The following is an 81,867-nucleotide window of genomic DNA, read 5'->3' as shown; positions in this document are numbered from 1 at the left end:
TCCAGCCATATTTCAAACACTCGCCGGTAATTATCTTTCCGCTGGAAAGAATAACTCTCAAGTATGGCCTCTTCCCGGCCTTGCGGTAGAAAATAAACGTCTCCTTTAATGGGTCAGCAGGTTTAATCCTAAGCCTGCCCTTCCTTTTCCAGGGACAACCTATAATTGCCAATAATTCAATTACGCCAGTAATCATCGCTGCCAAATACGAAATGACGAACACGGTGGCAAGGGCAAAAATATCTATAGGTTTGCTGGCGCCGGCGCTAATCTCCTTAAGGGTTGATAAAAAACGCGAAAAGGCTGTTGTTCTACCCGCCAATTCCAGGGTGAAGAGGATTATAAGGGTTAAGGTAAATATAAAAACCCCATTCTGAATTGCATATGGTATAGCGCGTTCTTCCCTCCTGTATCCCGCAACTGCTAATCTTGCGTAGCCTGGCAGATAGACCAGTAAGAGGAACAACATTACCGCCAGGGTCAAGCCTTTATCCATTCAGGAACACCACCTCTCAAAATCCAACTCCTTGCGAATAACTTCCTGAATAGTTAACGATTGCCCCTTCTCATTTCGACGTTCTTTTATTAGATCCTCCCACATAGAAACCAACACGCCCAAGACAAAGCTACTTGCAAACGCGATAATAAACCAGAACCCCATTTTGAGAATAAGGACGTTATAATACACATCGCCGCTATACCAGGAGTAGATAGCCGCAGCTATAAATCCTACTACGCCTAAACCAAAAACGAAAGGAGCTGATTTCCAGCAATAAAACAAAGGTAATAGCCATGCCGGAAATTCCAAAACGTCATACCACAAAAAAGGAATTTTCTCCTGAAAATAAACCTTCCACATAAAATCCGCCTCCTAATTTCAAATATGCCAGGGAGCCGGGTTTCCCCGGCTCCCCTTCTCAATGCCCCGCATTGCTGTCCTTCCGGCATCACTTTTTCGGCCCCTGCGTCTGGGCCGCCTGGCCGTTATTGGAGGAAGGCTGGCCGCCAAGCAAGGCGCTGACCTGTCCCTGCTGCCCCTCTTCCCCCGGCCGTGGCTCGCGGTGCAGAAAAAGGGCCTGTCCATCTTTATCTTCCCAAATTCCCTCTATTGCAAATCGAACAGCAGCTACTTATGCTTTACTACTCTCATCCGGGACTATTCTCCAATGGCTCCAAGTCAAACACAGAATAAAGCGTGCATAGTAAAATAAAGCCGGGAATAAGAAGGCTAAAGAAACATATGATACTTTTTAACCATAAACCTTTTATCATGTATAAAACTGCTGGCCAATACACAAGGAAAAAGTAATTAACACCTCGAATTACACTTAAGTAAAGGTCGACTTCTATATTAAAGTTAGTGAGTTTCCCAATAACAGGGGTAACCCTCTTTGATAAATGGAAGATACCAACCCAAAATAATTTGGTCACCGGTAAAAGCAATGGAACGCTAATCAACCATAGATAAAGGAGTTGGTACCAAAGCAAATTAGTAACGGACCATATATTTCCGGGGTATATAAGATTAATCCCTAAAATACTTGAGATATTTACGTCCGCCAAAGAACCTGCTACCAACTCTTCAATTTGAGGTGATTTCAAGATATGAATAACCAGCAATATAGCAACGACAATCAAGAAAGCAAAAACAATCCTGCAGAGTACATAAAAAGTATCCCTATTCATGATATGCTGAGGATACCTCCCTTTGGCGTGATAAATCCCTGTTTGATTTCTGGTGTATTAATATTAACTGGAATTAGTTATATGCTTAGTTATATATTTTTTCTGCGATGGCTTATAAAGAACCATATGCAGCTCCTTATTTTTATGACCCTATTTATACCCTTCCTTTTATTTCTCGCCTTAGCATATTGTTTAAGTCTACTTTGGGGCTATATACCAGTTGGGAGAGTATTCTCCCTAACAAAAAAAAGAAATAACATATATGAAGCCCAATTATCGCCCCTTGCCTGTTTACATTACAAGAATAAAAACCCCAGGTATTTCTTGCTACACGATTTCAATTTTTTGCTTGTCATGGTACTTAACGACACTCGGATTAAAACCCTAAAAACAATAACGTGGCTCATTACTCCTGAACAAATAAAAAAGTTTTATGTACAGCCTACCAGCTATAAAGAGATAAAATTTCCGAGAGGTATTATAATGGGTAGATTTATGGCTTCAATGATTGGCTTATTTTATAATGTGCTTAAGCTGCGGACTTCGCTCTCCCGGAAATTTAAAAAACAGCGGCGTGAACTAAGAATAAAGCGAAATATAGTAAAGCCAAAGCCTATTATTTTCACAGCCACCTTTTATGAGTACGTGTGGGATCTAGAGAAAATTAGAAAGCATGTAATATGAAAAGAGCCAGTTATGGAGCCGGGTTTCCCCGGCCCCCCTCTCAATGCCCCGCATTGTTTTCCTTCCGGCATCACTTCTTCTGCCCCGGGGCCACCTGGCCTGGATTAGGGGACGGCTGGTCGCCAGGCAGGCCACTAACCTGTCCCTGCTGCACCTGCTCCCCCGGACGGGGCTCCCGGTGCAGGGCTAAGGCCTGGCCGTCCTTTACCAGGGCGTCAATGGTATCGCCGGCTTTAAACCATTTCGTGAGGTCTGCTTTTTGTCCCGGCTTGTCCACAAAATTCATCCCCACCTGGATAGAGGTAAACTCGTTGGTGGCCAGGGTTATGGTCTGGCCGATATCCCCGCCGCCTTTTTCGACCTTAAGGGTCAATTTGTCCGGCTCGACCGCCGTGATGGTCCCATGCCGCACCATCTTATTCATCTCTTCCTGCTGTTTTTTAGCCATCTCCACGGCCTGCTTACGGGGAGCGGCGACATATTTGTAGTACCCGCCGCCGAAACCGGCAGCTGCTCCAGCTATAAAAGCCCCCGCAATTATTAAAGCTAAAATATTTTTACGCATAAGCATTACTCCCTTCGTTCTTTTTTATTCGTTTTTTTAGATCTGCTCGCGTTTAAATACCGCCCGGACCGAGATGTCAATCCATTTGCTCCAAAAGCTTGCACCGGGATTGATCAGGACCGGCAGGCCGGGGCAGAAGTTTTCCGCATGGTAATTTACAATAGCCGTACAATAGGTCCCGTCGTCATACAGCTTGACATCCACCGCCGGGTCAAACGGCCCGGGGTAATTCTTCGCCGGAGTAGGGGCGCTGCTTATCCCTATCTGGCTCGCGCCGCTTTCCGGCGGCGGTGGGCCGTTCATCACTGCAGCGCTCTGGCCGCTGTTTTTTGATACCGGCAGGGTATTGGCGATCACCTCCTTCGCTTTGTCCCTGGCAAGGCCGCCGTCATGGTAAACCGCCAGGGTCCTTGCCGCTTCCCTGGCCGCCGAAGCAGTCACCGTCTTGGTTACATAGAGGTGCACCAGCATCACGCCGGCCAGGGTAAAATACAGGACAAAAGGTGCCATGAGAAGCATTTCTAACGTGGTTATGCCTTTTTGGTCTCGCACTTGGCCGGTCACCTCACTTAAAAAAATGACCCTCCCTGAGGGGCTGCAGGAAGGGCGTACGTGGAGGAAAGGCTGGGGGAAACTGCCTCCTCCAAAAAAGAAAAAGCCCACCGGCATAAGGCAGGCGGGCGTGTCGAGAGGTATTATGAAGGGAACTGGGGCACGATATGGTTATTCCACCAGGGAACTACAAAATCTTTGGCACCAAAATAAGTAGCAATTAAAAGTATTGTCGCCACCCCCAGGATCAGCATCATTTCCAGGGTAGTCAACCCTTTGTTGTTCTTAAGGGCGGCTGCTTTAGCCCCGATCCAGCAACAGACCTTTTGCGCTATGTTGGCCATAGGCAATCACCTCCTTCCGGCAGACTACAGTTTAATGCAGCAAAGCGAATACCACCCCGGTGAAAAGGAAGGGCGCCAGAGGCAGGCCGTCAAGGTACCTGCCCTTTAACTTTAACGCCAGCGCCAGGGCACCCCCCAAGATAAAAGCGAAGGACAGGGCCTCAGCGCCGGCGGCAACGCCCAGGGCCGCCGCCAGGGCCGGCATGAATTTGGCATCACCACCTCCCATGCTTTGAGGATAAATAAAAGCCAGCAGCGTCAACGGCAGGGCCAGCATTGCTCCCGCTAAGGGTTCCAGCCACCGGCCGTCGAGCCACCATAAGAAAACCCCGGCCACAGCCAGGGTGATGGAAACCTGGTCGGGGATCACCCGTTTCTCCAGGTCGCTTAAGGCCGCCGCCAGGGCCAGGGTAAGGATTATCATCCCCCGCAGGTAAGTGAGGGAAAAGTGGTTCGCCGCCAGCAGCCAGGCGGATATGAGGCCCAGCAGTATTTCTGTCAAGGGATAACGCAGGGGTATCTCCTGGCCGCAGTACCGGCACTTGCCTCGTGCCAGGATGAATCCCAGGACGGGTAACAACTCCCACCAGGAGAGGACCCGGCCGCAAGTTTCGCAGTGGGATCTGCCCCGGATTACCGTTTCGTTCCGTGGCAGGCGATAGGCCAGCATACCGGCGTAACTGGCCAAGATAGTCCCATAGATAAAACCGGCTACAGCATAAAAAGTTTTCATTGCGGCACGACCACCGCTTCGGCTACGCCGGTCGAGCCAATGGGTTTTAAAGCCTTTTCCTGGCCGTAGAGGTAAAAGAGGGGTTCGGCGGCAAAGGTTTTAAGCTTTGCCACCACCCGGACAAGGTACTTGTTGTTATCCATCACCCATCCTGTAAAGTCATCAGTAGTCGCAGCCGGCTGGACGTTAAGCTCGACCATCCTCTGCCGGCCTTCCGCGCCCTCCAGGAGCCGCGCGTTTTGCAAGAAGGTGGGCCGGGCCGCCGCCTCCGCCACCGGCGGGTCAATGACGGCCTGAAGGCTCACTAACTCCTGCCTGACCCCGGTTATATTCCCGTTCCCGTCCGTTATCGGGACGTACTGGTACTGGGGCACTACCCGGGCGGTTAACGCTCCCGCCAGGGCGGCGGCGTCTACCGCCGTTTGCAGCTGTCCCCGAATGGAGTGGATGCGGCCGATGTCCAGGGCAATCATCCCAATTAGCAGGGCTATGGGCAGCATCAGCATGGCCATGGTGGTGGCCAGGGTCCCCCGTTCATCCATGCAAATTCTCATACTGCTACCCTCCGATCAAGGCTTTAATGATGCTAATGGCAATTGGCCCCAGGATAATCAAGGCGGCGGCCGGGAAGACCGTCAGGACTACCGGCACGATAATCCTGGACTCCATCTTTCTGGCTATCTCTTCTATGCGCGCATCCCGCGCCCGGCGCATCTCACGGGCATATCCCAGGAGCACATTGGGCAGGTTGCTGCCGCCGTGGCGCAGGGCGTTCTTGATGGCCGCCGCGAAGTCGTCGGCCTCGGCCATGTCCAGGCGCGAGGCGAAATTATCCAGGGCCTGGGGCAGGGGTGTTCCCAAGTCGTACTCTTCCAGCAGTAGAGTGATTTCCGGTCCTAAAACTCCTGGCGAACTGGCAGCGTTGCGAAAAGCGGCGATCAGGGGCACGTTGGCGCTTACGGCCAGGGCTGTCTTTTCTACGAACACCATAAACTCGCGGGTCAGGTCCCGGCGTTTCCGCGTCGCACGGTGATCGAGCATCGCTTTGGGCAACAAAAACCCCGCCAGGGGCAGGACCGGCGCCAGGATTGGTAGGATTATCCCAGTCCAAGCCAAAAGAAAGGCTATTAACAAGGTACTGGCACTTGCCGCCAGCCACAGGCCCAGCCATTCTTCGGTACTGAAACCGTATCCCGCCAGCCGCAGGCGATTGCCCAGGGCCTCCTGGTCCAGGAAGTCGCGGGCCAGCGGCAATTTGCGGGCCAGGTCGCCCAGCTTCATCGTCAGGCGCCGGGCCTTTTCTTTTATGGGTATCCGGGGCCGGTCAAATTGTTCCAGGGTTTCCGCCAGGGGGTTCCTGCCGGCCAGTCCGGCTAAGCCTATGGCCATAAAAAATACCGCCGCGGCGGCCGTAAGGGGGAAAATCATAACTTCATGCCTCCTTTCAAACCAGTTTAAAGTACCTGGAAAGCAGCATGCCGGAGAGGCCGGCGCACCAGCCCAATAAAGTAAAAAGGACGCCGGGCTGCTGGTAGAATTTCAGTATGGCCAGCACCGCTACCAGCATTTCCAGCAGGTGCATACGATCTTGCCTTCCTCCCGGCCCAACCAGGAGGAAACGGCGGCCCGGATAAGCGCACGGACGATGGCCATGCCCAGGAAAGCGGTGGCCGCACCCAAGAGCATGCCTGGTATTACCTTTATGAACCTTTCGACCTCGGCCTGGGCCGTGAGGAAGTTTTCCATAGCTGTTTCCGCCTTTGCTCAGAGCATACTTTCCCCGGACTTCAAAATGCGGGCGACCATGATGTGGCCGGCGGCCAGGCAGCCTACCCCGGCCAGGGCCACTAGGCGGCCCCTGTACGTTACCACCACATTCCGGTATTCCGGCATGGCCAGGTACATCACCAGTCCCAGGAGCACCGGTATGAACGTCACGATAGCGAAACCTAGTCTCACGTCGCCGGTGGCGGCGGCGATCCGGGCTTTGAGACGTTTGCGCTCGCGCACGAACTCGGCGGCGCCTTCCAGGAGGCGTACGGCGTCGGTCCCGCCGCCGGCTTCGGCCAGGAGGGCTAGGCCGTCCGCCAGGACATGGGCTTCCAGCAGATCAATCCTGGCCGCCATATCTTTGACGGCCTTTTCAAAGGGCACCCCGGCGTTGACGTCGTCGCGCACCCGGTCCATCTCGCCCTTGATAGGTTCGGGTGAGGTCTCCGCCACGTACTGGACGGCCTGGAGGGGGGAGGCCCCGGCCCGGATAGCCGAGGCCAGGTTATCCACCACCCGTGCCAGCTGGGCCAGGAAGAGGGACTGACGGCGGCGTTTTTTTAGCTTAATGTATAGCCGGGGCGCGAAGATAAAGGCCGCCAGGGCAGTGGCGGCCATCAGGACAGGGTCGCCAAAGGCGAAGGCTATAAAGGCTCCGGCCATGCCTGCCGTTACGGCCACCGGCAACATGTCTTCATCCGTGTGCCAGAGCTCGGCCAGCAGGTTACGCTCCTTCGTTTTTTCCTGCCGCGCCTGCTGCCTCTGGTGGGCGGCAATGATCTCGGCCAGAGGGTTGCGGCTGTAATAGGCAATAACCCCGGCGGTAAAGAAAAATATCGCCATGAGGACGACAAAGAAAAAGAAGGCCAGCACTAGAACACCACCTTCTTTTTGTTGAAAATATGGGGGTCGGCTACCTGGGCCAGTTTTTTACCGTCAAAGCGGAAGATTGTCCGGGGATCCGGTACCCGGCCGGCGGGAGTTTCCCGTATCATCACCTCGGCCACCTGGACGATTCTTCTCTCCCGGTAGTTCCCTTTAATCACCTTCGCGGCATGTAAAACAACGTCAACCGCCCCGGCTATGCGATCCAGGGCCGCTGCCCGGCCTTCAACCTGGCCTTCCCGCGACATGATCACCATGGCCGGCAGGCGGCCTATAACGGCATCCACTGCGTCTATGGCGTGGAAGGTGGTCATAGCCGGATGGCCGACGCACATAGCCTGCAGTACGTAATAGGCCTCGGCGCCTCGGCACTCCCCCAGGATAATCCAGTCCGGCCGCAGGCGCAGCATGGCCGTCTGGGCCAAACTTACGATGCTTACTTCACCCTGCCCGTCCAGGCCGGGCGGCCGGCTTTCAAAACAGCGGACGTTTTCATGCCGGGGCTGCAGTTCGGCTATATCCTCAAAGATGATTACGCTGGCGTCCGGCCCCCAGGTTTCCGTCACCAGGGACAGCAGGGCATTCAGGATGGTGGTCTTGCCGCTGCCCATGGGGCCGGTCACCACCACGTTCAAGCCCCTGGCGATCACTTCGCGCAAATAGGCGACTAGATCTTCCGTTATGGCACCGCTGTTTATCAGGTCCTCCAGGGCTATGGGGCGGGGGAAGCGGCGGATGACCATGGTGGTGCCGCCCCTGGCTATTGGCGGAATGATGACGTTCACCCGCGAGCCGTCGGGCAGCTTCGCGTCTACCACCGGCTCGGATTCGTTTACCCGCCGGCCGCAGGACATGACAATCTTTTCCGCTACAGCCCGCAGGTGTTCTTCGTCGCGGAACCGGGTTTCCGTTTTCTGCAGGCTACCGTTGATTTCAACGTAAACTTTATCATAGATGGGCACCATGACTTCGGTGACGTTGCGATATCGCTCTTCTACGGGGAAGATATAGCGCTGCAGCGGCCCATAGCCCAGCATATCGCTGACCACGCTGTCCACCAGGGCCGGGGTGGCTCCCCTTTCCATCATGGCAATGCCGCGCAGGTAGCCTTCGTTGTTGCGGGGATCCTTCAGGGCTTTGGGATTCTCTCGCCGCACCCTGGCCAGCACCCGGGCGCGCAATTCTTCGACTTCGTCGCTTGTCAAGCAGGTTTGCTCGCTGCACAAAAGCTTCGCCGCCAGTGATTGGGCAGCCATTATCCTCCACCTCTCTTTTCTTATAGCGCGGCCTTGCGGCCCGGCGTTATGCGCCCCAGCCAGGCCAGCAGTCTATTTTTCCTGTTAGCGGCAGGTTTCGTCATCTCCAGGCCCAGGACGGCCCCGGTCAGGGCCACCATTTTTTGTGCAAAGGCGCTCTCCGGCCGGGCCAGGACCACCGGGCCGTCGGCTCCGGGGTCATTTAGGCAGGCCAGGACGCTGTCATCTTCCGGTATTGCCTCCGGAAAGGCCGGGATGCCGCCGAACTGGGCAGCAATGTCGGCCGGTTTAAAAGGTACTTTAGCATTGGTCCGGTTTAATACTACCTGGATAGAGGCCAGGTTTACCTGCAGCCTGGCCGCTGGCCTCAAGAACCGGCTTTCGGTCCGCTTGATTACTCCTATCTCCGGGGTAACTACCAGCAGGATCGTCGTCGCCGTTTGCAGGGTCACCAGGGTGGAGTCGTCTTCTACCCTGGTGCTCAGGTCAACCACCACCAAGTCGAAGTATTGATCCAGGATGGACAACACGTGGACCATCAACTCGCCGCTAATGCTTTCCGCCCCCGGTCGCTGGGGTGAGGGGAGAAAGTACAGGTTATCTGTCTTGCCGGGGACTTTGACCAGCATCTTTTCGACTACATCCCAGCCGGGGAGGCCCTGCAGGCTTTGCCAGACCAGGAGGTTTTGAGTCACGTTTTCCGGCACCCGCAGCCAGTCCCCGGCCGTCTTCGCCCCGCCGATGTCGCCGTCTACCAAAACTACCCGATACTTTAGGCCTTTTCCTTGCGCCCAGGCGGCGGCGCAGGCCGCTAGGTTAGCTGCGATGGCCGTCTTGCCGGCCCCGCCCTTGACGGAATAGACGGCCACCCTTTGGTGTTTCAAGGGTCTTAAGGCCGCAGTTTTCGCCGCCAGGTATTCCTGGCTAGCCGCCTGCAATACCGGGGCCTCCACCGGTTCCCGGCTGGTTAACGATCCGGTGTCCGGCACGGCGGTGCCCAGGGCGCGTACCAAGTCGGCCGCCGCCGAACGGTAGCTGATGATCCGCACGCCTTTGGCGGCAGCCTGGGCGAATAGGGTGGCGGTAGGCTTCAAGTTATTTAGGGCCAGGTAAAAACGGCGGTTGCGGTATAGCTCCGCCGCATGGAGGGCGAATTCTACCCCTTCCTGTCCCGGGAAACCGACCACCACCTCCCTGGCGTTTGCCTCCTGGAGCATGGTCGTAGCCGTCATGGTATCGTTGGCCACCCCTACCACCGGGTAGGGGAAACCTTTATTGAGGAACATGCCCGTAAATTCTTTGTCGCCGAATATAAGGAGCAATTAATGTTCACCCGCCTTTTTGCCTAAAACAGGATCTTGGGGGGGTAGGGAGAAATATAAACAGTAAGGTTTACCAGGGCAGATGCTCGGTTGTAATATATTTAATTATCACCCAGAAAATTAAAACAAAGAAAACAAGAAGTACACCGATGGGCTCAAGATTAACTTCTCCCGAATCATCTTTTAGGGGGGTATAAAACTTGGAATACAAAGAAGTTCGCTTCTCAATACCCGTTTTAGTTTTATCTGTCGCTCTATTTATTTTTTCATCATTTATCAGCTCCTTTTATGGACGCCTAAAATTTCATTCTCATCTTGATTTATGGTCGTTGTTATGAATATGGTTTGTTCAATTCCTTCCATTTGGCTACATGAATTAGATCATGAAAGTGTTCTAAAGAAAAATGGATACACATATCAAAAAACATTACTTACCCTTGTTCCCAACGTAAAAATACTTGAACCGATTTTACTTCAAGATTATCGAGAAGCGCTTTTGGCTCCTTTTAAATCTTCATTTGTAATGGCCGTCCTTGTAATCTTTATAATTATAAGTTTAGGACCCTCGCTTTCACCCCTTTTTACTGTTTTTGTCACTATGCGTATTGCATTGCAATTTCTCGCGTGTTCGATGGATCTTTTCTGGGCTTTAAAAACACGTTCCTTACCTGATAGTTGGTGGATAGTTGAGTGCGGAAAAAATTCTTATATTTGCCCCCAAAAAGAGAAAGCCATCGAACTACTAAAAAATACAGTGCCAACACCCTTAAAGTGATATAACCAAAAACCTTGCTTATCTCCACTACTGGATGTGAGTTGTTATTCCCTTAGCACCTGTAGTTAATAACACCCCTACTTTTGGCAATCGATAATATTCGGGATTGCAATTTCGAGTTATTATTGTAGATCTAAATTTCCCTGTTGATTGGATATTCACTAGTCTAGATCTTCCCCGCCTTCCTTTTGAGCACAAAACTTGATATTGTGTAGCCATCTAACTTAACACCTCGCTCTTTCATAATAATAGAACCTTAATTTTACTGAGGGAAAAAATGGACTATAATGGTCACAAATAACAAAAACAAAACTACTAGAAGGTTTAAGCGTATTATCAGGCCAATATCATTGGCCTGATAATACCTTAAATACCATATTGCCTCTTCCACACTTTTCGCGTCCTTTACCGCTTCTTTAAATTCTTTGAAGGTGGTCGGGTAATGTTGAGGTTCTATAGCAACTGTGTTTTCCTTGCTATCTATCTGATTAGCCATATTACATTTGGTCCCCTTCGTTTTTCTTAATAGGAAAGCCTGAATATCAGGGTCGATACTCAGTAACAGACCGCAGGCGAGAAAAACCAACACGCCGGTTTTGAGGAAAAACGCTAACCCAATTAGAGCGGTAGCAACTGGGATAAGATAGCTCTCTGCGATTTCCCATTATTTTTCTCCCCACCTTGACTAATCCCCCGCCTTCTCCAGGGTGCAAGCCAGGCTGCTACCGGATGCCAGGGCATCTAGTATCTGGCTGGCCTGTTCCGGAGTAACTGCCAGGACTACCCCTTTAGCATTCGGGTTGGCGCTTGTGGTATCCCCACCCGGCGTGGCCAGGACAGGCACTTTCGTTGCAAGGAGTTCGACGCCTGCCTTATTAGCGGGACTGCCGTTATTTTTTATTAAGGCATAGACGTTAACGAGGTCACCCGGTTTGATGCTGCTCCCGACAGTAGTGTCATTTTTGGCTTCAATGCTTAAGGCTACCGTCCCGGGATAGGCCTTCAGCTTGCCGGCTAGGCCGGTGGCCAGGGGATCGGCTAACATTGACGCGGTGAGCGGCATGCCGGCCGGAATAAAGCCCTGGCTGGCTTTACCTGCTACCCCGGCCGGGCTGCGCAGCCAGTTATTACCCACGATTCTTGCCGGGAACTCCTTAATGGCCAGGTCACGTTCACTAATGAGCTCGTTGGGCTTGATATCACGGCCAGCTACCACGACCGGGGTCAGGCTTAAATAGGAATTGAGGGTGGTAGTTGCGGCTAGGGCCGCTATTACCGCGCATACAGCCGCCAGTGCCAGGAGGAGGCGATAGTTTTTGAAAAGGCGCATCAGCTTTCGCCCCTTTCAGGCCATAGGAGGGCCGCCAGGCTCCCTATACCGGCGGCGATTGCGTCGCTACCTGGTGAGACTATAGCCGGCGTCATATTGGCGACCGTGGCCTGGCAGCCTTCCTGATCTTCGGGGATAACTATTTGGGGCTCTTGGCCCAGGACGTCTTCTACTACCGAGGGCCAGATGCTTAGGGATGTTGCCGGGACCCGGTTGGCTACCAGGATGGCGTCTTTATAACCATCCTGTTGCTGGCAGGCGTATAACGCCCGCAAATCGCCGCCTATTACCTCTACCTGCCTGGAAAAAGCATTCCAGGGCGCTGGAAGGTGCGCGGCGTCGATAAGCACCCGGTAACCGTTCCTGGCCAGGCGGGCCAGGAGGTTCATTAATTCAACCGGGTTATATTTCACGGGTAGCCATAACTCGCCCCAGGGTGTCGCGGCATACTGCCAGTTTCCCTGGTGCTCCAGGGCGGTATTGCCCATGTGCAGCTTGGCCATGGGCGGCGTTTCCAGGTCTATGACCGCTACCTGTTCCCCCTGAGATGTGAGGTAGGCCGCCAGGGCGGCCACCAGGGTGGTTTTCCCGACCCCGGCACAGGGGCTTATCATAGTAATTATCAATTCCTTATAAGGCGCGAGGAGGGACCAGTCGATATCTTCTTCTGGTACTTGCCCCGCGGCCTGGGCAGGTTCTCCCGGGGAAGACCAGTATTCTTCCCCTGCCTGCCCGGTTGTCCTTTCGCCTTTCCTTTCCCGATCCTTTTCATTGGCCTGGGGGGAAGTGTCCTTGAGATTTTCGTTTTCATAGCTGTTGCTTTCGTAATAGATCAGCGGGGCGGGGCGGGCGTCCTTGCTTACTGCATCTTCCAGCACCCTGGCGATAGCCGGGGTGGTAATACCTCCTTCGTCAGCGAATAGGATAAATTCTTCCCGGATGCCCAGGGCACCGGCCCGTCGGGCGATATTCTCGCCTTCCCGGTCCTTCTTGCCGGCCACGATAACCGTAACCGGAAGGCCGCCCCTGGCCAGGATCTCCTCGATGATTTTTACCGGGTCCTCCACCCCGCCCATCCGGGATTTGCGCACGGCCACTACTGCGTCGGGCAGCCAACCGTCACTGATCTGGGTCTGGACATCAGCCTCGGGATAGCGGGCTTTGAGCCAGGCCGCCGCCAGGGTCTGGCCGGCGGCCAGCAAGAGTTTTTTGTTCTCCAGCATTTTTCAACAAACTCCTTTCGTCCTGAGTTCTTGGAGGGCATTTAGAAAAGCCGAGCCTTTACGGCCCAGGCGCATCAGCGGGATTGGTTTCCCTTCAGCAAACATCCTGTCTACCAGGTGGTCGTGGGGGATAATTCCGGTTAACTCCAGGCCCACCCTTTTGGCGACTTCCTGCGGTTTTAACGGGGGCAGGGGCTGGGTCTGGTTGACTACCAGGCGGGTAACGGGCCGGATATGGAGTTCATCCATTTTGCCGGCCACAAAGGCCCGGACGGCGGCCACGGCCGCGTGGTCGCAGCTGGCCATGAGGATTATATGGCCAGCGGTTTCTACGGCGGTTTCTAAGAAAGCCCTGGTGTACAGGGGCAATTCCAGGCGGCCGGGGGCATCGACCAGGATGAAGTCATAGTCGCCGGCCAGCTTTCTAATGCTGTTTTTGGCCTCGGTTATGCCTAATGCCGGGCTGTCGGGAAGGGAAGGTACCAGGTCCAGGCCCCAGGGGATCTTTTGAGGGCTCGCAATGTCCCCGGTGGTGGCTATCCCCAGGGCCAGGCTGGTCAGGGTCCGGCCGCCGGGGTCGGCGTCTACCAAACATACCTTTTTTCCTTCTTTCGCCAGCATGGTGCCAAGGTTGGCGGTTGCGGACGTCTTGCCTACGCTGGTTTTGGAGGAATAGACGACGATGATTGTTCCCTTTTTATTCTCTTTCCCGGTTGACCTGGTTGAGCCAAAGTTAGGCTGGGCCTGATCGCCACTGTTTTCCTGTGACGTTATCTCGCCTGCCAGGGCCAGGGCTTTTTCCGGGGTGATGGCGGGTAGGCCCTTGCTTACGGCCAGCCGCCAGGCCGCCAACCCGTGGCCGACGATATATACCTTTGCTTCCGGCGGGATTTTGCCGGGACCGGCCTCTTCCTGGGGCGCCAGGAAGATAAGTTTCGCTGATGGGGGTATCTCGCCGCCGTCCCAGGCCCGGGCGCCGGGGATGGTGATGCCTATGTCCCCTACGGTATAGATGCGGCAGGGGTTTCTTTCATTTACCCCTTCCCGGCCTTTCTTGAGCTTACCTTTATGCTTGAGTTGCGCTAGAAATTTCTGTAACCACATTCTCTTGCTCCTTTCTCCTGCTTATATCAGTTGTTGCCTGAAGGTATCTTCAGCCACTCTTCCGGGTTGGCCGGCCGGCCGTTAATGTAAACGCTGAAGTGCAGGTGGGGGCCGGTGGAAAGCCCGGTATTCCCAACATACCCGATTACCTGGCCGGCTTTGACCTGTTCGCCTTTTCTTACGGCTACCATAGACAGGTGACAGTACTTCGTCTCCAGGCCGCCGTGGTCCAGCATGACGGTAAGGCCGTAGGCGCCGTTCTCCCGGTCCCAGGTCACTTTGCCGTCTTTTACCGCGAACACCGGCGTGCCTTCGGGTGCCGGAAGGTCGATGCCGTCGTGAAAGCTATACTTTTTTAGAATCGGGTGCCAGCGCATGCCGTAGCCGTCGGTGACTGTTTTATATTGGGCCGGGAGGGGCCAGGCGCCTTGGCCTACCGGCAGCATGGTGGAGGCGTAGGCCGCCGCCTGGCTCATGACCATATCTACGTACCAGCTGGCGTGGTTATAGGCGAAGATGGCTCTCCGGGGGTCGGTGGCGAAGCCGTCCGCTTTAAGCATGTTGGCGGCGGTGAAGATAGCGTCGTAGGGATTATAAGGATCCATCCGGCCGTCCCCGTCGCCGTCCTGCTTGTATTGCTCCCAGGTGGCCGGCATGAACTGCATGAAGCCTATCGCCCCGGCGCTGGAAGGTCCCATATCGCGCCCGAAATCGGATTCTATTTTGGCGATGGCCGCGAGTACCGCCCAAGATACCCCGTACCTTCCCTGGGCTTCAATGAAAATGGGCAGGTACTGGGCCGGTATATCGGCCACGGCGAAGGCCGTCGGGGCGCCGGACTGGAAGCCGGTGATTTTGCCCTGATCGTCCATTCCCAGGGCCAGGAAAAATATGAGGACCAGGGAAATAAGCAGGGCTGGAATAAGAAAAAAGATGCCTACCACCAGGTATTCAATCTTTATGGTCAGGCCCTCTCTGGCCCTGGCCGCCGTGGCCAACTGGCTGGCTTTTTTGGCTGTGTTGATTGCTGCTGTCGCTGCCATCGGGTCCATAAATATCTCCCCATCAAAAAAAGGAGCCCTGTTTCAGGCTCCCTTTTCCGAGGTTGTAATTACCACCAGCCTGCTAGGTTTCAGGTTGACGACAAAAAGATTTCCGGCTACAATATATAACACATATGTTATATCAATTGAGGATTGTTTTATGCTGTGGGAAATCGAGTTATACGAAAGCGCTTCGGGCAACCAGCCGGTGGCTAACTTTATCGCGGCGTTAAAACCCGGCGAACAAGCGAAAATAGCCCGGGCCATTGACCTTCTTAAAGAGTATGGCCCTTCAATCGGGATGCCCTATGTCCGGCATATGGCCGACGACCTCTGGGAATTACGGGTTCCCTTCGGAGGCCAAGCGTTTAGGTTATTATTTTTCATCTCAGGTAATACTTTGGTCGTAGTCCATGCTTTTTCCAAGAAAACTTCAAAAGCACCACAAAAGGAACTTAAAACTGCTCTTGCCAGAATGAAGGATTACAAGCAAAGGACAGGTGGAGTTAAATGAAGTGGGAGGAATTCAAAAACAAACTGATGAAAGAACCGGCCTTTTGCCAGGCCTATGATGACCTGGAGCCGGAATACCAACTCGTCAAGTCTATCATTGAACAACGAAAACTCAAAGGCATCAGCCAAGCTGAACTGGCGCGTAAAGTAGGAACGCGCCAATCAGCCATTGCCAGATTGGAAAGCGGAACCTATAATCCCTCCCTTCGTTTCTTAAAAAAGGTCGCCAGGGCGTTAGACGCCAAGATCGAAATCAAGCTCAAGTAGTTTAAAGCAGCAGGCGCTCATTAGCGTTCCTGCTGCTCTTCTTTCTGCGCCGACAACCGTGGGAGGCGGGGCTGCCCTTCCTCCAGATGCCGTGCGGTGCTATTAGGCCAAGAAGGAGAAGCCTTATTGGGCTCCTGGGGCCGGTGGATAGCTTGAGGTACAGGGGCCGCCTGCCCGGCAGGAGGCCCCGGCTGCGCCGGGATTGCGGGTTTAGCTGGCGTAACAGTGGGAGCGGCCGTACCGTCAACCGTAGCTTCAGGCCGCCGGGTTTTTCTGGGCGTAAGGGACGCTTCCTGGTCGAGTGTTGGCTGGAAGTCGGGCTTTACAAGCTCCAGCGCCTGCTTGGCGGGGATCCAAGTTTGCCCCTGATTTTGAGCTGTAACTTTTGAGCCTGCCGCCGGCGGCAAGTTGCCGGCTTCCCTGCTCTCTTCCAGACGTACTCCCCCTGCCGGTTGGCTGGCGGCCGGACCTGCCACGGCCTGCACCTCTCCCTGTACGCCATCTTTAACTTTCTTGCCAGCAGTTAGGGCCATATTTACTGCTGCCGTGACCCCCGCACCTGCAGGAGTCGCGGCCCCATCAGCAGCAGTGGCGGCAGCCTCCTTCTTGATGGCAGTATTACTGTTGGCCTGCCTTGAGTTAATGATTCCTTTGGGTATCGCGCCGGCGGTATCCAGGGAGGTGTCATGGGCATTTTCTTTGTTTATTATGATTAAACCGATTTCTTCATGGCCATCGCCAAGTTCTTTAAAAGGATACCCCTGGGGCGGTTGGCCCTCCCATACTCCCGGCTCCGGTTCGATATCGATGGTTACCGGGCCTCCGGGCGGCAGTTGCTTGGCGTTGGAAGGCCGGGGCGGCGGGGGCGGCATTTGCTCCCACACGCCGCCTAAAGCAGCGTCTTTGTGATCATCATCCGGGGGGCCTCCTCCCCTCCCCCTGCTATGCCTGGCGATCCACCAATCGCTGATCATATCGGCCAGGCCAAGGCGGCGGGCTATGGCGGCGTTGGTTTGGATGATACGTTCGGTCGCCTTTTCGTGATACTTGGAGGCGCCTTCCTGGATGCTCTCCATTATGAGGTTTAAAAACTTTTTGCGGAAGAAAGCGGCCGCCAGGAATATGGCGGCTTGCAGGATCATGGCTAATCCCAACATCAGCCAATCACCGCCTTTGTGAAGCTGGTGGCTATCACCAGGACCAGGGACAGGTAGACCCCATAAATGAGCTTGACGGCGAAGAAGCCGATCAAGGTGCGGAAGTAGCGGCTGGCCAGGGACCAGCCGGTTTCCGGGATCATCAGGGCGAATAACGCCAGGGGCAGCATCAGCAGCAGGGCTGCCAGGACGGCCTGACAGACAATGATGCTGAGGCCTACCAGACCGATCAATGTTGCAAACCCGATGGCCGGCAGGAGGGTCAGCAGGGCCGTTTCGATATGGTTCAGGGTATTGGCGGGGTTGAAACCGATCATGGTCCCTGGATGTTGGCCGTGGTCGATGTCCTCCCTGACTACCAATAAGTAGCGTTTATTGGGCCGGCCCAGGATATCGGCCACGGCGTCCCGGGCGTCGCCGCCGCATCCCAGGAACAGGGTATCGATGCGCATACCTGGCTGGATCTTAGCCAGGCTTTCGGCTGGGAAGGAACTTTTATCCATTTTATCGTATTCGTCCTGGGTGAGTTTTAGTTTGCTTTCGTCTGCCGTGCCGAACATGGCCACCGCCCAAGGCCTGGCGATGATTGTATCCCAGGCCGTTTGCCCGGCGACCACCAGGCCCCGGTCGATTGGATTGCTGATGTTTACATCCTGGCCCTTAGCGGTATAGCTGCTGATGGTGCCCAGGAACAGGCCGGCGGTGCTATCGGTGAACCGGGTGAAGTCGCCAATCAGTTTTTCGGCGTTGGCGGTGAAAAAGAAAACGCTCCCTACGCCTAAAAGGGCGATTAAGAGCGACCCCAGGACGGAAACGGCCTGGCCGCGTAAGAGCTTAAAGACGCTGTAAATCAGTAGCAGGCTCATGCCTAATATGAGCAAAACCGGCGTCAGGTCGTTCTGGGGATTGGTAAAGATATCGGCCAGGCCCCGGGACACCCAGGGGATCATGCCGCTGATGATATCGGTGTGGAAAGCCAGAACCATGACGTTGATAGAAGTTCGGGTTATAGATTTGCTTAAGGAAAATATTAAATTGGCGATCATGTCGCCGATGGCGCTGGTGGCATACTGGGCGGTCGGCACCATGCCCAGGTATTTATCCGGTGCGTAGTGGTAAAAAACGTATCTGCCCAGTGGCCAGTTCTCCCAGATGGCGTTTTCCGGCCTGGCGATTTCTGCCAGGCCGGCGGCGGCCGCCCCGGTGCCTACGGTCAGGAGCCCGAAAGGTCCGGCTGCGGTGACGGCCGTAGCCGTCGTAGCCGGGTTCAGGAAGGTGATGCTGGCGATATTGAACATCTGCCCTTCAATGGCCTTCTCGGCTTCGATGTCGCCCTGGAGGTTCCAATCTTTGGCCGGTTGATCGCCGATGCCCGCCAGAGCGGCGGGCATCGGGAGGTTAAAAGCTATGATAAGCGCCAGGAGCAACAGGGTTATCTTCTTCCCCACCTAACCCTTCCCCCTTATTTCCTCAATCGCCTCGCACAAATAAGCGCAGTCGATCTTGGCCCGGACGTGGGAGGCCGCCAGGGCGGCCATGTCGCAGATGGCCTTGATGTCGGCGGCGGAAGCCCCTTCCGTCCTGGCCACCAAAGTCTGGTAGTCGGTTTCGTTTAATTCGGTAGGCCTGTTCCGGAGGTATACCTCAAAGAGCTGCCGCCGGGCGCGGGCACCCGGCAGGGGAAGCTCGATCTTCTGGTCAAGGCGACCCGGCCGCACCAGGGCTTCGTCCAGCACGTCGGCGCGGTTGGTGGCGGCAATGATAAAGATCCCTTCCCGGCTGGCAAAACCGTCCAGTTCCCCCAGGAGAAGCTGCAGGAGGATGTCCGAGGCGCGGTTCATATTGCTCCCGTCGCGGCGGCGGCCGATGGCGTCGATCTCGTCGAAAAAGATTACAGCCGGCCGGTGACGGCGGGCGTGGGCGAAGAGGTTGCGCAAATTGGCCTCGCTGGTGCCGACGTAACGCCCGATAAGAGAAGAGGCGTTAACGGCGTAGAAGGAGCAGCCGAAGTACCTGGCCGCCGCCCGGGCGAAACTCGTCTTGCCGGTGCCGGGAGGGCCGTAGAGCAGGATTCCCCGCGGCAACTCTAGGTTATACTCCCGGATCTTGTCCGGCTGCTTCAACGGCAGTTCCAGGGCTGTTTTGATGGCGTCAACCGCTTTGTCCAGGCCGATGAGGCCGTCAAAGGCCCCAGGATCCGGCCGCCGGGGCGGCAGGTATTCCACTCCCGGCGGGATGTCTCCGGAAGCGCCTTCCTTTTCTCGGTCTGTGTTAGGGCCGGCTTCCTGGTAAGTCCGGTAAGCCTGCTGGTAACTATGCCGGTAGGCTTTCTTGCCATTTATCGCCTGCCTGAAGGCGTGCCAGCCGCCACTAAAGGCTTCGCTGTATATCTTTAAGGCGCGGCTGGCGAAATGGTAGATAACCTGGGCTGCGTACCAGAGCCCCAGGAGCATGGTCACCAGCTCGAATTCGGAGCCCCTGGCCGGGAAATAGCGGATAAAGGCGTAGGTAATGATGAAGGCGATGAGGCTGACCAGGGCGTTTTTTATGTACTGGCGCTTTTTGTAATTGGCCGCCACCTCGGCCAGAAGCACGAGGACGCCCACCGTCAGGGCGGCGTCAAAGGCGACCCTGCTTAAGTTTTGGGCTGCCACCGCCTGGCGGAAATCGAGGATTACGCCCTTAAGCTCAACCACTTTTAATCTCCTCCCCTTGCTTCCCCGGCGTGGTATCGAACACCTGCAAGAGGTATTCCGGCCGGGGGTCGATATATACCTGGCCGATACGGCCCAGGGCGTCCTTCATGAGGCACCAGCCGCTCTCCAGGGAACGGAAGAGATTGGCCAGGCCGGCCCCTTTCTTCCCTTCCTCTTCTTCTACATCGGCACCTAACAGCTCTATATTACTCCGTATCTCGCTTTTATCCTGCGCCCGGAAGCACAGGATGTAGCTGACGTTGTTTTTTATCGTCTGCATACTGGCCACGTCGCTGGCGTTCTGGGTGGCCAGGATGGGGATGGCGTTATAGCTCCTGGCCCCCATGCGGATCAGTTCGTCCAGCAGTCGGGCGCCCTCAGATATGCCGGCCAGCATCCAAACCTCATCAAAGATCTGGCCTTTGATGACCTGGGCCGGTAGGGAGAAGGCCACCTCCCGGGCCATGGCCGCCGCCAGGTAGAGCATCCCTAGGCCCTGGCGCTCGCTTTCGGTAATCCGGCCGGCCAGGAGGTTCTGGGCGGTTCGCGGCAGGGGCAGGCCCTGGAGGCTGACCACCGTGACCGGGGCGATCTCGTTTTCCCTTCCCTTGCCGAATACCAGGTGGCCCAGGGAACCGTCCCGGAGGGATTCTAAAAGCAGGGCGCACTGGCCGGCCTCCCGGGCGACCTGGGGATGGGTCTTCTCCCTGGCCATCCGGTTCAATTCTTCCAGGCAGGCCTGGAGGTTGCGCTCGGCCGGCGGCCGGGCAGCTACTCTCTCCACCGCCTGGGATACGGCCACCCGGCGCACGTCGTTGTCGTCGCGGAGGTTTAAAGCAATGCTTAAAAAGTCCAGGGCAATCCCCTTGGCGCGGCGCTCGTCGGCAGCCAGCATGAAGGGGTTCAATTCCTGGTCGCCGCTGGGAGAAAGGTCTATACGCTTGATAGGAAACAGGCGCTCGTATGCTCGATATTCGTTCTTTTTGGGGTCGATGACGAACAACACGCCGCCGGCCAGGCGGATGAAGTAGCCCATGGTCTTGATGGTCATACTCTTGCCCCCGCCCAGTCCGCCGGTGATAAAGACGGCGTTGGAACGGCCCAATTCCCGGGCGGCGTAGCCAGGCCGCCACCATACCGGGGCGGCTCCTGACCAACCCAGGAAAAAGCCCTTGCCGTCGCCCGTTTCCAAAGAGATATGGGGACCGGCGGCGGCGATGAAGCCGGGGTCGCACTCGATTAACGGCGCGGCCGGCGGGGCGCCTGGTAGGAAGGAGTACAGGCACTTAATCTGGTCGCCTACCGGCCGGACGGCACGGTAGCCGGAAGAAGTGTACCTTTCTATCGTCCTGGCCGCCGTGGCCCTGACTTGTTTCAGGTCCTTGCCGGCCACGGCTAAGGTGACGGCCATAGCCGCTAAGGGCTGGCCGGCCTGGATTTTGCTTTCCAGGAAGCGTCCCTCGGTCAGGCCGTATTCTTCGTCTAAGCTTGGTTCATCTCGGCCCCGTAAAGCTTCTTCAATCTGGCCTCTCAGAAAGCGCCTCCGGCTTTCTGTTGCCTTTTTGGCCTTGAAGGGCCGGGTAACCCGGAAATGGACCACGGCATCAATGGCCGCTTCGTTGATATCCAAGCTGGCCAGCCATTCGGCCCCTGTCTCCGGTATGCTTTTGGGCAGATCGGGAAAGGTGATGAAAACCTGGTAATGGGTTTCGTCATTGCCTTCGGTGATAGCGATGTAACTTGGGTGTTCTTCCAAAAGGCAGCCGTCGCTGAAGGCGCTAATCAGGGCCGGGGTGAAGCGGCCGGCGTTGCGGGACGGCAAGGGCGGCGGCAGGACTCCTACCCGGTGGGTATTGCGCCGGATGATGAAGTCCAGATCGCCGAAATCGGCGCGGCCGGCGGTGATGTTGCGGATGCGGTGGTATAATTCTTTTTCTGCTTCCAGGGCCTCTTGCAGGCGCCGGGGTGAGAGCAACCACTTTTCCGACCGCAGGAAAGTCCCCAGTGCCAGGTCGCGAGCTTCAGCCAGCAGGGTTTTAATATCATCTAGTTGTGGATCCAGGCGCAGTTGCAGGACCAGGTAACGGCGCCTGCGGCGGGCGCCGTAGCTCAAAGCCTGGCGCACGGACCTGGCATGGCGGGAGGCCTCCAAGGCTACCTCCCGTGGAAGATCGTATGAGACACCGGCCGCCGCCAGGTAGCCGCCTTCGTCCAGACGCAGTTCCTCACAGAGCAGGAGAATCTGGCCCTTACCCTCATAGCCGTAAAAGCTCTCTTCCAGGCGTTTGATAACCATCTGTCTTTCCGCCAGGGGCAGGTGGTTATAGGCTTCGCCTTTGAGGCGGTAGACGGCGTAGGCTTCGCCTTGGTTATTGAAGACGATGTTGTTCTTGAAGGCGATGAGGGGGAATTTCATCACTCTTCGTATACCTCCATCATGGTCCAGTCCAGGCGGCTCTTGCGGCGGCGGACGATGGCCCGGCCGGAGTAGTCGGTAGTCTTAGGCCTGGCTATATATTCAGCGAGGCCCAAGACAAACAAAGGGAGAAATTTTCCCTGGGGGTCGGACTGGGACAGCAACCCGGCCGCCACCCCGGCAACGATTACCGCCCCGATCCAGGGGTGAACCGGGTACAGCAGGCGACCCAGGGGCCAGAGAGGCAGGTAGAGTACCGCGAACATGGCCAGGGTTTCCAGGGATAGCCCCCGCGGCAGGGTGCGGTCGCCGATGTTATGGATCTTGAACCTGATATGGAATAGCGACTTGTAACTTTTGAAAAGGCGTGTTTCTTGTTTCTCCATAATAGCAGCCACCTCAAAAAAAGAGGCAGCCCGCGTAAAGGCTGCCTTATTCCTAAAAAAGTTAGTTCACGGTGATGAACTGGTACTGCCGCCAAATAATGCTACAACCGCTTTGCCAATACTATCCATAACCCCCGGCGTAGTTATTGCGATTAAAACGGCGCCGACAATAATTATGACTATCATAGCCGCTACTTGATTTTTAAAGAAAGCCCACATAGCCCCTATAAGAACACCGATCATGACCAATATCTTGGCCAAATCCAGAATGCTCTGGGCGCCGGCCTTGAGGTCGTAGGCGTAAGCGATAGACGGGGCCAGGACGGCGCCGGCGAAAACCAAAGTAGCTAGAAGCGCGGGTCCCAAGCGCACTAGAAAGGGAAAATAGCGGTTGAAACGCAAGGTCCATCAACTCCTTTGGGAAGTAAAATATATTAAGGCCGCGTCACTGCGGCTGGGCGCTCAGGTCCTCTACCAGATAACTCCCCCTCTCCATTTTGATTTTGAGAAAAATTCTTTGCGTCAAGCGCCCGGCTCCGGACGCGGATATCGTTGCCCGGACGCAGGCCCTGGTGGGATTAGTGCTGTTGTCTACAAGCACTTCATCGACACTCTCCAGCTTCCAGCCGCCAACGGCGGTTACCGAGGCGCCCGGCGCCAGGAAGTTTGCCAGGGACCCTCCGGTATAATAGAGGTTTAGGAACTGGTTGATGAAGGTTATAAATGGTTGGGAGGCGCTTTCGTTATACCCAGGTTCTTTAATCACCCCTTCCCCCTGATTGTTGGCGATAATCACCGGGAGGCCGGCGGCTTGGGCTTGGTTTTCTTTTACCTGCACCGGCACTTCTACCTTGAGCAGGTAATCCCTCCAGACCGGGATCGCTTTCTGCTGGTCCCACGTCCCGCCCTGCTTCCACCGCAAGAGGTCTTCCTGGGTTACAGGGACGTTGACCGGGGCAGCGGCCTGGGCTTCGGCCGGGGTGACTGGCACCAGCCGGCGCAGGTGCAGCAGGACCTGCACCCGGTACTGCGGCTGCTGGCCGGTTACTGATACGACTGAGGCTGATACCACCTCCTGGATGCCGTCAGGGAGGGTAAAACTGCTGGCGTTTTTAAAGAAGGCTCCCAGGCGGCGGTTGTAATCGTCAGGGCTGCCGTTCCAGGTGGCCCATTCTACGGCCAGCGCCCGGGCGACTTCCCGGGCGCTATTGATGGCCTGCTCTTGATTGCGGGTAATGGCGTTAGCTGCAATCTTGCCGGCGGCCAGGCGGACGATGTTGGCGCTACGGATCGATAAAAAGGCGCCGCCGAACAGCAGCAGCCAGAAGAGCCCTCCGGCCAACCAGCGGTATAACAGCTTCCTTTCCGTTAGAAAACACCCCCTTCCCCGATCACATTCCTGGTGATGTCCAGGGTGTTGTTAAACCCGTCACGGGTGAGATAGTTACGCAAGCTGAAATATTGGTCTTTCAGGTTGCCCATCTCATCCCGGACCAGGACCCGGCTACCGGAAAGCCAACAGTAGCGGCCGTCCATTTCTGCCGCTTCTTTTTCAGTCCAGCCTTCCAGGCGCCAGGTTTCTATATGTGCGCTGGATGGGTCGGCTATTGCCTGCAGCAAACCCGGCACGGTGTTCATAAGAGCGCCGGAGACCGTAACTTTTATTATCTTGCCGTATTTATCTCTTTCGGCCTGTACCAGGGCATACATGGCGGCCGGTCCCTCATCTTCAGGAGTGCCGCCGCCGGGATGGATAGCATCCATAAAGGCGTCCAGGTTTTTGCGGACAAGGGGGGCTTTTTCGATATAGGAGTTGTTATAACCGAGGAGGCCCTCATAGAACTGCCAACCCCCTACCCCTGCCCGCAGGTTGTTGGTGGCCGCGTTATCTTTAGTGACCACCCATTTGTCGTTCCAGGATTTAGACAGCTCGGACCGCATCCTGCCGGCCAGGCTGCGGCTGGCATCGTCGCTCGGGTTGGTGATCTCGTTGGCCAGCCGGCTTACTTCTTCAGGGGTTAACCTCATATCCTGACGGATGCCAGCCGCCATTTGCAGTCCGGCCAGGACATCTACCAGGTCGGTTACCTGGCTGAGGTTGAATTTGACGATGTGATCGGTGGTGACGGTCTTGCCGAAGGCGTACCAGGGGGGCGTTTCTATCGGGTAATCGGCAATTTCGACATTGTGGGCCTCGATCACCTCCTCCTTCTGCCCCGGCCAGGCCTGATACGGCCCTTCTATGGCTACCGTTTTGTTGACGGCTCCGGCCAGGCTGTCGCCGATCTGGTAGTTGACCGGCGTCACCAGGTGAAACTTGCGGGAGTCCACCAGCTGCCAGCCGCTATTAGGCTCGTAGACGTAGATGGAACCGAAGATGATAGCCAGGTTGCGCTGGGTGTCGAAAGTTACTACCTTGCCAAAAACGTGGGCCTGCTTGTAGTAGACGCCGTTGGGGTCTTGATAGGGTTGGGCGGCTGCCGGAAATATGGGGGTTCCCGTGATAAGGAAACCCACTAATAGCGGGACAAGCAACAATAACTTGCGCATAATGAATGCCCTCCTTCGGAGTTAATAAATAAGCCGGACTTTGGTCCGGCCAAAACCTTTTTCCCGTTGGGTTCACATGCTTGCATTTTGGCTTTCAATCAGCCCTTCTCTTGTCTCAAATTCTCTCCCCTTCCGGTAACCACTGGCATAAGCGTTATTACTACAGGCGAAATTAATTGAAGGCCTGCGTCCTTTCCGTAGCCCTTTCTTTGCTACAGCTTCTATTACGGCGTCATTTTTAATTAGTATTAAAGCCCAGTTGTTCTTTTCCACCTGCTCCTTAAATTTGTCTCTTAACCCATCGATATAACCCAATATGTAATCGTTACGGATACCAGTAAGATAAAGGGGCTTATTATTCACGCCTCCCCTTTTTAATTGTTCAATATATTTTGCTGTATGATACTTAATGGCGTCTACTGCGTAATTAAAAACCTTTATAGCTACTTCCGTATCCTGCTTTAACCCAATAAACATGAGCTGGCTCTTTTGGTTCACGGTATAATAGTATGCCTCACATCGGAAGTTTTCCCCAATTACCGTAGCCAGTATTTTATGCCACCAAGGTGTTCTAAAAGGTGAGGTTATTGGAACATCAACTACTTCATTGGTAAAACTATTATTGCTTTCAATGTCGGTCATGGTGATCCCGTTTTCCGCCATGATCCTCTGGGCCATCAACATGGCTGCCTGGGCCTCTTCTTCAGAGGGATTATTGCTTGCCAGGGCTAATATTTTTTTGACCTTTTCCAGAACCTTTCCGTTAACCACCATCTTCCCTTTCCCCTCTACAGCAACTATTACTCTTTGGGTTTAAGGATACCGGTATAAAACAACTCTAGTAATATGCTAGAGTTCATTTTGAGTGGGAAAACCTATGGCTTTTTTGCCGCCGCCCTTACCTTTTTTGAACCCGCTGGCAACGGGTATATTACCCAGTGTGGATATCATTAACGGCAGGTCCGCCGGCCGACTCGTCGGCTCAAGGGTGCATATGTACTTATTGCGGTCACCGTCTAGTTCATACGCACTTCCTGCCCATTTCAGCAGGTCTATACCCGCTACCCTCATCTTTTTAGACATCTCGGCGGCATGTATCGCCTGCTGCTCCATTAGCCATTTAATATCGAGATCGTATTTAGAAGCTTGAGCCATAGATGCCTTTTGCTCCCGCTCTCGCTGCCGCCTTTCCTTTTCTTCCTCGCGCTTCGCAAATGCATGCCGGACAGCTTCAGCCAGTTTTTCATCCCCAGCCAGGCCCGGCATTTGCTGCAGGTCTTGCAGGGCTCGCCTTACTCTTGCAACTACAGCTTCACGTTCCTTTTCATCTGCATCTTTCCTGATCAGGCCTGCTAATTGGGCCAAGATAGTCGCCGGGGCTGTTGGGTTATCCACTAATACCCCGGCCACCGCACGGGCAACCTCCTGCCGTTCTACCCTGGGAGCCTTGCCGGGGCCACGTTTACCTTGCCCTTTTACCGGAGGCAACCCATGACGCTTGCGCCACTTCCGTTCCGCGTCTGGTGTCCGGTTTTTTCTGTCGGTTTTATCTTCTGAAGGGCATACTACGGCTATATAAGATTGCTCCGGCAGCACTTTTTGTCCTCTCCCTAAAAGACTTTATTTTCCTTTGGAAGGATATGGAACAAAGGCGGAGAATATTAATGCATTACTTCCTAACATTAACTGTTGACAGTTCTTTTTAAGGAATTATAAGCCGGCTGCGGCAGCCATCCATCGGCTTCCATGCGTTTTAAAAGGAAATTTGCCGCCGCATCCCAGTAGTTCGGATCAGGGGGTAGTTCTCCAATAATTTCCCTGTTTATGGTAACCGGCTTTTCTTTTTCCCTTTTTCCTGTTACTTTGAGGAGGTAAACTTTTTCTTGTCCATCCACCAGAAACACTTTTTACCCTCCCCCTGAGGCTTTTATTTTTCTTGCCATTAGTTTTAAGATAGGGTGTTAATGCCGGGCAAATTTATCTACTAGGAGTTAGGCTAACAACCTTCCGACTCACCGACATAAGGTCTCATTAATGGATGTTTCATTGGCATTTTTTTGTCCCATATCGTGGCATTTATCTGCAAAAAAAATATCCTCGATAGTAGTGTTAAAATAGTCGGCTATCCTTTTGGCTAAGTCAAGATCCGCCTTACGAAGGTTCAGCTCAATCATTGAAATATTTGATCGCGAAGTTTTTACAGCCTCTGCTAATTTTTTAGCACTAATTTTATGTTTCTTACGCATTTCTTTAAGGCGATTCATTCCGCTACCAACTCCTTACAAGTATAATTTACCACGCATCGAAACATTTATCAACTCTAAAAACAGCCTTTTTGTCCCGTTACGTGACCTCTAACTCGTTTTTTCTCGTCTTTGTTTAGTTATTCTATGTCACATAAAGAAACTTTATTATGCCACATATTGTGGTAAAATAATATCGTGGAGGGCATAGTAAAATGTCAATTGGAAAGCGAATTAAAGAATTACGTGAAAAGATTGGTTTAACTCAAGAGGAATTGGCTGAACGGGTACAAATTAGCCGTTCGGCATTAGCTAATTACGAGAGTGGGTACCGTGAACCGAAGGGAGATATATTGGTAAGGTTTGCTAAGGCTCTAAACACCTCTACCGATTTTCTTCTCGGTAACGAAGTTAAGATTGATAAGACTAAGAAGTACGAACTCGACGAAGCCACCCGCCTCTTTGCCCGCCTCAGCGGCCTGACCCCCGAAGGACGGGAGAAGGTACTGCGTGAGCTGGAATGGATCGAAGAGCTTGAACGAAAAAGGTTCCTTGAAAGAAAGAAAAAGCAAAATCAGGAAAAGAATTAGCTGCCAAGACATGGCAGCTTTTCTTTTTCGACATTCTTCGACTTCTTTTGTTGGGAGGGCATTATGAGCATAGCCGAAGCTAAAGCCAGGCTACTGATCAAAACCTACCAGCCTCAGTATCCGCTGAACATAAAAGAATTTGTCAAACTGCTCGGCCTGGACAAGCCCGTGGAATTTCATAAATGCCATGAATTACCCGACGAGGTAAGCGCCCTGGTAATTGATAAAGAGTGGTATGAAAATATACATATTCTTACCAACGCCAACCATCCTGTAACCCGGCAACGTTTTGGAAGTGTCCATGAGCTTGCCCATATCTACCTGGGCCATAAAGGCGGGTTGCATTTTTACTCTCCAGGGAACATATACGGCGAAGACCCTATCGAGCATTGCGAAGCCGACATATTCGCCACAGAATTATTAATGCCAATTTTCCACGTTTTTGAGTTGGCCGGCCGGATAAGATCGCCCTTAAGCCTGCTAAAAGCCATGGAAACCGCCTTCAAAGTGAGCCTGGAGGCAGCCGCCCGGCGGGTAATCGAACTGGAGATCTATAAAAAGGCGGCATGCATCCTACTTCGTGATGGACAACCTGTCTTCACCTACGCAACCAACGATTTCTATTGCACCTGGGAAATGCTTGCCGATTTTTTGGGAGAAATTTTTACCCTTATGAAGCCGGGCCAACGTAAGGTCTGGGTATATAATGAACTTGCCGTACATACCAGCAGGATGCAAAAAGGATATATGCTGGTGGTACTGGTGGGTGGCAGGGCGGATTTGAACATGAAGGTGGCGGAGGTTTTATGAAAAAGGAATACCATTACGATCCTGAGCTTGATATAGCCGCAGCCAAAAAAACAGCGGAACTCATGAAAAAGGCGGCGGATGAATACATATTTGACCCCAACACTGAAGTAATGCCTGCTCCAAGGCACTGGGGCGAGTTCCCGGGAAGGACACGGGTGTGCTTCACAAAAACCATGAGGGAAGACGGCTCTCTCTACTACCACATGAGCGTTTCCGCGCCCTATGGAAAGGTTAAAGACCTGGTGGTAGCAGCACTATTGAAATTATTTGAGGCCCCTTCTACTGTTACGGAAGTGCCGCCGGGGATAAACCCCAATGTACGCCATTTTTTCTGGCCAGCAGACCAATCTACTAAAATACATTAGAAGGAAAACTTGTGAACCTTAGGCTTCATCGCCTTTTCTTTAAGCCTACTCATAGAGGTTATGATGCCAAATCCTTGAAATAAGCTATAAAAATGCGTTCAAATAAGCCCCAGGAGCGAAAACCTATGAAAGCTGTTGCATACGCAAGATTTTCTTCAGACAACCAGCGAGAAGAAAGCATTACCGCCCAACTTCGCGCCATTCACGATTATGCCGAAAAACATGGGGTTATTATCGTCCGGGAGTACATAGACGAAGCTCGATCAGCCACCACCGACGACCGCCCTGAATTCTTACGCATGATTGAGGAAGTAACCTCCGGCTGTCTTCAGGTAGACTATGTTTACGTCCATAAACTCGACAGGTTTGCCCGTAACCGCTATGATAGCGCTATTTACCGTCATAAGCTAGCTTCCAAAGGCATCAGGCTTATCGCCGTAACCCAACCCCTGGATGATAGCCCTGAGAGTGTCATCCTGGAAGCCATGCTCGAAGCCATGGCCGAATACTACAGCAAAAACCTGGGCCGCGAAGTCATGAAAGGCATGCGGGAAACGGCCTTCCAATGCAGACATACGGGAGGTAAACCTCCCCTGGGTTATGATATAGAACCCGGTTCTAACAAATATATCATCAACGAACGCGAAGCGGAAGCTGTCCGCATAATCTTTTCCATGTATCTCCAAGGATGCAGCTATAAAGAGATTGCTGATTACCTTAATAGCCATGGTTACAGAACCAAGCTGGGCAGCCAGTTTGTTAAAACATCCCTTTATGAAATTCTCCGCAACGAGAAATATACCGGAGTATTTGTATTCAACCGGGCCGCCAGTAAAACCGGCGGTAAACGCAACAACCATAAATCCAAAGATGACGAAGAAATTATCCGGATCCCCGGGGGATTGCCGGCCATTATCGACCCTTCAACTTTCCGGGAGGTGCAAAAAATGATGGATAGGAGAAAGCATGCGCCTGGAGCAGCCAAAGCAAAGGAGGTCTATTTGCTTACCGGTCTTGTCTGGTGCGGCGCTTGCGGCGGCCCGATGATCGGGAATCGCCGGCGGGCCGGGCGCAATAAGGATATTTATGTCGCTTACGAGTGCAATAACCGGAAACGCCTCAAGACTTGCCATGCGAAGTCCATCAATAAGGAATACCTGGAGCAATATGTCTTGAATGAATTAATAAGGGTTATTTTTAGCGATGAAGGAATATCCATACTTGTTAAGAAGCTGAATGAGGCTAATAAACAACGCCTGGAAAGAAATTCTAAGGAACTAGATTATACCAGGCAACAACTCTTAGAAGTGGAAAAGAAAATCAGTAATATAGTAAACGCCATAGCCGACGGCCTCTACAGCCCGACTATGAAGGAAACCCTGGCAAAACTGGAAGAAGAAAAAGCCAGGTTACAGGTTGCCATAAATGAAATTCAGCGTGCTAATGTTGTCGAGCTAACCGAGGATATGATAAAAGCCTACCTGGAAAAAGATAAGCAGGTCATCCTTTCCGGAGACCTGCAAGCCTGCAAGGCAATCATTTCTACCTACGTCGATAAGGTTATCGTCTATGAAGACCACATTGACGTGATCTTAAAAATTGTGGATTTCACTGGTGGAGGCGGGGGGAGTCGAACCCCCGTCCGAAGGTGCACCCACAGTAGCTTCTACCAGGATAGTTTCCGTTTTGCTTCTCGCCATCGGGCCTCCCGGAAACCGGATGCCCTCAGGCCAGCCTGATTAGGATTTCCCTTCAGGCCCCCAGGCCAGGGCCTTGCCGGTAGCCTGCTAACTTTGACACCCGGCACTGGTCCCCGCAGGCCGGGACCAGGCGGATGGGCTGCTTTAAATTAAGCAGCCAGGGCTAAATTATCTTCGGCACTTATAGCCGTTCCACCGTTTAACGAGCCGGTGGGATCTCGCCTGGCTACTACTGCCAATGCTACCCCCGTCGAAACCATTACGCCCCCACGTTAAAACTTCTGCCGTTCGCGAAAGGCTTTAGCGATTTCCCGCTGGGCGTCGCGGGCGGCGATATCTTCCCTTTTGTCGTACAGGCGCTTGCCTTTGGCCAGAGCCAGTTCAACCTTGGCACGGCCGCGTTCATTGAAATACACCTTTAACGGTATCAGGGTCAAACCCTTTTCCCTGATCTTGCCGTACAGGCGCTGGATCTCGTAGCGGTGCATTAGCAAGCGCCGCGGCCGGCGCGGTTCGTGGTTAAAACGGTTCCCCTGTTCATAGGGGCTAATGTGCATATCATGGAGAATCAGCTCGCCATTTTCGACCCTGGCGTAGCTATCCTTGATATTGGCCTTACCGCTGCGCAGGGATTTAACTTCAGTACCGGTAAGGGCAATACCGGCTTCATACGTCTCTAAGATAAAATAATCGTGACGGGCGCGACGGTTGTCCGTCACAATTTTTACCTGGCGGCCCATCGATGTCACTCCTGCTTTCCCGCCTGATTTATTATAACACACCGAACAGGGGTAACGTCAAGGGGCCGCCCAGATTCTACCTAATCTTGCAGCAGCAGGCGTTCTTTCACCATGGCCGTAATTTCGTCAGCCGTCTTGCCTGCGGCTTCAATTACCGGCACTTTTGCTTTTATATCTTCCATGCCCATAAAGTTGGTTGTCTGCCCGCTGATAACAACGGCCCCGTAGCCCTGTAACCTGGATGGCGTCAGGTCGGTCATATCAACTCGCTCGACCTCAAGGCCGTTTTCCGCCAGGTGATCGCCGATGGCGCTGAGATCCTTTTCCACTGCTACCCGCCGGGGCATACCCCTGCCTCCTTTTTAAATTAAATGAGGTAATATCTATGGCTATTATGAACGGCCCCGGGTAGCTTTATTCCGTTGACGCCGGCTCTGGCCGCGAATTTTACGCCTGGTTTTGCTCCCGGCCGGGCCAGTGTCCTTTTCTCGCGATTTTACCTGCTGCTGGCCTTTAACCCTGGCCACCGGCCCGGGCCCGGTGTCCACTGTAGCCTCCGGTTTAACCAGTTCAAAATCCACCTGCCGGGCCTCAACGTTGACCCTGGCCACCAGCACTTCCACCGGCTGGCCGATACGAAATGCTTTGCCGGTGTGTTCGCCTACCAGGGCCAGCTGGTCTTCCTGGTAATGGTAGTAGTCGTCCGTAAGGGTGGATACATGAACCAGGCCTTCGACGGTATTTTCCAGCTCTACAAAGAAGCCATAGGGTACCACACCGCTAATAACTCCGGTGAAGGTAGCTCCCACATGGCGTTCCATGTACTGGACCTTCTTCATATCCAGGGATTCCCGCTCGGCTTCCTCGGCCACCTTTTCCCTTTCCGAGGCCTGGGCCGCAGCCAGGGCCACAAAGGCTTCCAGTTCCGCCATACGTTGCGGTGTTAACCCTCCCGGGGACCAGGTTTCCCGTAAAATGCGGTGCACAACCAGGTCCGGGTAGCGGCGGATGGGAGAGGTAAAGTGGCAGTAATAAGGGGAGGCGAGGCCAAAGTGTCCCAGGCACTGGCCGGCGTAACGGGCATGCATCATGGAACGCAGCATGACGGTGCTGATCACCCGCTCCTCCGGCCGCCCTTTGACAGCGGTAAGGATCTCCTGGAAAGCCAGGGGGTTGAAACGTCCCTCCCGGTTGGGCCTGATCTGCAGCCCAAAGAAGGATAGGAAGTTATTGAGCTCTTCCATCTTATCCGGTGCCGGTTCCTCGTGGACCCGGTAAACAGCCGGTACGGCCAGTTCGTAGATGTGCCGGGCCACAACTTCGTTGGCGGCAATCATAAATTCTTCAATAATCCCCTCGGCTACCGATCGCTGTCGAGGGATAATGGCCACCGGCAGGCCCTGGTCGTCAAGTTCCACTTTGGCCTCCGGGAAATCAAAATCAATGGTCCCCCGTTTCTCCCGCCGCCGCTTTAAAATAGCTGCCAGCCTGGCCATGAGCTGGAAATACGGTACCAGTTCCCGGTAGCGCTCCACTAGTTCCGGGTCGCCATCTACCAGGATGCGCCGGACAGCATCATAGGTCATCCGCTCCCGGACGCGGATAATCGAAGGAAAAAGTTCGTAATCCTTTACCGTACCTCTCGGCGTAATAGTCATCAGGGCCGTCATGGCCAGGCGGTCCTCGCCGGCATTTAACGAGCAGATATCATTGGATAAGCGGGGCGGCAGCATGGGAATGACCCGGTCTACAAAATAGACGCTCGTCGCCCGGTTGAAAGCCTCCCGGTCCAGGGCGCTGCCTTCCCGGACGTAAAAACTAACGTCGGCAATATGTACTCCCAGGAGGTAATTACCACCGGGCAAAAGCTCCAGGGACACGGCGTCATCCAGGTCGCGGGCGTCAGCGCCGTCAATAGTCACCAGGCGCCAGTCCCGCAGGTCCCGGCGGCCGGCCAGTTCCCGCGGGCCAAACTCCTTGCTTAAGCCGTCGGCTTCAAGTAAAACCTCGGGGGGAAATTCCGGCTCCAGGTCATACTTTTTGATGATGCTTAAAACATCCACTCCCGGCCGGCCCGCCTGGCCCAGGATCTCCACTACCCGGCCCTCGGGATTGCGCCGGGCCTCCGGCCAGCGGGTAATTTCCACGACGACCTTATCCTTTTCCCTGGCCCCCAGGGAATTGCCGGGGGGAATAAGGATATCCTGGTGCAGGTGGGCATCATCGGGCACAACAAAGCTTAAATGCCGGGTGGCAGTAAAGGTTCCCACCACCCGCCTGTTGGCCCGCTGCAGGACGCGGATAATTTCCCCCTCCTGCCGCCGGCCGGTAGTACCGGGTAAAATCCTGGCCAGGACCAGGTCTCCGTGCATGGCCCCGTTCAGGTTGAGGGCGCTGATATAAACATCGGCCTGCTCCTTTTCCCGGGGGACGACAAAGGCATAACCTTTGGTTGAAGCCTGGAGACGGCCGCTGACCAGGCCCATCTTTTCCGGCAGGCCGTATTTATCCTTGCGGGTGCGGACAATATAGCCCTCCTGTTCCAGGGAATGGAGAAATTCCCGGAAGGTTTCCTCATCCTTTGCTCCCAGGGCGGCCATGAGCTCCGCCGCCGTCATAGGCCGGTAGGACTGGGTCCGCATGAGGGCCAACAATTCTTTTTTGTCCATACAGGTTTCCTTTCGCAATGTGTCCAAGATGAAATATTCCTCGCTATATTATTTCCTGTTGTCCCGGTAAAAAGATACCCGGTTGCTAACCGGGTATCTTACCTAAAGGCCCAGCTCGCCGGCAATTTCCTTCATGGCTTCCAGGCCGATATGCATGAAGTCTTCCAGGGAGAGACCAAGCTCGCTGCAGGCGGCTATAGTCTCCCGGCTGGCCCCGCGGGCAAAGGATTTCTCATGGTAACGGTTAAGTAAGAAAGGAACGTCCACGATGGCCAGTTTCTTTTCGGGGCGAATAAGGGCCGCGGCTACAATCAAGCCCGTCAGGGGGTCGGTAGCATACAGGGCCTTGCTCATCAAGTCCGTCCTGGGCAGGCCGTGGCGCTCGTTATGGGCCTTAACGGCGTAAACCACCTCTTCAGGCAAACCTTCCCGGGCCAGCATTTCCGCCCCTACCAGGCTGTGCCGGTCGGGATCGTCCTTGGTGCTTTCATAGTCGATATCATGGAGCAAACCGGCCAGTCCCCATTTCTCCTCATCCTCGCCAAAGTGCCGGGCCAGGGCCCGCATGACTGCTTCCACGGCGAGCGCGTGCTTGCGCAAATTTTTATTCTTAAGGTGTTTCTCCATTAGTTGCAGTGCTTCCTGCCGGGTCATTCAAAATCAACCTCCCTGAAAAAAATTGGGCGCCACCGCCCAATCGGAAGTGAGAAATCAGGATGTCTGAAGTCAGATTCCTTGGCGAAACTGGCTCCGCCAGTTTCAGCATTATTGTAATTCCCCCAGCCAATGTCCCACTTCTTAAAAAGTACCTTTCCACTCAGATTACCGAGAGGAGCAAAGTCAGCAGCAGGAACAAACCGGCCAGGACTGCTGAAACCTTGTTAAGAAACTCATCAAGGCCCTTCTTCTTGCCAAAGATGGCTTCCGCGCCGCCGGCAATGGCACCGGACATACCTGCACTGCGGCCGGACTGTAAAAGGACTGTGGCTATCAGTCCCAGGGCTACCAGCATATCAAGCACCAGGATAATGGTATGCAGCAACAACTTCACCTCCCTGCTGTGCTGCCGTGACGTCATAATTTTAACAAATAAATACCCGGTTAAGCAAGGAAAAACGTAAATCTTCCTACGCGACCAAAACATCAACCTGCGGGCCAGGAAACCCGACAAATCATGGTAAAACAGGCCTCTAGAGCACTTCCGGATTTAATGTATACATGATACAATATCCTTAGAATAAGGAGGGGAGGATGGGTTATGCTCCAGGAGGTTTATGGTAATACCGGTAAAGAGGCGTGCCCCGAGGGACAAAAGGTTATGACCACGCTCCCCGCAACCAGCGTTAATCTTACGCCCTGTGAAATGACAGAATGCATATATTGCTTAAACAACCACTACTGTGGCCGTATTTACCCGCCCCGGAACGGGGATGGCTATTGTAAAGACTTTGTATCGATTAACGATTAGTGCCCGGGCGGCACTTTTTTATGCCCTCCGGGTAGTATCCTTGAATGTAAATATGATAAAATCAGGATAAAATGGCTATTACCATTTAGAAAGGAAAAATAACCTGGTGGGACTGGTAAAAATTCATGGCCATACCTGCTATATTCCCGGCGCCACTAATGCAGGCGTTTATACTACTAAAAGCGGTTACTGCCTGCTGATAGATTCGGGAATCAACAATACCATCGCCTATAAGATCAAGGACGTCCTGGCCGCCAGCGGGCTCAAACCCAAATACCTCCTGACCACCCATGGCCACGCCGACCATTTCGGCGCCCACAGGTTATTAAAGGAATTTTACCCCGGCCTGGAGATCCTGGCTTCAGCCGGGGAAAAAATATTTATGGAAGATAACCTGCTGGGGGTAAAGGCCCTGTACGGTGCCCTCCCTTTTGCAGAAATTAAAATCCCTCTTCTTTTTGCCCGGCCGGTAGAGGTTGACAGTACCATCAGCCCTGGATCTTTGAAGCTCCTGGACCTGCGTATCCAGGCCATCGCCACACCGGGGCATGCCGCCGGGCACCTGGCTTTCCTGACCCCCGACGGCGTACTCTTTAGCGGCGATGCCGTCTTTCACCCGGCCATCCTGGCCAAATACCCTTTACCCTTCCTGCAGGACATTAAGGCTCAACTGACAACCCTGGAAGCTCTGGCCGGCCTGGAGATCAAGTATTTACTGCCGGCCCACAGCCCGGAAGTTATTGCTGACCCGGCCCCCGTCCTGGCCAGCAACCGCCGGCAGATTAATGCCTGCCTGGACAGGATTACCGAACTCCTGGCCCGGCCCCTGACCCGGGAAGACCTCCTGGCAGAATTGGCCGTCCAGGAAAATATCCCTATGGACATTCCCCAGTACTTCCTCAACCTGGCCAGCCTGTCGGCATTTTTAAGCTATCTAAAGGACCAGGGCCGGGTTGCCTGCGCCCTGGAAAGCGGGAGGCTTTACTTTTACAATCATTAAACACCGGCCAGCAGGTCCTTCAGCATCCGGGCGTTGGTTACCGCCTGGGAGTGGTAGTGGTTGTTAAAAGCCACAAAGACCTGGCGCGCCCGGCCGGCCAAGTAAGCGATGCCCGGCAGCCATTCTTTTAGTTCTGCGGGAGTATAAAGGTAGTCATAGCGCTCATAAGCTTCCTCATGCTGCCACCACTTTGCTGCGTTACGGCCGTGAAAACGGACGTAGGCCACTGCCGCCGTACAGCGGACCACCGGCCCCACCAGTCCCGGCAGGGCCGGTTCATCGACACAAGTATAGGCCAGATCGTGATGCTGTAAGAAATCCCAGATGGCGTCATTAACCCAGCTGTTGTGGCGAAATTCCACTACCAGGGGTACATCGGGCAAAAGATCCTTCAACTTGATTAAATGTTCGCGGTTGGCCTGGTTATTGCGGAAAGAAAAGGGGAACTGGAGCAGGACAGCCCCCAGCTGGCCCCGGTCCACCAGGGGCTGGAGGGCCTGGCGTAACTGCCGGCTGTCGCCGGCCAGGCTATCACCCCGCTCATGGGTCAGGGTACGATAGGCTTTCACGGCAAAAATAAACCCGTCCGGCACCTTGCGGGCCATTTGCTCCAGGTTCTGGGGCCGCGGCAGGGCATAATAAGAGGAATTAACTTCGGTAAAGTTAAATTCCCGGGCGTAATAGGGCAGCATATCTTTAGCCGCCAGCCCCGGCGGGTAAAAGTAGCCCAGCCAGTCGCGGTAGCTGTAACCAGAGGTGCCGATGTATATTTGGTTTGCCGCTACTTTTTTGGCCGCCATGTTTCAATTTCCGCCCATAATAAGTAAATAATTCCGCCTGCCAGGGCTATTTTAGCCCAGGCGGCAAGGCCGGGAGCCGTATAGCTGAGCGCTGTTACTATTCTAACCCACTTCCTGCCGCCGTACAATATTTGCTTCCCGGTTTTACATGAGGACGATACTTGGGCGGCCCGGATGTGGTAAACTAAAGAAAACCCGACTACAGGTGATTTGCATGCAGCGCCTCTTAATTTTTCACCCGCAACAGGGACTCAAGGAAAATCCGCCCCCCGGTTTCCAGCCCCGGCAGAGCGAGGAGTTTGCCTGGCTGGACCTGGTACAGCCGGCCCCAGCGGAACTGGACCTCTTGACGGACCTTTTCCATTTTCACCCCCTGGCCGTAGAAGACTGCCGTCACCCCCACTACCGGCCCGGGATGGCCCAGTATGATGAATATGCCTTCCTCACCCTGCGCTGTGTGAAGGCCCACCAGCATTCCCTGACCGCAGCCCTCAATGTCTTCCTGGGTCCCAGGTTTATCGTTACCGTCCACCAGGAAGAACTAGAGTTCGTGACCAAACTCTGGAACCAGTACCGCCAGGACCCGCAGCTTTTCCAGAAGGGCACCGACTTTATCCTTTACAGCCTGCTCGAACCCCTGACGGAAACCTTTTTTACCTTTTTTGACCGCACCGAAGGTAAAATCGAATACCTGGAAGAGGAAGTCTTCCGCCGGCCCACCCGGCAGATTCTCAATCAAGTCTTTACCTTAAGGCGCCAGGCCATTAAACTGCGAAAAATTCTTGGCGCCCAGCGGGATATTTTGAACCTCCTGACCTATCCAGAGTTCAAGCTGGTAAAACCGGAAAACCGGGTCTTTTTCCTGGATATCTACAACGAAATGCTGCGCCTGATCGACCAGGTGGAAACCTTCCATGACCTGGCCAGCTCCACCCTGGAAATCTACCTTTCCCTGACCTCCAACCGCCTCAATGAAATCATGAAGGTATTGACGGTAATTACTACGATAATGATGCCTTTAACCCTTATCGCCGGTATCTACGGCATGAATTTCCGCTACATGCCGGAACTGGAATGGCGCTACGGCTATTTTACCGTCCTGGGGGTCATGGCTATGCTGGCCGGGGTAATGCTCTTTTTCTTCCGGCGTAAGGGATGGTTCTAAGGATATATTAAACCCCGGCCATGGTTACCACGCCGGGGTTTCTTTTTCCTAAAGGATGCTACTTCCTCAGGTTGTAGAAGGCCTTCAGGCCCGGATAGAGGGCGGCGGCGTCCAGCTCTTCTTCTATGCGCAGGAGCTGGTTGTACTTGGCCACCCGGTCGGTACGGGAGGGGGCGCCGGTCTTGATCTGGCCGGCGTTGACGGCCACCACGATGTCGGCGATGGTGGTATCTTCCGTTTCCCCGGAACGGTGGGAAACGACGGCCGTGTAGCCGGCTTTCTTCGCCATCTCAATGGCTTCCAGGGTTTCCGTCAGGGTACCGATCTGGTTCACCTTGATGAGTATGGCATTGGCCGCACCCATCTCTATGCCGCGGCGCAGGCGTTCCGTATTGGTAACGAAGAGGTCGTCGCCCACCAGCTGGACTTTATGGCCCAGGCGTTTGGTAAGGTTCTGCCAGCCCTCCCAGTCGTCCTCAGCCAGGCCGTCTTCGATGGAGATAATGGGGTACTTCTCTACCAGATCGGCCCAGAATTCGATCATCTCCTCGCTGGTGCGGGTGACGCCTTCGCCGGCAAAGACGTATTTGCCGTCCCGGTAAAGCTCCGTGGAAGCCGGGTCCAGGGCAATAAAGCAATCCTTGCCCGGCTCGTAGCCGGCTTTGGTAATAGCTTCCAGGATGACCTCGATGGCCTCTACATTTGAACGCAAGTTCGGGGCAAAGCCGCCTTCATCGCCGACAGTCGTACCCAGCCCTTTACCCTTCAATACGGCCTTCAGGCTGTGGAAGACCTCGGCGCCCATGCGCAGGGCCCCGGCAAAGTCGCCGGCGCCGGCGGGCATGACCATGAACTCCTGGATGTCGACGTTGTTATCGGCATGCTTGCCGCCGTTTAAAATGTTCATCATGGGCACCGGCAGGGTATGGGCGTTGACCCCGCCCAGGTAACGGTACAGGGGCAGGCCCAGGGCATCGGCTGCCGCTTTGGCCACGGCCAGGGAAACCCCGAGTATGGCGTTGGCCCCCAGCTTGCTCTTGTTGGGGGTGCCGTCCAGCTCGATGAGCTGCCGGTCTACTTCCCGCTGGTCCAGGGCATCCATGCCCACCAGTTCCGGGGCGATGATGGCATTGACGTTGTTGACGGCGTCCAGGACGCCTTTACCAAAGTAGCGCTTTTCGTCTTTATCCCGGAGCTCTACGGCTTCATAGGCTCCCGTGGAAGCTCCCGAGGGTACGGCCGCCCGGCCCCACCCGCCGCCTTCCAGGAATACCTCCACCTCTACCGTGGGGTTGCCGCGGGAGTCGAGGATCTCCCGGGCGTAGATATCGTTGATAATGGTCATTGGCTAAGAACACCTCCGTGTCAATTCGCTTTTTCTATCAAGCTTTTCCCGGTCATTTCCGCCGGCTGGGGCAGCCCCAGGATGTCCAGTACCGTTGGGGCCACGTCCTCTAGGGCTCCTTCCCTTAAGGCAGCGTCCCGGTAGCCGGCATCGACCAGGATAAAGGGTACGAGATTGCTGGTGTGGGCCGTATGGGGCTCACCGCCGGGTTCCCGCATTTCTTCGGCGTTGCCGTGGTCGGCCGTCACCAGGAGGGGCGCCCGGCGTTCCTCCATGGCCGCGGCAATGCGGCCGAGACACTCGTCCACCGTTTCCACGGCAGCAATGGCCGCTGCCAGGTCGCCGGTATGGCCGACCATGTCGGGATTGGCAAAGTTTAGAACAATAAAGTCATACTTGTCCAGGCGTTCCAGGACGGCGTCCGTAACTTCCCGGGCGCTCATGGAAGGTTTTTGATCATAGGTGGCCACCTTTGGTGAAGGGATGAGCAAGCGGTCTTCGCCGGGGAAAGGTTCTTCCACGCCGCCGTTAAAGAAAAAGGTGACGTGGGCGTACTTTTCCGTCTCGGCAATACGCAGCTGCTTCAGGCCGTTGCTGGCTATGACCTCGCCCAGGACATTGGTCAAAACCTGGGGCGGGAAGGCTACCGGCGCCGGGATGGTGACGTCGTACTGGGTCAGGCAGACAAACTGGATATCCAGGCGCCCGCCGGGGCGGTCAAAGGGTTCAAACTCCCTGTCCACAAAGGCCCGGGTCAGCTGCCGCGCCCGGTCGGCGCGGAAGTTAAAGAAAATAACGCTGTCTTTGTCCCGGACCAGCGCCAGGGGCCTGCCTTCGCGGGTGATTACGGAAGGTTCCACGAATTCATCGGTAATTTCCCGGTCATAGGAAGCCTGGATGGCCGCCCCTGCCGAAGGGAACTGGTGCCCTTCTCCCACTACCAGGGCCCGGTAGGCCCGCTCCGTCCGCTCCCAGCGCCGGTCCCGGTCCATGGCATAGTAACGGCCCATGATGCTGGCGATGGCCCCTATCCCCCGCTGCCGGCACTCTGCCTCCACCTGCTCCAGGTACCCGGCGGCACTGGCCGGGGGCACGTCGCGGCCGTCCAGGAAAGCGTGGATGTAGACTTGCTCCAGTCCCTCCCTTTTGGCCAGATCCAGAAGGGCATACAGGTGCTCCAGGTGGCTGTGGACGCCGCCGTCGGAGACCAGGCCCATTAAGTGGAGGGCGCCGCCCCGTTCCTTTGCCGCCCGCACGGCCTTGAGGAGCACTTCATTGGTAAAAAAGGAACCGTCGCGGATGGCCCGGCTTATGCGGGTTAATTCCTGGTAGACAATGCGGCCGGCGCCAATATTCAAGTGGCCGACTTCGGAATTGCCCATCTGGCCTGCCGGCAGGCCCACGGCTTCCCCGGAAGCCTGGAGGCGGGTATGGGGGTATTCGGCCAGCAGCCGGCGGTAATTGGGTAAACGGCCCTGGCTGATGGCATTACCTTCCCCCGGGTGACCCAGGCCGAAACCGTCGAGGATCATTAGCATTAAAGGTCGATTAACATTTACCAAGATGATTTCTCCTGTTCCCTACTTTTGTTGGTAATTGACTATGGCTGCAAAGGAAATGGCGTCCAGGCTGGCGCCCCCTACCAGGGCGCCGTCTATATCGGGCTGGGCCATGAGCTCGGTAATATTTTCGGGCTTGACGCTGCCGCCGTACTGGATGCGGGTGGCCTTCGCCTCTTCGCCATACATGGCCCTTAAAGTTTCCCGGATAAAGGCGATGACCTCCTGGGCGTCAGCTGCCGTAGCCGTCCGGCCGGTGCCAATGGCCCAGACGGGTTCATAGGCCACCACCAGGGTTTCCACCTGGCCTGGTACCAGCCCCTTTAAACCCTCCCGGACCTGGCGGCGGACCACGTCCAGGGTCTTACCGGCTTCCCTTTCGGCCAGGGTTTCGCCGACGCAGACGATAGGGACAAGACCGTGGCGCAGGGCGGCATGGAGCTTTTTATTGACTGTGGCATCGGTCTCGCCAAAGTACTGGCGTCGCTCGGAATGACCAATAATGACATAACGGCAACCCAGATCCTTCAGCATGGGGCCGGACACTTCACCGGTATAGGCGCCCCAGTCTTCCCAGAAAAGGTCCTGGGCGCCTACCGAGATATTGGAACCGGCAGCAGCATTGACCGTTGCCGCTATAGCCGTGAAAGGCGGGCAGACGACCACTTCCACGCCGGTGGTGCCTACCAGGGGCCTTAGCAGGGTAACCAGCTCCCTGGCCTTTTCAGTAGTATTATGCATCTTCCAGTTGCCGGCAATAATCGGTCGGCGCAAGCGAATCCCTCCCCTCGCCCTATTTCTCCGTCAGGGCCACTACCCCGGGAAGGGCCTTGCCTTCCAGGAATTCCAGGGAGGCGCCGCCGCCGGTGGAGATATGCCCAATTTTTGCCGCCACACCCATCTTTTCTACCGCCGCCACCGAGTCCCCGCCGCCGACGATGGTCATGCCGTCCACGGCCGCTACAGCCCGGGCCACAGCCTCGGTGCCGCGGGCAAAGGGTTCCATTTCAAAGACGCCCATGGGCCCGTTCCAGACGACGGTCCGGGCACCGGTCAAAGCATTGGCAAACTCCTGCGCCGTTTCGGGGCCGATATCCAGGGCCATCCAGCCGTCGGGGACGGCGCTTGCAGCCACTACCTGGTGGGGGGCATCAGCCTTGAACTCCTGGGCCACCACCAGGTCCCGGGGCAGCAGCATCTTTACCCCCTGCTGTTCTGCCTGGGCCATAAGCTCTTGCGCCAGGGGAACCTGATCCTCTTCCACCAGGGACTTGCCCATGGCATAACCTTTCGCCCGCAGGAAGGTATTGGCCATGCCGCCGCCGATAATCAGGGTATCCACCTTGGTAAGGAGGTTACGGATAACGCTGATCTTGTCGGATACCTTAGCCCCGCCGATAATGGCCACAAAGGGCCGTTCCGGGTCGGCCAGGGCCTTGCCCAGGGTTTCGATTTCCTTCTGCAGCAGGAACCCGGCCGCCGCGGGCAGGTAGTGGGCCACGCCTTCCGTGGAAGCATGGGCGCGGTGGGCGGCGCCGAAGGCGTCGTTGACGTAAAGGTCGGCCAGGGAGGCCAGCTTCCTGGCAAATTCAGGATCATTTTTCTCTTCTTCCGGATAAAAGCGCAGGTTTTCCAGCAGGAGAACCTCGCCGGGTTTTAGAGCCGCTACCGCGGCCTCAACTTCAGGGCCAATACAATCGTTGACTTTATGTACCGGCCGGCCGAGGAGGCCTTCCAGTTCTCTAGCCACCGGGTCCAGGCGCAGCTCTTCCTTGACTTTGCCCTTGGGGCGCCCCAGGTGGGACATGAGAATTACCCGGGCGCCGTGGTCAATGAGGTATTGGATAGTCGGCAGGGCCGCCCGGATGCGGGTATTATCCGTTACCCGGCCTGCCTCCAGGGGAACGTTGAAGTCGACCCGCACCAGGACGCGTTTATTATTGAGATCCAGGTCTTTCAAAGTTAGCTTGGCCACCAGTCATGCCTCCTTCAAAAATAGAAGTGGGAGATGGGCAGCAATTGTGCCTGACTACTTCCTCATTATACTACCCTAATTGCCCCGGCATGCGAAACGGCCGCCTTGCGGCGACCGTCCCTTTACAGCCCTTTAGCAGCCATAAAGGCCGCCAGGTCGACGACCCGTTTGGAGTAGGCCCACTCGTTATCGTACCAGGCTACCACCTTGGCCAGGGTGCCATCGATAACCATGGTGGACAGGGCATCGACAATGGAGGAACGCGGGTCGCCGTTGAAATCGCGGGAAACCAGGGGTTCTTCGCAGTAACCCAGGATACCCTGCATGGGACCCTCAGCTGCAGCCTTCAGGGCGGCATTGATGCTTTCTACCGTGGCCGGTTTTTCCAGGTCCACTACCAGGTCAACGACGGAAACGTTGGGGGTGGGCACCCGCATGGCCAGGCCGTTCAGTTTACCCTTCAGTTCGGGTAAGACCAGGCCGATGGCCTTGGCAGCGCCGGTGGTGGTGGGAATGATGGAAAGGGCACCGGCCCGGGCCCGCCGCAGGTCTTTATGGGTCAGGTCGAGGATGCGCTGGTCGTTGGTATAGGAGTGGGCGGTAGTCATCAGGCCCCTCAGAATGGTAAAGTTTTCATGCAGGACCTTGGCCACTGGGGCAAGGCAGTTGGTGGTGCAAGAGGCATTGGAAACAATATGGTGTTGGGCGGGATCATACTTGTCATTATTGACGCCCATAACGATGGTAATATCTTCGTTTTTGGCTGGGGCGGTAATTATGACCTTTTTGGCCCCTGCCTGGCGGTGGGCTGCCGCTTTGGTGGCATCAGTGAAGACACCTGTAGATTCAATGACAATATCTACGCCCAGATCCTTCCAGGGGAGTTTGGCCGGGTCACGTTCGGCGGTGACCTTAATGGAGCGGCCGTTAACAACGATACTGTCTTCCCTGGCCTCAACAGAAGCATTGAGACGACCATGGACTGAATCATACTTCAAGAGGTGGGCATTGGTCTGGACGTCGGTAATGTCGTTGATGGCTACAACTTCCAGTTCCGGTTTCTCCAGGGAAGCTCGGAACACCAGGCGGCCGATCCGCCCAAATCCATTAATACCTACTTTGACTGCCATTATGTATTACTCCTCCTTTATAAGATGTAAGAGGTAACCCTGTTTGTCTGGCGCAGGTTGACCCGGGTTCTTCCCACCTGCCATGCTTTATTTTATTATACCATAAAGTAACAGGCAATATAATGATATCGCTTGTACCATCATTCACTGTTCAACACAAATCGCCAAAATCCTCCTTTAGGAATAGACAGAATTAACCGCTACAGGGGGCGCCTGGCCCCCTGCAAGCCTAGTAACGTCTTCTTTTTGCAGCGGCGGGAATGCCCTGCTCGTCGCGGTACTTGGCCACCGTCCGCCGGGAAATCTTTATCCCCTGCTGCTGCAGGAGTTCCTGCAGCTGCTGGTCTGTGAGAGGATTGGTGGCATCTTCCCGGCTGATGGCTTCGGCAATCATTTTTTTGATACTTTCGGCGGCAGCAGCGCCGCCTTTTTTTTCCACACCACTGGCGAAGAAAAATTTTAATTCAAAGACTCCCTGGGGCGTCTGGACATATTTATTGGCCGTCGCCCGGCTGACGGTAGATTCATGGATGCCTAAGGATGCGGCCACCTGGCGCATGGTCAGGGGCTTCAGGTATTTTATACCTTTATCCAGGAATTCCCGCTGCTCTTGCACCAGGCAGTTGACCACCCGGTAAAGGGTCAGCCGGCGCTGCTCCAGGCTACGAATAAGCCAGGCCGCGGCATTGAGCTTGCTTTCTATGAAACGCCGGGTTGCCTCGTCGCAACTCCCCTCCTGGCGCATTAAGGCCTGGTAAAGGGGGTTAATACCCAGCCGCGGCATGGCCAGGTCATTGACCAGGACCACGTAATCCCTACCCACCCGCTCAATGATTACATCGGGTACGATATAGCGGTTCTCCTGGCCGCCGCCAAAGGAGCGGCCTGGCTTGGGGTCCAGGGTGCGGATATAATCAACCACCGCCTGGACGGCCGGGAGACTCATGTTCAGGCGCCGGGCAATACGGGTCAGCCGCCCTTCAGCAACATCGGTTAAAAAGTTGCGAATAATTTTTTCCGTTCCCGGGGGAGCATCTTCCCGCTGGCGCAGCTGGAGGAGAAGGCACTCCGTAAGGTTTCTGGCTCCCACCCCGGGGGGATCAAAATGCTGGATTAACTGCAGTACCCGCCAGACGGTCGCAGGGGAAACCTTTAAACAGGCGGCTGCTTCCTTCAGGCTAATCTTCAGGTAACCGTTGGCGTCTAAATTGCCGATTAAGAACGTCCCAATCTCCAGCTCGCGGGTTGTCGAGGCCGCTATTTTTAACTGGAGCAGTAAATGATCCTGCAGCGTAGGCTGGCCGGTCAGGAGGTTTTGGTGATTCCATTCCGGGCGTTCCTCCCGGGGAACGCTGACATAACCCAAATCGCTTCCGTCCTGGAAATATTCCTGCCAGTCAATTTCGAAAGGCTCATGATCATCTACCAGTTCATCATCGGCCGCGGCAACTTCTTCCTCGTCCCTTACTTCCAGTAACGGGTTTTCCTGGAGTTCCTGCTGGACGTATTCAGCCAGCTCCAGGGTGGAGAGCTGCAGGACAACAATGGCCTGGCGCAGTTCCGGCGTCATGATTAACTTTTGCGCCTGTTCCAGGTTAAGGCCTAAACGTTCGCGCATGACTCTCCTCCCCCTAATTTATACTATTCTTCCTTCCTGACTATTTTTCCTGCCCGCGGGACCAATTTATTGCCCGGGCCAGGTAAAAACTTAAGGCCAGGCTTAAGCCCGCAGCCGTTGCCCCGGCCAGGCTTTCCTGGCCGGGGCTGAAGAGGTAAGGGTGCAACCCCAGGCCATAGTCAACGAAGTCATTTAACCCCAGCCACAGGACCACCAGGGCTAACTGCCAGGGAGCGACCGGCCAGTGCCGCAGGAAGAGGAAGCCTTCGACCATCATCGCCAGGTGGGATAGCCACAGGCCGGCCTCTACCACCGTCACCCGGGCCCCTGCCAGCCAGTAGTCACTTATGATCACCATCGCCCACAGCCCGTATTTGATCACTGCCGTTGCTGCTACCAGCCGCAGCAGGCCGCTTTCCCGGCGGTAGAATGCCAGGATCATGGCCAGGGCAAAAAAGGTTGTCGCCAGGGGGCTGTCGGGGGTAAAGGGCCACCATATTAAAGGTGTACTGGCCAGTTGCTCCCGGTACCAGTAGTAACCATAAATAGACCCCAGGAGATTGATAACCGCCAGGGTAACCAGGAACCAGTTCTGGTAGGGCGCTTCCCAGAGAAGGTGTTTTAACCAGTTATTTCCCATTGTCTTCCTCCCTACCGGTCATCTCCTTTCAGGGAGCAGTTTCCTGTTCCAGAGAAAGAGGCGGCCCCGGGCGAGATGCCCGGGTATCACCATCCACCCTGCCTATCACCCGCGCCGGGACGCCGCCGACCATGGTCCCTGCCGGGACATCCCGGGTAACTACCGCTCCGGCACCAACAATGGCTCCATCGCCAATGCGCACTCCTGGTAAAATGGTGGCATTGGCTCCAATGAGAACCCAGGCGCCAATTTCCACTGCCCCCAGGCGGTAGGCGCGGGGTAAAAACTCGTGGGTCAGAATAGTGACATTATAACCAATAATACTCTCGGGGCCGATGTGAATGAGATCCGGCCTTAAGATATCCGGCATGGCCATAACCCCTATGGAAGCCGTCGGCGCTACATCCATCCCCACCAGGTGGCGTAAAAGCCAGCTTTTCAGGCGCAAAAAGGGTAAAAAGCGGCTGAGTTCAATCCAAAAAAAATTCCAGGCTACCCGCCAGAAGGGAGCAACCCGGCGCCAGGAGGCCATGGCGTTATGACCGTTAACAGGGTAGGTTGTCGTGCGCCGCATCTATTTCCCCCCTCCGGGCCCTCACCTGCCTGGTTAAGTGTTCCAGGCGGCGCAGGCGGTGGTTGACCCCTGACTTCCCTACCGGCGGTACCAGCATTTCCCCCAGTTCCTTTAAACTTGCTTCCGGGTGCTGGAGACGTAAAGCAGCTATCTCCTGCAGGCCGGCAGGTAATCCCTCCCAGCCCAGGGTGGCCACCAGGTAGCGGATATTTTCTGCCTGGCGTAAACCCGTCTCTACGGTCTTGCTCAAGTTGGCCGTCTCGCAGTTTACCAGGCGGTTGACCCGGTTACGCATTTCTTTAAAGATGAGGGCGTTCTCATAGGCCAGGACGGCACTATGGGCCCCCATGAGGCTTAAAGCCCGGACAATTTGCTCGCTGTCTTTCAGGTAAAGAACCAGCCCGCGCTGGCGCCGGCTGAGACGGGGCTGGAGCTCCAGCTGCTGCATAATGTCCTGGAGGCGGGCGGCTTCCTCGTCCCCTTCGAGGAGAAATTCCAGGTGATGGGTTGCCGACGGTTTATTGACGGAGCCGGTTACCAGGAAGGTACCCCGGAGGTAAGCGGCCCGGCAGCACTGGTACTCCGGCGCCCCGGTCCTGGCGGCCAGCCAGGCCTGCAATGCTTCTACCCCGGCCGGAGTTAAAACCTTAAAAACCGGCCGGCCTTTACCGCTCCGGCGCTCAGTTTGTACTTTGACCGGCAGGCCCAGCACCGCCCTGGCCAGGGAGTAAACCCTCCTGGCTATGGCCGCGTGGGTGGTTGCCAGCAGGATTACCCCCTCCCCCGGTAAACCGGCCAGGTTACCCTGGCGTAAAATGGCGACCAGTTCGGCCTCAGCGCAGCAGGGGCGCCGTTTTTTTACCCGGGCCAGTTCTTCTTTGGTTTCGAAGGAGAAGGATATCGCCATTAGCCCCACTCCGGAACATTTTATTACTGTACGGTTCATCCATCCGGCCCCGGTTAATGGGCCAGGTTACGAAACTTCTCCCGGACCAGGTATATAAGGCGCTGCCGGCGCCGGGAATGGTGGCGGTAAAACTCTTCCATTATCAGGCTTGCCAGGCGTTCAGGGTGGTGCCGGACCACATGGATCTCGTCCACCAGCCAGCCCGTACGCAGCTCAACGCCCATTCTAGCCACCCCCGGTCCATTGATCAGGACCGGGCGGGCCCCCTTTTCGCCGTATCGCCGCAGGGCACCACGGGAAATAGGGCCGCGATGGGCAATAACTACATCCACCAGGCCCGGGCCGCAGTGATCAATAATAGCCTGCAGGTGATCGGCCACCGTATAACCGTCAGTTTCCCCCGGCTGGGTCATGATATTACTGACGTAAAACACCGGTGCCGGGGACTGGCGTAAAGCCTCAGTCAAACCGCGCACAAGTAAATTGGGCAGGACGCTGGTATAGAGGCTCCCCGGGCCGATAATGATGGCATCGGCCCTGGCTATGGCTTCCAGGGCGGCGGCCGGCGGCTGGCAGGTGGCCGGCTGTAAAAACACCCTTTTAATCCGCTTGCCGGCCCGGGGGATATTGCTTTCCCCCAGGATGGTAGTACCGTCGGCTAGTTCGGCTCCCAGGACGACATGGCTGGTAGTGGAAGGAATAACCCGGCCGCCAACCGCCAGCACCCGGGCCAGTTCCTGGATGGCCCGGTCAAAATCGCCGGCCATATCCGTCATGGCCGCCAGCAGGAGATTCCCCAGGCTGTGGCCGGCCAGGCCCTCTCCCTGGTGGAAGCGGTAACTGAACAGTTCCTCCATAAGGCTTTCTGTATCCGCCAGGGCCACCAGGCAGTTACGAATATCCCCCGGTGGCGGGATTTTTAACTCCTGGCGCAGGCGGCCGGAGCTGCCGCCGTCGTCGGCCACCGTTACAATGGCCGTGAGATTCCGGGTGTATTTTTTCAGCCCCCGCAGGAGGACGGCCAGGCCCGTGCCCCCGCCGATAGCTACTATATGGGGACCTTTCGCCAGGTACTGGCGCCGGTAAAAAAGTTGCCAGAGGTTACTGGTATTGCCGGGGAACAGGACCTTAAAAACCGAACTGGCCAGGCGCTGGAGCCCCAGAATGATAAGGGCCACGCCCAGGCCGGCAGCCACCACCCCGCCCAGTAAAGGTGATCCCAGGGCCCCCAGGGTATGGAGGATAAACCAGGTAACGCCCCTTTCCGCCGAGGCTAATAAAGTAACCCCCAGGATAACTGTCAACCCCGAAACCAGCAAAAACAGGCCCAGGGCAGCCAGCAACAGCCAGCGTTTAATCTTTAAGCCCGGGTAAAGCCATTTTAAACCCTCCACCCGCCTGCCTACCTCCTGCTGCCGCTGCTCAGATAACGCACTACATCCCGGTGCTTGACTACTACGTCGTAATTATCGCCCCGGAGTATTTCTCCCAGTCTGTTGGCCAGGGTTACCGAGCGGTGCTGGCCACCGGTACAGCCAATGGCAATGACCAGGTGGGACTTGCCCTCCTGCTGGTAATGGGGGATCAGGAAGCGCAGGAGGGCGGCAAACTGTTCGATAAACTGCCGGGCCTCCGGGGCAGACATGACAAACTCGGCCACACAGCGATCATGGCCGGTAAAGGGGCGTAAGGCGGGGATATAAAAAGGATTAGGCAAAAAGCGCACATCCATAACCAGATCGGCATCCAGGGGGATGCCGTATTTATAGCCAAAGGAAATAATGTTAATCACCAGTTGCCGCCGGCTGTCGCCAAAAAGTTCGCTTACCTGCTCTTTAAGCTGGCGCGGCGTGAGTTCGGAAGTATCGATAATCTTGCTGGCCCGGCCCCGCAACTCTTCCAGGCGCCGCCGTTCGGCGATAATGCCTTCCAGAATCTGGCCGCCGCTGGAGAGGGGGTGACGGCGCCGGGTTTCTTTATAGCGCCGCACCAGGATTTCATCGGCCGCCTCCAGGAAAAGGATCTCGTAGGGGATACCCCGGCCATCAAGGTAGGCCAGGGCTTCCTCCAGGCCGTCGAAAAACTGGCCCCCCCGGATGTCCATTACCAGGGCTACCTTGTTTATCCCTTCCCCCTCTTTAGCGGGTTGCCCCAGGAGATCAACTAGCCCAGGTATCAGGGAGGGGGGCAGGTTGTCAACGCAGAAAAAGCCCAGGTCTTCCAGGCAGCGCACGGCCTGGGTCTTGCCGGCGCCGGAAAGGCCGGTTACAATGACGAGACGTGGATAGTTGCTTGCCGTCATACTCTCCCCTCCCTTAAAAAGCATCAATGACGCAAGTTTATTACCTGCTCCTGGGGTACCCCGGCGGCCCTCAGGAGTTCCCATCCCTCTTCCAGGCGGCCCACAGTGGCGGGCTGGTGGGCGTCGCTGTTGACGACAAACCTCACCCCGCAGCGGGCTGCCCGGGCCAGTTCTTCCGGCCGCTGGTAGAGGTGGCCGACGTTTACCTCCCACAGGGTGCCGGCCCGGGCACAGGCCAGGGCCAGGGGCTCAATATCCACCGGCATCCCCAGGCCCGGGTGGGTGAGGCAAAAGACAGGGTGCTTTTCCAGGGCCGCCATCAAAGCCCGCGTATTGGCCTCCACGGCCCTTTCGCGCCAGCGGCGGCTGCGCCCCTGGAGCTGGTTGGCCAGCACCAGGTCACGGGCCGCCGGCCAGTCCCGGGGCAGGACATAGGGATGGAGCCCCACCAGCAGGAGATCCAGCTGCCGGTAAACGGCGGCCGGGATGTCGATTTCCCCGTTTAAACCGACAATATTGGCCTCGGCCCCCACCAGCACCCGGATACCCGGGGACTCCCAGGTTGCCACTTTCCTTTTCAGGCGTAGGAATACGCCGGCGGCATTGACGCCCACACCGATATTGCACGGGCCGTGGTCAGTCAGGGCCACTTCCTCCAGCCCGGCCCGGCGGGCCGCCGCCACCATGTCCCTGGCACTGGCCCGGCCGTCGCTGCGCCGGGTATGCACATGATAATCAGCCCGGAAGGACTGGAGCAAAGTTCAACCTCCCAGGATAAATTTCTCCAGGGCCCGGGCAACGCCGCCGTCGTTATTGCTGCCGGTGACATAATCGGCGGCCGCCCGGACTTCCGCCGGGGCGTTGGCCATGGCCACCGCCAGGCCGGCATAGCGGAACATCTGGAGGTCGTTATAACTGTCACCAAAAACCATAATTTCTTCCGGCCGGATGCCCTCCCGTTCCGCCAGGGCCTGGAGCCCCCGGGCCTTGTTAACCTCTGGGTTGAGCATTTCCAGGTAATGGGGCAGTGACCGGGTGAGGTAAACCCCTTCCCCCACGTCCCGGCGGATGGCCGCTTCCAGGGGATCCAGTTCCGGGCCGTCACGGAGGGCGACGATCTTCAGGGGCTCTCTTTTCTCCTCCTGGAGAAAAGTTAGCATATCCTCCACCCGGTGTAAATCCACCCCGGCCCGCCGGGCATATTCTTCGTTCTCAGCCTGGATGCTTTCTACATAGAGCAGGTCATCCAGGTAAACGTTATAGGCATAACCAAATTCGCGAATGTGCTCGATTAAACACCGGGCCAGGGCTAAAGGAATAGTGCGCTCAAAAAGGATTGCCCCCGTCCCTGAGTGGCGCACCTGGGCGCCGTGGTAAACAATAAGCGGCAAATCCAGCCCCAGTTCCACGGCGTAGGGCCTGGCCGAACTGAACATGCGCCCCGTAGCCAGGGTTACGGTTATGCCCCTTTCCCGGACTCTCCTTATGGCTTCTTTAGCCCGTGGCTCAATAACTAAATCGTCGGTTAACAGCGTCCCGTCCAGGTCAAGGGCTACCAGCCGGATTCTCCCCATTATTTTTCCTCCCCAGGCCTTCCAGGATGCGGACCGCCACCGCCCGGTTCATCCCTTCTACGGCCATTAATTCGTCTAAAGTAGCTTCCCTTATTTTAGCAACAGACCCAAAATGGCGCAGCAGGGCTTTTTTACGTTTGGGACCTACTCCGGGAATGTCATCCAGTACCGAGCGGTAGGCGCCCTTTTCCCGTTTCTGGCGGTGGTAGGTAATGGCAAAGCGGTGTACCTCATCCCGCAGGTACTGCAGGAGCTGCAGGGCCCGGCTATCCCGGGGCAGGCGTACCGGTTCGTGGCTGCCCTCCCGGAACAACAGCTCTTCCTCCTTGGCCAGGGCAAAGGTAGGAATGGCCGCCACACCCATGGCCGCCATGACCTCCCGGGCGGCATGAAGCTGGCCCAGGCCCCCGTCAATAAGAACGAAATCCGGTAACTCGGCAAAACGCGGGTCCTGCCCGGCGGCGCGGCGGAAACGCCGGCTTAAAACCTCCTGGAGGGAGGCAAAGTCATTGGGGCCTTTGACCGTCTTGATCTGGAAGCGGCGGTAGGCCGAGGTCAACGGCCGGCCGTCCACAAAGACAGCCATGGCCCCCACCGGGCTGCTCCCCTGGAAGTTGGAAATATCATAGGCTTCCATGCGCCGCGGCAACCGCGGCAGGCCAAGGGCCTGTTGCAATTCCATCAGGGCCGCCTTGCCACCCTCCTCCTGGCGCCGGCGGGCCAGGAGGTGCTCCTGGAGGAGGCTGACGGCATTTTCATGGACCAGCTGCAGCAGCTTTAACTTGCTGCCCCGTTTGGGTACCTTCAACTCGACCCGGCCGCCGCGCAGCCGGCCCAGCCAGCGGGCGATGGTGGCGGCGTCATCCGGTTCGTCATGGAGGAGGATTTGCGGGGGAATTTCTACCCCCCGGCTGTAATATTCTTTCAGCAGGGCTGCCATAATTTCGCCCCGGGATAAGCCCTCTGTCCCCGTAAGGAAAAAATGGTCGCGGCCGATAACCTTTCCACCCCGGCTGAAGAAGATAAGGCCCAGGGCCGCTTCCCCTTCCCGGGCGAAAGCAACGGCATCGGCATCCTCCCCGCTGGCGGCAGCAAGTTTCTGGCGTTCGCAGACCTCCTGCACCGCCCGCAGCTGGTCCCTGAGCCTGGCTGCCTTTTCAAATTCCAGCCGTCCGGCGGCGGCTTCCATCTGTTCCTTTAATTCCTTGACCAGGGTGGTATGTTTCCCCTCCAGGAACAGGACAATATTGTCTACCGCTTCCCGGTAGGCCTCCGGGTTGACCTTACCGCTGCAGGGAGCCAGGCAGCGGTTAATATGGGCGTTGAGGCAGGGCCGGCTGCGGTGCTGCAGGGGCGTCTCCCGGCAGGTGCGAACCGGGAAAAGGCCGCGCAGGATTTTTAAAGTTTCCCGCAAAGCCCCCACGTTGGTGTAGGGGCCGAAGTAGCGGGAACCGTCCCGGACCAGGGAGCGCGTGATCTGCAGCCGGGGAAATTGTTCCTGGGTGGTTATTTTGATATACGGGTAGCTTTTGTCGTCCTTTAAACTGACGTTGTACCGGGGCCGGTGTTCTTTAATCAGGTTGCACTCTAGAATCAGGGCCTCGACTTCGTTATCCGTCAGGATATACTCAAAGTCGGCAATATGGCTGACTAAGACCTGCGTCCGCGGCGGGTGCTGGCCGCGGAAATAGGAGCGCACCCGGTTTTTCAGGGAAGCGGCCTTGCCGACATAAATGATCTCGCCTTTGGCATCGCGCATGAGGTAGACGCCGGGGTGATCCGGCAAGCGCGCCAGTTTCTCCTCCAGGTCCATGGTATCCCTTCTTCGAAAACAGCATACTTCCTGGCGGGGGTATGTCCCTCCGCCGCTCAGGAGCTACGCGCCGACAGGACAACGGCTCGGTTCGGACCGTTGCACGCCGCCTGCGGATTGCCAATGAACAGGCTACTGGTTCAGCAAGCTTTAATCCTTCTATGAGTTGGCGTTTGTTCCCTCGCAAATGCTCGCTCAGGCGTCCTCGGCAGCGGCAACGGTTAGCCTCACCTCGCCTGTCCTTTTGACCTCTGCTTCGCTATTCACGGCTCCGGGACATACCCCTGCCTTTACAGGCCCATCTTTTGTTCATGAAGTGGTCGCTATTCCATGCCAGATTTCTTATTTACTCCTGCCCTACTACCCGGGGCAGGTCCTGATGCCCACCCTGGGGCCGGTGCTCCGGGCTTCCTTCCAGGTCCCGGCCCGCCTGCCTCTCTTTATCCCGCTCCAGGACGGGGGCCAGGAACTGGCCGGTATAGGATTCCGCCACCCGGCAGACCTCTTCCGGCGTGCCGGTGGCCACCACCCGGCCGCCGCCTTCACCGCCCTCGGGGCCCAGGTCGATGATATAGTCCACCGACTTGATGACATCCAGGTTGTGCTCAATTACCACCACCGTATTGCCGGCATCCACCAGGCGCTGCAGGACGTTCAACAGCCGCTCGATGTCGGCCATGTGCAGGCCGGTGGTGGGCTCGTCCAGGATATACATGGTCCGGCCGGTGCTGCGCCGGGCCAGTTCCGCGGCCAGCTTCACCCGCTGGGCTTCCCCGCCGGAAAGGGTGGTGGCCGGCTGGCCCAGGGTGATGTAGCCCAGGCCCACGTCCTGGAGGGTGGCAAGGCGCCGGTGCAGGCGGGGAATGGCGGCAAAGAATTCCGCCGCCTCGTCCACGGTCATGGCCAGGACGTCGGCAATGGATTTTCCCTTGTATTTTATGGCCAGGGTCTCCCGGTTATAACGCTTCCCCTGGCAGACTTCACAGGGTACATAAACGTCGGGCAAGAAATGCATCTCAATCTTAATGATACCATCACCGCCGCAGGCCTCGCAGCGGCCGCCCTTCACATTAAAGCTAAAGCGCCCCGGTTTGTAACCCCGGGTGCGGGCCTCCGGGGTGGCCGCAAAGAGGGCGCGGATGTCGTCAAAAACACCGGTATAGGTGGCCGGATTGGAGCGCGGCGTCCGGCCGATGGGCGACTGGTCGACCTCAATGACCTTGTCCAGGTGCTCGGTGCCGGTAATGGCCTCAAAGGCCCCCGGGTTGGTCCGGGCACCGTTCAAGCGCTGGGCCAGGGCCCGGTAGAGGATCTCATTGACCAGGGTGCTCTTGCCGGAGCCGGAAACACCGGTAACGCCGATAAACAGGCCCAGGGGAAAGCTGACATCGATATTTTTCAGGTTGTGCTCGCGGGCGCCTTTAATGGTCAACCATTTGTCGCCCGGCCGGCGCCGCCTTGCCGGCACCGGGATACGCCGCCGGCCGCTCAAATACTGGCCGGTGAGGGAGCGGGGATTGGCCATTACTTCTGCCGGGGTACCGGCCGCCACCACCCGGCCGCCCTGCTCCCCGGCCCCGGGACCAATGTCGATGATATAGTCGGCGGCCCGCATGGTATCCTCGTCATGCTCGACGACGATGACCGTGTTGCCCAGATCCCGCAAGCGCTTCAAGGTGGCAATCAGGCGGGCGTTGTCCCGCTGGTGCAGGCCGATGCTGGGCTCGTCCAGGATGTACAGGACGCCCATGAGCTGCGACCCGATCTGGGTGGCCAGGCGGATGCGCTGGGCTTCCCCCCCGGAGAGGGTGGCCGCCGCCCGGTCCAGGGTCAGGTAGTCCAGGCCCACATCCAGCAAAAACTGCAACCGGGCCTGGATTTCCTTTAAAATCTGGCGGGCGATTATCTCCTCGCGCTCGCTTAAAGTTAAATTGCGCAAAAACCCGGCGGCCGCCCGGACATTAAGGGCCGCCACTTCGCAGATATTAAGGCCGCCAACCCGGACGGCCAGGGCTTCCGGTTTCAGCCGCGCCCCTTTGCAGGCCGGGCAGGGCTGCTGGCTCATATAGTTTTCAATCTCCGCCCGCGCCCACTCCGACTGGGTTTCCTGGTAGCGCCGCTCGAGATTGGGGATGACCCCCTCAAAGGGGGCTTCGTAAGTGCGCCGGTCACCAAAACGGTTGGTGTAGCGGAATTTAATCCGCTCCTGCCCGGAACCGTAAAGGATAACCTGCAGGTGCTCCGGCTTGAGCTCCCGTACGGGCACATCCAGGCTGAAACCGTAATGTTCAGCCAGGCACTCCAGTATCTGCTGGTAACCGTTATTGCTGCGGCTCCAGGGCGCTATGGCCCCTTCCCTTAAGGTAAGGTCGCGATCGGGAATGACCAGGTCGGTATCGACCTTCATAGTTACACCCAGGCCGGTACATGCCGGGCAGGCGCCGTAGGGATTATTAAAAGAAAAGAGACGCGGCGTGATTTCCGGCAGGCTGACGCCGCACTCGATGCAGGCGAATTTCTCGCTTAAAAGCAGCTCTTCCTGACCGGCGATATCGATAAGGACAATACCATCGGCAAGCTTTAAGGCCGTTTCCAGGGATTCGGCCAGGCGCGGGGCCACCCCCGGCCGCACCTGGAGGCGGTCCACGATTACCTCAATGGTATGTTTTTTATTCTTAGCCAGGTTAATAGTCTCGCTCGTTTCCCGGATCTCGCCATCAACACGAACGCGCACGTAGCCCTGCTTACGAATCTCCTCCAGGACGCTGCGGTACTCCCCCTTGCGGCCCCGGACAATGGGGGCCATAACCTGGAAACGGGTTCCTTCCGGGTAAGCCAGGAGACGGTCCACCATCTGGGAAACCGTCTGGGGCGTAATGGGCCGGCCGCACCGGGGACAATGGGCGCGGCCAATATGGGCAAAAAGCAGCCGCAGGTAGTCGTAGATCTCCGTCACCGTACCTACCGTGGAGCGGGGGTTATGGCTGGCCGTCTTCTGGTCAATGGAAATGGCCGGGGATAGTCCTTCGATAACGTCAACGTCAGGTTTGTCCATCTGGCCTAAGAATTGCCGGGCATAGGAAGAAAGGGACTCTACATAACGGCGCTGTCCCTCGGCATAGATGGTATCAAAGGCCAGGGAAGACTTCCCCGACCCCGACAGGCCGGTAATGACTACCAGTTTATCCCGGGGGATAGTGACGTTAATATTCTTCAGGTTGTGGGCCCGCGCCCCCTGGATGACAATTTTATCAGTGGCCATAATATACCCCCTCGGGAAATTCCCTGGGCTTATCGCCAGGCGTAAAACCTGGCCAGGGTAATACCTTGCTTCTCCGCCAGTATTATACCATAAACGCCAGTAAGGGCATACCTGGAGGGAATAATCAGGATGCTGCTATCGAATGGAAGGGCGGTAAGCTTCCGCCTCTAATAGCATTTTGATGAGCGTACAAAAATTAAGACCGGGTATTTACCCGGTCGCGGAATCAGTTTACTTACTGCCTTAGCCTTATCACCCTGTCACTGGCTCAGAATATTCCCTGCCAGCCCCAGTTTATCGGCCTCAATTGCCGTTCCAGGAGCAATCTTAATTATATCGTCACCTTCGCCATGTAAAAGGCGAGCCAGCCACTCCAGGCTACCTTTAATTTCATCCGGAATAAGACTAAAGGTCGTGGCAAATAACCTGACAAACTCTCGATCTTCCTCCCCAGCCTGTTGTCCGGTATCAATATAAGTTACCCGCGTATAGGCCTTCAGCATCTCGCCTATAACCCAGCGAGCCGTTTCCTCCCCGTAAAGGGATAGGCAGCGCTGGTATTCAGTATAAGAGTTCTCACTGAAAGCGACCCAGCCGGGGCTGAAGTAGTAGGCGTAGCCCTTCAGCGTATCTTCCTGGCGGGCCCGGCAGGAACCCAGGAGGAGGTCAATGCAGTCATTGGCTCCAGGAAATACCAGGTCGCAATACCTGGCTTTAAGACCTGCGATGCCATTACCACAAAGCCCGTAACCCAGGATAATCCTGCCGCGGAAACCCCCGGCTTCTAATTGATCAATGTTTTCCTGGATGGTAGCCCGCAGCTTTTCCGGGGTCCGGTGCAGGCCCTGCTTTAAAAATATGGCTTCGTCCGGCTGCACGCCCAGGCTTTCCAATTCGTAGCGCAAAACTTCGCAGGCGATAATGCGCCGCATCAAGTTTAATGTTACCTCCCCCTATGCTAGTCTTATAAACATATTACTATAATAAGCAAACTCCGGGAACCATTAAAAAAGACCGGGTATTAAATCCTGCCGGGAAAAACGATTTAACTTAAGCGGGGGCATTGCCCCCCGCATTAAGCGCACGCTTATACTAATCTAACTCAATAGGATACCTGCCATACTTCTTAATGGCGTCCCGCATAGCCAGGGCGTTTTCCAGCTTGGCGTAGCTGGGCAGGCTGTTGGCGCTGCTGCAGATATAACCGCCACCCGGCGCCGCCACCCAATGCGTTCCTTAACCTCGTAATTCCGTTAAGGGTGCTGGTTTTAAAGTCCCATTTTTAAAACAGGCTGAGTTGTTTATATTTCCCTTCGTCATCATCCTGCTTCCCCTGTGCCTTTCCGGTCCAGACCTTTTTCTCCAGGCACTCCGGAGGTATTTCCAGCAGGAAAGGAGAGGGCCGGGAAGGTACCTTTCTGCCAGCAATAGTCCTGCTGCGGGATGATACCAGGATCAATATATCCCGCGCCCGGGTAAGGCCGACGTAAAACAGGCGGCGTTCCTCAGCCAGGTCGCTATCAGCCAGGGTTGAGGCTTCCCGCTCTTTTAGGGGAAGCATCCCGTCTTCTACACCGGCAATAAAGACCACGGGGAACTCCAGCCCCTTGGCTGCATGGAGAGTCATCAGGCTTACTGCTTCGGGGGTAGTAACATTGTTGCCCCAGCGCTCATAGTCTGCTTCCCCGGCCAGGACGACCCCGCGCAGGAAGGCAGAAAGGTCGTTAAAACGCGCTGCCACCCGCATAAGGCGGTTCATGCTTGCCACTCCCTGGAGGTTATGCTCCTCCAACCAGCGGGCCAGGAGGCGCTCAGGAGGTTCCTGGCGCATTATGGTCCTCCAGGTCTCCACAGCATTCCTGAAGGCCAGCAAACCCTTCCTGGCTGCTGCCCCTGGCGACGCCTCGCCTGCCGTTAACCTTTCTATGGCCTGCCAGGCCGGGCAATGCATCTGCCTGGCTGTCTCCCGGACCAGGGCGATATCTCTTTTATCCTGGCCAAAGGGGCCCGCACCGAGGCAGCGATAAATATGGAAATCGTCTTCCGGGTTGACCAGGCACCAGCAAAAGGCCAGGGCCTCCCGTACCGGCCGGTCTTCCAGGAAGCTTTCGCGGCCTACCAGCCGGTAGGGTATCCCCTCCTTCAGGAAACATTCTTCCAGGGTCTCTAACTGGCGCCCCGTCCGGGCTAGGACGGCTATATCGGCAAAACCGAGGGCTTCCCCTGCCATCCCCCTCGGGACTTCCACGGGTGCCATGCCTCCCTGGCCGTGGGCCTGAAGCATGGTCGTGCCGCCTACCAGGCGGCCGATCTCCCTGACAATGGCGATGCCCTCAGCCATCTCACCGGGGACCTCCAGGTGAAGGATCGGGGGCCCCTCCTCCTTTGCGGCGACAAGAACCTTGTCGCCCGGAAGTTTAAGGCCAGGATGCGGGTTATGGGCGATTACGGCCGCAGCCGCCCGGAGGATGGTGGGCGTGGAGCGATAGTTGCGGGTTAGCCGGAAAACCCGTGCAGCCGGGAAGTCCTCCTGGAGCTGCCGGAAAAAACGGTTACTGGCCCCGCGAAAGCCGTAGATGGCCTGGTCGGGGTCGCCGATGACGAAGAGATTGCCGCCGTCGCCGCTCCAGAGCCTGATCAGCCGGTACTGGACCGGGTTGACGTCCTGGAATTCGTCAACGAGGAGGTGGGTAAACCGGGCCAGCAGCCTTTTAACCTCCGGGGTGTCCTCCCCGGCAGCCATCCAACCGTCCAGCAACTCAACCGCCAGGAGCAGGAGATCATCGTAGTCCATGACACCGTATTCGGCCAGCCGCTCCTGGTAGGCGCTGTAAACTGGCCGCAGGTCCTCCGGAACCCCGGGGGATGAGGGAAGCAGGCCACGGCTTTTTAGCAAGGAAATCTGCCGCTGCAGCTTCGGGGCCTGCCGGGAGCCGCCCCTCCCGCTTTCCTGGAGGATCTCTGCCAGGATGCTCCTGGCGTCGCTCTCATCAAGGACGGTGGGCTGCTCCCTGCCGGTAAAGGCCGGAGCCATCGCCCGGTCCTGTCCCGGCCGGCACCGCAGCAGGTCCAGGCAAATGCTGTGAAAGGTGCCAATGGTTAAATCCTCAATCCCCCCGGCCTCCCCCAGCAGTTCAACCACGCGCTGCCGGATTTCGGTGGCAGCTTTATTGGTAAAGGTGACGGCCGTAATCTGGGCGGGAGAAATGCCTCGCATCCCTATTAAGTAGGCCAGGCGGTGGACCAGGGTGCTGGTCTTACCCGTGCCCGGCCCGGCCAGGACAATAACCGGCCCTTCTACCGCGGTGACTGCCAGCCGCTGTTCCTCATTGAGGCCGACCAGGGGAACCCCGGGGCCTGTTACCGCCTTAACCGGAACGGGTTCCCCACCGGCAGGGCCTGCGGGCTGGCTTGGGTCCTCCGCTATAGATGGCGTCACCCCTCCCCCTGCCGGCACGGCTAACTCCTCCGGGGCTGCCCGCCGCCTCGCCTGCGCTGCCGCATAGCTGCCCTTTGCCGCTGCGTTCTCCTTTACGGCCTTACCGGGTTTAGTCTTTTTCCCGGCTGTGCTTGCCTGGCAGGTACTTGTAGCTGCTGTGGCAGCAATCTCCCCGGCTTCCATAAACAAGCTGGCCTGCCCCGCGCAATACTCCCTCTCCTCCGGCCGGAGCAGCAGGATCCGGCCATACTCGCCATCAAAGCCCGGCTGCCTCTCTACCTCGCCAGCGCGCATGCGCCGGATGGCTTCAGCCACCGGCGTTCCGGCCACCCGGGCGATGGCCTCCAGGGGGGCCTCCCGCAGCACTACCAGTTCCGGGCCCAGGCGGTGGAGCAGGTTAAAGTAAAGGGCGGTGACCTTTTTAGAAGCGGTACCCGTTCCCAGGGCTGACGCCAGCACCTCCGGCAGGGGAACCAGGCTCTCGTAAGAACGGGCGCCCTCCGGCCGAAACCCCTCTTCCCGGTCGGCTAGTTCCTCCACCCGGTGCAGCACGCCAACGGTCACCTTGCGGCCGCAGACGGGGCACATTCCACCTGCCGCCCGCGTCCGGGCCGGCGGCCAGCAGATATTACAGGCCCGGTGGCCGTCGTAGTGATACTTGCCTTCCTCGGGAAAGAACTCCAGCGTTCCCAGGAAACCAGCCGCCTCCCGTTCCTGCAGGGCCCGGCGGATGGCCGGGTAGGAAAGCTCTGTGTTGAAGATGTTGGCCTCCCTGGCCAGGTGGCGGGGAGAATGGGCATCGGAATTGGAGACAAGGGTAAGGCGGTCCAGGGCTGAAAGGCGCCAATTCATGGGCGGGTCGGAGGAAAGGCCCGTTTCCACGGCGTAGATGTAATCAGCCAAGTCCTCAAAACACTCTTCTATACTGTCAAACCCCGAGTTGGCGCCAAAGAGGGAGAAATGGGGGGTCCAGATATGGGCCGGGATAAAGATGGCTTCCGGGCAGGACTCGAGGGTCATCTCCAGGAGCTGGCGGCTGTCCAGGCCGAGGATAGGCCGGCCGTCAGAATGAAGGTTGCCGATCCCTTCCAGGCGGCGGCTGAGGGCTTCCGCTGCCTCAAGATCGGGCAGGAGGATGAGGTGGTGGACTTTACGGGTGCGCCCGCCTTTTTTATAGATGGTGCTGATTTCCCCGCTTATAATAAAACGCACGACGGGTCGCCCGGCAGGGCCGGTATCTTCCTCTACTGCCCGGCAGAGTTCCTCCTTCAGGCGGTAAAGGCCCTCCTCCGCCGGTTCCAGTTTATTTTTCAGCTCCTCCCGCCAGGCCGGGTGGGTAAAATCGCCGCTGCCCACCAGGGTCACGCCTTTATAAAGGGCCCAGCGGTAGAAGTTTTCCGGGCTGGCATCTTTGCTCGTGGCCCGGGAATAACAGGAGTGGATGTGGAGATCGGCAATAAATGGCAACTTTAATCACCCATAATTAATTTTAGCACCTTTCCCCGCCGCCTGATAGCCCGAATTAAAAAATCTTCTTATCGGGTAAGTTGTTGTCAAAACCACTTAGCGGCCGTATAATAGTAAGTAAGAAAATGATTTGGAGGAAATGAAATGGATCAAGCCATCATAAAAGTTTCCAGTAAGCGCCAAATAACCATACCTGCCGCCATTTATAAAAAGCTTGGTATCCAGCCGGGACAAAAATTATTGTTGGAAGTACATGGAGATAAGCTTATCATTTGGCCCAAAACTAAAAGTTATACTGAATTGCTGGCCGGATCATTAAAGGGTATCTACGGCCAAACCAAAGAAGAGATAGACGTCTATGTCGGGAAGGAACGCGAAACATGGGAAAAGACGCCTTCTTAAACAAGATTGCCGGTTTCCAGCGCTTACTCCTCGATACAAATACCATAATCTATTTTTTGCAGGGTATTAGCCCTTACGACACTATCTTAAATCCTTTATTCGGCCTTTTTGAACAACAAAATCTAGAAGCTGTCATTTCTGTAATTACCGAAACAGAACTCCTGGTTGGGCCTCTAAAGCAAGATAATCAAGAAGCGCTAACTATGGTAAAATTATTCCTGGACGATTTTCCAGGCCTCAAGGTAATCCCTATTTCGCGCCAGATTGGCCAAATGGCTGCAGCCATCCGGGCAAAAACAAACTTGCGTCTTCCTGACGCCCTTATTATTGCTACAGCAAAAACAGCCGGGTGTGGGGCAATTATCGGTAATGACCGTGCCTGGTCTAAAATTAATACACAGGTAGCAGCTATACCGGAAGTAATTCTACTTGACCTCTATGTCGATGGTTGATAAAACCTTGTCCTGCCGTGCCCGGGATGCGGCAGCTCGCCTCAATTTACCCGGCTTGTAGCCGTAGTTCCAGGATAGCGTCGCGGAGTTCGGCAGCGCGTTCAAAATCCAGTTGTTTGGCAGCAGCGCGCATCTCTTTCTCTAGCTGGCTAATCAGGGATTGCAGCTCCCGTTTACTAAAGTGGCCCTTTTTCTTTTCCTTAGCCTGAGATTGGCTCGCCTGGTACCTGGCCGGTTCCTCGGCCACCGTGGTTTCAATAATATCCCGCACCGGTTTGCTGACGGTCCGGGGGATAATGCCGTGCCGGCGGTTGTACTCTATTTGCACCTGGCGGCGGCGGTTGGTTTCATCTATGGCCCGCTGCATGGAGGCGGTAATGGTATCGGCGTACATGATGACCTGGCCGTTGGCGTTGCGGGCGGCCCGGCCGATGGTCTGGATCAGGGAGCGCTCCGAACGCAGGAAGCCTTCCTTATCGGCATCCAGGATGGCCACCAGGGAAACCTCCGGCAGGTCCAGCCCCTCCCGCAGCAGGTTAATCCCCACCAGGACATCAAAAACCCCCAGGCGCAGGTCACGGATGATCTCCATCCGCTCAATGGCGCCGATATCGGAGTGCATGTAACGCACCTTGATGCCTACTTCCCGCAGGTAATCGGTCAGATCCTCGGCCATGCGCTTGGTCAGGGTCGTCACCAGGACGCGCTCATTTCGGGCCACCCGTTTATTTATCTCGCCCACCAGGTCGTCAATCTGCCCCTTTACCGGCCGCACCAGGACCTCGGGGTCCACCAGGCCGGTGGGCCGGATGATCTGCTCCACCACCTGCTGGGAGTGTTCCAGTTCATAGGGCCCCGGCGTCGCTGAGACATAGATTACCTGCTTGATGCGCTGGCAGAACTCCTCAAAGGTCAGGGGCCGGTTGTCCAGGGCCGATGGCAGGCGGAAACCATACTCCACCAGGGTCGCTTTCCGGGAACGGTCGCCTTCATACATGCCGCCGATTTGGGGCACGGTGATATGGGACTCATCGATGATCAACAGGAAGTCGTCGGGAAAGTAATCCAGCAAGGTATAGGGCGGCTCCCCCGGCGCCCGGCCGGTCAGATGGCGGGAATAGTTTTCGATGCCTTTACAGAAGCCTACTTCCCGCATCATCTCCAGGTCAAAGCGGGTCCGCTGCTCCAGGCGCTGGGCCTCCAGGAGCTTCCCCTGCCGCCGCAGTTCCTGCAGGCGTTCCTCCAGCTCAGCCTCAATGCTTTTTAACGCCCGTTCCATCTTGCCTTCTTCTACCACATAGTGGCTGGCCGGGAAGATGGCCACATGCCGGCGCCGGGCCAGAATCTCTCCCGTCAGAGTGTCGATCTCCAGCAGGCGTTCGATTTCATCGCCAAACATTTCCACCCGCACGGCCTTCTCATGGTAGGAAGCCGGGAAAATTTCAATCACGTCGCCGTGGACGCGGAAAGTGCCCCGCTTGAAGTCGTAGTCGTTGCGGCTGTACTGGATGTCCACCAGCTTCCGCAAAATGGCGTCCCGGTCATATTCCTGGCCCTCCCGCAGGGAGAGCATCAGGGTGCTGTAGTCCTCCGGCGAACCCAGGCCGTAGATACAGGAAACGCTGGCTACAATGATGACGTCCCGCCGCTCAAAGAGGGCGGCGGTAGCCGAGTGGCGCAACTTGTCGATCTCGTCGTTGATGGAGCTGTCCTTTTCGATATAGGTATCAGTCTGGGGCACGTAGGCCTCCGGCTGGTAATAGTCGTAGTAGCTGACAAAATACTCGACGGCGTTGTCGGGAAAAAACTCCTTGAACTCGCCGCAGAGCTGGGCCGCCAGGGTCTTGTTGGGGGCCAGGACCAGGGTGGGCCGCTGCACGGCCTGGATGACCTGGGCCATGGTGTAGGTCTTGCCGGTACCCGTCGCCCCCAGCAAGGTCTGGTGGCGGTAGCCTTTCTGCAACCCCTCCACCAGGGCGGCAATGGCCTGGGGCTGGTCGCCCCGCGGCTGGTAATCTGACTTCAGGACAAAGGGCGGCATGGCGCTTCCCCCTTCCGGGAGCTATTATAACACAGCGGCCCGGGGTATACTAGCCCGGGCCAGCCTTACCGTTAACATTGCATGCCGAAGCGATCTTACTTAACGTTCATATGAGGCAACGAGAATTATTCCCTCCTGGCCGGCTAATTCCGAAGCTGCAGGGTGAATCAGGTAGCCAAACATCACTTTTAGTATTTCGCCCTGGAGTGAAGCTCCTGCCCTGGCAACCTTACGCGCAAAGGCTTTTACTTCCCGGCTGTAGATGCGTGCCTTTACCTCGCCAAGCACTGTCACCGGCCGCCCAGCTTTAGTTCCGGAGCCAAAAAGATCGATTTCCACCGGGCTCGCCGCCAGCATCTATATATTTCCTGGTAAGCTTATCTATCTTTACGCCCAGGTTACGTTCGAGATAACCTGGTAGGACCACCCTGGCTATATCCTCCAGTCCAAAACCCATAGTAGCGGAAAGGGAACCCACCTGACGCGCCAGCTGTTGTAATTCCGCTTCCGTCCTTTTCTGAGCCTCGGCCAGCTCCTCAAGCCTTTCCTCGGTACGCTTCTGTGCTTCGGCCAGCTCCTCAAGCCTTTTCTTGGTGCGCTTCTGGGCCGCAGCCAGCTCTTTGACTATATCTTTAAGTTCCTCGAAATCTGTACGGGTAACCTTGATTTCCGCCATGCGCTGATCAACTATAGCTATAATAGCATGGTATAATTCTGGAGTTATACCTCTAAATTCCGTTGCCATCGCGTCTAGCCTCCTTTCATGGCATCTTATAAAATCCATCCAGTCGCCTCTACTGGCGCGCTACTTTTTAACGGTACAACTATCAACCCTTTCCTGCATAACATAAATTTCTCCTGCCCTGGGTCCTATTATATCTCAACAAATAACTATATTAAGCCGTATGGTTTTTATTTATTATACCATTTACCGGGACGTACAGGCCAACAAGTTAAGTGTAGTTTAATACGCTGAATGGGACCCTCTCCGGGATCACTCCGCTTCCACTCCGCTTTCTGGACACTTGTATCATAAAGTTGGATTTAACTTCACGCTTCGATCAGGCTTCCTCCCCTTCACCCTTCAGCACCCCCAGGGGCTGCAGCCTGGCCACCGGCCGGGTCAGCCCGGCCTCGACCAGGGTGGCGACAACCGCATCGATATCTTTATAGGCCAGGGGCGCTTCATCTTTTAAAAAGTTGATGTCCCTGGCAGCGACGACGACACCGCCGATCTGGTTCAATAAATCCTCCCGGGAAAATTCCTGCCGGGCTTTTTTACGGGACATAACCCGGCCGGCGCCGTGGTTCACCGAGCAGAAGGTCTTCCCTATTGCGCCGGTCCCTACCACTACATAGGAGGCGGTGCCCATGCTCCCCGGGATGATGGCCGGGTGGCCTGTTGCCAGGTAACAGCGGGGATTACCCCCATGCCCTGCGGGCAGGGCCCGGGTCGCCCCCTTGCGGTGGACTAAGAGCCACCTTGTGCCATGCTTTTCTTTTTTGGCAATGTTATGGGCCACGTCATAGAGAAGGTCCAGGCCCAGTTCTTCCTCCGGCTTTTTTAAAACTTCAACAAAGGCTTCCCGGACAAAGTGGGTAATGAGCTGGCGGTTGGCGAAAGCGTAATTGGCAGCCAGGGCCATAGCTTTGAGGTAATTCTGGCCGTCTTGCGAAGGGATGGGGGCGCAGGCAAGGCCCTTGACCGGCGCCCGCGTGCCGTTTCGTTCCGCATTGGCCCACATGAGGTTGCTGTAATCGGTGCAGATCTGGTGGCCTAAGCCCCGGCTGCCGGTATGGATTAAAATGTAGAGGTGGTCTTTATGGAGCCCGAACCTGCCGGCCAGGCCCTCCTCCAGGACGGCCGCCACCTTGCCGATTTCTACAAAGTGATTGCCGCCGCCGATGGTGGCCAGCTGGTCGGCCCGCTCCCGCGCCGCCTTGCTCACGGCAGCCACGTCGGCACCTGGGAGGCAACCGCCGTCTTCTATTCTCTCCCTATCCTCCCGGCGGCCAAAGCCCTCTTTGATAAAGTATCCGGCGCCGCCGGCGGCAATGGCTTCTAAACTGGCCTGGCGCAGTTCTTTGACTGTGCTGACGCGCCCCACCCCCGCCGGCACCCTCCGGGCCATGGCCGCCAGCAGCTTTGTAAGCATAGCCCGTTCTATTTCCGCGGCCGGGATTCTGGTAGTCAATAATCGCACGCCGCAGTTGATGTCCATCCCCACCGCCCCCGCGGAGACGACGCCCCGCTCGTAGTCGGCAGCCATCACCCCGCCGATGGGCAGGCCGTAGCCGGTATGGATATCGGGCATGCCGATGACCGGCCCGACTACCCCGGGTAAAAGGGAGGCATTATAAAGCTGCTCCAGGGCCTCAGTCTCCGTAAAAGCGGCCAGGAGTTTTTCACTCAGGTAAACATGAATCGCTACCGGGCTGTCTCCCGCCCGGTAAGTATAGCAGTTTTCAGCCAGCAGTTGCAGCTTTTCCGGCATAAGATTCCTCTCCAGGAAAACGGCTATTCTTTCGTCGGGTTTCCAGTTCCGTACCGGACCCGGCGGTAACTCTCTGTCTCAGTCCCACTAGTAATTTGCCAGCCAGCTTCCAGGTATGCCGGCATATACCAGGCTAAAGACAACTCTCTTACTCCAGAGCTGGCCTCCTGTTAAGAGCAAAAGGCACTCCCATTCCCGGTAACTCAGGCAGGCCATTATTCAACCACCTGGAGCCCCAGAACCTGCCGCATCTGGTCCAGGGCCCAGCGGTGAGCTTCGAGGTCAAAAGAAGCCATACCTTCCGCCAGGACGCGGACAGGAATATCACGGTTGGCCAGCTCTTCAGCCGTAAAAAAGCAGCAAATGTTAGTACATACGCCCACCAGGTCGACCTGGCTCACCTTTTCCATAGGGCTGCCCGGCGCCAGCCCCAGCCAGGCATCTAAATCTGTGTTAAAGAAAGCGCTATAGCGGTTCTTCTTGAGAAATTTAATCTGCCCTGTCCCCTCATAAGGTGCAATTAGCGCCTGTAACTCAGGGATCAGGGCCTGGCCGGGAGTCCCTTCTAAACAATGGGGCGGAAATTTTTGAAATTCAGCGTCACCAGGGATATGGGTATCCAGGGTGAAAAGCACTTCCTGCCCCCCGGACAGGGCCTCCTGCACTTTGCCGGCTACATAAGGTATTATGTCCCTAGCCGCCGGAAAACCTAAAGCCCCGCCTGCGGCGACAAAATCATTCTGCATGTCGATGACAAAAAGGATGCGGCGCATAGCTGGCCTCCTTCCAGGACAAATGATTTAAAAAGAAAATAGGCGTCGCGCATATTATACCATAACGCCTATAGCAGTACAGTATATACTATTACCGGATGGAAAACTTTAAATCTTTTTTCTCGTCTGATTATTAATAATTTCTTATTAAGCGCCCCTATTTCGCTGCGGCTGGTACTGATCGCCAGGCAACCGGTGTCTAACAGGTGCTTGATCTGTTCCTCCTTCTTACTCAGGCCGCCGGCCATTTGCCCGGGAAAAAGGTGAGAATATGCCGGTTCACCCAATTTGTTAAGATACGGCCGAATTGGGTTAAAGAGTGTTGTTAGCTGAGGAGCTGTTGTTCGATACTAGCAATACCTTCTTCGTCCTTAAGTGGGATGAAGAAGGTATGGCGTTCTAAGTAGATGGCTACTAGGATACCGGAGTTAATTATCAGATCATAAAGAAACGGCGGTAGCCATCAAAAATCTTTAGGAGGCCGGAAAAGGGCAGAAAGGATTTGGTAGTTGGCGTCATCATTAGCTAAAAGTAATACGAGCTTAAGGCCACTATAATGGTCAAGTAGAGGTATACTGCGATGCATACTTCTAATGGACCATCTTGCCTCCCATCTATAAAATCCAATTTAGTAACGAAGGTTACATCTCATGACCCCAGCTCTAGGTCTTAGAAACGAAGATACTAGCGTGATAACAACCATTATTACAGCAGACACAACCACACCTAGTATGACAGGCAACGTATCTGGCTGGACGGGGAGAATATTAATTAACGGATGTGTAATGAGTACCGTGATGAACCCGCCCGCCATAGACCCGCCGATTGCATACTTATTCACGCGGCGCCAAACCAGGCACACATATAGCGGGACCAGAAAACATGCCGCAATCACCGCTCCGACAAGCGTCAGCATGTTCATGATCAGTGATGGCGGGTTCAAGGCCAGCCACAATGCAGTCAGCCCGCAGAGAGAGCTTGCGACCCGTCCCCGAGCCGCCAGGGTACTGGGCCGAGCCAAATCCGCATCTTTTCTGAGCAAATGAGTATAAAGGTCATGCGCCAGAGCAGACGACCCTGCTAATAACTGCACGCTCATCGTGGACATGGCAGCAGCTAACATCGCTGCCAAGCCAATACCGATCCATAAGGGCGATGAGAATACTCTATCCATTATTAAGATGAAACCCATATCTGGATTGTCAACCGGCATAACATAAGCCCCAATGGCCAGATATACTACGATCATACCCAGCCAAAATAACCGCTCGAATATCAACCCCCAAAGAATTGTCCGTCGCGCCTCAGTAGCGCTACGAGTAGCAAACACCCGCATAATAATATTAGGAGATGCCAATACGATGGAGGTCGTCATGAGAGCGAATGTAATTGGGTAAACAATTCCCGCTTTACCTTCCATCGTAAGAAACCATGGGAATTTTTCAGCAACCATACCCACTAACTCGCTAAATCCCCCTGCGCGCTGGATGCTCACAATGGCTACAGTTACCGATACGAGCACCATGAGCACGGCTTGAACAACACCACTCCATATGGATGAAAGCATGCCACCCAGCACCGTATAGACAATAAGACAACCACTGAAAAGCAAGGTGCTTGTAGCATAGGGAACTCCCAACACATACTCACCCACCATTCCTATCGCCTTGGTTTGGACGACCAAATATCCAATCATGGTGAACACCACAATAACAGCACTTATCCCGCGCAGGACCCGTGAACCTCCAATGCGCTCGAAATACTCCGGCAAACTGGTGAAGCCTTCTGCGCGAAGGCGCGGCGCGATCATGTATGCCAATAATAACATAGCTGCAGGCCCGAACCATAAATTCCATTGGCACAAACCTATTCCACCAAAGGTGTATGCTGCCCCGACACCAGCCGCAAGTACCCCAGCACTCAGCATGTCGGAGGTGAACGCGAGCCCGGCAAAGAAACTCCCGATAGACCTGCCGGCAACGTAGTACTGTTCATCATCCCTGCCGGCTCGTCTCCAAAAAAAGATACCTGTGGCTGCAATTATAACCAGATACACTAGAGTAATGTCTAACTCAATAACCTTAAGATGCATTTTTAATAGCCCCCCTTACCGTAGCCCGACCGAACCCGGCCCGGGCAGGCTACTTCTTACCTCGTTACACTCGCTATAGCTAGAAGGCTACTTCTGCAATACTCATTAAACTGAACGTGCTCCCCACATACTCACCTCCGCTCCCTCGACTGACAGGAACAAGGCTGACAGACCAAGGGTTACTTTTCACAATCTTCATGCTGCAGACCGTCGTTTCTTGTCCTATTACCCCAGTATTCCAAGACGAGCATCAAAACGATCACAGCCGCTGGTATCATCAGCCCGACAAACGTCACCGCCACACAACCTGCAGGCGAGAATTGGGGTTTAAAAATGGTTACGGCTAGGAACGCTAATGTAAAAAATATGATCAGACCAACACCAAAACCCAAGCCGACGCGGCTAAGGCACCTATCGCGCTGCATCGTTCCAAACAACTACTGCCACCTCCTATTACCTGCCTACTCGTACTTTGGCAACTAGACAAGTTTCTCCTTAAGAATAAGGTGGTCGGGTAGAGGTATGCCTCGCGGCATACCCCCCTCACAGAACAGTGCTGGCGCAATTAACGCACACGACTCCTCAAGGAATTCTTTACGCAATGTATGCCGACGGCAACCGGATGACTATGATAATTACATATATTCTTGAACTTCTCCCCATCAAAGCTGGCTGGGCACCTATCTACTACGAGCACGTGTTTTGTAAAATAGACGAAAAGAAGTTTGCACCTCTTTATTGCGAAAATAACGGTAGGCCCAACAAGCCGGTCAACATCCTCCTTTCCCTGGAATTTATTAAGCACCTGTATGACTACACCGACTAAGAACTTTTAGAGCAGTATTACTTCAACTACTAGATAGTTCCTCCTGAAAAAATCCAGGGATAAAAGTCTTAGCGTCTCAGAAAACCGAATAGTTTTTAGCAAAACAGAAGGAGTTACCATCCTCTGGATCGAATCTTGTAAGTAGAAGCAAACAAGAAAACCCAGAAGGAGGAACTCCTATGAATAACATTCGCCACACCACCTCCTTTTCCTGCAGGGTGATCCCATGTTAAGGCTAAAAGATCCGCAGCTCATCCTGTGGGATGCCCTGTTGCCATCTGACCTGGTCCAGCTCAATCCTGAACTGGCCTGGGTGGATGAACTACTAGATGACGATAAGTTTATGGCTCCATTCATCAGCCGGTTTGAAACGCGCCTTGGCAGGCCAACTATCCCTATGGAAACCTACTTGCGCATGATGTACTTGAAGCACCGCTACGGCCTGGGTTATGAAGTTTTAGTCCAGGAGGTAAATGACAGTATTAAGTGGCGGCGTTTCTGCCGTATTCCCTTAACCCAAAAGGTACCCCATGCTACTACTTTGATTAAACTCACCAAACGCTGTGGCCTCGGGGTTGTAAAAGAACTCAATGCCGCTCTACTTCAGGAAGCCCGGGAGAAAAAGATTATCCGGGGACGCAAGCTACAGGTAGACACCACGGTAGTAGAAGCCAATATTCATCATCCTACAGACGCCAGCCTTTTAGCCGACGGAGTACGGGTTATCACCCGTACCGTGAAAAAAATTCAGGAAGCAGGTCTGGCCATAGCGGGGACTTTTCATAACCGGCAACGTTCCATTAAAAAACGCATCTATGAGATCAATAAAGTGTTAAAACGCCGTAGTAACGAAGCCTATCAAGAAGTCCGGGAAATTACAGGCGCAATTCTTAAAACCACCTGGAAGGTTATTGCCGAAGCTACCAGTATAGTCAGGGAAGCCAAGGACACCCTCCAGCAGCAAGGGGATCAAGTTAAAGGGAAAATCCGTGCCCTGGTCCAGACGTTAGAAGAAACTATCAGCCGCACGGAAAAGATTGTAACCCAAACGGCAGCCGTCCAGGAGGGGAATTTGCATCTTCCCGACCGGATGGTGAGTATCTTTGACCCTGACGCCCGGCCCATTAAAAAGGGCAAAATTAATGCTCCAGTAGAGTTTGGCTACAAGGTGCTGCTCCAGGAAGCGGAACACAATATAATCACCGGTTATGAGGTGTTGCGGGGGAACCCCGCGGATGATACACTGCTCCTTGGCGCAGTAGAGGATCATACTGAGACTTTCAAACGTCCACTCTGTGCCCTTGCTGCCGATAGAGATTTTGGCGGTTCAGGTAACGAAAGTAGTTGCCATCAACTTGGGGTAAAGCAAGTTAGCTTACCCCGGAAAGGTAAAATCAGTAAAGCTCGCAAAGTCTATCAATCGCAAAGCTGGTTCAAACGTCTCCAACGCTGGCGCGCTGGAGGGGAGGCTACTATTAGTCTTCTTAAACGCAAATATGGTTTACGCCGCAGTCTTTCCAGGGGATATGAAGGCACTGCCACCTGGGTGGGCTATGGAATTCTGGCCCATAATCTGTACAGGTTGGCAACAATGGTATAACAAGATAGTTGAAGCAGTTAGAAATCTACTAGGACTACAGTCCAGAATTAACATTTCCCCTTATGCGATGCAAAAAGTGGACTTTTTCAGGGGGAACTAGTTAGCCTATGCCCTAGAAGTGCTGTGAGAAACCTTTCAAACAACAGTTAATCGGAGGCAGAAACACAGTAAAATAAAAGTTGTAGCAGTAGGGCCACTCTTTCTTGTAGGGCGGTTACCACAGTTTGGGTCATTTTAATGGCCTTCGCTGCCCGTTTTTTCCGACGCCAAATCCAGGTGGCCAGACGTTTTATATTCTGTACCACTGCAGTCATCTTTCCCTGTTCATCTACCGCAGCCAAGCCATAGCTCCTGGCCCGGTCCAGGCCATGATGTTCTTTGGCTTCTGCAAAGGTGTGTTCGATACGGACACGATAACGATAGGTACGGCGGTATTCCCTGCTTTGCTTCAACGTTAGGGCCAGGTTCCTGGCCCTGGCTATCCGGATACGTTCTTTCCGCTTGCTATACGTTAAAAGGTGATAAGTCCGGCGTTTCCAGGTCGGTAACGGCTCCAACCGTACGTCTCCTATGGGTACCAGGGGCTGATAGCCTAATGCGATCACTTCCGCCAGGAAATCTCCCGCGGTGTAATTGCCGTCACCCAGGAAGAAGCGTTTTTCTTCTTCCGGGGATAAAGGTGGTAAAAGGGGACTGGCTTTTTTCAGCATTTCCAGGGCGGCTGCCCGCTCCAATGCTCCATTGGCTAATGTTGCCATGGCGTCGACAATAATACCAGAGCGAACATCGAGCAGGTCGTGAGCCAGATAGCTGAGTTTCGCTTCCTTACCAGGACCTTTGCGGAAGAGCCGGGCCTCGGGGTCAGTAGTGGAACGATGAGTGGCGTTGCTGAACTTCTCCCCATGAAAATCCGGGTCGCCTGCTTTCCTCCCGGAAAGATCCCGGGAAGGTTTAACGTCTTGTAAAACTTGGCCTTCTGGCTTTTTATCACTTTGCCCCTGGCCCCTTACCGGGGGTTCACCGCCACTTGGGGGTTCGCTTTTGTCCTCTGATTTTGTGATAGCTTCCAGATCTTTCTCATCTTGTTTTTTGAGTTCTTCAAGGTATTTATCCAGCGGTTGGGGGGTGAACGCTTCCAGGCTTTTTATCGCTGCCCGCGCTTTAACAATGGTGCCATCGGCGGCCAACACGTCGCCTTTCACCAAGCCGGCTGCAACGCATTGTCGCACAATCTCGCGCATGATCACCTCAAATAAACCGTGGTTACGCCAGAGCTTTCTGGCTTTGACCAGGGTGGTTCGATCGGGTAGAGGACTGTTAAAGTCCAGACCACAGAACCACAGATAGCCGCCATGCAGGGGTAATTCCGTGAACAGGCGGTTTTCGGAAATACCCAGCAGGTATGACAGGGTAATGAGGCGAAAAGCCATTTCCGGGTCTTTCCGGGTCTATCGATGGCCGCCCGGTATGGGAGTACAAATGGGCTACCCTGGCACGGATGAACGAAAAATCACCTGCTGCATCAATACGGCGGAGGTAGTAATCATCTGGGATCAGGCTTTCAATATCGATAACCTGGATAGCTATTTGCCGCCGCAGGTTTTCGGTGCTTCCTAACAACGAAATCCTCTCCTGGAAAGTAGATGTGATTACTAATAAGGATTCGATGTTGGTTGCCAAATACCTGCCAATTAGATCGAGTTTTTCACAACGCTTCTAGGGCAACGCAATCTAGGTGAACTTTACATTTCTGAAATGGACCTTCTATGACTTTCGCCACCGGGTTTACGAGTATACCCTTAAGCATCCGGAAGCAGAGGACCTGATATTCCAGCAGTTCCAAGGACTTCTTGACCATTTTATCGCCATCACTAAAATCAAGACCAATGAACAGCGCATGGATTCCACCGCTATCATGCCCAATATCAAACGCGCCAGAAGGTTAACCCTGGCCTTCTATATATTAAAAAAGGGTGGCGGCTTGCCTCCAGGAGCTGTTGCCAGATTAAAAGCTGGTTTCTGGTTAAAGCCAAGGAGATCAAGGAAATATCTGCCAAGCCCAAAACGTCTATATGGCAAGGGGTTAGTTTCTCTGTATGATGAAAAAACGGGTAAAAAAAGGAAGTAATAATGATTCTCCTAATTCTTATAAGGAGATTGCCATGTCCATCAAATAACATTTTTGCTGTCAAAGAGCTCTTGGGTACTAAAGATGAGCATTTTAATTTTGGGTTCTTTAGGCTCTTGCACCGAAATCACTTTTATATATTAAAATGTCGTTTTCATACGGGCATGCAAATGCATGCCCGTATGAAAGAAATTATATTTAAATTCAGATGTAATCTATCTAAGAATATAACCACCATCAACATTCACAACAATACCCGTAATCATTTTTGATTCATCGGAAGCGAGGAACAAGGCACATTCAGCAACATCTTCAGGCATAATCATATGGCCAAGAGGTACGCTACTTTCAATCATTTTCATCATCTTATCACGTTGATCTTCTCCCATTTCAAGAAGCCTGGCCTTCATCATCGTACTGTATACTGGTCCCGGACAAATGCAATTTACACGGATATTATATTGAGCTACTTCATTTGCCAATTGTTTCGTAAATATAATTAATCCGCCTTTTGAAGCAGCATAAGCACAGGTATTGGGACGTGGCATCTGTCCAGCGGTGGATGCTGTATTGATAATCACGCCTCCTCCCTGTTGTTTAAAGTGCGGCAATGCCCACTTGCAAGTTAAGAATGGCCCTGTTAAATTAACGGCTATGACTTTGTCCCAAGCCTCCCTAGTAACTTCATCTACAGGTCTTTCAGGGTTCATTGTTATTCCGGCATTATTATACAGAATATCAATCTTACCAAATGTCTTAATAGCGGTCTCAATCATGTTTTTTACTTGTTCTTCATCTGAAACGTCAATTTTAACAAAGATAGCTTCTCCTCCATTAGCAACAATATTTTCAACGGTCTCATTCCCACCATCCATCGTGATGTCGGCTACTACAACCTTGGCTCCTTCTTTTGCAAAAAGCAGGGAGGCGGCTTGTCCCTGTCCAGAGCCTGCCCCTGTAATAACAGCAACTTTATTCTTTAATCTCATCATTTTTCCTCCTTACTCTTCTTGATGTATTGGGGAATTACTATGAATAGCCTTGCTCCTGAAAGTACCAGACTAATGATTTCCAGTAATACCCAGTAGGCTCCGTCCCAACAACTCTTCAGCTTTTTTGTTATACCATAAAACCTTACCTCCTCTTACATTACCTGTTACAACTCATGCCTTTCTCTTAGTTATACTCACGTTCTCCTAACTCCTAGTGTTTTTATTTAGCAACACCTCCCTATGTTAAGGTTTACATGTTCTTGGCCGTTATAGTTGTTATAGAAGGGCAGAGTATTTCAGCAACATCTACACAAATACAATTTTATCCCCCTGACATAAACGGAAGAACGACCACTAAATCGTCATCTTGGAGTAGATATTCATGGGGTTGGTACTTGCCGTTTACAAGGGCAATATGCTGTTCCACCCCCAGTTCCTTCAACACTTCCTTTAATGGTACCGGGGCAGCTAGATTAAATATTTTCCGACCGGTATAATCGGTATAAGGAACATGCAACTCAATATATATTTTCATAAAAGCCATCTTCCTTACTCTGTCCGTTATAGTTGTTGTAGAAAGACAGAGTACTTCAGCAACACCTATGGAGATTCACGTTTATCCCCCTCACGACTTCAATCAAATCGGACAATCCAAGTTCCTTAAGAGTTTCAGGCAAGGGAATACCTGTATTCTTGTCCCAACCCATAAGTTCAAAATACATTGAACGCATCTCAGGAAGATACTTACCAGGATGAACTCCTTGGCAGGCTCCGTCTACTACTGGCGAACCATATCGCGGTGAGGGTCTCTCCACTGCAACTGTGATTCCCCGCAATAAATTATAGATCCGCATAAGATTTATGATTTTTTTACCGATCCGCATAATCTTATTGAGGTCATACTCCTCTCCTGTAGAAGCATTGACCGCCTCGATTACATACTGAATATTTTCCGTCATAAAGCGGCATACACCGAGGCTATCTTCAAATACACGCCTGCCAGCAACACCAGCATTTTGTCTTGCTACCTGCTGCCAATCGGAGGGGTCCGTCCTAGGTTGCAGGCCATGCTGAGTAACGTCCAAGAAGCCACCCACCACTTCGATTGTCCCAGTACTTGATACATGTACGTCAAGATATTCAGGCCACATTGCTAGTGATCTATGGTCATGACCTCTCGGCGTATTCCCTTTTTCCGTAAAAACAGCGCAATCATGAGCAGGCCCGCCGACATGCTTTGCAGCTCGTCTAGCTCCTCCGGCAAGAATATCGCCGAAACCTCTACGGTAAGCAATCATCTCAATTAGCTTTCTCGTACTTTCCACATTGCCCCATCCGAGCTCTAGCCCACCGAAATCCTCCTTCGTGAAGTATCCTTTTTCATAGCACTCAATGCACCAAGCCACCACCCAAGACGTTTCATTGCCATCCATACCGAGGCGGTCGACATAATTTGCCAGTACCATTGCATCAGCAGGGTTATTAACTCCAATCACAGAGCCAAATCCAGCCATAAGTTCATATTCTGCTTCTTCAAACTCCTCAAGATCCTTATAAGGTCCCTCCTTAAATTTTATGTCGACACAATGCGACCAGTTGCATCCAAAGCAAGGTCTTCTTTTTATGTCATATAAGTTGTTCCTTAGCTTTCTAGGATCGAATTCCGAGGCTTCTGGAAAAATGCTTGTCGTTAGATTTTTGACCGGAAGAACTCCGGCAGCGGGTGCAGGTGGGAATCCGACAATAGTACCATAAGCAGCTGTATCTGCACCCGCTCTTGATTCTTTAGCGTATTCATTCATTTTTTTTGCTGCGTCTACTAAAGCTTCTTTATTATAAAAGTTAACCTTTTTCTTGCCTTTTTTTACAGCGATAGCCTTGATTCTCTTGGCACCCAGAACAGCACCGTTACCATTGTGTGCAGCTACATGGCCATAATCTCCAATGAGACATGCAAAGTTAACAAGGTTTTCCCCCGCTGGCCCAATGCAGTAAATGCTCATCCCATGCCGGTTTGTTCCGTTTTCTTCATGGATTCGGTCTTGTGTCGCGGTGGTATCTAAACCCAGCAAGTGGTCCGCCGGTCTTATTTCAACTTTGTTTTCATCGATGTATAGGTACACCCAATCATTTGACTGTCCTTCGAGGATAAGCGCATCATACCCGCAAGACCTGAGGAATGGGCCAAAGCATCCATTGGCTTGAGAAGCACAGATTCCTCCGGTCATCGCACCAATTGTCACCAGTCCAAAAGTTCCGGATCCAATCCCTGGTGTTCCTGAAAGAGGCCCAGCAGACATGATAACCTTATTTCCAGAACTATCCCACTTTACCGTTGGTGCTACTTCGTCAAATAGAATCTTTACACCAAGACCTGTACCACCGATCCACTCATGTGCAAGATCCTTGGATAATTCAAAAGAACTTATAACCTTTTCTGATAAATTTACTCGTAGCAATGATCCTGCATAACCATAAATCATAATACCACTCCTTTCTTTTTTCCCTTTGCTCTGGTGTTTAATGTTTTAACGCTTTCCTGTACCGGCTCATCTCGAGACCACCTACCCCCGCGTGACCAGTAATACCCTTTAAACACTTTCTTGCACCGGCTCTTCTTCATACGTTTTGCGATCCACGCCTCTGAGAATATAATAAATCACCGCCAAAGCTAAGGCTAAAATCGCACTGAATAGAAATCTATCTCTGATGGTTTCACCGACAATTAGTGAAAGATTATTGGTTACTAGAGGAGCTACATACTGACCAACATTGTAAAAAATATTGTAGGTTACCATGGCTCCTGTCAAAGCTGTAGCTGGAACGGCTGCAGCAAGACTCAACATATTTGCGCTCATGTTCAACATAGTTCCTCCACCCAGTATAAGGGCTCCTATAATGGGCATAATATTTGAATCATATCCCTGAAAAATAACAAACAACCCCACCCCAATAAGCAAAGTTCCGAGGGATCTTGTTGCACCTTTTAATTTCTTTGAAATAAAGACAAATATTAAACCCATCGATGAACTTCCTAAAGTCATCATAGACATAGAAGTCCCGACAATTGCTTGATTTTTTGTGCCTTCGACTGCGACCAACATAGAAAGATTATTTACCAGTGTACGAACCAACAACTGATTCAAAGCCGTCATAATGCCGAACAATATAATGATTCCACTAATCACAATTGTGGGGCCACCCGTCTTTTCTGCTCTCTCCACACCTTTATCAGGCATTAATAGAAGAACCAAAATAAACACAATTAGGAATACCGTATAAGAATAATATACGTATCTCCAATTAATGTTTGCCAGAACACCGTTTAAGGCTTGTATTAAAACACCTGTAATCAGCGCTGCTGCCATATTGTTCCACGCGGTTACGTTTTTCCTGGCGTCTCCGAAAAATTCTTCATAGATTAGGGTTGTACCGATTGGGAGCATGAAACCCATGCAAAATCCCCCGATAGCACGTCCTATTAGGATTAATGTCATATTTGTGCTAAAGGCAGGTAAAATACCTGTCAAAAACATTAATAGAGCACCCAACATGGCCAGTTTCTTTTTGGATATATATCTTGCCATGATTGGTAAAGCCAATGCACCGGGAACAACCAGCAACGATGGGATCGAAGGTATTTGCTGGAGCATTGTATCGCTAGTTCCCGCAAAGGCTGGGTCAACTTTCATGCCACCCAAAGCTGAGGCACTTAAAAAATGATACGCTCCACAGTTGGCAATACCGAAAATTACCAGCAAAAGTTTGATATTATACTTCTGTAATTGCTCTACCATATTCGTTCCTCCTTTTGTTATAACATTAGTCCATATCCCTCTGCAATAGACCGGTCTATAGATTTAATACATAGATGCCCCCTTTCTTGTTGTATTATTGATCGGCTTTTTAATAATAAAATAATATGCTTCTAATTTCTTTTTTTGCTAAAAGTAAGTGCGAAATGTTTTTTTGGGATAGAGAAAGTGTTAAAGCGCCATTAAATAAGCAAAGCAGAATCCTCGCACGTTCTTTTGCAATTTCTTCTTTAAAACCACTCTCAACAAGCCTCTCAGTAAAGAGGGTTTCTAGGGATTCAAAAGCCGACGCGCACGCTTTTCTTAAAGACTCGCTTATGTTAATAGATTCCAGTGACAATAGAGTTATAGATAGATTTTCAAACTCTCCACCTCGACTAATCTTTTCAATAAACTCTTCAAATATTAGTTCAAAGGCTTTAACAGGATCAGGTGAACTTGATAGTATTCTCTTAATTTTATTGCTTTCTGCTTTTTCGTAAGCTTTTACTACCTTAATCGCAATTTCCTCTTTGCCACCAGGAAAATAATGATACAAGCAACCTTTTGGAGCACCGCTCTGGGCAACAATTTCATTAATTCCTGTTGCGCTATAGCCTTTTTTCCGAAACAATTCCAATGCAGAATTTAGCAATTTAGTATATGTATCCAACTCTTTTTTCATACTTCGCCCCTGTTTGCGATTAAAATTGTATTCTATAAACCGGTCTATATTTAGTATAAACAGTATTACTATTAATGTCAATAATGTCAAGCAAAATTTTAGGCTGAGTCTGTGCTAACGCATGAACTTATTCCAGGACGTGGTTAAGGTGCACGAATCAGACGAACGAGCAAGGAGGCTAAAATCCAGAGAGGGAAAAAGTCCTTTCTAAAGCCTGATAGATCTGCACATGGAAAGAAGTGGAGTAAAAAATGTAAGCATAATAAGCCACCTTTTGTGGAGGATTGGAAGAAAAGGATTGAGTTACGGCTGGCTTAGTATTAAAGGGCCATTCGTATTCTAGGTTTCCCAGAGGAGCTTGATAGTTCCCCGCAGGCCCAATTCCCGTACTTACCCCACCAGTGCTCACGTATGTAAGGTCAAAATATTCAACAGGTGCCCTAGGAGACAGTTGACCAATCTACCCCTTAGGGGTAGTAAATGGTTAAAGAAACTCATAACAGCTTCCATAGATTAACTAAAATACCATAATAACCAACCAGGATTTTCCCCTTTAATGGCGAATCTATAGGGCCATGAAAGGTGGAAATCAGTTATCATGATGGGTAAAAGCGATAAACAAAAGCAACTCTCCTTTACGAACCTGGAAAACTTGAGCCAGTGGGAAGGGCTGCCCATTGTCCCGGAAGACAGCATCCCATGCCGTCCTGGGCTACCGGCTTTTCTGTGGAAAGTGATGGTACTGCAATTTCTGGATAACGTCTCCGACCGCGAAGCTGAAGCACGTGCCCGTTATGACCTGCGCTGGAAGAAGACCCTGGGAGTAGGACTAGCGGAAGCCGGTTTCGATTACTTCTATAACCTCTCTTTTCCCTTTCCGCAAGAAGAACCACGGTCAACACTGCCCTAATCTAGTCCTACCCTGCTGGCTGGAGCGGCGGCAGCCGGCGGGGTAAGAGATAAGATATTATCAACCGCCCTCCAGGTCAGGGTTGAGTTATGGTTCCCGACCTACCGGTATAATTGTCCTTGCCACCCCTGTCCTGGGGGGCGGAACCTGGCAATACTTACCCGGCTTAGATTAGGCTTCTGGCCAGCAGGAAAAAAGGCCGGCGTGGCGAAACCTTTAGGAAAAACTTGGACAAGCGAGGGTTTAAGCCGTGGGTCGCCCAGCC

Annotated in this window: 83 protein-coding genes, 1 other RNA gene and 2 pseudogenes; 16 read left to right on the top strand and 70 right to left on the bottom strand. The window is 54.4% G+C overall.

Going from position 1 to position 81,867, the window contains the following annotated elements; genetic code table 11:
* Both MOMUL_RS11320 and MOMUL_RS11315 read right to left on the bottom strand, forming a co-directional pair.
* Positions 1–496, bottom strand: a 496-nt coding sequence (locus tag MOMUL_RS11320; RefSeq protein ID WP_153018372.1) for a hypothetical protein, incomplete at its 3' end; no start/stop codon positions are given.
* Positions 497–859 (bottom strand): hypothetical protein, encoded by a 363-nt coding sequence (locus MOMUL_RS11315; protein ID WP_062285011.1) that lies wholly within the window; start codon positions 857–859, stop codon positions 497–499.
* Between the two features lie 746 nt (positions 860–1,605).
* Here MOMUL_RS11315 and MOMUL_RS11305 point away from each other — a divergent pair.
* The gene (locus MOMUL_RS11305) at positions 1,606–2,370 is read left to right on the top strand and encodes a hypothetical protein (protein ID WP_153018371.1); all 765 of its coding nucleotides are present in this window, start codon (positions 1,606–1,608) and stop codon (positions 2,368–2,370) included.
* Between the two features lie 70 nt (positions 2,371–2,440).
* Here MOMUL_RS11305 and MOMUL_RS11300 read toward each other — a convergent pair whose 3' ends face one another.
* From MOMUL_RS11300 to MOMUL_RS11255, 11 genes are all read right to left on the bottom strand, one after another.
* The gene (locus MOMUL_RS11300; RefSeq protein ID WP_062285007.1) at positions 2,441–2,935 is read right to left on the bottom strand and encodes a hypothetical protein; all 495 of its coding nucleotides are present in this window, start codon (positions 2,933–2,935) and stop codon (positions 2,441–2,443) included.
* 36 nt (positions 2,936–2,971) lie between these two features.
* A complete protein-coding gene (locus tag MOMUL_RS11295; RefSeq protein ID WP_062285005.1) occupies positions 2,972–3,487 on the bottom strand; it encodes a TadE/TadG family type IV pilus assembly protein in 516 nt (171 codons plus the stop codon).
* A gap of 143 nt (positions 3,488–3,630) precedes the next feature.
* Positions 3,631–3,831 carry a hypothetical protein gene (locus tag MOMUL_RS11290; protein ID WP_062285004.1) on the bottom strand — a complete coding sequence of 67 codons (201 nt, stop codon included), beginning with the start codon at positions 3,829–3,831 and terminating at the stop codon, positions 3,631–3,633.
* 31 nt (positions 3,832–3,862) lie between these two features.
* Positions 3,863–4,564: a prepilin peptidase gene (locus MOMUL_RS11285; RefSeq protein WP_062285002.1), complete on the bottom strand. Its 702-nt coding sequence runs from the start codon at positions 4,562–4,564 to the stop codon at positions 3,863–3,865.
* Positions 4,561–5,118 (bottom strand): pilus assembly protein TadG-related protein, encoded by a 558-nt coding sequence (locus MOMUL_RS11280; RefSeq protein ID WP_062285001.1) that lies wholly within the window; start codon positions 5,116–5,118, stop codon positions 4,561–4,563. The genes MOMUL_RS11285 and MOMUL_RS11280 overlap by 4 nt, the downstream gene beginning before the upstream one ends.
* A 4-nt stretch (positions 5,119–5,122) precedes the next feature.
* Positions 5,123–5,992 carry a type II secretion system F family protein gene (locus MOMUL_RS11275; RefSeq protein WP_062284999.1) on the bottom strand — a complete coding sequence of 290 codons (870 nt, stop codon included), beginning with the start codon at positions 5,990–5,992 and terminating at the stop codon, positions 5,123–5,125.
* Between the two features lie 16 nt (positions 5,993–6,008).
* Entirely contained in the window at positions 6,009–6,146 is a 138-nt protein-coding gene (locus tag MOMUL_RS16685; protein WP_161485011.1) for a hypothetical protein, read from the bottom strand.
* Positions 6,122–6,310: a hypothetical protein gene (locus tag MOMUL_RS11270; RefSeq protein WP_062284996.1), complete on the bottom strand. Its 189-nt coding sequence runs from the start codon at positions 6,308–6,310 to the stop codon at positions 6,122–6,124. Before MOMUL_RS11270 ends, MOMUL_RS16685 begins: the two co-directional genes overlap by 25 nt.
* An 18-nt stretch (positions 6,311–6,328) precedes the next feature.
* Positions 6,329–7,207, bottom strand: coding sequence for a type II secretion system F family protein (locus MOMUL_RS11265; protein ID WP_062284995.1), 879 nt, complete (start codon positions 7,205–7,207; stop codon positions 6,329–6,331).
* Positions 7,207–8,475: a TadA family conjugal transfer-associated ATPase gene (locus MOMUL_RS11260; RefSeq protein WP_062284993.1), complete on the bottom strand. Its 1,269-nt coding sequence runs from the start codon at positions 8,473–8,475 to the stop codon at positions 7,207–7,209. Before MOMUL_RS11260 ends, MOMUL_RS11265 begins: the two co-directional genes overlap by 1 nt.
* A 20-nt stretch (positions 8,476–8,495) precedes the next feature.
* A complete protein-coding gene (locus tag MOMUL_RS11255; RefSeq protein ID WP_062284992.1) occupies positions 8,496–9,797 on the bottom strand; it encodes a CpaE/TadZ family protein in 1,302 nt (433 codons plus the stop codon).
* Positions 9,798–10,119: 322 nt separating this feature from the next.
* Between MOMUL_RS11255 and MOMUL_RS16680 the strand changes: the two genes are divergently transcribed.
* Complete coding sequence (locus MOMUL_RS16680; RefSeq protein WP_161485010.1) at positions 10,120–10,572, top strand: hypothetical protein; 453 nt, start codon at positions 10,120–10,122, stop codon at positions 10,570–10,572.
* A gap of 262 nt (positions 10,573–10,834) precedes the next feature.
* On the opposite strand, the gene MOMUL_RS11250 is transcribed toward MOMUL_RS16680, so the two are convergent.
* The 5 genes from MOMUL_RS11250 to MOMUL_RS17670 all read right to left on the bottom strand — a co-directional run bounded on the left by MOMUL_RS11250 (position 10,835) and on the right by MOMUL_RS17670 (position 15,272).
* Positions 10,835–11,068: a hypothetical protein gene (locus MOMUL_RS11250; RefSeq protein ID WP_062284990.1), complete on the bottom strand. Its 234-nt coding sequence runs from the start codon at positions 11,066–11,068 to the stop codon at positions 10,835–10,837.
* A gap of 189 nt (positions 11,069–11,257) precedes the next feature.
* Positions 11,258–11,902 (bottom strand): Flp pilus assembly protein CpaB, encoded by a 645-nt coding sequence (cpaB, locus tag MOMUL_RS11245; RefSeq protein WP_062284988.1) that lies wholly within the window; start codon positions 11,900–11,902, stop codon positions 11,258–11,260.
* The gene (locus tag MOMUL_RS11240) at positions 11,902–13,125 is read right to left on the bottom strand and encodes a nucleotide-binding protein (RefSeq protein ID WP_062284986.1); all 1,224 of its coding nucleotides are present in this window, start codon (positions 13,123–13,125) and stop codon (positions 11,902–11,904) included. Before MOMUL_RS11240 ends, cpaB begins: the two co-directional genes overlap by 1 nt.
* A gap of 3 nt (positions 13,126–13,128) precedes the next feature.
* Positions 13,129–14,229: a CpaE/TadZ family protein gene (locus MOMUL_RS11235; RefSeq protein WP_062284984.1), complete on the bottom strand. Its 1,101-nt coding sequence runs from the start codon at positions 14,227–14,229 to the stop codon at positions 13,129–13,131.
* Positions 14,230–14,255: 26 nt separating this feature from the next.
* Positions 14,256–15,272 carry a peptidoglycan DD-metalloendopeptidase family protein gene (locus tag MOMUL_RS17670; protein WP_084785611.1) on the bottom strand — a complete coding sequence of 339 codons (1,017 nt, stop codon included), beginning with the start codon at positions 15,270–15,272 and terminating at the stop codon, positions 14,256–14,258.
* Between MOMUL_RS17670 and MOMUL_RS17360 the strand changes: the two genes are divergently transcribed.
* Positions 15,220–15,786: a type II toxin-antitoxin system RelE/ParE family toxin gene (locus tag MOMUL_RS17360; protein ID WP_236713094.1), complete on the top strand. Its 567-nt coding sequence runs from the start codon at positions 15,220–15,222 to the stop codon at positions 15,784–15,786. The two genes, MOMUL_RS17670 and MOMUL_RS17360, sit on opposite strands and share 53 nt — an antisense overlap.
* Positions 15,783–16,052, top strand: a complete 270-nt coding sequence (locus MOMUL_RS11220) for a helix-turn-helix transcriptional regulator (protein ID WP_062284980.1) — start codon at positions 15,783–15,785, stop codon at positions 16,050–16,052. The genes MOMUL_RS17360 and MOMUL_RS11220 overlap by 4 nt, the downstream gene beginning before the upstream one ends.
* Before the next feature lie 20 nt (positions 16,053–16,072).
* Here MOMUL_RS11220 and MOMUL_RS11215 read toward each other — a convergent pair whose 3' ends face one another.
* The 12 genes from MOMUL_RS11215 to MOMUL_RS11160 all read right to left on the bottom strand — a co-directional run bounded on the left by MOMUL_RS11215 (position 16,073) and on the right by MOMUL_RS11160 (position 27,521).
* Complete coding sequence (locus MOMUL_RS11215) at positions 16,073–17,209, bottom strand: hypothetical protein (protein ID WP_062284978.1); 1,137 nt, start codon at positions 17,207–17,209, stop codon at positions 16,073–16,075.
* Positions 17,209–18,657 carry a hypothetical protein gene (locus MOMUL_RS11210; protein ID WP_062284977.1) on the bottom strand — a complete coding sequence of 483 codons (1,449 nt, stop codon included), beginning with the start codon at positions 18,655–18,657 and terminating at the stop codon, positions 17,209–17,211. The genes MOMUL_RS11215 and MOMUL_RS11210 overlap by 1 nt, the downstream gene beginning before the upstream one ends.
* Positions 18,658–19,905: an ATP-binding protein gene (locus tag MOMUL_RS11205; protein WP_062284975.1), complete on the bottom strand. Its 1,248-nt coding sequence runs from the start codon at positions 19,903–19,905 to the stop codon at positions 18,658–18,660.
* Positions 19,898–22,321: an ATP-binding protein gene (locus MOMUL_RS11200; protein ID WP_062284973.1), complete on the bottom strand. Its 2,424-nt coding sequence runs from the start codon at positions 22,319–22,321 to the stop codon at positions 19,898–19,900. Before MOMUL_RS11200 ends, MOMUL_RS11205 begins: the two co-directional genes overlap by 8 nt.
* Positions 22,321–22,707 carry a TcpE family conjugal transfer membrane protein gene (locus tag MOMUL_RS11195; RefSeq protein WP_062284971.1) on the bottom strand — a complete coding sequence of 129 codons (387 nt, stop codon included), beginning with the start codon at positions 22,705–22,707 and terminating at the stop codon, positions 22,321–22,323. The genes MOMUL_RS11200 and MOMUL_RS11195 overlap by 1 nt, the downstream gene beginning before the upstream one ends.
* 66 nt (positions 22,708–22,773) lie before the next feature.
* Positions 22,774–23,109: a hypothetical protein gene (locus MOMUL_RS11190; RefSeq protein ID WP_062284969.1), complete on the bottom strand. Its 336-nt coding sequence runs from the start codon at positions 23,107–23,109 to the stop codon at positions 22,774–22,776.
* A 43-nt stretch (positions 23,110–23,152) separates the two neighbouring features.
* On the bottom strand, positions 23,153–24,049 hold the full coding sequence (locus tag MOMUL_RS11185; protein WP_062284968.1) for a conjugal transfer protein: 897 nt from the start codon (positions 24,047–24,049) through the stop codon (positions 23,153–23,155).
* Between the two features lie 26 nt (positions 24,050–24,075).
* Positions 24,076–25,257, bottom strand: a complete 1,182-nt coding sequence (locus MOMUL_RS11180; RefSeq protein WP_062284966.1) for a hypothetical protein — start codon at positions 25,255–25,257, stop codon at positions 24,076–24,078.
* Between the two features lie 72 nt (positions 25,258–25,329).
* Complete coding sequence (locus MOMUL_RS11175; protein ID WP_062284965.1) at positions 25,330–26,031, bottom strand: DUF2786 domain-containing protein; 702 nt, start codon at positions 26,029–26,031, stop codon at positions 25,330–25,332.
* A 75-nt stretch (positions 26,032–26,106) separates the two neighbouring features.
* A complete protein-coding gene (locus MOMUL_RS11170; RefSeq protein WP_169802196.1) occupies positions 26,107–26,745 on the bottom strand; it encodes a hypothetical protein in 639 nt (212 codons plus the stop codon).
* Positions 26,746–26,939: 194 nt separating this feature from the next.
* The gene (locus MOMUL_RS11165) at positions 26,940–27,161 is read right to left on the bottom strand and encodes a hypothetical protein (RefSeq protein ID WP_062284961.1); all 222 of its coding nucleotides are present in this window, start codon (positions 27,159–27,161) and stop codon (positions 26,940–26,942) included.
* A 108-nt stretch (positions 27,162–27,269) separates the two neighbouring features.
* On the bottom strand, positions 27,270–27,521 hold the full coding sequence (locus MOMUL_RS11160) for a helix-turn-helix transcriptional regulator (protein WP_064774406.1): 252 nt from the start codon (positions 27,519–27,521) through the stop codon (positions 27,270–27,272).
* Positions 27,522–27,715: 194 nt separating this feature from the next.
* Here MOMUL_RS11160 and MOMUL_RS11155 point away from each other — a divergent pair, with 194 nt between their 5' ends.
* The 4 genes and pseudogenes from MOMUL_RS11155 to MOMUL_RS17900 all read left to right on the top strand — a co-directional run.
* Positions 27,716–28,090 carry a helix-turn-helix domain-containing protein gene (locus tag MOMUL_RS11155; RefSeq protein ID WP_062284959.1) on the top strand — a complete coding sequence of 125 codons (375 nt, stop codon included), beginning with the start codon at positions 27,716–27,718 and terminating at the stop codon, positions 28,088–28,090.
* Positions 28,091–28,153: 63 nt separating this feature from the next.
* Positions 28,154–28,900: an ImmA/IrrE family metallo-endopeptidase gene (locus MOMUL_RS11150; RefSeq protein ID WP_062284957.1), complete on the top strand. Its 747-nt coding sequence runs from the start codon at positions 28,154–28,156 to the stop codon at positions 28,898–28,900.
* A complete protein-coding gene (locus MOMUL_RS11145) occupies positions 28,897–29,265 on the top strand; it encodes a hypothetical protein (protein WP_062284956.1) in 369 nt (122 codons plus the stop codon). Before MOMUL_RS11150 ends, MOMUL_RS11145 begins: the two co-directional genes overlap by 4 nt.
* A gap of 92 nt (positions 29,266–29,357) precedes the next feature.
* A pseudogene (locus tag MOMUL_RS17900) lies at positions 29,358–30,437 on the top strand (recombinase family protein); the annotation flags it as partial.
* Positions 30,438–30,877: 440 nt separating this feature from the next.
* On the opposite strand, the gene ssrA reads toward MOMUL_RS17900, so the two are convergent.
* From ssrA to secG, 6 genes are all read right to left on the bottom strand, one after another.
* Positions 30,878–31,234, bottom strand: a transfer-messenger RNA (tmRNA) gene (gene ssrA / locus MOMUL_RS11135).
* A gap of 3 nt (positions 31,235–31,237) precedes the next feature.
* Complete coding sequence (gene smpB / locus MOMUL_RS11130; RefSeq protein WP_062284953.1) at positions 31,238–31,705, bottom strand: SsrA-binding protein SmpB; 468 nt, start codon at positions 31,703–31,705, stop codon at positions 31,238–31,240.
* Between the two features lie 80 nt (positions 31,706–31,785).
* Positions 31,786–32,052: a YkuS family protein gene (locus MOMUL_RS11125; RefSeq protein ID WP_062284951.1), complete on the bottom strand. Its 267-nt coding sequence runs from the start codon at positions 32,050–32,052 to the stop codon at positions 31,786–31,788.
* A gap of 45 nt (positions 32,053–32,097) precedes the next feature.
* Entirely contained in the window at positions 32,098–34,392 is a 2,295-nt protein-coding gene (rnr, locus tag MOMUL_RS11120) for a ribonuclease R (protein WP_236713093.1), read from the bottom strand.
* 84 nt (positions 34,393–34,476) lie between these two features.
* Positions 34,477–35,028, bottom strand: a complete 552-nt coding sequence (locus tag MOMUL_RS11115) for an HDIG domain-containing metalloprotein (protein WP_062284948.1) — start codon at positions 35,026–35,028, stop codon at positions 34,477–34,479.
* 163 nt (positions 35,029–35,191) lie between these two features.
* A complete protein-coding gene (gene secG, locus MOMUL_RS11110) occupies positions 35,192–35,452 on the bottom strand; it encodes a preprotein translocase subunit SecG (RefSeq protein ID WP_236713091.1) in 261 nt (86 codons plus the stop codon).
* 496 nt (positions 35,453–35,948) lie between these two features.
* Here secG and MOMUL_RS11100 point away from each other — a divergent pair, with 496 nt between their 5' ends.
* Positions 35,949–36,842, top strand: a complete 894-nt coding sequence (locus tag MOMUL_RS11100) for an MBL fold metallo-hydrolase (protein WP_062284944.1) — start codon at positions 35,949–35,951, stop codon at positions 36,840–36,842.
* On the opposite strand, the gene MOMUL_RS11095 is transcribed toward MOMUL_RS11100, so the two are convergent.
* Positions 36,839–37,642, bottom strand: coding sequence for a DUF72 domain-containing protein (locus MOMUL_RS11095; RefSeq protein WP_062284942.1), 804 nt, complete (start codon positions 37,640–37,642; stop codon positions 36,839–36,841). The two genes, MOMUL_RS11100 and MOMUL_RS11095, sit on opposite strands and share 4 nt — an antisense overlap.
* A gap of 214 nt (positions 37,643–37,856) precedes the next feature.
* Here MOMUL_RS11095 and corA point away from each other — a divergent pair, with 214 nt between their 5' ends.
* Positions 37,857–38,807 (top strand): magnesium/cobalt transporter CorA, encoded by a 951-nt coding sequence (gene corA / locus MOMUL_RS11090; protein ID WP_062284941.1) that lies wholly within the window; start codon positions 37,857–37,859, stop codon positions 38,805–38,807.
* Between the two features lie 58 nt (positions 38,808–38,865).
* On the opposite strand, the gene eno is transcribed toward corA, so the two are convergent.
* The 18 genes from eno to MOMUL_RS11005 all read right to left on the bottom strand — a co-directional run bounded on the left by eno (position 38,866) and on the right by MOMUL_RS11005 (position 62,412).
* Positions 38,866–40,152 carry a phosphopyruvate hydratase gene (eno, locus tag MOMUL_RS11085; protein WP_062284939.1) on the bottom strand — a complete coding sequence of 429 codons (1,287 nt, stop codon included), beginning with the start codon at positions 40,150–40,152 and terminating at the stop codon, positions 38,866–38,868.
* A gap of 20 nt (positions 40,153–40,172) precedes the next feature.
* Positions 40,173–41,690, bottom strand: a complete 1,518-nt coding sequence (gene gpmI / locus MOMUL_RS11080; protein WP_084785608.1) for a 2,3-bisphosphoglycerate-independent phosphoglycerate mutase — start codon at positions 41,688–41,690, stop codon at positions 40,173–40,175.
* Between the two features lie 42 nt (positions 41,691–41,732).
* Entirely contained in the window at positions 41,733–42,485 is a 753-nt protein-coding gene (gene tpiA, locus MOMUL_RS11075; protein WP_062284936.1) for a triose-phosphate isomerase, read from the bottom strand.
* A gap of 19 nt (positions 42,486–42,504) precedes the next feature.
* Positions 42,505–43,686: a phosphoglycerate kinase gene (locus MOMUL_RS11070; protein ID WP_062284934.1), complete on the bottom strand. Its 1,182-nt coding sequence runs from the start codon at positions 43,684–43,686 to the stop codon at positions 42,505–42,507.
* Positions 43,687–43,808: 122 nt separating this feature from the next.
* Positions 43,809–44,816: a type I glyceraldehyde-3-phosphate dehydrogenase gene (gap, locus tag MOMUL_RS11065; RefSeq protein ID WP_062284932.1), complete on the bottom strand. Its 1,008-nt coding sequence runs from the start codon at positions 44,814–44,816 to the stop codon at positions 43,809–43,811.
* A gap of 229 nt (positions 44,817–45,045) precedes the next feature.
* Positions 45,046–46,434 carry an RNA polymerase factor sigma-54 gene (rpoN, locus tag MOMUL_RS11060; protein ID WP_062284931.1) on the bottom strand — a complete coding sequence of 463 codons (1,389 nt, stop codon included), beginning with the start codon at positions 46,432–46,434 and terminating at the stop codon, positions 45,046–45,048.
* A gap of 40 nt (positions 46,435–46,474) precedes the next feature.
* The gene (locus MOMUL_RS11055; protein WP_062284929.1) at positions 46,475–47,074 is read right to left on the bottom strand and encodes a DUF1405 domain-containing protein; all 600 of its coding nucleotides are present in this window, start codon (positions 47,072–47,074) and stop codon (positions 46,475–46,477) included.
* 28 nt (positions 47,075–47,102) lie between these two features.
* Entirely contained in the window at positions 47,103–47,648 is a 546-nt protein-coding gene (locus tag MOMUL_RS17665; protein WP_062284927.1) for an acyltransferase, read from the bottom strand.
* Entirely contained in the window at positions 47,620–48,555 is a 936-nt protein-coding gene (whiA, locus tag MOMUL_RS11045; protein WP_062284925.1) for a DNA-binding protein WhiA, read from the bottom strand. The genes MOMUL_RS17665 and whiA overlap by 29 nt, the downstream gene beginning before the upstream one ends.
* A 53-nt stretch (positions 48,556–48,608) precedes the next feature.
* Positions 48,609–49,949 (bottom strand): gluconeogenesis factor YvcK family protein, encoded by a 1,341-nt coding sequence (locus MOMUL_RS11040; protein ID WP_062284923.1) that lies wholly within the window; start codon positions 49,947–49,949, stop codon positions 48,609–48,611.
* 8 nt (positions 49,950–49,957) lie between these two features.
* Positions 49,958–50,857 (bottom strand): RNase adapter RapZ, encoded by a 900-nt coding sequence (gene rapZ, locus MOMUL_RS11035; protein WP_062284922.1) that lies wholly within the window; start codon positions 50,855–50,857, stop codon positions 49,958–49,960.
* A gap of 23 nt (positions 50,858–50,880) precedes the next feature.
* Positions 50,881–51,615, bottom strand: coding sequence for a PHP domain-containing protein (locus MOMUL_RS11030; protein WP_062284920.1), 735 nt, complete (start codon positions 51,613–51,615; stop codon positions 50,881–50,883).
* A 3-nt stretch (positions 51,616–51,618) separates the two neighbouring features.
* On the bottom strand, positions 51,619–52,431 hold the full coding sequence (locus MOMUL_RS11025; protein ID WP_062284919.1) for a Cof-type HAD-IIB family hydrolase: 813 nt from the start codon (positions 52,429–52,431) through the stop codon (positions 51,619–51,621).
* Positions 52,403–54,244: an excinuclease ABC subunit UvrC gene (gene uvrC / locus MOMUL_RS11020; protein WP_062284917.1), complete on the bottom strand. Its 1,842-nt coding sequence runs from the start codon at positions 54,242–54,244 to the stop codon at positions 52,403–52,405. The genes MOMUL_RS11025 and uvrC overlap by 29 nt, the downstream gene beginning before the upstream one ends.
* Positions 54,245–54,590: 346 nt before the next feature.
* The gene (uvrA, locus tag MOMUL_RS11015; RefSeq protein ID WP_062284915.1) at positions 54,591–57,506 is read right to left on the bottom strand and encodes an excinuclease ABC subunit UvrA; all 2,916 of its coding nucleotides are present in this window, start codon (positions 57,504–57,506) and stop codon (positions 54,591–54,593) included.
* Positions 57,507–57,766: 260 nt separating this feature from the next.
* Complete coding sequence (locus MOMUL_RS11010; protein WP_153018368.1) at positions 57,767–58,438, bottom strand: DUF1638 domain-containing protein; 672 nt, start codon at positions 58,436–58,438, stop codon at positions 57,767–57,769.
* 160 nt (positions 58,439–58,598) lie between these two features.
* Positions 58,599–58,730 carry a hypothetical protein gene (locus tag MOMUL_RS17560; RefSeq protein ID WP_269085210.1) on the bottom strand — a complete coding sequence of 44 codons (132 nt, stop codon included), beginning with the start codon at positions 58,728–58,730 and terminating at the stop codon, positions 58,599–58,601.
* A gap of 58 nt (positions 58,731–58,788) precedes the next feature.
* On the bottom strand, positions 58,789–62,412 hold the full coding sequence (locus tag MOMUL_RS11005) for a UvrD-helicase domain-containing protein (protein ID WP_062284912.1): 3,624 nt from the start codon (positions 62,410–62,412) through the stop codon (positions 58,789–58,791).
* 144 nt (positions 62,413–62,556) lie between these two features.
* Here MOMUL_RS11005 and MOMUL_RS11000 point away from each other — a divergent pair, with 144 nt between their 5' ends.
* Both MOMUL_RS11000 and MOMUL_RS10995 read left to right on the top strand, forming a co-directional pair.
* Complete coding sequence (locus MOMUL_RS11000) at positions 62,557–62,814, top strand: AbrB/MazE/SpoVT family DNA-binding domain-containing protein (protein ID WP_062284910.1); 258 nt, start codon at positions 62,557–62,559, stop codon at positions 62,812–62,814.
* A complete protein-coding gene (locus MOMUL_RS10995; protein ID WP_062284908.1) occupies positions 62,793–63,266 on the top strand; it encodes a type II toxin-antitoxin system VapC family toxin in 474 nt (157 codons plus the stop codon). Before MOMUL_RS11000 ends, MOMUL_RS10995 begins: the two co-directional genes overlap by 22 nt.
* A 46-nt stretch (positions 63,267–63,312) precedes the next feature.
* Here the strand turns inward: MOMUL_RS10995 and uvrB are convergent, their stop codons facing one another.
* The 8 genes from uvrB to MOMUL_RS10955 form a co-directional block, all read right to left on the bottom strand.
* Positions 63,313–65,307: an excinuclease ABC subunit UvrB gene (gene uvrB / locus MOMUL_RS10990; RefSeq protein WP_062284907.1), complete on the bottom strand. Its 1,995-nt coding sequence runs from the start codon at positions 65,305–65,307 to the stop codon at positions 63,313–63,315.
* Positions 65,308–65,406: 99 nt separating this feature from the next.
* Positions 65,407–65,601, bottom strand: coding sequence for a hypothetical protein (locus tag MOMUL_RS10985; RefSeq protein ID WP_062284905.1), 195 nt, complete (start codon positions 65,599–65,601; stop codon positions 65,407–65,409).
* Between the two features lie 13 nt (positions 65,602–65,614).
* Complete coding sequence (locus MOMUL_RS10980; protein WP_062284904.1) at positions 65,615–66,052, bottom strand: DUF3782 domain-containing protein; 438 nt, start codon at positions 66,050–66,052, stop codon at positions 65,615–65,617.
* Positions 66,053–66,368: 316 nt separating this feature from the next.
* Positions 66,369–67,802 carry an RtcB family protein gene (locus tag MOMUL_RS10975; RefSeq protein WP_084785607.1) on the bottom strand — a complete coding sequence of 478 codons (1,434 nt, stop codon included), beginning with the start codon at positions 67,800–67,802 and terminating at the stop codon, positions 66,369–66,371.
* A gap of 87 nt (positions 67,803–67,889) precedes the next feature.
* Positions 67,890–68,018: a hypothetical protein gene (locus tag MOMUL_RS17555; protein ID WP_269085209.1), complete on the bottom strand. Its 129-nt coding sequence runs from the start codon at positions 68,016–68,018 to the stop codon at positions 67,890–67,892.
* The gene (locus MOMUL_RS10970; protein ID WP_062284902.1) at positions 68,018–68,575 is read right to left on the bottom strand and encodes a cysteine hydrolase family protein; all 558 of its coding nucleotides are present in this window, start codon (positions 68,573–68,575) and stop codon (positions 68,018–68,020) included. The genes MOMUL_RS17555 and MOMUL_RS10970 overlap by 1 nt, the downstream gene beginning before the upstream one ends.
* Positions 68,576–69,203: 628 nt before the next feature.
* On the bottom strand, positions 69,204–70,667 hold the full coding sequence (locus MOMUL_RS10960) for a sodium:solute symporter family protein (protein WP_062284899.1): 1,464 nt from the start codon (positions 70,665–70,667) through the stop codon (positions 69,204–69,206).
* 179 nt (positions 70,668–70,846) lie between these two features.
* A complete protein-coding gene (locus MOMUL_RS10955) occupies positions 70,847–71,104 on the bottom strand; it encodes a hypothetical protein (RefSeq protein WP_062284897.1) in 258 nt (85 codons plus the stop codon).
* Positions 71,105–71,220: 116 nt separating this feature from the next.
* Here MOMUL_RS10955 and MOMUL_RS10950 point away from each other — a divergent pair, with 116 nt between their 5' ends.
* Positions 71,221–71,493 carry a hypothetical protein gene (locus tag MOMUL_RS10950; protein ID WP_161485009.1) on the top strand — a complete coding sequence of 91 codons (273 nt, stop codon included), beginning with the start codon at positions 71,221–71,223 and terminating at the stop codon, positions 71,491–71,493.
* Between the two features lie 226 nt (positions 71,494–71,719).
* The gene (locus tag MOMUL_RS10945; RefSeq protein WP_062284893.1) at positions 71,720–73,093 is read left to right on the top strand and encodes an ISNCY family transposase; all 1,374 of its coding nucleotides are present in this window, start codon (positions 71,720–71,722) and stop codon (positions 73,091–73,093) included.
* A 146-nt stretch (positions 73,094–73,239) separates the two neighbouring features.
* Here the strand turns inward: MOMUL_RS10945 and MOMUL_RS10940 are convergent, their stop codons facing one another.
* Together MOMUL_RS10940 and MOMUL_RS18005 are read right to left on the bottom strand one after the other, a co-directional pair.
* Positions 73,240–74,523 carry a transposase gene (locus tag MOMUL_RS10940; protein ID WP_062284892.1) on the bottom strand — a complete coding sequence of 428 codons (1,284 nt, stop codon included), beginning with the start codon at positions 74,521–74,523 and terminating at the stop codon, positions 73,240–73,242.
* Complete coding sequence (locus MOMUL_RS18005; RefSeq protein WP_489671600.1) at positions 74,411–74,713, bottom strand: transposase; 303 nt, start codon at positions 74,711–74,713, stop codon at positions 74,411–74,413. Before MOMUL_RS18005 ends, MOMUL_RS10940 begins: the two co-directional genes overlap by 113 nt.
* Before the next feature lie 96 nt (positions 74,714–74,809).
* Between MOMUL_RS18005 and MOMUL_RS15835 the strand changes: the two are divergent.
* Positions 74,810–75,099 (top strand): annotated as a pseudogene (locus tag MOMUL_RS15835) (transposase); the annotation flags it as partial.
* A 337-nt stretch (positions 75,100–75,436) separates the two neighbouring features.
* On the opposite strand, the gene MOMUL_RS10930 reads toward MOMUL_RS15835, so the two are convergent.
* The 5 genes from MOMUL_RS10930 to MOMUL_RS10910 form a co-directional block, all read right to left on the bottom strand.
* Positions 75,437–76,213: an SDR family NAD(P)-dependent oxidoreductase gene (locus tag MOMUL_RS10930; RefSeq protein WP_062284889.1), complete on the bottom strand. Its 777-nt coding sequence runs from the start codon at positions 76,211–76,213 to the stop codon at positions 75,437–75,439.
* A 322-nt stretch (positions 76,214–76,535) separates the two neighbouring features.
* The gene (locus MOMUL_RS10925) at positions 76,536–76,748 is read right to left on the bottom strand and encodes a MoaD/ThiS family protein (protein WP_062284887.1); all 213 of its coding nucleotides are present in this window, start codon (positions 76,746–76,748) and stop codon (positions 76,536–76,538) included.
* Positions 76,749–76,803: 55 nt separating this feature from the next.
* Entirely contained in the window at positions 76,804–78,696 is a 1,893-nt protein-coding gene (locus MOMUL_RS10920; RefSeq protein ID WP_062284885.1) for an aldehyde ferredoxin oxidoreductase family protein, read from the bottom strand.
* A gap of 108 nt (positions 78,697–78,804) precedes the next feature.
* Positions 78,805–80,010, bottom strand: coding sequence for an MFS transporter (locus MOMUL_RS10915; protein WP_062284884.1), 1,206 nt, complete (start codon positions 80,008–80,010; stop codon positions 78,805–78,807).
* 109 nt (positions 80,011–80,119) lie between these two features.
* Positions 80,120–80,692, bottom strand: coding sequence for a TetR/AcrR family transcriptional regulator (locus MOMUL_RS10910; protein WP_062284882.1), 573 nt, complete (start codon positions 80,690–80,692; stop codon positions 80,120–80,122).
* Positions 80,693–81,290: 598 nt separating this feature from the next.
* Between MOMUL_RS10910 and MOMUL_RS17550 the strand changes: the two genes are divergently transcribed.
* Entirely contained in the window at positions 81,291–81,602 is a 312-nt protein-coding gene (locus tag MOMUL_RS17550) for a transposase (RefSeq protein WP_062284880.1), read from the top strand.
* Positions 81,603–81,867: the final 265 nt, after the last annotated feature.

Origin of the sequence: Moorella mulderi DSM 14980 (assembly GCF_001594015.1) — a bacterium.
In the GTDB taxonomy this organism is placed as follows: domain Bacteria; phylum Bacillota; class DSM-521; order Neomoorellales; family Neomoorellaceae; genus Neomoorella; species Neomoorella mulderi.
The sequence above is the reverse complement of the archived record's forward strand: the minus strand, read 5'-3'. Positions and strand labels throughout refer to the sequence as shown.

Excerpts from the sequence above, each read along its gene's own strand:
- MOMUL_RS11315 (WP_062285011.1), bottom strand. The coding sequence starts at position 859 with ATGTGGAAGGTTTATTTTCAGGAGAAAATTCCTTTTTTGTGGTATGAC.
- MOMUL_RS11305 (WP_153018371.1), top strand. The coding sequence starts at position 1,606 with ATGAATAACCAGCAATATAGCAACGACAATCAAGAAAGCAAAAACAAT.
- MOMUL_RS11300 (WP_062285007.1), bottom strand. The coding sequence starts at position 2,935 with ATGCGTAAAAATATTTTAGCTTTAATAATTGCGGGGGCTTTTATAGCT.
- MOMUL_RS11290 (WP_062285004.1), bottom strand. The coding sequence starts at position 3,831 with ATGGCCAACATAGCGCAAAAGGTCTGTTGCTGGATCGGGGCTAAAGCA.
- MOMUL_RS11285 (WP_062285002.1), bottom strand. The coding sequence starts at position 4,564 with ATGAAAACTTTTTATGCTGTAGCCGGTTTTATCTATGGGACTATCTTG.
- MOMUL_RS11280 (WP_062285001.1), bottom strand. The coding sequence starts at position 5,118 with ATGAGAATTTGCATGGATGAACGGGGGACCCTGGCCACCACCATGGCC.
- MOMUL_RS11275 (WP_062284999.1), bottom strand. The coding sequence starts at position 5,992 with ATGATTTTCCCCCTTACGGCCGCCGCGGCGGTATTTTTTATGGCCATA.
- MOMUL_RS16685 (WP_161485011.1), bottom strand. The coding sequence starts at position 6,146 with ATGCACCTGCTGGAAATGCTGGTAGCGGTGCTGGCCATACTGAAATTC.
- MOMUL_RS11270 (WP_062284996.1), bottom strand. The coding sequence starts at position 6,310 with ATGGAAAACTTCCTCACGGCCCAGGCCGAGGTCGAAAGGTTCATAAAG.
- MOMUL_RS11260 (WP_062284993.1), bottom strand. The coding sequence starts at position 8,475 with ATGGCTGCCCAATCACTGGCGGCGAAGCTTTTGTGCAGCGAGCAAACC.
- MOMUL_RS16680 (WP_161485010.1), top strand. The coding sequence starts at position 10,120 with ATGGTCGTTGTTATGAATATGGTTTGTTCAATTCCTTCCATTTGGCTA.
- MOMUL_RS11250 (WP_062284990.1), bottom strand. The coding sequence starts at position 11,068 with ATGGCTAATCAGATAGATAGCAAGGAAAACACAGTTGCTATAGAACCT.
- cpaB (WP_062284988.1), bottom strand. The coding sequence starts at position 11,902 with ATGCGCCTTTTCAAAAACTATCGCCTCCTCCTGGCACTGGCGGCTGTA.
- MOMUL_RS11240 (WP_062284986.1), bottom strand. The coding sequence starts at position 13,125 with ATGCTGGAGAACAAAAAACTCTTGCTGGCCGCCGGCCAGACCCTGGCG.
- MOMUL_RS11235 (WP_062284984.1), bottom strand. The coding sequence starts at position 14,229 with ATGTGGTTACAGAAATTTCTAGCGCAACTCAAGCATAAAGGTAAGCTC.
- MOMUL_RS17670 (WP_084785611.1), bottom strand. The coding sequence starts at position 15,272 with ATGGCAGCGACAGCAGCAATCAACACAGCCAAAAAAGCCAGCCAGTTG.
- MOMUL_RS11220 (WP_062284980.1), top strand. The coding sequence starts at position 15,783 with ATGAAGTGGGAGGAATTCAAAAACAAACTGATGAAAGAACCGGCCTTT.
- MOMUL_RS11215 (WP_062284978.1), bottom strand. The coding sequence starts at position 17,209 with ATGTTGGGATTAGCCATGATCCTGCAAGCCGCCATATTCCTGGCGGCC.
- MOMUL_RS11200 (WP_062284973.1), bottom strand. The coding sequence starts at position 22,321 with ATGAAATTCCCCCTCATCGCCTTCAAGAACAACATCGTCTTCAATAAC.
- MOMUL_RS11195 (WP_062284971.1), bottom strand. The coding sequence starts at position 22,707 with ATGGAGAAACAAGAAACACGCCTTTTCAAAAGTTACAAGTCGCTATTC.
- MOMUL_RS11180 (WP_062284966.1), bottom strand. The coding sequence starts at position 25,257 with ATGCGCAAGTTATTGTTGCTTGTCCCGCTATTAGTGGGTTTCCTTATC.
- MOMUL_RS11175 (WP_062284965.1), bottom strand. The coding sequence starts at position 26,031 with ATGGTGGTTAACGGAAAGGTTCTGGAAAAGGTCAAAAAAATATTAGCC.
- MOMUL_RS11160 (WP_064774406.1), bottom strand. The coding sequence starts at position 27,521 with ATGAATCGCCTTAAAGAAATGCGTAAGAAACATAAAATTAGTGCTAAA.
- MOMUL_RS11155 (WP_062284959.1), top strand. The coding sequence starts at position 27,716 with ATGTCAATTGGAAAGCGAATTAAAGAATTACGTGAAAAGATTGGTTTA.
- MOMUL_RS11150 (WP_062284957.1), top strand. The coding sequence starts at position 28,154 with ATGAGCATAGCCGAAGCTAAAGCCAGGCTACTGATCAAAACCTACCAG.
- MOMUL_RS11145 (WP_062284956.1), top strand. The coding sequence starts at position 28,897 with ATGAAAAAGGAATACCATTACGATCCTGAGCTTGATATAGCCGCAGCC.
- smpB (WP_062284953.1), bottom strand. The coding sequence starts at position 31,705 with ATGGGCCGCCAGGTAAAAATTGTGACGGACAACCGTCGCGCCCGTCAC.
- MOMUL_RS11125 (WP_062284951.1), bottom strand. The coding sequence starts at position 32,052 with ATGCCCCGGCGGGTAGCAGTGGAAAAGGATCTCAGCGCCATCGGCGAT.
- MOMUL_RS11115 (WP_062284948.1), bottom strand. The coding sequence starts at position 35,028 with ATGACCCGGCAGGAAGCACTGCAACTAATGGAGAAACACCTTAAGAAT.
- secG (WP_236713091.1), bottom strand. The coding sequence starts at position 35,452 with ATGACGTCACGGCAGCACAGCAGGGAGGTGAAGTTGTTGCTGCATACC.
- MOMUL_RS11095 (WP_062284942.1), bottom strand. The coding sequence starts at position 37,642 with ATGGCGGCCAAAAAAGTAGCGGCAAACCAAATATACATCGGCACCTCT.
- corA (WP_062284941.1), top strand. The coding sequence starts at position 37,857 with ATGCAGCGCCTCTTAATTTTTCACCCGCAACAGGGACTCAAGGAAAAT.
- eno (WP_062284939.1), bottom strand. The coding sequence starts at position 40,152 with ATGACCATTATCAACGATATCTACGCCCGGGAGATCCTCGACTCCCGC.
- gpmI (WP_084785608.1), bottom strand. The coding sequence starts at position 41,690 with ATGCTAATGATCCTCGACGGTTTCGGCCTGGGTCACCCGGGGGAAGGT.
- gap (WP_062284932.1), bottom strand. The coding sequence starts at position 44,816 with ATGGCAGTCAAAGTAGGTATTAATGGATTTGGGCGGATCGGCCGCCTG.
- rpoN (WP_062284931.1), bottom strand. The coding sequence starts at position 46,434 with ATGCGCGAACGTTTAGGCCTTAACCTGGAACAGGCGCAAAAGTTAATC.
- MOMUL_RS11055 (WP_062284929.1), bottom strand. The coding sequence starts at position 47,074 with ATGGGAAATAACTGGTTAAAACACCTTCTCTGGGAAGCGCCCTACCAG.
- MOMUL_RS17665 (WP_062284927.1), bottom strand. The coding sequence starts at position 47,648 with ATGCGGCGCACGACAACCTACCCTGTTAACGGTCATAACGCCATGGCC.
- whiA (WP_062284925.1), bottom strand. The coding sequence starts at position 48,555 with ATGGCGATATCCTTCTCCTTCGAAACCAAAGAAGAACTGGCCCGGGTA.
- rapZ (WP_062284922.1), bottom strand. The coding sequence starts at position 50,857 with ATGACGGCAAGCAACTATCCACGTCTCGTCATTGTAACCGGCCTTTCC.
- MOMUL_RS11025 (WP_062284919.1), bottom strand. The coding sequence starts at position 52,431 with ATGGGGAGAATCCGGCTGGTAGCCCTTGACCTGGACGGGACGCTGTTA.
- uvrC (WP_062284917.1), bottom strand. The coding sequence starts at position 54,244 with ATGGACCTGGAGGAGAAACTGGCGCGCTTGCCGGATCACCCCGGCGTC.
- uvrA (WP_062284915.1), bottom strand. The coding sequence starts at position 57,506 with ATGGCCACTGATAAAATTGTCATCCAGGGGGCGCGGGCCCACAACCTG.
- MOMUL_RS11010 (WP_153018368.1), bottom strand. The coding sequence starts at position 58,438 with ATGCGGCGCATTATCGCCTGCGAAGTTTTGCGCTACGAATTGGAAAGC.
- MOMUL_RS11000 (WP_062284910.1), top strand. The coding sequence starts at position 62,557 with ATGGATCAAGCCATCATAAAAGTTTCCAGTAAGCGCCAAATAACCATA.
- MOMUL_RS10995 (WP_062284908.1), top strand. The coding sequence starts at position 62,793 with ATGGGAAAAGACGCCTTCTTAAACAAGATTGCCGGTTTCCAGCGCTTA.
- uvrB (WP_062284907.1), bottom strand. The coding sequence starts at position 65,307 with ATGCCGCCCTTTGTCCTGAAGTCAGATTACCAGCCGCGGGGCGACCAG.
- MOMUL_RS10980 (WP_062284904.1), bottom strand. The coding sequence starts at position 66,052 with ATGGCAACGGAATTTAGAGGTATAACTCCAGAATTATACCATGCTATT.
- MOMUL_RS10975 (WP_084785607.1), bottom strand. The coding sequence starts at position 67,802 with ATGCCGGAAAAGCTGCAACTGCTGGCTGAAAACTGCTATACTTACCGG.
- MOMUL_RS17555 (WP_269085209.1), bottom strand. The coding sequence starts at position 68,018 with ATGGCCTGCCTGAGTTACCGGGAATGGGAGTGCCTTTTGCTCTTAACA.
- MOMUL_RS10970 (WP_062284902.1), bottom strand. The coding sequence starts at position 68,575 with ATGCGCCGCATCCTTTTTGTCATCGACATGCAGAATGATTTTGTCGCC.
- MOMUL_RS10960 (WP_062284899.1), bottom strand. The coding sequence starts at position 70,667 with ATGCATCTTAAGGTTATTGAGTTAGACATTACTCTAGTGTATCTGGTT.
- MOMUL_RS10945 (WP_062284893.1), top strand. The coding sequence starts at position 71,720 with ATGTTAAGGCTAAAAGATCCGCAGCTCATCCTGTGGGATGCCCTGTTG.
- MOMUL_RS10940 (WP_062284892.1), bottom strand. The coding sequence starts at position 74,523 with ATGGCTTTTCGCCTCATTACCCTGTCATACCTGCTGGGTATTTCCGAA.
- MOMUL_RS10930 (WP_062284889.1), bottom strand. The coding sequence starts at position 76,213 with ATGATGAGATTAAAGAATAAAGTTGCTGTTATTACAGGGGCAGGCTCT.
- MOMUL_RS10925 (WP_062284887.1), bottom strand. The coding sequence starts at position 76,748 with ATGAAAATATATATTGAGTTGCATGTTCCTTATACCGATTATACCGGT.
- MOMUL_RS10920 (WP_062284885.1), bottom strand. The coding sequence starts at position 78,696 with ATGATTTATGGTTATGCAGGATCATTGCTACGAGTAAATTTATCAGAA.
- MOMUL_RS10915 (WP_062284884.1), bottom strand. The coding sequence starts at position 80,010 with ATGGTAGAGCAATTACAGAAGTATAATATCAAACTTTTGCTGGTAATT.
- MOMUL_RS10910 (WP_062284882.1), bottom strand. The coding sequence starts at position 80,692 with ATGAAAAAAGAGTTGGATACATATACTAAATTGCTAAATTCTGCATTG.
- MOMUL_RS17550 (WP_062284880.1), top strand. The coding sequence starts at position 81,291 with ATGATGGGTAAAAGCGATAAACAAAAGCAACTCTCCTTTACGAACCTG.